This is a genomic window from Trinickia sp. HAY1-2D, from assembly GCF_056754935.1.
Map to the genome: position 1 here is coordinate 2899432 of NZ_JBPGWX010000002.1, position 115343 is coordinate 3014774.

Below are 115343 nucleotides of genomic sequence, written 5' to 3' on the forward strand. Positions count from 1 at the left end.
CGACCGCATCGTCGTCATGAGCGCCGGGCGCATCGAGCAAGTGGGCACGCCGCGCGATATCTACTACCGTCCCGAGACGCGTCACGTCGCGCAATTCGTCGGCACGCTCAACCGGATCGCCGGTCATCGCCACGACGGGCATCTGAGCACCCTCGGCGGTTCGATCGTGCTGCCCGCATCGATCGCGAGCGGCAGCGGTGCGCCGGCCGCCGCGACTCATTCGGATGAGATCGAGCTGTTCTTCCGCCCCGAGGATGCGCGTCTCGTGGCACCCCACCGGGCATCGCTGCGCGGCGTCGTCGAAACGGTTGCATTCCTCGGCGAACGCACCCGCGTGACCGTGACGGGCGCGGCGCCCGATGCGCTCGTGATCGATGCGGGCGGCCGCTTCCCACTGACGCCCGGCGACGCCGTCGGCATCGAACTGAACTCCGACGGGCTCATCGCGCTGCCTTGAGCACGTCGGTACAAATATTTTTTTATCACGGGATTGTCATGCTGCTGGCTCAAATCAGCGATCTACACATCAAACGTCCCGGCGCGCTGGCCTATCGGCGCGTCGATACCGCCGCAGCGCTTGCGCGCACGATCGAGCGGCTCAATGCACTAGCGCCGCGCCCGGAGGCCGTCGTGATCACGGGCGATCTCGTCGACCTCGGCACCGTCGAGGAATATCGGCACCTGCGCTCGCTGCTCGCGCCGCTCGCCATCCCCTACTACCTGCTGATCGGCAATCACGACGAACCCGAGGCGCTGCGCGAGGTCTTCGACGATCACGCCTATCTCCACACGGGGGAGACGTTCTTGCAGTACGCCGTCGATGTCGGTCCGCTGCGGCTTGTTGCGCTCGACTCGAGGACACCCGGCGCAAGCGCCGGCATGCTTGACGAGACACGCCTCGCATGGCTTGAAGCACAGCTCGAAGCGGCGCGGGCGCAGCCCGTTGTCGTCGCTTTACACCATCCGCCGTTCCTCTCGGGTATCGACCACATGGATCGCCAGCGACTCGACCCGACCTCGAGTACCCGGCTCGCCGACATCATCCGCCGCTTCGACAATATCGAGCGTGTGATCTGCGGGCATGTGCATCGGCCGATCGTCACGCGCTTCGCGGGTACGATCGCCATGTCGGTGCCCTCTCCCGCACATCAGGTGGCGCTCGACTTGCGCGAAAACGCACCGTCGGCGTTCCGGCTCGAACCTGCCGCATTCGCACTGCATCAGTACACCCGCGCGGCGGGGCTCGTCTCGCATCACGCGTATATCGACGAGGGCGAGGGTCCCTATCCGTTTTACGAACCGAGCGGCAAGCTCATCGATTGAGCCCGCTCGTGTCCGCCTCAGCCGATTCGATCCGCGACGAACCCGAGCGCCACTATTCGCGCGGGCTGCTCATGCTGCTCGCGACGATTGCCGGCGTGTCGGCCGCAAACATCTACTACAACCAGCCGCTGCTCGACGATTTGCGCGCCAGCTACGCGCAAGAGGCGGCGTGGGTCGGCGCGGTGCCGGCGGCCACTCAGCTCGGTTACGCGGCCGGCATGCTGCTGCTGGCGCCGCTCGGCGACCGCTTCGATCGCCGGCGCCTGATCCTCATGCAGATCGCAGGCCTCATGCTCGCACTCAGCGTGGCCGCGCTCGCACCGACGCTCGCCATCCTGGCTGTCGCGAGCTTCGCGATCGGCGTGCTCGCCACCATCGCGCAACAGGCCGTCCCGTTCGCGGCGGAATTGGCGCCTCCGGCCGAACGGGGTCATGCGGTCGGCACGGTCATGAGCGGCCTTTTGCTCGGTATCTTGCTCGCGCGCACCGCAGCGGGATTCATCGCTCAGTATCTGGGCTGGCGGATGGTCTTCGCGGCTTCGGTAGTCGCGCTGCTGGCGCTGGCTGCCGTGGTCATCGCGCGGTTGCCGAAGAGCCGCCCGACCTCCACGCTGTCTTACGGCAAGCTGCTCGGCTCGATGTGGCATCTCGCGCGCGAACTCCCGGGGCTGCGCGAAGCATCGCTGACGGGCGCCGCGCTCTTCGCTGCATTCAGTGCGTTCTGGTCGGTTTTGACGCTGCTGCTCGCGCGCGCGCCGTTTCATCTCGGCCCGCAGGCCGCAGGTCTTTTCGGCATCGTTGGCGCGGCCGGCGCGCTCGCGGCGCCTGTCGCCGGCCGTTTCGCCGACAAGCGGGGACCGCGCGCCGTGATTTCGCTTTCGATCGTGCTCGTCGCGCTGTCGTTCGTCGTCTTCGGTCTATCCGCGACGAGCATCGTCGGACTGGTTCTCGGCGTCATCGTGCTCGATATCGGCGTGCAGGCCGCGCAGATTTCGAACCAGGCGCGCATCTATGCGCTCAAAGCCGATGCCCGCAGCCGGGTCAACACCGTGTACATGGTCTGCTATTTCATCGGCGGCGCGACCGGTTCGGCGGCCAGCGCGCTGGCCTGGCGCCGCTTCGGCTGGACCGGCACCTGCGCGGCCGGCTTCGCGTTCACGCTCGTCGCCGCGGCGCGCCATGTCCATTGGCGCAAAACCGCCGGCTAGGGCTGCGCGAAGCGGAACCGTCCTCGCGCAGCCGCGCGCGTCACTGGCCTGTCAACGCATTTGTCAATTCGATCGCCGGCTGCGATGTATTGCCGGCCTGCGCGATGAGCAGATGAATCTGCTGGTTCGTCAGCGCGCTGACCGAGGTGTTCGCGGGCACGGTGGTGATCAGCCAGTCCGCGTTGTTCCCGAGCGAGAACGGCGCCGACTCGTAGATCGGCGTGCTCGATCCCGCCGTCGTCACGATGGCCATATATGTGCCGCCCGACAGATAGCTCGAATCCTGCCCCGAAGGCGGCACGGCGTTGCCGTACGAGACGCCGGCCATCGTCGGCGACATGCCCACGACGCTCGTGGTCCCGGGCGCGACGATATAGATGTCGAGATTCGACGCGTTTGCCGACGCATTGAACGAACGCACGCGCGCCTTGGACGACAGCAAGCCCTTGTCGAACGGATCGTCGATCAGCCCTATGCCGTAGCCGCTCGTACTCGGTAGCGCAATGACGGTGTACTCGTGTCCTTTGGCGACGTCGGGGAACGTGCCCGATGCGAGCTGCGGCGACATCGTGCCCGTCGCCGTATAGGCCACGACGGTGCTGCCGGTGTTGACATTCGTGAGATTGGTTACCCCCTTATAGGGTACGTTCGTCTGCCCCGACGGCGCCGTGCCGTTGACGAGCAGATCGAGATTGGGTCCCGCCGGGAATGCGTTGATGAAATGCATCAGCGGATTTTGCAGTCCAAGTTCCTGGCCCACGTCGCCGGAGCCGCCGCCGCACGCCGCCAGCAGGAGCGCCGCGCCAATGCACGCGGCAATGCCTTTGATCACCCTCATGATTGCACCTCTGAAATGGAACACGCCTGATTTACCTTTTGTTGTGGTGGCACTTTCAGGGAGCAAACGGTATGCCGCTCGGGGTACGAGCGTCGCGGCATTCAGCAGACGAATGCCGCGACGCCATATTCCGTACGGACCTAGCGACGTTTAGAGCAGCGAGTCGGACGATGCCTGCGCGCAGGTGCGCGCGGGCATCCAAGCACAGGGCTTCGCGCAACGGATATCGAGATTACCGTGTCAGCTTGCGCGGCGGCGATCGAACCAGAACGAGAGCGCGACGCTCAGCAAAATGGCGAGCGTCGCCATCACCGTCCAGCGGGTGACCGGCTCGCCAAGCATCAAGGCCCCGAGCGCCACGGCCACGATCGGGTTCACGTACATGCAACTGCTCGCGACGATGGGACTCGTGTGGCGGATCAGGAAACCATAGGCAACGTATGCGAGCATCGTCGCAATCAGCATGAGATAGACGAAGGCGGCGATCGCCGAAAAACCGGCCTGGACGACGCGCTCGCCGTCGAGCCAGGCCACGGCCGTCGAAATGGCGCCGCCGAGCCCGATCTGCAGCGCAGTGGACATGAAAAGATCGGCCGGCAGCGCGAGCCGGCTGGCCAGGTGCGCACCGCCGGCCCAGGCGAGCGCCGCCATGAGGATGACGATGCTGCCGCTTGCCGGAGCGCTCGATGCGTTGCCGTGGTTGAGTACGACGATGCCGGCAAGCCCGAGCGCAATCGCGGCCCACTCGCCCCGTGCCACGGGCCGCCCCGCAATCGCGGCGATGATCGTGGCAAAAAGCGGCACCGTTGCGATGATGACGGCGGCGGCGCCTGTACTCACGCTCTTCATGCCGAACGTGAGCAATCCGCTGGACAGGCCGACGAGCATTGTGCCGACGATGCCCGCATTGCGGACCTCGACGAGTGTCGGCCACGCGCTCGCACGGCGCGCGGCGAACACGAACAGGCCGATGCCGGCAAAAAGATTGCGCAGGCCGGACAGCAAAAGCGGCGGAAACGACTCGAGCGCGACATGCAGCGCGAGATAAGAGGAGCCCCAGGCGAGGTAGACCGCAGCGAGCGCAAGCCCGATGCGCCCGACACGGGAGCGCGGCAGCCAGCGAAGCAGCCTCATCTGGGCGGCCTCGCCCTTCGGATGGGCGACGGCGCGCAAGCCGCGCCGGCAAGCGCGCCGGCCGGCGCGCAATGCGCAGGAACGGCGCGGGCCTCGCAGGCTACTGAGAAAGACATAGAGGTGATCAGAGGCGCAACGGCGATTGCGGGCCAGTATCGATTGTGCGGCGAACGGCGGCCAACGAACGCCCGCCGAACAGGTCCCCGTATTATGCCCGGTCACGTGTTTCGCGCGCCGCGCCGGCGCTTGGGCACGATGACGCGGGGCGAAGGGCTCGCAGGCACGGATTTCGCCCGGTTGCCAAGCCCGCCGTCCCGTTGTATCTTCTGCGGTGCTAACGCGGGGGTCCTGCGTCGTGTTGTTGCATCCATCGATGCGAGAATGCGCGCGGGTGAGAAACACCCTTTGAACCTGATCTGGATAATGCCAGCGCAGGGAAGCGTACGGGTTTGACCGCGCTGGACCTTCAGACGCCTCGATCACCCGACCTCCCTTCCGTCTCCTGCTCCTGCTTTAGCAACCCTATGCCAGGAGATTTGCATGAACGCCAACCCGAAATTCATCTCAGCGGAAGCACGCGTCGACGCGGCTGCCGTCGCCCCGTTGCCCAACTCGCGCAAGATCTACGTGAACGGTTCGCAGCCGGACATCCGTGTGCCGATGCGCGAAATCACCCAGTCGGATACCCCAAGCGCGTTCGGCGGAGAAAAGAACCCGCCGATCTACGTCTACGACACCTCGGGCCCCTATACGGACCCTCAGGCGAAGATCGACATCCGCCAGGGCCTGCCTGCGTTGCGGCAGCGCTGGATCGAGGCGCGCGGCGACACCGAAGCGCTTGCGGGGCTCACGAGCGCGTTCGGGCGCGAGCGCGCAGCCGATCCGGCCACCGCCCAACTACGCTTTCCGGGTCTTCACCGCACGCCTCGCCGCGCGAAGGCGGGCGCCAATGTGACCCAAATGCATTACGCGCGTCGCGGCATCATCACGCCGGAGATGGAGTTCATCGCGATTCGCGAGAATCAGCGGCGCGCCGAGTACCTAGAGAGCCTGCGCGCGAGCGGGCCGACCGGCACGAAGCTCGCCGAGATGATGGGCCGTCAGCATCCGGGCCAGGCATTCGGGGCCGCCGCCTTCGGCGCCGATGCCCCGCGCGAGATCACGGCCGAGTTCGTGCGCGAGGAAGTTGCGCGCGGCCGGGCGATCATTCCCGCCAACATCAACCACCCCGAGAGCGAACCGATGATCATCGGGCGCAACTTCCTCGTGAAGATCAACGCCAATATCGGCAACTCGGCGGTGACGTCGTCGATCGGCGAAGAGGTCGACAAGATGACGTGGGCGATCCGCTGGGGCGGCGATACCGTCATGGATCTCTCGACGGGCAAGCACATTCACGAAACGCGCGAATGGATCCTGCGCAACAGCCCCGTGCCGATCGGCACCGTGCCGATTTACCAGGCACTGGAGAAGGTCAACGGCAAGGCCGAGGACCTGACCTGGGAAATCTTCCGCGACACGCTGATCGAGCAGGCCGAACAAGGCGTCGACTATTTCACGATTCATGCGGGCGTGCTGCTGCGCTATGTGCCGCTCACGGCGAACCGCATGACGGGTATCGTCTCGCGCGGCGGATCGATCATGGCCAAGTGGTGCCTCGCGCATCACAAGGAGAGCTTCCTCTACGAGCATTTCGAAGATATCTGCGAAATCATGAAGGCGTACGATGTGAGCTTCTCGCTCGGCGACGGCCTGCGCCCCGGCTCGGTGTACGACGCCAACGACGAAGCGCAACTCGGCGAGCTGAAGACGCTCGGCGAGCTCACGCAAATCGCCTGGAAGCATGACGTGCAGGTCATGATCGAAGGCCCGGGCCACGTGCCGATGCAGCTCATCAAGGAGAACATGGATCTCCAGCTGCAATGGTGCGACGAGGCGCCGTTCTATACGCTCGGACCGCTGACGACCGATATCGCCCCCGGCTACGATCACATCACGTCGGGCATCGGCGCCGCGATGATCGGCTGGTTCGGCACGGCGATGCTGTGCTACGTGACGCCGAAGGAGCACCTCGGGCTGCCGAACAAGGACGACGTGAAAGAAGGCATCATCACGTACAAGCTCGCGGCGCATGCGGCCGATCTGGCGAAGGGTCATCCGGGCGCGCAGGTGCGCGACAACGCGCTCTCGAAGGCGCGCTTCGAGTTTCGCTGGGAAGACCAGTTCAACCTCGGCCTCGATCCCGACAAGGCGCGCGAATTCCACGACGAGACACTGCCGAAGGACTCGGCGAAGGTGGCGCACTTCTGCTCGATGTGCGGCCCGCACTTCTGCTCGATGAAGATCACGCAGGACGTGCGCGAGTTCGCGGCGGCGCAGGGTGTCTCCGAAGAGGCCGCGCTGAAAAAAGGCATGGAAGTGAAAGCGGTCGAATTCGTGAAGAGCGGCGCGGAGATCTATCAGCGTCAATAAGGTCCTATCGAGCCGGTCTGCCGGCCGGATAAACGAAGGGGGCGTTCGCGCCCCCTTCGTTTTGCACCCTTCGGCCCCTTTGACCGGCCTCGCCATCCCGCTGGCTCAACCGTACCGCTTGCTGTCTCATTCGCTGTGCCGGGCGCTGGCGCCACCGCCGCGGTAACATGCCCGCTCGTCCTCTTGCCGAAGGCGCCAACGGGCGCTCCATTCGATGAAACCCCGCCATCTCGTGCAGCTTCTGGCCCTCGCCGCCGTCTGGGGCGCGTCGTTCCTGTTCATTCGTGTCGGCGTCGCCGAATTCGGCGTGGCGCCGCTCATGGCCTTGCGCGTCGGGATCGGCGCCCTATTCCTGCTCGGCATGACCGTCGCGCGCGGCGCCCCGCACGAGGTGCTGCGCGTATTGAGCGCGCGCGCATGGCCACTGTTCGTCGTGGGCGTGCTCAATTCGGCCGCGCCGTTCTGTCTTTTTGCGTTCGCCGAGCTCACGCTGTCCGCCGGCACGACCTCCGTCATCAACGCGACGACGCCGCTTTGGGGCGCGCTCGTCGCCTACGTCTGGCTGCGCGACCGGCTGACCGTCCTGCGTACGCTCGGGATGGCTATCGGTTTTGCGGGCGTCGTGACGCTCGTCTGGGACCAGATCGCTTCGAGTCACGACGCGCTGGGCCCCACGCCGCTCGCGACCGCGCTGGCAGCCGCCGCGGCCATGGGCGCAGCCCTCCTCTACGGCATCGCGGCCAACTACACGAAGCGCCGCCTGGGCGGCGTCGATGCGATGGCCATCGCCACGGGCAGCATGGTCGGGTCCACCCTCGCGCTGATCCCGTTCGCCATCGCCACGTGGCCCGCGCACTCCGTCTCGGCAAGCGCCTGGGGCGCCGTGCTGAGCCTCGGCGTCGTTTGCACCGGCGTTGCCTACTTCATCTATTTTCATTTGCTCAACGTGGCGGGTCCCGCCCGTGCCATGACCGTCACGTTCGTCATCCCCGTTTTCGGCATTCTCTGGGGCGCCCTCTTTCTTCACGAAGCGGTCTCGCCGGCGATGCTCGCCGGCTGCGCGATCGTGCTCGTGGGAACGGCCCTCGCCACGGGTGCGGTCAAGCGCATTCCCGGCTTCGGCCGGCGCCCTGCGCAGACCTGAGACCCGATCGCTGTTTCGCCTGACAAGACCCCGCCGCACCCGCCAAAAGCAATCGCGCGCACGCCCCGAGCACGGGGCTGTTGCGTCGCGCCCCCGCCACAGCCTTGCCGGGCTTGCGTTCGCCACAGCACGCCGAATCCAGCCCGGCCTGCGCAAGTTCCGCGCCACCGTACCCGATCGAACATAACGCGATCCCAGCAGCGACTTACGCTGAACTCCATCGCCTCATGCGTTCGTTTGCTACACTGGGCTCCCTTCATATGATCACGATCAGGCATGGTTCGCACTCCCGCTCTCAGCGCTCCGTGCCTTCACCGCGAAAAAGCGCGACCCACCCGTTCGGCCGGCTCGCACGTCGCCCAAGCGGCGCGAGCGCGCACTCGCGCATCAGCCAGGCGCTCGCCATGGCGTCGAAGCGTGTCATGACGCTAACGGACGTCCTACCCCTCTTGGCCCGGGACGACACGGGCTGGTACATCGATTACCGCGGCATTCGACTGCGCAGCGCATTCCAGCCGGTCGTCTCGATCACGCACAAACGCGTCGTGGGCTTCGAGGCGCTGTTGCGCGCCACGAACGCAGCCGGAGAGGCGATTGCCCCGGAAACGGTCTTTGCCCGTGCGCCCGGCAAAACCGTCGCGGTCGCACTCGAGCGCCTCACGCGCTGCGTGCATTTCGCCAATTTCGCGGAGGCGGGGCTCGACAAGGGCTGGCTCTTCGTCAATGCGCTGCCGCGCCTTTTCAAGACCGGGTGGCCCTATAGCTCGTACGTCGACGAGCTCTGCGCGCATTTCGGACTGCCTCACTCACGCATCGTCATCGAGTTGCTGGAGGAGCCGGCCGCCGACGAAGCGCATTTCGAGCACACCGTTGAGGCACTGCGCAGACGCGATCTGATGATTGCAATCGACGATTTCGGTACCGGCTTTTCGAACTTTGACCGCATCTGGCGCGTGCGGCCCGATCTCGTCAAGCTCGATCGCTCGCTCGTTGCGCGCATGGCCATGCCGGGCGCCGATCCTCAGTTCGCGACCCAGCTCGTGACGATGCTGCATCGCGCCGGCGCGATGGTGCTGGGCGAAGGCGTCGAAACCGACGAGGAACTGATGACGCTCATGGAGGCCGACGTCGATTTCATCCAGGGTTTCTGGCTCGGGCAGCCCGATACGTCGCCGAGCGTCGCCGCGGCGCAAGCACCGGCGCTCGTCGAAGCGATGTGGGCGCGGTTTCACACGCGCGAGGGCAGCCGGCCGCACGGCTCAATCGACCTGAGGCACTTCGAGCACGCGGTACTCGAGGGCGCGCAAGCCTACGAGCGCGCGGGCAATCTTGCGCTGGCAGCCGATCAGACGTTGGCGCAGCCGTTCGCCAAGCGCGTGTTTCTCCTCGACGAGTACGGCAATCAGCATGAACCTTCGATCACGCGCGATCCGGCGCCCGAGAGCGAGCGACTCTCGCCCCTCTTTCCCGACGCCGGTAGCAACTGGTCGCGCCGCGCCTACTTCAAGCGCGCCCTCGCAGCGCCGGGGCGTGTGGCCGTCATGGGCCCTCATTACTCCCTCACCGACGGCAAGGATTGCTACACGGCAGCTGTCACCGTCGAGTTCGCTTCGCGCCGGCTCGTATTCTGCGCGGACTTCCTGCTCGATACATCGATGCCGGAGCCGCCTCGCGGCCAGTAGGCGCGAGAGCTACGCCAATCGCCGCGTCTGCGCTTCGGGCCTTGCGGCCCGCACCTTCAGTTTCAGTCGGTCACGCGTCCACGCCCGGCCTTGATATCGCCCCGGCGCGCCTTGCTGTCGAGCCGCCGCAGCTTCGCCGCGCGCGTCGGTTTCGTGGGAACGCGAGCGCGGGGAGTCAGACTGACCGCCGCAATGAGTTCGTTCAGACGCGCGAGCGCCGCCGTGCGATTCATTTCCTGCGTGCGGTATTCCTGCGCCTTGATGATAACGACGCCTTCGCGCGTGATCCGGTGATCGGCGAGCGCGAGGAGCCTCATCTTGATCGGCTCCGGCAGTGACGAGGCACGGATATCGAACCGCAGGTGGATCGCGCTCGACACCTTGTTGACGTTCTGGCCGCCCGCGCCTTGCGCGCGCACGGCGGTGAGTTCGACCTCGGCGAGCGATACGGTATAGCGAAAAGTCATGATGCAACGGTAGCGGGACAGACGCATCGGCGCAAGCCGTCCATACGGCATAACCCGTCACGAAGACGCGGGTGCCAGGGGCTGCCGAACCGTTGCGGCGCATCGCGCATCCCCGCCCTCACCCGTTATCCCTCGTCCGCATCGCTTCGGCCATGCGCGCAGCGAGCCCCGAATCGCGGGCGCCGGCCATCGCGATCGCATCGGCCAGCACCGCGCGCGCGCCGACGAGGCGTACCGACACTCGTGCACGCGTGACCGCCGTATAGACGAGTTCGCGTGACAGCACGCGGCTCGCGGACGCCGGCAGCACGAGCGCGGCCTGGTCGAATTCGGAACCCTGCGATTTATGCACCGTCAGGGCGAACGCGGTGTCGCACGGCGGCAAGGCCGCGGGCGATACCGCACGAAAACCGCCGTCGGCCGTGCGGAAGTACACGCGCAGCACGCCGCCCTCGCCGGGCAGCGTCACGCCGATGTCGCCGTTGAAGAGGCCAAGCGCGTAGTCGTTGCGCGCGATCATGATCGGACGGCCGGCGAACCACGCGGCACCCGGCGCGAGCGGCACGCGCGCGGCACGCCGTACGTGCGCTGCCATCAGCGTATTGAGCGCATCCACCCCGCGGGCGCCCACGCGCGTCGCACAGAGGATGCGGTAGGCGTTGAGCGCTTCGAAAAGCGGCTCGGGGTCCGGTTTCGCCTCGTCGAGCGCGTGGACGAGCGCCGCGATATAGCGCTCGAAACCCTGTGCGAGCCGCTCGACCGTCTGTGCGGCGAGTATCGTTCCACTATCCTCATCGAGCGTCGCGGCGGCGGGCGCCCTGGCGCTCGGAGCCTCGACCGGCGACAGCGACGCAAGCGCCGCGGCGACATCGCCGCGGCGGATCGCCAGCGACAGACGTCCCACGGGAGAATCGAGCCCGAAGCGGTAATTGCGCTCGAGCCAGATGACACAATCGACCAGCGGCGGCCCGTCGGGCGGCAACGCATCATCCGCCTCGCGGACCGCGGCGGACCGGATCGGGTCAGCCGGCTCCGCTCTTGCAGCGGCGGCACGAATCTCGTAGTCCAGGTACGGGTCCGCGGGAAGCTCCCACGGCGCTGCCCAATCGAGCGCCAACTCGTCGTCCCTCGACAGAAACGCATCGTCGTCGAGCGACCCGGCCGTCTCGTCGGCCTCGGTCGACATCGCCGCGATATCGGCCGCCTGCGGCCCCGTCGCGGGCAGCGCCCGGCCCACTGACACGAGATCCGCCCCGGTCGCGCGAGCAATGCGCGCAATACCCGCCTCGCTGAACGCCGGCGCCGCGCTCAGCTCCGCGAACACGGCGCCCGCCTCGACCGCCGCAAGTTGATCCTTGTCGCCGAGCAATATGAGGCGCGTTTGCGGCGCGAGCGCGTCGAACAACTGCGCGGCCATCGCCACATCGATCATCGATGCCTCGTCGACCACGAGCACATCGCAAGGCAACGGGTTGTCGCGGCGATAACGTGGCCGCACACCCTGCCCAACACCGAGCAAACGATGCAGCGTCTGTGCACGCGCGGGCAGCCGCTCGCCGATGCCGGGCGGCAAGCTCGCCGCGCGCGCCGCGAGCGCTTCCTGCATGCGCTGCGCCGCCTTGCCCGTTGGCGCGGCGAGCGCAATCGACAGCGTCGGATCCATATCGACGAGACAGGCGAGCATGCCGACGACGGTCGTCGTCTTGCCGGTGCCGGGGCCGCCGCTCACCACCGTCAGGCGGCCCGCGAGCGCCAGCGCGGCCGCCGCGCGCTGCCAGTCGATTTCGCCGCCGCCGGCGGGACCGAAGTAACGCGTGAGGCTTGCGGCGAGCGCCGATTCGTCGAGTTGCGGATTGGAATGGCGCGCATGCGCCACGATCGAAGCGCCGAGCCTGCGCTCGTAATCGAAGTAGCGGGCGAGATAAAGCCGTGCGGCTCGATCGACGACGAGCGGCCTCAACGCATCGGCCTCGTCGTCGCCATCCGAGACGATACGGCTCGCGGCGAGCGCGGCACGTACTTCGGCAAGCGTCGCGCCGTATCGGTGCGCCAGGCGGGCGAGCGGCAAACACACATGGCCGGCCTGCGTCGCGCGGCTTGCCGCAAATGCGGCGCGACGCGCCCATCTGACGCTCGACGGGTCCGCGCCGAGCCGTTCGGCGAGCGTGCCGATGCGGCGTGCGAAACCGACGGCAAGCGCCGTCGCGAAATCGGCCGGTGCGGCGATCGGGGCGCGTAAGGGGTCGCTCATGCGTTTCCTCCCGCGCCGAACAGCGTGTCGAGCGCTTCGATCAGCGCGCGCGCCGGCAAGCGCCGATACACGCCTGCCGGCAACTCCCCGTCGTGCCAACCGGCCCGTACGCCGCGCAAGAAGACATAAAGGTAGCCACCGATGTGCACGTCGTAGTCGTAGCCTCGCTTGCGCGTCTTCAGATAGCGATGCAGCGCGACCGTATAGAGCAGCGCCTGCAAATGGTAAGCGTGCGCCGTCATTGCCGCCTCGAGCGAGGCCGCACCGTAATCGCCGGGCTCGACACCGAGATGGTTCGATTTCCAATCGATGATCCAGTAACGCCCTTCATGCTCGACGATCATGTCGACGAATCCTTTGACGAAGCCGGTCAGCAAACCGGTTTCGAGCGCCACGTCGGGGTATCCGTGTGCGACGAGCAAGCGTCGCAGCACCGATGGATCGAGCGAGGGACACGCAAAGAGAAACGGCCATTCCACGAAGCGGCGTTCGGCGTCGAGCGATGCGAGGCTCAGGCCCGGCGCGAGCTCGCGGCTCGCCACCTCGGTCAGCATGCGGGCCATCATTGCCGGCATCCGGTGCGCCGTTTGCGCATCGGCCGGCACGGGGCGTTCCGCGAGCGCGCGCTGAATCGCTTGCGGCCAGCTTGCCGGCGCAGCGAAATCGGCCAACTCGAAAAGTCGGTGCAGACACTCGCCGGCCGCCGCGCCGCGCGGAAAATCGAGAATGTCGTCAGCGGCGACGGCAACCGCCGGGCGCGCCACGATCGCCGCAAACGGTTCAGCCGGCTCGGCGTCCGACGCGGCTACCCCGGCATCGAAGGCCGCCGCCTGCGCATCGTGGTCCGGACGCGGCTCGTCTTCGACGGGACCTGGCATGCTGTGCGACACCCCCGACGCGAGCGAGCTGAAGCTCGCAATCCGCCAGGTCTCGTTCACCAACCTGCGGCTCGTGCGAGCCGCGAACCGCTGGCCTTGCGAGCTTTCGCGCTCGAGCGGCGCACGCCCGCCAAGCACCGGCAGCGGTTCCAGTGAAATGGGTCCGTGAGCCAGTGCTTCCCACCGTTGAGTCGTGACCGTGTCATCCGGTGGCTCCCGGTACCAATCGTCGAAACTTGCGCATTCGCCATCGCCGGCAACGAACCAATTGAGTACGCTACGACGCGATTCCTTCGTCGAGCGCGACGACAGATAGGGCCCTGCGACGAGGTAGCAACGGTACACCGCGCGGGTCAGCGCGACGTAGATCAGGCGGGCGCGTTCCGCGGCTTCTTCCCGCCGTGCCTCGAGCTCGGCGCGCTCGAGGTCGTCGCCCTCGCAGCCAAAGTGCAGCACCGTCGCCGTACCACCAGCTTGCTCTTCATGGTATTCGCAGGCGTCGGTCAAGCCGCCGCCCGAGGAAGGTTGCATCGCACCGTCGTTGAGAAACGGGCAGAAGACGAGCGCGTATTCCAGCCCTTTCGACTTGTGGACCGTCACGATCTGCACGAGATCGCGGTCGGATTCCAGCCGCAGTTGCGCATCGTCTCCCCCGCCCTGATCCCGCTGCGCGGCCAGCCAGCGCAATGTCGGCGCAATACCGGGATGCACCGCCGTCTGCGCGGCAACGAGCTCCGCCAGATGATTGACGTCGGTCAGCCGGCGCTCGCCGTCGCGGCCGGCGATGAGCCGCCGGCCAACCCCGAGTTCGCGCATCAGCGTCCGCCACATCGTCGCAAAGCCTCGCTCGTGCCACAGCGATCGATAACGTGCAAAGCGCTCGGCCCAGGCCGTCGCGTCATCGGCATGGGTTGCCGTCGCCGCGTCGGCCAGCGCTTCGAGCGAGGCCAGCGCGACCGCGTCGAGGCCGAACCAATCGGCTGCCAGCGCCGCGCGCAGCCGACGCAGATCGCCCGGCATGTCGATCGCGAGCAGCACGCGTTCGAGTTGCGCGGCATCGATCGTCGCGAAAACCGACGCCTGCGCGAGCTCGACGCTGCCGATACCCCAGCCGGCCAGCACGCGTTTGACGAGGCTGCCCTGCCGGTGCGTGCGCACGAGCACCGCGATGTCGGCCGGCGCGAGCGGTCTGTCGCCGAGCGTCACCGATCCCTCGCGCGCAGCGCGCAAGAGCCGTGCGATCTCGGCCGCGCTCGCCTCGGCCGCCTGCCGTTGCGCGTCGCGCTTGGTAAGCGTGGCCTCGCCGGACGGCAGCATCCATAAGCGCAGCGCGTCGACCTCGCCCGTGGCGGCACCGTCGACGAACGGCGCACGTTCGCGCGTGCCGGCGCGCACAGGCAGATAGTCGAGCCCGTCGAGCACGAACGCGCGCGGATTCGCGCTGAAGATGCGGTTGCAGGCATCGACGAGCGGCGCCGTGGAGCGCTGATTGACCGCCAGCGTGTAGCGCGAGCTCGCCGCGGCGCGCGCGGCAAGGTAGGTATGCAGATCGGCCGCGCGAAAACTGTAGATCGCCTGCTTCGGATCGCCGACCAGAAAGACCGGTGCCGGCCCGCTCGGACCGCGCGCGAAAATTCGCTCGAAGATGGCGAACTGCAGCGGATCGGTATCCTGGAATTCGTCGATCAGTGCGGCCGGATAGCGCGCGCGTAGCACCTGCGCCAGCCATGGGTGGGCGACGAGCGCATCGTGCAGATTCGACAGCAGATCGTCGAACGAAACGACGCGCCGCGAGCGCTTGGCCGCGGCGAGCGTGGCCGGCCCCGTCTCCAGCCATTCGGCGACGAGTGCGAGCCAACGCCGGCGATGGGCTGCCTCGGCGGCATCGACGGCGGCCGCGAGCGCGTCGGCCAGCGCGAAGAACGGATGGGTCGGCGCGACGAACTTGGCCTTCGTCGCTTTCTCGAGCGCGGACGCCGTCAGCTTCAACGCGGCACGTGGCGGCGCCGCGTGGCAGTCGCCCTCCGCGAAATAGCGAGCCCATGCGTCGAGCGCGGCCGCCACCGCCTCGGGCTTGTGTGTCGTGCGGGAGAGCGCGGCTTGCGCGTCGTCGAGCAGTTGCACGATGCGCTCGCGCTCCTCGCTCCATAGCGCGCATGCCTCGTCGAATCCAGCTTGCATCCGCCGCTCGTCGGCGTCGGCGGCCGCGTCCGTCGAGGCCATGGAGCCGCCGAGCGGGCCGAACCGCATGATCGCAAGCGGCTTCTTGAGCCGCCGCGTCAGCTGTGCATCGAGCACCTGTGGACCCGCGCCATGCGCGACGAGCCACGCGGCGAACGCCGGATGCGCCGCGGCGACGGGCTCGATCCGCGTGCGCCAGAACCGGGCCGCCAGTTCGAATCGCAGGCCGGTATCGTCGCCTTCCAGTTCGAGAGCGAACGGCATCGCGGCCGCGAATGGCGCCTCTTGCAACGCGCGCTGGCAAAACGCGTGAATCGTATGGATGGCGGCCTGATCGAAAGTCGACAGCGCGCGCCGAATGCGCCTGCCGGCCTGCTCGAGCGCGGCTGCGTCCGCATCGGCCAACACTGTCTCGAAAAGGCGAGCGACGAACGCGTCGCCGCCCGGTTCGCCCGTTTCGATTGCGCGTGCCAGTTCGGCCAAACGTGTCCGGATGCGCTCGTGCAATTCGGCTGTCGCCGCCTTCGTGAACGTGACGACGAGAATCTGGTCGGCGTTCAAGTCGCGTTCGAGCAAAAGCCGTACATAGAGCGCGCAAATATTCCAGGTCTTCCCGGTACCGGCCGACGCTTCGATTTGATTGATGCCGCTGAGCGGGCACGTGAAGACGTCGAGCTCGGCGGTCGGCGACACGACGGGACCGGCTACTACCGATGCGCCGCTCATGCCGCGACTCCTTCGAGGTGCTTCAAGAGCGGCTCGAACACGAGACGCGCGAGTGCGGCGAACGGTTCGTCGAGCGTCAATGCCGTACCGCGCCAGGCGATCTCGAGTGCGGGATCGTCCGATTCTCCGCGTACGCGATCGCTGATCCAGACGCCGAGCGCTTGTGCCTCGCTGCCCGTCATCCTCGCCCACGCGCTCTTCGGAAAGAAGCGCAGCGGCGCGCGGCGCCCGGCGGCAAAGAGGGCAACGAGCGGCGCGAGCATTTCGTTCGGCGCCGCCACGGGCGCGAAGGAAAAGCGCTCGCCGAGGCCTTGCCACGTCGTGCGGCGGGGCCCATCGGGCTGTGCCGCGCAATACACCAGATGCGCGAGCCACGCGCCGAGGTAATCGCGCGCACCGGGGCGCGCATAACGGTAGAGCACGAGCCCATTGCTCGTCACGTTCTCGAGCACGCCATGCAACTCGAGAGGCCCTGCGTCGCCGAGCCCATGCGCGAGCGCCGCATCGTGCTCGCCGAAAACCGCAATACCGTGGGTGTCGGGCCAGCGCGGCGTCACCTCCACGACGAACGACAAGCGCGCCGCGCCAACGGCCAGTTGCGCGCGCACATCGCCGGCCAGACGTGTCAACGCCGCGAGCTCGCGGTGCTTCATGACGTCCCCCGTGGCGCCCACCGGCAACTCGGGACTCGCCTCGGCGATACGCGCCGCGCGCGCGCGCATGGCGTCGTCGCCGTGTGCGATGAGGCGCGGCAGCAAACGCTCGGCGAGCGCATCTCGGGCCGCGTAATCGAGTTCGAACGGCTCGGTGTCGCCAAGCTCGCCGTCGGCGGCTTCGAGCACGATGCCCAGCCGCTCGCGCAGCAACTCGCGCGCCGGGTGTCGCCAGAATCGCGCGAAGTCGGCGAACGCGATCGGTCCGAGGGGCTCGGGTGCCAGCGGCATAGAGAAGAATGGCCGCACCGGTGCTGCCTCGCCGGCCGCGAGCCGCTCGGCCAGTTGCGCACGCTCTCGATCGTAGGTGAACAAGCCCGTCGCTGGCTCGAAGTACGCCCGCGAGAACGGTTGCAACGGATGCTCGACGATGAATGTATCGCGCGCGGCCTGCGTCTGCGCAGGGGTGGCATCGGCGCCGGCCTGCACGCGCGCCAGATGATCGAGCAGCTCGTCGACGAGCGCGGCCGGCGGCAGCGGCGCGTTATCGCGAATGCTGCGGCCGGTATAGGTGATGACGAACCGCTCGCGCGCCGCCAGCAATAGATCGAGAAACAGGTTGCGTTCGTCGGCGCGCCGCTGCCGGTCGCCCAACGCTGGCCGCGCGGCCATCAGGTCGAACTCGTCGGCACGCGAGTGTGAAGGCAGCACGCCGTCGTCCATGCCGATCAGGCAGACGACGCGGTAAGGCAACCCGCGCAGGCTCGTCAGCGACGAAAACGTCACGCCGCCCCCGGGCACGCCACCGTACGCCCCGTCGTCGAGCGCCGCGCTGAGCGCCGCGCGCACGACGTCCGCGGGTATGCGTGCGTCGCCGGCGCTTTCGCGCATCGCATCGAGCGTCGCATCGACGGCATCGCGCACGGCGGCAATCGAATCGGAAAACCCCGGCCCCGCATCGAAAAAGCGCTGCAATGCCTGCTCGAGCAGCGCAGTCCAGGCTTCGCAGCTGCCGGCCTCGGACGCGCGCGCGATGAACTGCTCGATATCGTCGACGAAACGCGCGAGTCGGCCGAGCAACTCTGCTTCGGCACCCGCCGCGCCGGGTACCGGCAACCAGGCGTCGACGGGCTCGCCGCCATCCGGCATCGCGTAGCCGAGGAACAACCGCATGAGCGCATCGGCGAACGTATGGCGTTCCGGCGGCACATCGGGATCCGTCGGCATGGCCGGCGCGAGCCCGCGGCGTGCGCCGGCCGCCGCGAGCCAGGCCTGCGCGGTGTCGAGCGCCCCCGCATCGATGCGGTATCGCGCGGCGAGCGCGTCGACGCGTAACCACTCGACGAGCTCGGGCGCCGTCACGTTTCGATCGGCACGCGCCAGCCAATCGAGCAGCACACGCGCGACCGGGTTGGCCTGCGACGCCGGCAGGCCCGTGATGCGATAAGGAATGCGGCGGCGCTCGTCGGCGGGCGCGGTACCGAACACGGCGTCGATGAGCGGTGCGGCGGCGACCAGATCGGGGCACGCAACGAGCACGTCGGCCGGCTCGAGCTCAGCCGAGGCGCCGGTGCCGCCCTGCGTATCGCGACCGCCGTTGAACCAGTCCAGCAGCCGGTCGTGCAGCACCTCGAGCTGGCGCGAGAGACTGTGGCACACGTGCACTTCGATGCCACGCTCGGGGGGCGGCTCGGGCGTCTCCGGCACGAGATCGAGCATGGCATTTTGCAGCTTCGCGAGCCAACTCGCCTGCGGATTCGGGACGAACCGGGTCGCTTCCGCCGATGCCGCGCCTTCGGTCAGCTCGTGCAGCAAGTGCAGTTGCGCCTGCGTTTGCCGTCCCCACTCCGCCAGCAGAGGATGGCCGACCTCGTGAAAATCGAGTGTGCCTGCCGCTTCGAGCGCGACCGCCCTGCCTTCGCTCACGATGTCGAACCAGAACTGGCGGCACGGGTTCACTACGTAAAGCCGCACGTCGATCCAGTGCGACAGCTCGCGCAGCAACGCGATATGAAGCGGCGCGATGGTCGGCAGCGCGACCACGCTGACCGAGGCCGGCCAGCGGGCGCGCATGACCGCGTCGAGATCGAGCTTGCGCGCCACTTCCAGAAAACGATGCGCGGGCGGCGATGCCTGTTCGAGCGCGCGAGGGTCGTCCGTGCCGGCAAGCTCGGCCAGCACCGCCCGCCAAAGTGCCGCCTGCCAACTCTCGTCCTCGCGCAACGAGCCGGCCAGGCTGCCCGCGGGGGCAGGCGCGTCGGCATCGAAGATGGACTGGCCGCGCTGCCAGCGCGCGAGCCACTCGGGGCGATAAGTGAGGTAATGATCGAAGAGCGTCGCGACCCGGCGTGCAAGTTCATAGCGCATGGGCTCGTCGGCCCCCGCGAGATATGCGGCAAGCCGCGGCGATGCTCGCCACGCCTGCGCGAGCTTGCCCTCGCGCGCGCCGAAGAGCCGATAACAGCGCCATTGCAGCCGCTCCACCGCAAGCGGCGAATGCACGGGCACATCCATCGCGCGCCCGATCTGCATCCATAGCCACTGGGCCAGATAGCTGAAATTGACGTTCGCGCAGATCCCGCGCCGCCTGGCGAGCTCGAGTTCGATATGCCTGCGTACAGCGGCGCTCGGCACGATGAGTTCCTCGCTGGACCAGGGATCGGCCGGCATGGCCGAGAGGTCTTCGCTGAGTGCGTCGACGAGCGTCTCGTAGCGATTGGAATAAAGGAGCTGAAGCATGGACCCCGCGAAGCCGGCCGTACGCGTTTTTCGAACGCGTACGGACAGCGCTTAAAGGCGCGTTTCGGCGCAAAGCATGAGGATAGCAAACGCGAGCGCCGCCTCGCCTCTTTCACCGCAAGCGGGAACCACGCAGGTACCGTGGCGGCCGTTTCCAGTGGCGGGCGCGCAGCCAAATACGTTAGACTCGACGCGGGCTCAAGCTCCAACCTTCCGGTAACCGGCTCATCCGCTGCCAGCTCCCACATCGATGCGATATTCGATAGAAATCAAGAAGTTCCTCTACAGTCAGTATTTCTTCGGTGGACTGCGCATGGCGATCGGCGTCTCGCTGCCCGCCGTGCTTTGCCTGATCGTCTTTCGCAATACCGAGCTCGGCTTCACCATCGCGACGGGTGCGCTCGGGGCCTGCGTCGTCGACATGCCCGGGCCGCTCAAGTACAAGCACAACGAGATGTTGACCTGCAGCGTGCTCGGCTTCGTTGCCGCGCTCGCAACGGGACTCGCTACGTTCAACGTCTTCGCGCTCGGTGCCACTGTCGCCGCGCTCACGTTCGCGCTATCGCTGACCGTCGCTTATGGCAATCGCTGGCCGCAGATCGGCTTCGCGACGCTTTTCATGATGGTCGTCACGCTCGAAGAGCACTTGAGCCCGCTCGCCGCACTGACCAATGCCGCGTGGATTCTCGCGGGCGGCCTCTGGTACACGTACTGGGCCACCCTCGTGCTGCAATGGCAGGCGTATCGGGTCGAAAAGCAGGCGCTCGCCGAAAGCGTCTTCGCCTGTGCCGAATATCTGCTCGCGCGCGCCGCGTTCTACGATGTCGATGCCGATCTCGATGTCTGCTACAGCAATCTCGTCGAAAAGCAGATCGCGGCCGTCGAGCTCCAGGACGCCGCGCGCGCCATCGTGCTGCGCAACCTGCCGAAGCTGCGCCGCGGCAAGCTCGACAGAAGGCGCGTCACGCTTTTCAATCTGTTCATCAACGTCGTCGATCTGCATGAACTCTTCGTAGGCGCGCATACCGACTACCCGCTATTGCGCCGCACTTTCGGCAATGCCGATCTCATGCTGTTCTACCGCGATCTGATCCGCAAAGCGGCGTTCGATCTCGACGAGATCGGCCTTGCCGTGCTGCAAAATCGCGTTTCCGAATCGCGCATCAGCGTGAAGGCCGAGCTGCGGGCGATCGAGTACGAACTCGAGTTGCAGCGCAAGGAAGGCCAGGCGCAGCGTCAGGCGGAGGCCTACGCGGCCGCATCGGCTTCGTTCAGGCGCATCTGGAGCGGCATCCGGCTCATCGACAAGATGAAAAAAAGCCTCGCGGACGATTCGCCGACGGTTCGCACCGAACTGCGCCTCGATCCGAGCCTGACGCGTTTTCTCTCCGGCAGGCGCGTACCGTTGCGGCAGATCTTCTCGAACCTGACGATGGCCTCGCCGAGCTTTCGCCATGCCTTGCGCGTGACGATCGCCGTCGCCCTGGGCTTCGCGCTGGGCCGGGTGCTGCCGCTCACGAACGCCTACTGGATCGTGATGACCACACTGATCATCATGAAGCCCGGCTATTCGCTCACGAAGCAGCGCAATCAGCAGCGTATCGTCGGTACGGCCATCGGCTGCGCGGTCAGCATCGCGCTGATCTTGCTGGTCCACTCGCCGCACGTACTGCTAGCGGTAATGTTTGCGTCGATGGTCATGAGCTACAGCCTGCTGCTTTTCAATTACACGGCGAGCGTCGTATTCACGTCCGCGTACGTGCTGCTGCTCTTTCATCTGCTGGCGCCGGGCAGCCTGCATATCATCGGCGAGCGCGCGATCGATACCGTCGTCGGCTGCGCGCTGGCGATTGCGGCGAGCCGCTTGTTTCCATACTGGGAGTATCGCGACATAGGCAAGCTCGTGACGGAGTTGCTCGCCACTTCGCGTCAACATCTCGAGGCGGCTTGGTGGTGGGGCGGCCAGCCAGGCGAGCCAGCGGGAGCCGCGGCGGCGGGCACGAACGCCGCCGTCGCAGCGGAGCGCGGCGCGCCGGCCGACCGCGATTTTCGTTATCGGCTTGCGCGCAAGAACGCGCACATCGCGTTTGCCAACTTGGCGCAAGCGTTGCGGCGCATGCTGATCGAGCCGGAAGCCCATCGCAAGTTCGTGCCCGAACTCAACGATCTGCTCGTGCAAGCCCATGCGCTGGCCGCGCAAATCACGGCAGCCGTGCCGCTCATACGCGGCGTTGCGGACAAGGAATCGGAGCGCCCGCTGGCGCTGCAGCGCACGCTCTCGGTCGTACGGGAAAATCTTGCCAACGCGCATGCGGCCGATGCGCCCAGTGCCGAGCCGGCGGAAACGACGAAGCAGCTCACGCGTGAGCTCGATGCCATGGTGACCGACGCCGAACGCTCGGGCCAGCATGCGAACGATTTCGTGCAGGAACTCAAGATGCTTGCGTTGCAAGCGAAACAGATGCTTGCCGCATCGTTTTTGATCCGCAAGGACGCGCGGACGATTCTGATATCGGAAGACTGAAAGCGTTTCGTTCCGCGCGAATTACTGCGAGGCGGGAACCGCGGCGGAGCCTGCGCGTACCGCGGCAGATGCCGGGACATCTTGCGCCGCACGCCGCTCGCGGTCGTACTCGAGTTTGCCCCGTATCGCGTTATAGAAAAGCGTGCCGATCACGATCAGCACGGCGACGACGATCAACACCGCGACGCGCACGGTCGGGTCGAGCTTCTTGCGAGGTTGGTTCACGATCCAATGCCGGAAAAAAATAGGGTTCGCGCAGGCCGGGGCACACCCCCGCCTACGCGGGCCGCATTCTACGCTTTTCAGCAAAAGACGGTGATCCGTATCGCGGCTTTCCCTGCGCTTACGTCCTCGCCCGCTTAGTAGGCCACCGTCGCGAGTTGCCGCGCAAACCGTGCGCCCTCGATTTCGTCGACGAACGCAATGGCGTAGTCCTCGGCCGAAATCGTGCTGTCGCCGTTCTCGTCCGCAATGAGCTTGTCCGTGCCAACCCGGAACGTGCCCTTGCGCTCGCCCGGCGCGATGATGGCCGCCGGTGCGAAAAAGGTCCAATCGATATCGGTCGCCGTCCGGTAAAACCCAAGCGCGTCGCGATGCGCGAGTGCATAGGCCTTGTACTGCGGGGGAAATCCGTCCGCATCGACGAGCTGCTTGCCAGGCGCCACTTCGAGCGAGCCCGCGCCGCCCACGGCTACGATCCGCTTGATGCCTGCCGCCCGAGCGATCGCCACCAGCGCCCGCGCGGCATCGACAACCTTGCCTGCATCGTCGTGCGGCGGGGCATACGCGCTTGCGATTACGTCGTGGCCCGCAACCGCGGCCGTCATCGCCGGCACATCGAAAACATCGCCCTGGCGCGCCGTGATGTGCGCGGCACCCTGCACACGTTCGGGATGTCGCGCAAACGCGCTGACCTCGTGGCCGCGCCGCGCCGCTTCGGCAGCGATTCGCGAGCCGATCATGCCCGTTGCGCCAAAAAGTGCGATCTTCAGATTCTTTTGCATCTTTGCTCTCCTTATTAGTAACTGCATTAGTTACACATTACCGCAAAAAAACGGCGGGTTGCGATCCCCGCCCGATTCGTGCTTTATCGATGGCCGACCGACGTCGGCTCGACTGCATTACCCCCGCCGCCGTTTTTGTTCTTCCTTTCGGTGCGCAGACAGCACGCCAGCCGTGACATCCGCCAGCGTGCGCGAAGCAAGCGATGCTTCGAGAGCCCGCTCGGCGGCGTCGACGACTTCGACGAGCACCGCTTGAATGTGTCTGCCGACCATGCAGTCGGGATTCGGCGTATCCCGATGCAAGCCGATCAACTTGCCGTCATCGACAGCGCGGTAGACATCGACCAGGGCGATGTCCTTCGGCTCGCGAGCAAGCAGCGCACCGCCGCCCGCCCCCAATTGCGCCGTGGTCAGCCCGGCTGCGGCCAGCATGGAAAGCAGGCGCCGGATCAACGCCGGATTCGTGTTCACGCTGCCCGCAATGATCTCCGACGAAAGCGGCACGCCCTCTTGCAGCGACAGCAACGCCAGCACGTGAACGGCGTAAGCGAAACGGCTGCTCGTATTCATTTCCCGCTTTTACTCCCGGTCCGGCGTCCGCGCCCCCAAATAATGTAACCATAATAATTACATTTTCTGTCGCGGGCAAGTACTCGAGGATACGTGCGCTGCTGCTGCTGCCGCCGCTGCGTCGATGAGCCGGAGTACACTTTGCCGTGCTCGTTCCGTCCCAACGTAGGTACCGACAGGAGAAAGCCATGGCAGCGAAGAAGATTCTCTTTTTGACCGGCGATTTTGCAGAGGACTACGAAACGATGGTGCCATTTCAGGCACTGCAAGCCGTCGGGCATACCGTGCACGCCGTATGCCCCGGCAAGCAGGCCGGGGACAAAGTGAAAACGGCGATCCATGACTTCGAAGGCGATCAGACCTATACCGAGAAACCCGGGCATCAGTTCACGCTCAACGCATCGTTCGACGAAATCGATGCGCATGAATACGACGCGCTCGCGATCGCGGGCGGTCGCGCACCCGAGTACTTGCGGCTCGATCGGAAGGTGATATCGCTCGTGCAGCAGTTCGCGAACGATAAAAAGCCGATTGCGGCGATTTGCCACGCGGCGCAACTGCTGGCGGCGGCCGACGTCATTCGGGGCAAGCGCATTTCGGCCTATCCGGCCTGCTCGCCCGAGGTTCGGCTGGCCGGCGGCGAGTACGCCGATATTCGCGTGGATGCGGCCGTCACCGACGCGCCGTTCGTCACGGCACCGGCGTGGCCCGCGCATCCCGAATGGTTGAGACAGTTCCTCGTTTTGCTGGGCACGCGTATCGAGCTGTAAACCCGCTCGGCGTTCACAGCGACCGGCGTTCCACGGGCGACACCGACATCGAGCCCCCGACAACGGGGGCTTTGCTCACACTCCAGCCTCCCCCTCCAAAGCGACGCGTTCCAGCGCCCGGACGCGGCGCGCTCCAGGCCACTTCATCGCCTGCACACCGGTACCTGCGGCGAAATAACGCGACACCCCCGCGCACCCCCGCAAACATCGACGTTCCCGGATGGCGAACGTGCAGACCACCCGCTTACCGACCGACACGAACCTTTACCTAGATCAAAAGGCGACTCTATGATGCCCGTTAACATGTATTTCAAATATATGTTTTAGCCACTGCAGACGGATCGACCCGCAGGCAATGGCATCCCTGCACTTCACCCTCCAGGAGAGAGGATATGCAATCGACACGACGCTTATGGAGATGGTTGGGCCTGGTCTGCCTGCTATCGTTCGCCGCTTTGCTTTGGCTCGGAAAAGAGATCTATCTGGCCGCCCCGCCGATTCCGAGCGCGGTTGTCGATCAGAGCGGTCAAGTGCTGTTCACCGGCGATCAAATCAAGCGCGGCCAGCAAGTATGGCTCGCGGCCGGAGGACAGCAACTCGGCACCGTCTGGGGCCACGGCAGCTACGTGGCGCCCGACTGGTCGGCCGACTGGCTCCATCGCGAAGCGCTGCAGTTGCGCGAGAACTGGGCCAAGCTGCAGTTCGAGCAGCCCTATGCCGCGCTGACGGACGATCGGCAGGGAACGCTCGACGCACGCCTGAAGCGCGAAATGCGCGCGAATCGCTATGACGCTTCGACCGGCCGCCTCACGCTGAGCAACGAGCGCGCGAGCGCCGTGCGCGACGTCGCGGCGCACTACGAAGCGTTGTTCGGCGACGACCCGTCGCTCGATGCGCTACGCGATCAATACGCGATGAATGCCGGTTCCGTCAGACGTGCCGACGATCAGGCGGCGCTTGCCTCGTTCTTCTTCTGGTCGGCCTGGTCGGCCACCACCGATCGCCCCGGACAAACGGGAATCACCTACACGAACAATTGGCCACACGAGCCGCTCGTCGACAACAACCCGACCGTTGCCAACGGCATGTGGTCCGTCGCCAGCGTGATCCTGCTGCTCGCGGGCATCGCCGGCATGATCTGGTACCACTCGGCACATAACGAAGGCGAAGCGTCTTTGGCGGCCCCCGCCAAGGATCCGCTCTTCAACGTCAAACCCACGCCGTCGATGAAGGCAACGAAGAAATACTTCTATGTCGTCATCGGCTTGCTGTTGACGCAAGTCGGCATGGGCGCGATCACCGCCCACTATGCGGTGGAAGGCCACAGCTTCTTCGGGCTGCCGCTTGCAGACGTATTGCCATGGGTCGCGAGCCGCACCATCCATACACAGTTCGGCGTGCTTTGGATCGCCACCGCCTGGCTCGCAACGGGCTTATACATCTCTCCGCTGCTCTCAGGGCACGAACCGAAGCTGCAAAAGCTCGGCGTCGACGTGCTGTTTTACGCGCTGCTCGTGATCGTAGTGGGGTCGACCGTCTGCGGCTGGCTCGGCACGCTACAGCATCGCGGCACCGATTACAGCTTCTGGATCGGCAATCAGGGGCTCGCCTACACGAGCATGGGCCGCGTCTGGCAGATCCTGCTGTTCGTCGGCCTGCTGTTCTGGCTCGTGCTGATGGGACGTGCATTGATGCCCGCGCTGAAGAACCGCGAAACGAACGGGCGCGGACTCATCGGCATGGTGTTCCTGTCGGCGGCTTGCATCGGTGCCTTTTATTCGACTTCGCTCGCCTGGGGCCAACACACGCATTACTCGATGATCGAGTACTGGAGGTGGTGGCTCGTGCACCTGTGGGTCGAAGGCTTCTTCGAAGTGTTCGCAACCGCCGTCATCGCGCTGATCTTCTCCAGACTGGGCCTCATCCGCATCGAAACGGCCAACCGCGCCATCGTGCTCGAGACGATCGTATTCCTGTTCGGCGGCATTCTGGGCACCTTGCACCACCTGTACTTCACCGGCGCATCGACGGCCGTCATCGCGGTGGGCTCGGTGTTCTCGGCCTTCGAAGTCGTACCGCTCGCGCTCATCGGCCTCGAAGGGTGGCAAACCTATCGCAAGACGCAGGCCGCACCGTGGGTCCAAACGTACAAGTGGGCGATCCTGTGCTTCGTCGCCGTGGGCGTATGGAACACCGTAGGCGCCGGGCTGCTCGGATTCTCGATCAACCCGCCGATTTCGCTCTATTACGTACAGGGGCTCAACATGACGCCCGCGCACGGCCATGCTGCCCTGTTCGGCGTCTATGGGATGCTGGGTATCGGGCTCATGCTGTTCTGCCTGCGCGGCCTGTCGCCCCGCGAAGCGTGGGACGACACGCTGCTCAAGCCGGCATTCTGGATGCTCAACATCGGCCTGTTCATGATGGTGTTCCTCTCCATCCTGCCCTCGGGCATCTACGAGGCGTGGGCCAGCGTCAGCAAGGGGCTCTGGTATGCGCGCTCACCCGAGATCGTGCACGCACCGATCATGCAGGCGCTCGTGTGGATCCGCGTCCCGGGCGACATCGTCTTCGCTGCCGGCGTGCTCTATTTGGGCTGGTTCGCGCTGCGTCTGCTGCGCCGCGTGCGGCCCGCACATCCGGCCGAGGCAGCCGTCGAACGCGCGGCCCATCGCGTCTGAGACGACGCGAGCACGCGCCCCACGCCCTGACGGCCGGATGCTCGCGTCCGGCCGCCCAACCGTCCCACGCTCAATAAAGCCCCGCGGAGAACGACTATGGAGCCCTTACCGATCCCTACCAGCGCCCCGTCGGCGCGCGAGCAGATTCGCGAGGCGCTGCGGCACGTGATCGATCCGGAGATCGGCGTGAACATCGTCGATCTCGGGCTCGTTTACGACATCGAGCAGCGTACCGAAGGCTGGCGCATCGCGCTCACCATGACTTCGCCCGCCTGCCCGATGGGGCAGTCGATTCTCGACGACGTGCACGCGGTCATCGATGCCGCGTTGCAGGTGGGCACGATCGTCGACATCGATCTCGTCTGGGAGCCGCCGTGGCAACCCGAGATGATGAGCGACGCCGCTCGCGATGCGCTCGGTTGGAGCGACGATTGAAGCATACGTCGCCCGCCGGTACAGCCGAAACCGGCGCCCGTGCAACGTGGGGGCGCGCCACGCAAACGGGCGTGCGGATTGCGTTCGCAGGCTCCATCGCTGTCGCGTTCGTATGCGGCATTGCAGCCGGTCTCGCTCGCTTCGGCATCGCCCTGCCGCCCCACGCGCTGTCGAGCGCTGCTTGGCACGGTGTGCTCGTCCTGCCCGTCTTCTTCGGCGCAGTCGTCAGTCTCGAGCGCGCAGTCGCGCTCCGGGCAGGCCCGCACCTCTGTGCCCCCGCGTGCGCAGCCGCCGCGGGCCTCGTGCTGCTGGCCGGCGCGCCGCCCGCCTGGGCCCAGGCTCTTCTGGTCATCGCGGCGACGGCCGCGCTTGCGAGCATGGCCGGGTTGCTTCGCCGGCAGCCGGCATTGCATCTTTTCGTGCTCGCGCTCGGCGTGTCGAGCTGGTGGGCAGGCAACGTTCTGTGGCTTGCGACTCAGGCGCCGCTGCGGGCCGTGCCGAATTGGCTGGCGTTTCTCGTCTTGACGATCGCGGCGGAAAGACTCGAGCTCACGCGCATGCGGCGAACCCCACCGCGCGCGCGGGTGACGTTCGTCGCCATCGCCGTCGTCATCTTCCTCTCAGCCAGTGCCTCGCCGTATGCGCCGGAGCCCGCGTTGCGCGCATTCTCCGCAGCGCTGGTCGCACTGGCACTATGGCTGACCCGCCATGACATCGCGCGCGTTACCGTGCGTCAGCACGGACTCACGCGTTTTATTGCCGTCTGTCTGTTGTCGGGCTATGGCTGGCTCGCATTGAGCGGGGTGCTCGGCTTGCTCGGTTCATGGGACGCCGGGCATCCGTGGCACGACGCGGCGCTGCATGCGCTCACGCTCGGCTTCGTCATGTCGATGGCGCTCGGGCACGCACCGATCGTCCTGCCGGCGCTCACACGGCTGCGCGTGCGTTATCGCCCTCTCTTCTATCTGCCGCTCGCTGCGTTGCATGCGGCGCTCGCCCTGCGCATCGGCGGCGCGCTCGCGCAGGCATTTGTGCTACACCGCGCCGGCGCAATCGGCAACGCCGCGGCGCTGGCGCTGTTCATCGTCGTCATGTTCTCGTCGATGTCACTTCCACTCAGGAGTCCGCAATGACCAATGCCAATCCCAATACGACCTATGCCTTCGATGTCCGCGGCATTGCCAAGCGCTTGCGCCACGCCGCCATTTTCGGGGCGCTCGAAACGCTCGACCATGGGGAGACCATGCGCTTCATCAACGACCACGATCCTCTGCCGCTGCTCAATCAAATGCAACAGCGGTACGGCGATCAGGTCCACATCGAATACGTGGAGCGCACGCCGGAGCGTGTCGTGATCGACTTCGGCATCAGGCTCGCGCCGAACGAAAGCGCGGCGCCCGCGCAAGCGTCGGCTGCCGGATGCGCAGGCGGTGGAACCGGCGCGTGCGGTTGCAGCGGCTAATGGCGAAGGGCAATCGGCCGGGCGCCACGCTCGCGGCCGGCTCATAACTTAACGCAGGTCAAGTAGACGCAAGAATATAGGCGAGCGGCGTTGACCACGCTATATGTAGTGCATACGATGAGCAACATCACAATATATTGTGCTCATCGAGGCTCACATGGACCACGGACCGATACCCGCTCACCTTCTTCAAGCCGGCCGTCACGCATACGCACACGCCGCGCAGGCGCAACGGCACGCCAAGCCGCAAGTCGACGTGGCCTCCGCCATCGAGGAGTATCTCGAGCGCCGCGATTGGCGCGTCAATGCCAATGCAAATCAAGGCTATTCGCTCGGCGGCCTGATCCTCAACATCTCGGGCAAGCTCGTCGCGAACTACTGGCTGAGCCACGTCTATCCGCCCGCCGTCGGCCAGGCCCATCGCGACGCCGACTTGCACATCCATGACCTCGACATGCTTTCGGGCTACTGCGCGGGTTGGTCGCTGCGCACGCTGCTCACCGAGGGGCTCAACGGGGTGCCCGGCAAGGTGGAAGCGGCACCGCCCAAACACATGTCGAGCGCAGTCGGGCAAATCGTCAACTTTCTGGGCACGCTGCAAAACGAATGGGCCGGCGCCCAAGCGTTCAGCTCGTTCGACACCTACATGGCGCCGTTCGTGCGCAAGGATCGGTTGAGCTACGAGGAAGTGCGCCAATACGTTCAGGAACTCATCTACAACCTGAACGTGCCGTCGCGCTGGGGCACGCAAACGCCGTTCACGAATCTCACGTTCGATTGGGTGTGCCCCGAAGATCTACGCGAGCAGGTGCCGGTCGTCGGCGGGAAGGAAATGGACTTCCGCTACGGCGATCTGCAGGCCGAGATGGACATGATCAATCGTGCCTACATCGAAGTGATGCAAGCCGGCGACGCGAAAGGCCGCGTCTTCACGTTTCCGATTCCGACTTACAACATCACGGCCGACTTCGATTGGGACAGTCCGAACGCCACGCGATTGTTCGAGATGACCGCGCGCTACGGCCTGCCGTATTTCCAGAACTTCATCAACTCGGAATTGAAACCGAACATGATCCGGTCGATGTGTTGCCGGCTGCAGCTCGATCTGCGCGAGTTGCTCAAGCGCGGCAACGGCCTGTTCGGCTCGGCCGAGCAGACTGGATCGATCGGCGTCGTGACATTGAACTGCGCGCGGCTCGGCCATCTTTATGCCTGCAACGAAGGTGCGCTCATGGCTCGCGTCGACGCGTTGCTCGAACTCGGCAAGGAGAGTTTGGAAATAAAACGTCGCGTGATTCAGCAACTGATGGATAACGGCCTCTTTCCGTACACGAAGCGTTACCTCGGCACGCTGCGCAATCACTTCTCCACGCTCGGGGTCAACGGCATCAACGAGATGATCCGCAACTTCACGGCCGACGCGCACGATCTGACGACCGACTGGGGACATGCCTTCGCTGTCCGCCTGCTCGATCGCGTCCGCGCGAAGATGCTCGCGTTCCAGGAAGAGACCGGGCATATGTACAACCTCGAGGCCACGCCGGCCGAGGGTACGACGTACCGCTTCGCCAGGGAAGACCGCAAACGCTATCCCGGCATCCTGCAAGCAGGCACCGCCGACATGCCGTACTACACGAACTCGTCGCAGTTGCCGGTCGGCTTTACCGAAGATCCGTTCGAGGCGCTCGAGCATCAGGACGACTTGCAGCGCAAATACACGGGCGGCACGGTCCTGCATCTTTATATGACTGAGCCGCTGTCGTCGGCCGACGCCTGCCGCGAACTCGTCAAGCGTACGCTGAGCCGCTTCTCGCTCCCGTACATCACCGTCACGCCAACGTTCTCGATTTGCCCCAAGCACGGCTATTTGCCGGGCCGCCACGAGTTTTGTCCCAAATGCGACGAGGCGCTGCTTCATCGCAAATGCAATCGACCCGCAACCCCTGAACTAATGGAGCCTTGAACATGAATCACAACCACGCGACACACGCCGCCCCCGTCGAGCTTCGCGACGAAGAACGCCAACCGTGCGAGATCTGGACGCGCGTCATGGGATACCACCGGCCCGTTTCTTCGTTCAATACGGGCAAGAAAGGCGAATTCTACGAGCGCACCTATTTCACCGAGGAGGTTTCTCTTGCAACGTGACATCCCGAGCACGCCAATCGTTTGCACGGCCGCGTCGCTGCGGCCCATCAAGGTCGGCGGCGTGGCGCCGTTTACTGCCACGGATTTTCCGGGTGCGCTCGCGGCCGTCGTCTTCGTGCAGGGATGCCCATGGCGCTGCGGCTATTGTCACAACACGCATTTGCAACCGCGCACTCGGGCAGGCGCGGTAGCCTGGACCGACGTCATGCGCTTGCTGGCGCGCAGGACCGGTCTGATCGATGCTGTCGTATTCAGCGGAGGCGAGCCCACCGCGGACCCGGCGCTTGGCCGTGCGATCGGCGATGTCCGTGCGCTCGGCTTCAAAGTCGGGCTGCACAGCGCGGGCACGCATCCGCGCCGATTCGCGCAACTGCTGCCTTTGCTCGATTGGGTGGGTCTCGACATCAAGGCGCCATTCACCGACTACGAACGCGTGACGCGCGTGCGCGATAGCGGAACGTTCGCCAGACGCAGCCTCGAAGCATTACTGGCCGGCGATGTCGATTACGAATGCCGCACGACGGCGCACCCGGCGTTGCTGTCGGAGACGGACCTGCTCGTTCTGGCGCGCACGCTTGCGAATCTGGGCGTGAAAAAGTACGCCCTGCAACTCTTTCGGAAGCAGGGCTCTCGCGACGCGCAGCTGAACGCCGTCTCGCTGGCGGACTATCCGAGCGAAGGCGTGCTCGACGAAATGCGCGGACGGTTTCTATCCTTCGACGTCAGACGAGGCTGATGCGCGCTCCCGCAATTCGCTCGCGAGCCCCTCGACTTCGTTCACCACTTCGTCGGCCTGCTGCATATCGAAGTCGGCGTGAAACCGCTTGCGCACGCCGTGCTCGGCCAATTGCACATATTCGTCCGCCGCAAGCTCATGCCGCCCGAGAGAATGCTTCACGCATGCAAGCGGACATCCGTCTATCGCGATGATGGGCCTGCCCGAGTGCGCGAGCTTCAGTAGCGCCGGCACATCGCCTCCGACACCGGCGATACACGACATCTCGGCCGCACCGCGCCGATCCAGTTGTACGGCTACGTAGTTCGCCATTTGCGCCGCGCTCGAACAGCCCGAGCACGAATAAACGAGCGGTAGCACGCGGCGTTCGCCGCTCGGTGGGAAACGATCATTCGTCATAGTGGAATCGGCAATCCAGCGTCAAGCCGCCTCGTGACAGGAAGAGCAACGTTATCCGCGGGGTCCGCGGGGTCGTCGGCAGGGCTGCGCCCCGTCAACATGTACTCGATGAGCTCGCGCGCGGGACGAATCCGACTGCCGAACGGCAGCGGCTCGGAGCCGCGAAAGAAAAGCCCGCGCTTGACGTCGCCGGCGAGCGCATAGGCGAGCCGCTTATCGATGCAAAATTGCCCGTGTTTCGCGATGCCATCGCGCAGGCCGCATTGCTGCAGGCAATCGAAGCCGACTGTACACTTGCGCGGCTTGGCGACGCGCTGCAGCTTCGCTTCCTTTTCCAGGTACTCGGCAAGCCACGGCGTCAGCACCGCGCGCGCGGGCAACCCGGCGACGCTCATGAACGTTACGATCTCATCGAGCGGGGTTTCGGCGAGCACTCTCTTGAAGTTCGGATGCGCATCGCCCTCCTTGCTCACCGCGAACGGCGTACCGAGCTGAACGGCTGTCGCGCCGAGCGACACGATCTCGCGCATCTGCTCGTGCGTATGGATGCCGCCCGCGGCAATGAGCGGGATCTTCTCGCGCTCGAGCCCGAGGTCCTTGAACAGCGCGAGCGTGCCTTCGATGACTTCGCGATACGCGAAATGCGGGTTTGTGACGCTGTCGAGTGAGGGCGCGCCAAGATGCCCTGCCGCATACCGCGGGTTTTCGATCACGATGGCATCGGGCAAGCGCTGCTTGCGCATCCACTTCTTCAGCACGAGTCCGATGCCGCGCGCATCCGACAAGATCGGTATCAGCGCGACATCCGGAAAATCCGCCGTAAGCTCCGGCAAATCGAGCGGCAATCCCGCGCCGACGACGACGGCATGGGCTCCGCTTTCGCACGCGCGCCGCACATATTGCGCATACGCCGACACTGCACGCATGACATTGACGGCCACGGCTCCCTCGCCGCGCGCGAGCCGCAGCGCGGAGCGCACTTCTCGATCGAGGGCTTGCAGATTGACGGCATCGATCAGTGCACGGTCGCGCGAGCGCGCAGTCTCGGCCATCAGATCGAGGTGATGACGGCGCAGATCGACGCTGGAGATCGTTCCCATTGCGCCCAGCGAGGCAACGGTACCCGCGAGGCGATGCGCGGACACCCCCACTCCCATTCCCCCCTGGACGATGGGCAACAACGTCTTGCCCTTGATGCGCAGGGGTTCGAACACAGCCTTCGGCACTGACACAGGACGACCTCACGAAAATCGCAGTAACGGCAAGTGTGAGGTGCGTACGCAGCGCGGACCTTAATCTGGGTCAAGGACCCGTCGGCCTGCGGTGCGGCAATTGATCGCGCCTTGAATGCTTGCCTGTGTGCCGGCTATCGGCACGCGATGCGCGAGTCAGGACTTAGTAAGCGCATGCCGCCTGCAGCTTCGCGACATCCGGAATGACGATCTCGCGTCCGTGGACCGTAAGGAGCCCCCGCACTCCCAGTTCGTGGAGAATGCGCGAAAAATGTTCGGGCGTCAGATTGAGTCTGGACGCCACCATCTTCTTGCCCGCTTCGAGTCGCACGCGCAGCCCCGCTCGTTCCTCGCCGGGTTCGGCCTCGCCTTTTAGCGCAAGCAGGTAGCTGATTAGACGATGCGTGCCCGATCGAAGCGAGTACGCCTCCACGTCGCGCATCAACGCGTGCAGACGTGCGCTCAAGCCCGCGAGCATCTTGCAGGCGAAATCGGGATTACCGCGCAATTCGTCGATGATTGGGGCTTTCGCGACATGCAACAGCAGCGAATCGCTGATCGCCTGTGCCGACACGAAATACGGCTTGCCAAGAAACATCAGGGCCTCGCCGAAGCTATCGCCGGGGCCGACGAGCCGCACGACTTTCTCTTCGCCGAGCGGCGAGACCACGCTGAGCTTGATCTGCCCGTAGACCACGGCATGCAAGCCCGAGCACACATCGCCGCAATGAAACGCCATCTCCTTGCGCGCGAGCTGCTGCTGTGTCGTGCCGAGCGCAATCCGATCGAGCTCGTTGCGCGACAGCTCGTTGAAGAGCGGCATTCTCGCCAGGAATTCCTGGACGCGAATCTTTGCTCTTTGCATTCGCATGCTCCATCGACCTAGATCAGTTTCGAATACGAGGCCGCGCCGGGCCGCCCAAGGTATTTGTCGAAGGTCATCGCAATGGCGCGCACGAACAAGCGTCCTTTCGGCAGCACGCGAATCGCGTCGTCGCCCACATCGATGAGCTGGGCCTCGCCGAGCGGGGCGAGCGCGGCGAGCTCATCTGCGAAGTAGCGCGCGAATTCGATCCCGTGGCGCGCCTCGATCGCGCGAAACGAGAGCGGCACGCTGCACATCAGCGTCATGATGACGTCGCGACGCAGCAGGTCGTCGGGGCTCAGCGTCAGCCCGCGCTCGACGGGCAAACGCTGCGCGTCCAAATGCCCGTAATACGACTTCACCGAGCGCGTCGATTGGCTATAGGCGCGACCGATCTTGCCGATTGCCGAAACGCCGAAGCCGACGAGGTCGCATTGGGCCTTCGTCGTATAGCCCTGGAAATTGCGGTGCAACGTCCCGTCGCGCAACGCGCGGCTCAGTTCGTCGCCGGGCTTCGCGAAGTGATCGAGGCCGACATAGACGTAGCCCGCATCGAGCAGCCGACGGGTCGCGTGCATGAAGATATGCAGCCTGTCTTCGGCAAGCGGGAGCTCGCTCGCGTCGATCAGCCGCTGCGCCTTGAAACGGTTCGGCAGGTGTGCGTAGTTATAAAGCGCGATCCGGTCGGGCGCGAGCCGGATGACCTCGTCGAGCGTGCGATCGAAGCTTGCGACGGATTGCCGCGGCAGCCCGTAGATGAGATCGACATTGATCGACTCGAACCCCGCATCGCGGCTCGCCGCCAACGCGCGTTCGACCATGTCGAGCGGCTGGATGCGATTGACGGCATGCTGCACGGCGGGATCGAAATCCTGCACGCCGAAGCTCGTGCGATTGAAACCCAGGGATGCGAGCGACGAAAGCGTGTCTGCCGTGACGGTGCGCGGATCGATTTCGATGCCCATTTCGGCATCAGGCACGAAGGCGAAGTGGCGATGCAACGCATCGACGAGGCGGCCCAGCTCCGTCATGCTGAAAAACGTCGGCGTGCCGCCGCCCAGATGCAGTTGCGCGGTGGATCGATTACCGCCGAGCTGCGGCGCAACCATCGCGATCTCGCGCAGCAGGTAGTCGAGGTACTCCGCTGCGCGACCGTGTTCGCGGGTAATGACCTTGTTGCAGGCGCAGAAATAGCACAGCGACTCGCAAAACGGCAGATGGGCATAGATCGATAGCGGCGCGGCGGCGGCCGTGGCGGCGCGCTCGGCCAGATGGCGGCGATACGTCGCCTCGTCGAACTCCGGCACGAAGCGGTCGGCCGTCGGATAAGACGTATATCGCGGACCGGCGTTGTCGAAACGACGGATCAACGCTTCCGATATTTCGAGGCCGGCGAAGCGGCCGAAGTCCGGCTCGGCAACGCTCGCTGATGCTGCGCGGCTTTGCACCGAATGAGCTGACATATCCCTTTCCCGTCGAAGTGCATGGCCCGGCGGGAATGCCGGCCTGCGACCATTATCGAATCGCCGGTCACGGCAAACTTGATGTATGTCATCAATCTTCGGTTTCTCCCTCGCTCGCGCAACCCAACGTGGGTATGACTTCACGCTCGAATGCCGCCACCAAAGATATACAATGAATCGACGTTATAGGCTTGGCTATGAGACTGACGGACTTCACCGATTACAGTTTGCGCGTACTGATGTATGCGGCGGTTCGCTCGGACGAGCTTGTCACGATCGCTGAGCTTTCCGAGGTGCTCGGCATTGCACGCGGGCACCTCGTCAAGATCGTCCACGCGCTCGGACGCGCGGGCTTTTTGTCCACGACGCGAGGAAGAACGGGAGGATTGAAGCTCGGCCGTCCCGCCTCTCGCATCAGCATCGGCGACGTGGTGCGCACGACGGAGCCGGATTTCCGCATGGTGGAGTGCTTCGACACCGAGGGTAACGCCTGCGTCATCACGGCCGCATGCGGCCTGCGTGGCGTGCTTGGCAGCGCGTTGCGCGCATATCTTGGCGTGCTGGACCAATACACGCTCGCGGACATCGCCGCGGAGCAGGCCAAGCTGTCGCGCGTGCTGGGGTTGGCGGCGAGGGAGCAGCCGCTCGTGCGGCTTGCACGTAAATCGCATGCTTGAGATACGTGCGGCCCGACCGCAGCGGCACCTTGTCCGGGTACGTCGAGCGGACCGTCGTCGCCGGTCTCAGCGATTGCAATGGCGTCACCCACGTCGTCCGGTGAGTGATGGAGTCCCTCTGTCCGATTAACTGAGAGGGACATATGCCAAATACAAAGAAAACAATGCAGGTCAGCTCGGCTGGATTAGCGACCCTGCGCATACGCGAACACGCATCCATGGCGCCCGTAGTAGTAGTCGCCCCGTTCCCAAGACAGGCCCCGTTTTACACGCCCGCTTCCCCACCCGAAAACGACGCCGCCCGCCCCGCCAGCGCGGCGACGACCACGACGAGTTCCAGCGGATCGATGGGTTTCGCCAAGTGCGTCTGGAATCCCGCGAGCAACGTTCGCCTACGGTCCTCGCTGCGTGCGAATGCCGTCAGCGCAGCGGCCGGCGTCACGCGCCCGCGCGGCGCTTCCCACGTCCGCAAGCGGCGAATGAATTCATAGCCGTCCACACCCGGCATGCCGATGTCGCTCACGATCACATCGGGCGGCGCCTCGATACAGGCTTCGAGCGCGTCGAGCGCATGTCCGAACGCGCGCGTCTTGGCGCCGCGCTCCTCGAGCACCCGGCACACGAGTTCGCGGGCATCGGGCTCGTCCTCCACGATGACCACCTGCAAGCCCGCCAGCGCCGGCGGTGTCACCTCCGGCAACGGTTCGTCGAGCGGGGTATGAGCAAGCTTGGCGACGCTTGCCGGCAAGCGCACGACAAACGCCGCGCCCATGCCCGCGCCATCGCTGCGCGCCTCGATGCGCCCGCTATGCATTTCGACGAGTTGCCGGGCAATCGAGAGTCCGAGCCCGAGCCCCCCATGCTGCCGCGCGATGCTCGAGTCCTCCTGGCAAAAACGCTCGAACACATGCGGTAGAAACTCGGGGGTAATGCCCTGACCGTTATCGGCCACCGTCAGTTCGATCTCATCATCGATACGGCGTAGCGCGACCTCGATGCTGCCGCCCTTGCCCGTGAACTTCACCGCATTCGACAGCAGATTCCAGACGATCTGCTGCAGCCTCGCGGGATCGCCAAGCATCGCGGCATCGGGTTCGAGCGCAGGCACGATGACAATCTCTTTGGCGAGCGCGGCGGGACCGAGCGAGCGAATGACATATTCGACGAGATCGACGAGATCGACGCGCTCGACATCGAGACGCAGCTTGCCGGCGAGAATCCGCGAAAAGTCGAGCAGATCGTCGACCATCCGCGCCTGGGCGCGCGCATTGCGGTCGACCACTTCGAGCCCCTTGCGAACGGATTCGGACGCGCTTGCATCGCGCAGCAGGACCTGCGTCCAACCGATGATCGCATTCAAGGGTGTACGCAATTCGTGCGAGAGCATCGCGACGAATTCGTCCTTCATGCGCGAAACGCGTTCGGCCTCGGCGCGCGCGGCCCGCTCGGAGGCAAGCAGCGCTTCGCGTTCTTCAGCCAGCGCCCGAAAATGGGCCTCGCGTTCCTGCGCGTGTTGCGCCTCGGCCAGCTCGCGCTCGATGCGTCGCTCGCGCAGCACGCGCTCGATCGCCTCCGGCAAGTACTCGAGGTAATGCTCGCTCTTCGGCACGACGTCGGCCACGCCCGAGCGCAGCGCCTCGATGACGCGCGCCTCGTCCGCAAAACCCGTGCAGAGGATCGCCGGCAACGCAAACCCGTTGCGACGCAGCGCGCGCAGAAACTCGAGCCCGGTCTCGCGACCGCCCAACGTGTAATCGACGATGAGCACATCGGGCGTTTCCTGCGTCATCGCCGCGCGCGCGGCGTCGATCGTGGACGCCTGGCTCACCCGGTAGCCCGCGCGCCCGAGCGCACGCGACGCAAGGCGCAACAGCCCCTCGTCGTCGTCGATGAACAGGATGTGAGCCGTCATCGGCCGCACGCGGGCAGCTTCACCACCTGCAAAAAGAAGCCGAGCCGGCGCACGGCCTCGATGAAGGCGTCGTACTCCACGGGCTTCGTCACGTACACGTTGCAGCCCAGCTCGTAGCAGCGCTCGATCTCGCGCGGGTCGTCGGTGGTCGTCAGCACGATGACCGGCAGCGACGCCGTACGCTTGTCGGCCTTCAGGCGCCGCAATACCTCGAGGCCGTCGATACGCGGCATCTTCAGATCGAGCAGGATGACCGATGCCGGGGCGGGGTCGCGCAGGAAAGGCGCGTCCTCGCCGAAGAAGAAGTCGAGCGCTTTCTGGCCGTCGGAAAGACGCGTGAAGCCATTCGTGAGACCGGCGCGACGCAGATTGCGCTCGATGAGCGTTGCGTGGCCGTCGTCGTCCTCGATCAGGATGATGTTGACGGACTGGCCGTCTGCGGGTCCGGTATGCATGATATCGATTTCCCTCAATCAGGCGGCGACCTGCTCGGCCGCCTCCGGTAGCGACAAATAGAAGGTCGTGCCAACGCCCTCGGTCGATTCGGCCCATACGCGTCCGCCATGCCGTTCCACCATGCGGCGCACGAGGGCGAGCCCGATGCCTTCGCCGGTCGCCACGGCGCCGTGCAGCCGCTGGAACGCATGGAAAAGGCGCGGCATCGCCACGGCCGGAATACCGAGACCATTATCCTTCACATAGAAGATGCGTAGTGAGTGCGTTCCGGCGGGCGCGGGCATCGCCCCGATTTCGATGCGACCGGGCCGCTCGGGATCGAGGTAGTTCACCGCGTTGCCGATCAGATTCGCGAATATCTGCTCGAGCGCCGTCGGATCGCCCCAGACGGGCGGCAGGTCGACCACGACGATCTCGGCGTTGCGCGAGCGGATCGAGCCTTGCATCGCATCGAGCACGTGGCGCACGAGCGCCGCGACATCCACGGCCTGGCGGCGATACTCGACGCGCCCCACCCGCGATAGCCGCAGCAACGAATCGATGATATGGGCGGCACGCAAGACCGCGCTTTGCAAGAAGCGCAACGCCTCGCCGATATCCTCGTCGATGAGCCGCTCGACATGTTCGCGGTCCTCGGGCGAGAGCGACGATTCGCGCACCGCCGCGCGCAGATCGTCGCAGGCATGCGTCAGCTCTTTGGAAAACCCTTGCAAATTGACGAGCGGCGAACGCAGATCGTGCGAGACGCTGTAGATGAACATCTCGTTTTCCTGCGTTTGCTGATGCAGCGTCTCGTTCGTCCGAGCCAGTTCGTCGGCCCGGCGCGCAAGGTCGTTCTGGAAGCGCGCCTGCATTCGTTCGGATTCGCGCAGGCGGCGGCTCGTCTCGTGCAGGATCGAATCGAGATGCGCGATCTCGTCATCGCCGGGCGACGGCAGTCCAAGCGGCGCGTTCTCGGCGAGCCGCGCAGCGTTATCGGACAGTTGCCGCAGCCGGCCGCGCAGTCCGCGCGTAAACAGGAATACCGCCAGTGCCGCAAGCACGAGCGAGCCGACGACGGCCGCGGTGGTCAACCGCTGTTGCTGCGCGAGCGCGGAGGCGGCCGCCTCCGTGCGCAGTGAATCGATGCGCAATTCTTCGGCCTGGAATGCCGCCACCTGCGAGCGGAAACGATCGATCACGTCGATATTGGCCTGATTGCGAAAGCGTTCCAGCACGTCGTCGTGACGGCCGTTGCGCAGCAGGTCTTGTACGCGGTCGGACCATTGCCGGTACGCTTGCACCGACTGACGAATCTGCGCGGCGCGCTCGACCTGGGTGGGATTGTCCGCAATCAGATCGACCAGTCTGTCTATATTGCGGTCGAGATCGATCCAGAGTGAAACGGGCGTCGCCGTTGTCCGATCGTCATTGAGCACCGCGCCGCGCATGCGTACCGTCTCGAGCAATACGGGTTCGAGAATCGCGTTGGTCTGGCGCAGCACGTCCTTGCTATGCAGCGCCCATTGCTCCGCCTGCTCGGCATTTGCCTGCGCCTTCACGAGCCCGGAAAGCAGCGCGAGTTCGAACAACGTCGGAATCGCAATCAGCAGCAGCCCTTTGGTCGTCAGTCTCATGCTCGAAGGAATGGGGTCACGAACCTGGCGATGCGCCTGTCGGTCCGAGCATTATGTCGACGTTTGCGCGGAATGACAAAGCGCGCTGTCATGCGCGCATGCCGTCTGCTCGCGCCGCTGCCGGCGGCCCTCAGGTCTTGAGCCGATATCCCGTCTTGAAGATCCAGGCGACGATGGCCATGAAAACCAACAGGAATACGCCCGTCATGGCCAGGCTCACGCCGACATGCACGTCGGCCACGCCATAAAAACTCCAACGAAAGCCGCTGATCAGATAGACGACGGGATTCGCGAGCGCAATCGTGCGCCATACCGGCGGCAGGATGCCGATCGAATAGAAGCTGCCGCCGAGAAACGTGAGCGGCGTGACGATCAAAAGTGGAATGACCTGCAGTTTTTCGAAGCCGTCGGCCCAGATGCCGATAATGAAGCCGAACAGGCTGAACGTGATCGAGGTCAGCACGAGAAAGAGCAGCATCCAGAATGGATGCTCGATCCTGAGCGGCACGAAGCACGCCGCGGTCGCCATGATGATGAGGCCGAGCATGATCGATTTGGTCGCGGCCGCGCCCACGAAGCTCACGACCAGCTCGAGATAGGACACGGGCGCCGAGAGCAATTCGTAGACGGTGCCGGTGAATTTCGGGAAGTAAATGCCGAACGAGGCATTCGTAATGCTTTGCGTGAGCAACGACAACATCACGAGCCCCGGCACGATGAACGCGCCGTAGCTGATGCCGTCGATCTCGCGGATGCGCGAGCCGATGGCCGCGCCGAAGACCACGAAGTATAGGGAAGTGGAAATGACCGGCGAGATGACGCTTTGCATCAGCGTGCGCCAGGTCCGCGCCATTTCGAACAGGTAGATCGCCCGCACCGCGTACAGATTCATCAGGACGTCTCCCTGACCAAGTCGACAAAAATATCTTCGAGCGAACTCTGCGAGGTCTGCAGATCCTTGAAGCGGATCTGAGCATCGGCCAAGTCCTTGAGCAAGCGCACGATGCCGGCCCGCTCGGACTGAGTGTCGTCATAGGTGTACGTGAGCGCGCTGCCATTCGCCGAAAGCTCGAGCCCATAGCCCGCAAGCGACGGCGGCAAGGTTTCGAGCGGCGCCTCCAGATCGAGCGTCAGCTGCTTCTTGCCGAGCTTGCGCAGCAGTTGCGCCTTCTCTTCGACGAGAATGATTTCGCCGCGATTGATGACGCCGATGCGGTCGGCCATTTCCTCGGCCTCGTCGATGTAGTGCGTCGTCAGGATGATCGTCACGCCGCTTTCCTTGAGCGTGCGCATCAGGTTCCACATGTCTCGCCGCAACTCGACGTCGACACCCGCCGTCGGCTCGTCGAGAAAGAGCAGCGCCGGTTCGTGCGCAAGCGCCTTGGCGATCAGCACGCGCCGCTTCATCCCGCCCGAGAGCATCATGATGCGGTTGTCCTTCTTGTCCCAGAGCGACAGCGCACGCAGCACTTTCTCGATATGCGCCGGATCGGCCGGCTTGCCGAAAAGCCCGCGTGTGAACGAGACGGTGGCCCAGACCGTCTCGAACGCGTTCGTCGTCAACTCCTGCGGCACGAGCCCGATCATCGCGCGGGCCCGGCGATAGTCGCGCACGATGTCGTGACCGTCGACGGCGACGCGGCCCGACGTTGCGTTGACGATGCCGCAAACGATGCCGATCAGCGTCGTCTTGCCGGCGCCGTTCGGTCCGAGCAGCGCGAAGACTTCGCCGCGGCGCACCTCGAGGTTGATGTTCTTGAGCGCTGTGAAGCCCGAGGCATAGGTCTTCGACAGGCCGGTAATGGTCAGGATAGGTTGCATGGACACGGACGATAGCAGAACCGCGGCGAAACCGCCGGGATCCCGCCCGCACCGCCCAACCGACGAAAAAAAAGGCGCCACGTGACCGTGGCGCCTTAAAGAAGTTCTAGCCATTCCGAGGGCCGTGCTAGAACCTGAGAGACGGTATTCCGGAACACCTCGCTCCGAAATGAGATTCCATTTTTTCTCTTTCAGCCGACGAAGTCAAGATAATTTTTGCCGAATTGTTGACAGGTACCCTCTCATGGAAAACGATTACATCTATCATGTGACGTATTTATTACCGATTCTAACCAAGCAGGTTTGCGCACTTGCAAGCGATGAAAGGCGAACATGAAATAAAGTTTCGAAAAAATCACCGGAAGACAATCGTGCCCGCAACAACGCGCAAATCCGTTCCCGTCAGCAAACCCGCCGAGAAAGACGGCGCCCCCGAGGAGGTCGCCGCGCTGGCACGGGGGCTCACGGTGCTGCGCCGCGTCGCAAGCGCCGATGCCCCGATCAGCAATCGGGAACTGGCCGAGCTGACGGGTATCCCGAAACCGACCGTCTCCCGCCTGACCGCAACGCTCGTCAAGGCGGGATTTCTCTTTCAGTTGCCCGACAGCGAGCGATTCGTGCTGACGGCGTCGGTGCTCGAACTTTCGAACGGCTTTTTGCGCAACTTCGACATCCGGGCGCGCGCCCGCCCGTTTCTCGTCGATCTGGCCGATCGCACGGCGCTCTCGGTTCACCTCGTCACGCGTGACCGGCTCGACATGGTCGTGATCGAGGCTGTCCGGCCCTCCTCGGCGCTGCTCGTCTCGCGGCTCGAGATCGGCTCGCGCATGGATCTGACTCGCACCGCGGCGGGGCACGCCTATCTTGCCGCACTCACGGCGCCGCAACGCGAGGCATTGATGACCGGGGTGCAAGCCGCCGCCGGCGACGACTGGCCCCATGTTCACGCCCGCGTGGCGCACGCGCTCGCGCAAACGGACAAGAACGGCTTTGCGATCGAGACCGGCGCGTGGTCCGCGGGCCTGAACGCGATCGCGGCCGGATTCGTCGGCCCCTCGGGCGAGCGCTACGCGGTGAACTGCGGCGGCGCCGCGCATCTGTGCACGCGCGAGTGGCTGCTCGAACACGCCGCGCCGGCACTCGTCGGATGCGTAGCCAAGATTGTGCGGGAGATCGGCGGCGCACCGCGGCTGAGGCTGTCTGAGTAACAGTAACAGCGGTAACCGGCTGAAAAATACTTGGGTGGACTCCGGCTGAGCGCACGACGTAGCATCATGCATCGCGAACATTTGTCCCTCATGGGCGCTTTTTATCCCAACCGAGCGCCCGCACCGAGCGCATCAGCATCGCAACTCTTGACCCTTACAGATGGCCGAACAGGAAAACCGCCCCGATCCTCACCGCCCCTCCCATGACCCCGGTCCAGGCGAAGCGCCGAAACCTGTCGCCCCCCGCTCCACGGGGCGCCGACTCGGTGTACTCGTCGCCGCAGTCCTGGTAGCCGCGCTCGTGCTGGCCTGGTGGAGGCCCTGGAGCCGCACGAGTCCCTCCGGCGCGGTGCCGGCCGGCGCAAGCGGCGCACACGCCGGCCGCGGCGCGGGCCGGTTGGGGAACATGCCGCAGCCCGTGCACGTCGCGACAGCCGTGCGCGGAGAAATGCCCATCGTGTTGACGGCGCTCGGCACAGTGACGCCGCTGGCCTCCGTGACGGTCAAAACCCAACTGGCCGGCACCCTGCAAAGCGTCGCGTTCCGCGAAGGGCAAATGGTCAAGCAAGGCGATCTGCTCGCCCAGATCGATCCGCGCCCCTATCAGATCTCGCTCGATAACGCGCAAGGCACGCTCGCGAAAGACATGGCGCTGCTGCAAACGGCGAAGCTCGACCTCGAACGCTATCGCGCGCTGCTCGCGCAGGATTCGATCGCCCGTCAGCAGGTCGACACGCAGGCATCGCTCGTGAAGCAATACGAAGGGCAGGTGCGCTCGGATCAAGCGAGCGTCGACACCTACAAGCTCGATCTCGTCTACGCGCGCATCACCGCGCCGGTCTCCGGGCGAGTCGGCCTGCGTCAGGTCGATCCAGGCAATTACGTGACGCCCTCGGACACGAACGGCATCGTCGTCATCACTCAATTGCAGCCGATCAGCGTCGTCTTCACGACCTCCGAAGACAACCTGCCGGCCATCGTGAAAAGCATGCGCGCGGGCGCGAAGCTTTCGACGACGGCTTACGATCGCAACAACACGACACCACTCGAAGCGGGATACCTCGACACCATCGATAACCAGATCGATACCGCAACGGGCACCGTCAAGTTGCGGGCGCTGTTCAAAAACGACGGGCAACTGCTGTTTCCGAATCAGTTCGTGAACGCGCGGCTACTCATCGATACGCTTCACGATGCGGTGATCGTCCCGACATCGGCTGTGCTCAACGGCGCGTCCGGCCGCTTCGTCTATGTCGTGAAGCCCGACAACACCGTCACCGTGCGGCCCGTGACCGTCGGCCCCGTCGACCGCGAACGCACGAGCATCGCGTCGGGGCTCGCGCTCGGCGAGCGCGTCGTCATAGACGGTTCCGACCGCCTGCGCGAAGGCGCCAAGATCACGATTCCGGCAGACGCAGCTTCGGGCGCCTCGCACGGCAACGCCGCCAGCGCGGCGGCCGGGCACGGGCACGCCCGTGCTCACGGCCACGCGGCCAGCGGCGCACGCTCCGCATCGGCTGCCGGCGCGCAATGACGATCGCAATGAGGCACCGGACCGAGGCATCGAACGCATGAATCCTTCCCGCGCCTTTATCCTGCGCCCGGTCGGCACTGCACTGTTGATGGCGGCGATCATGCTGGTCGGCCTCGTGGCGCTGCGCTACCTGCCGATCTCGGCACTGCCCGAGGTCGACTACCCGACCATTCAGGTGCAGACGTTTTATCCCGGCGCGAGCCCCGACGTCATGACATCGTCGGTGACGGCGCCGCTCGAGCGCCAGTTCGGGCAAATGCCTTCGCTGAATCAGATGGCCTCGCAAAGCTCCGCGGGCTCGTCGATCATCACGCTGCAGTTCAGCCTCGATCTGCCGCTCGATGTGGCCGAGCAGGAAGTACAGGCCGCGATCAACGCGGCGGGCAACCTGCTGCCGTCGGACCTGCCCGCGCCGCCCATCTATGCGAAGGTGAATCCGGCGGACGCGCCGATCCTGACGCTGGCGATCACGTCGAAGACGATGCCGCTCACCGACGTGCAAAACCTCGCCGACACGCGCCTTGCCCAGAAGATTTCGCAAGTGGCCGGCGTCGGCCTCGTGAGCCTGTCGGGCGGCCAGCGCCCCGCTGTACGGATCCAGGCGAATCCACTGGCGCTCGCCTCCTACGGTCTCAATCTGGACGACCTGCGCACGACGATTGCCAACCTCAACGTCAACACGCCGAAGGGCAACTTCGACGGACCGACACGCAACTACGCGATCAACGCCAACAACCAACTGACCGACGCCAATGCCTACCAAAGCGCGGTGGTCGCCTACAAGAATGGCCGGCCGGTCATGCTGACCGACGTGGCGAAGATCGTCGACGGCGCGGAGAACACGCGGCTCGGCGCCTGGGTCGGCATGCAACAGGGCTCGCAGCCCGTGACGCCCGCCATCTTGCTGAACGTGCAGCGCCAGCCCGGCGCGAACGTGATCCAGGTGGTGGACAGCGTGAAGAAAATCTTGCCGCAGCTTCGCGCATCGTTGCCCGCGGCGCTCGATGTGGCCGTGGTCACGGACCGTACGACCACGATCCGCGCCTCCGTGCGCGACGTGCAATTCGAGCTCGCGGCCTCGGTCGTGCTCGTCGTGCTCGTCATGTACCTCTTTCTCGCCAACGTCTACGCGACCGTCATCCCGAGCCTCTCGGTACCGCTTTCGCTGATCGGCACGCTGGCCGTCATGTACCTCTGCGGATTCTCGCTAGACAACCTGTCGCTGATGGCGCTGACGATCGCGACGGGCTTCGTCGTCGACGACGCGATCGTCATGATCGAGAACATCGCCCGCTACGTCGAGGCCGGCGAATCGCCGCTCGAGGCGGCACTCAAGGGCTCGAGACAGATCGGCTTCACGATCATCTCGCTGACGGTCTCGCTGATCGCCGTGCTGATCCCGCTGCTGTTCATGGGCGATGTGGTGGGACGGCTCTTTCACGAGTTCGCGATCACGCTCGCCGTGACGATCGTGATCTCGGCGGTCGTCTCGCTGACGCTCGTGCCGATGATGTGCGCCAAGCTGCTGCGCCACACGCCGCCGCTCGAAAGCCACCGCTTCGAAGCCAAGGCTCATGCGGCCATCGACGCGATCATCGCGCGCTACGGCATCGCGCTCGAATGGGTGCTCGAGCGGCGGCGCTCGACGCTCGTCGTGGCCGTGCTCACGCTCGTACTGACCGGCGTGCTCTACGTCTTCATCCCCAAGGGCTTTTTCCCGGTACAGGACACGGGCGTGATCCAGGCCATCACGCAAGCGCCCCAGTCGGTCTCCTATCGGTCGATGGCCGAGCGTCAAAGCGCACTCGCCGCCGAGATCCTGCGCAATCCCAATGTCGAGAGCCTGACGTCGTTCATCGGGGTGGACGGGACCAACGTGACGCTCAACAGCGGCCGCATGCTGATCAATCTGAAGCCGGCGAGCGAGCGCAGCGAAAATGCGAGCAGCGTCATTCGCGAGATCACCGCATCGGTCGCCGACGTACCCGGGATCTCGCTTTATATGCAGCCCGTGCAGGATCTGACGATCGACTCGACCGTCAGCCCCACGCAATATCAGTTCATGCTGACGGACCCCAATCCGGACGAGTTCTCGGCGTGGGTGCCGAAGCTCGTCGAGCGGCTCAAAACGGCGCCGGAGCTGGCCGACGTCGCCACCGATCTGCAGGAAAGCGGCCGCTCGGTCTACGTCGAAATCGACCGCGCGAGCGCCGCGCGCTTCGGCATCACGCCGGCCACGGTCGACAATGCGCTTTACGACGCGTTCGGACAGCGCATCGTGTCGACGATCTTCACGCAATCGAACCAGTACCGCGTGATTCTGGAAGTCGAGCCGCAAATGCAGCACTACATCGACGCGCTCAAGGGGATCTATCTGCCCTCGTCGATCGCCTCGAGCGGACAGGTGCCGCTCGCCGCCGTTGCGACGTTTTCAGAACGGCCCGCGCCGCTGCTCGTCACCCATCTCGGCCAGTTCCCCGCCACGACCGTCTCGTTCAACCTCGCCCCGGGTGCCTCGCTCGGCCAGGCCGTGAAAGCGATTCGCGCGGCCGAGGCCGAGATCGGCCTGCCCGCGTCGTTCCAAACGCACTTTCAGGGCGCCGCACTCGCCTTCCAGGCCTCGCTCGCGAACGAACTGTTCCTGATTCTCGCGGCCGTCGTCACGATGTACATCGTGCTCGGCGTGCTCTATGAGAGTTTCATCCACCCGATCACGATCCTCTCGACACTGCCGTCCGCGGGGGTGGGCGCGCTGCTCGCGCTGATGATCTCGGGGCACGATCTCGATGTCATCGGCATCATCGGTATCGTCCTGTTGATCGGTATCGTCAAGAAAAACGCGATCATGATGATCGACTTCGCGCTCGAAGCCGAGCGCGAAGAAGGCAAATCGCCCCGCGAGGCGATTTATCAAGCGTGCCTGTTGCGTTTCAGGCCGATCCTGATGACGACGATGGCGGCGCTCCTTGGTGCGCTGCCGCTGATGCTCGGCACGGGCGTCGGCTCCGAGCTGCGTCACCCGCTCGGCATCGCGATCGCAGGCGGCCTGCTCGTCAGCCAGTTGCTCACGCTGTTCACGACGCCGGTGATCTACCTCGGTTTCGATTCGCTCGCGCGCAAGCTGCGCGAACGCTTCGGTCCGGCGGCCGGACGCCCACACGCGGGCGACGCCGGCGTATGAGGGCATGAACGCATGAATCTCTCGGGCCCGTTCATTTCGCGCCCCGTCGCGACGACACTGCTCGCGATCGGCATTGCCTTGTCGGGCATCTTCGCATTCGTGAAGCTGCCCGTCGCGCCGCTGCCGCAGATCGATTTCCCGACGATCGTGGTCATGGCGCAAATGGCCGGCGCAAGCCCCGATACGATGGCGACGAGCGTCGCGAGTCCGCTGGAACGGCATTTGGGGCAGATCGCGGATGTCACGGAGATGACCTCGCAAAGCTCCGTCGGCTACACGCGCATTACGCTGCAGTTCGGATTGAACCGCGATATCGACGGCGCCGCGCGCGACGTACAAGCGGCCATCAACGCGGCGCGCGCCGACTTGCCGACCAGCCTGCGCAGTAATCCGACCTATCACAAGTACAACCCGTCGGATGCACCGATTCTCGTTCTCTCGCTGACTTCCCCCACGATGTCGGCCGGGCAGCTCTACGATGCGGCTTCGACGGTACTGCAGCAAGCGCTCTCGCAAGTGGACGGCGTCGGCGAGGTGGACGTCAGCGGCGCGGCGAACCCCGCCGTGCGCGTCGAACTCGAACCGCAGGCGCTCTTTCACTACGGCATCGGGCTGGAGGACGTACGCGCCGCGCTCGCCGCGGCCAATGCGCACAGCCCGAAGGGCTCGATCGATTTCGGCCCGCACACCGTGCAGATCTACACCAACGATCAGGCAACGCGGGCCTCCCAATACAAGGATCTGATCATCGCGTACCGCAACGGCGCGGCGGTCAAGCTGTCCGATGTGGCCGAAGTCGTCGATTCGGTCGAGGATTTGCGCAACCTGGCGTTATCGAACGGCAAGCGGGCGGTGCTCGTCATCCTCTACCGGCAGCCCGGTGCAAACATCGTTCAGACCGTCGATCGCGTGATCGGCATGATTCCGCAACTGAGGGCATCGCTTCCGGCCGCCATCGACGTCACGCCGGTGATCGATCGCTCGACGACGATCCGCGCCTCGCTCAAGGACACGGAGCACACGCTGCTGATCGCCGTCACGCTCGTCGTGTCCGTCGTATTTCTGTTTCTGCGCAACTGGCGCGCAACGCTGATTCCAAGCGTCGCCGTACCGATATCGATCATCGGTACCTTCGGCGCGATGTATCTGCTCGGCTACTCGATCGATAACCTTTCGCTGATGGCGCTCATCGTGGCGACCGGCTTTGTCGTCGACGACGCGATCGTCGTGCTCGAGAACATCTCGCGGCATATCGAAGAAGGCGTACCGCCGATGCGCGCGGCTTACCTCGGTGCGCGTGAAGTGGGCTTCACGGTGCTGTCGATCAGCCTCTCGCTCGTCGCGGTATTCCTGCCCATTTTGCTGATGGGCGGCATCATCGGCCGCCTCTTTCGCGAGTTTGCGGTCACGCTGTCGGTGGCGATCGGCGTTTCGCTCGCGATTTCGCTGACCGTGACACCGATGATGTGCTCGCGCCTCTTGCGTCCGATCCACGAACAAAAAGCGCAGGGCCGTTTCGCGCGCACGCTCGAGCGCGGCTTCGACAGGCTCGCGGCCGGCTACGAACGCACGCTCGGCTGGGCGCTCGCGCACCCCGCGCTCGTGCTTGCGACGCTCGCCGCCACCGTCGCACTCAACGTCTATCTCTATATAGCGGTGCCGAAAGGGTTCTTCCCGCAGCAGGACACCGGACGCCTCGTCGGCGGCATCATGGCCGATCAGAGCACGTCTTTCCAGGCCATGAAGACCAAATTCGCCGAGATGATGCAGATCGTCAAGAACAACCCGGCCGTCGATACCGCGACGGGTTTCACCGGCGGCCGCGCGACGAACGCGGGCTTCATGTTCATCTCGCTCAAGCCGAAGAGCGAACGCAAACTATCGGCCGATCAAGTCATCGCTCAGTTGCGCGGCCCGCTCTCGCACGTTGCCGGCGCGCAGACCTTTTTACAAGCGGTGCAGGATATCCGCGTCGGCGGGCGCCAATCGAACGCACAGTATCAATTCACGCTACTCGGCGATTCGACGGCCGAGCTGTATGAGTGGGGACCGAAGCTCACCGAAGCGCTCAAGCGTCGCCCGGAGCTGGTCGACGTCAATTCGGATCAGCAGCAAGGCGGGCTTCAATCGATGGTGACGATCGATCGCGCCAGTGCCGCCCGCTTCAAGATCACGCCGTCGCAAGTCGACAATACGCTTTACGATGCGTTCGGCCAACGCCAGGTCTCGACGATCTACAACCCGCTGAACCAATATCACGTGGTAATGGAAGTCGCGCCGCGCTATTGGCAAGATCCGGAAATGCTCAAGCAGATCTACATCAGCACGTCGGGCGGCAACGCGAGCGGCTCGCAATCGACGAATGCGGTCGCCGGAACCGTGAGCGCGTCGACGAGCGGCAGCGCCAGCCGCACTGGGAGTGCGGGCACGGCCGCCGCCGCGGGAACCGCGGGTACGTCGGGCGCCTCGGCGGCGGCCGACGCGGCGCGCAACCTCGCGACGAACGCAATCGCGGCGAGCGGCAAGTCGGGCGCCTCCACGGGCTCCGCCGTCTCGACCTCGCGCGAGACGATGATTCCGCTATCGACCATAGCCTCGTTCGGGCCCGGCAATACACCGCTGTCGGTCAGTCACCAGGGTTCGTTCGTCGCTTCCACGATCTCGTTCAACCTGCCGCCCGGCCAGTCCCTGTCGAGCGCGACAAAGGCGATCGAGCAGACGATGGCCGAGATCGGCATGCCGGGAACGATTCACGGCAGCTTTTCGGGCACGGCGCAAGCGTTCCAGTCGTCGGTTTCGACGCTGCCCATCTTGACCCTCGCGGCGCTCGCGGCGGTCTATATCGTGCTGGGCGTGCTCTACGAGAGCTACATCCATCCGATCACGATTCTCTCGACACTGCCGTCGGCCGGCGTCGGCGCGCTGCTCGCGCTGCTGGCCTTCAAGACCGAGTTCAGCATCATGTCGTTCATCGGCGTCATTCTGCTGATCGGCATCGTGAAGAAGAACGCGATCATGATGATCGACTTCGCCATCGAAGCATCGAGGCAGGGTATGTCGTCGCTCGATGCCATTCGGCGTGCCTGTCTGCTGCGTTTCCGACCGATTCTCATGACGACCTGTGCCGCATTGCTCGGCGCGCTGCCGCTCGCCTTCGGCACCGGCGAGGGCGCCGAACTGCGCTCGCCGCTCGGGATTTCCATCGTCGGCGGCCTCATCGTGAGCCAGGTGCTCACGCTTTACACGACGCCGGTCGTCTACCTCTGCCTGGACCGGCTGCGCGTTCGCTGGGCGCGCCGCCATGCACCGGGGCTCGCGTCCGGCGAATCCCACTGAAGATCAGAAAAATCCCGCTTTGTGGGCCGTAAAGGATCGGAATAATTGTGAGACGCGCTGTTATGGCACTCGCGGCGCGATTGGCCTACCTTTGATTCGTGCGCCGGCCGGTTGCGGCGCTGCCCCTCTGAAGGAGATTCATCGTGCGATGGCGAAACGCTTCCCTCGCGCTGCTCGCGGCCGCCGCGGCCTGCATAAGCGGTACGGCCCACGCGGCACGCTGGAACGTGGGCGTGTTTGTTGGCGCCCCCGCGCCCTACTACCCGGTCGTCCCGGCGCCGTACTACTACGGACCCTATCCGCCGCCTTACGTCCCTTATGCGCCCTACCCGCCGGCGTATTACGGCCCGCCCGTCATCGTATCGCCGCCGGTCGTCGTCCAGCCACCCGAGCCCGATGTCTATATCGAACGCTCGCAAGCGGCGCCCTCGGCGACGCAACCTTCGTCTTCGGGCAAAACCTATTGGTACTGCGCGGCGTCTAAAAAGTATTACCCCTACGTCAAGGACTGCGCGGGCGGCTGGCAGGACGTCCCGGCCGTGCCCGAGCGAAATCGCTGAAGTGAGGTCGCCGATGCTTTCCTCCTATCATGACGGCCAGCAGGCCAAACGGCGGCTCCTCGCCGCTCCCGCGGCGGCGGCGCTGGCGGCCGCACTCGCCGGCTGCACGGTGATGCCGAGTGGCCCCAGCGTGTTGGCATTGCCCGGAACCGGAAAGTCTTTCGATCAGTTTCGCGGGGACGATGCGTCGTGCCGCCAATATGCGCTCGGGCAAGTGGGCGGTGTCAGCGCCGGACAAGCGGCAACGACGAGCGCCGTCGGCTCGGCGGCGCTCGGCACGGCAGTGGGCGCCGCGGCCGGTGCCGCGTTCGGCGGCGGCCGCGGTGCGGCGATCGGCGCGGGCGCGGGGCTTCTCGGGGGCGGCGCCGTCGGTGCGGGCACCGCACAGGCCTCCGGATACGGGATACAACGCCGCTATGACTACGCGTATATCCAATGCATGTACGCAGCGGGCGAGCGCGTGCCGGTGCCTGCCGGCATGGCGCGAAGCTATCGGCAACAGTTCGACGCCGAAGGGCAGCGTGACAGGGGGGCGCCGGAAATACCGCCGCCCCCGCCGCCACGTCAATGAGACGGCGCAGCCTTCATCCGACGCACGCCGTGCCACGCCTCATCGGTGCGGGTGTTCGGCCGCCCATTGCTTCACGGCGGCAAGCGTGTTCTTGACATGCTCGTCCGGCGATAGCGACGTGTACTCGTAGACGATGCGGCCATCCGGGGCGATCACATAGGACACCCGGTTCGCTCGCTTGGTCACGAGCGGCAACGCGGCATCGTACGACTCGATGATGCGGCCGCTTTCATCGGCAGCCACGGGGAACTTGCTGCGGCACTCGCTGACCGAAAAACGTGCGAGCGTGGCGATATCGTCGTGCGACACGCCGATCACGGTCGCGCCATATCGTTTGTATTCATCAACGGCATCGGCGAATTCGTGTGCTTCGATGGTGCAGCCTTTCGTGAATGCCGCCGGATAGAAGTAAAGCACGACGGGGCCGCGCTTGAGCGCGTCGGCCAGCGAGTAGGAGAACGTCTTGCCGCCGAGCGAGGCCTGCGTCGTGAAATCGGGCGCCTTGTCGCCCGCCTTGAGCACCGCAACCGCGTCGAACGACCAGGCGCCCAGGCCGGTCATCAGCGCCGTGCATAGCGCGATACGTCCCATCCATCGTTTCATCTCGCTTCCTCGAATCGGTTCAACCTCTGCGGAGAGCCGCCAGCGCGGGCTACCGACATTGTCTCAAAAAGACCGCGAGTCCCGGCTGAATCGGTAGGCAGCGGTAACAGCGGGTAACAATTCGCGAAAACCGCTAAAGAATTTCGGATCGGAGCCGATAATTCGCCTGATGGAGCGTGCGCGGGAGGCGCGCCCGCGCGGCGCGGGCCTCATCGAAAGCACATTAGCCGCAATGTCGGGACCGTCGTCAGCGAGATTCAATGGAAGCAAAAAGAAGCAACGTGCCGCGCCGGCGCACCTGGCGCGAGACGATCGACCGGCTGTGGCGGCGAAAAGCCGCGGCCCCGCCCGCGGCCGCCGCGACCGTCCCGGCGCCGCAGGGGCGCAATGTGCTGGCCGCCGAATTGGATCGGCTCGTTCGCGGCGTGGACTTCCTGGCTTTTGTCGACGCCGGCTTGCACTTTCTTTACGTCTCCGAAGCGAGCCTGCGTTTCGTCGGCTATCGCCACGAATACCTGCGAGCGGTCACGCTGCACGAATTGGTCGCGGCCGGCGACACAGCCGCCCTGGACGGCCTCCTCGCACGCGCGAGTGCCTCGGGCAGTGTCGAGCGCGCCACCGTGCACCTCATGAAATCTCTGACCTACCCGATTCCGGTCGAACTGCGCGCCGTGGCGGGTATTCATGAAGGCACCCCCGGCTTCGCGATCTCCGCGTTCGACATTTCAGACTGGCGCGCCACCGAGGAACGCCTCACCTACGAGCTGCACAGCGACCGCATGACGGGCCTCGCCAACGGCACGGCACTCGCCGCGGCGCTCGAGAGCGCGCTGGAAACGGTGGACACACAAAGTACCGGCGCGGCGCTGCTGCTCGTCGATCTCGACGACTATCAACGCGTGAACCGGGCGCTCGGCTATGAAGCGGGCGACGCCTTGCTGCGCGAGACGGCCGCGCGGCTCGCGGGTCTCGTCTCACCCGAGGAAACGCTGGCGCGCGTGACGAGCGACGAGTTCGCCGTGCTCGTGCGCGCAGGCACGCGCGAGCACGCGGCCGCGGCCGCCGAAGCGCTCGCACGCCGCTTCATGACCGCCATACAACAGCCCTACTCGTTCAGCGGCCAGGCTGTCCATCTCTCGGCGAGCGTCGGCATCGCGCTCTACCCCGATCCGGCCGGACCGGGCGGCGGCCGGGCCGGACAGCACCAGCAGTTTTTGCGGCGCGCGGATCACGCGCTCGCTCAGGCGAAGGCCTCGGGCAGCAATACCATCGCGTTTCATACGCCCAACGCCGATCCGGCCGATGCCGAGCGCCTGAAACTCGAAGCCGATCTCTACGACGGCGTGCGCAACGGCGAGTTCGCGCTGCATTTCCAGCCGATCACCGAAAGCCGGATGGGTGGCGTGGTCGGGGTGGAGGCGCTCATGCGCTGGCACCATCCGGTCCATGGCCTCGTGCCGCCTTCGACGTTCGTCCCGCTGGCCGAATCGATCGGGCTCATCAACTACCTCGGCAACTGGGTGCTCAAGGTGGCCTGCATGCAGCTCGTGCAGTGGGACATCCAGGGCATCGCGCTGCAATACGTCGCGGTCAACGTCTCGCCGCAGCAGTTTCGCGACCCGCGCTTCACTCAGAACGTGCGCGACGCGCTCACGCTCACCGGGCTCGACGCGAGCCGCCTCGTGCTCGAGATCACGGAGAGTCTGCTGATGCAGGACCCGGCCCATGCGAAGGCGCTCCTCGAGGAGCTGACGGCGCTCGGCATCCGGTTCGCGATCGACGATTTCGGTACGGGCTACTCGAGCCTTGCGTACTTGCAACGTTTTCCGCTCGCCAAGCTCAAGATCGACCGCAGTTTCGTCGAGAACCTGCTAACCTCTCGCAACGACCAGGCCATCGTATCCGCCGTGGTCGGACTCGCGCGCACGCTCGAGCTCGAACTCGTCGCGGAAGGCGTGGAAACGGAGGCGCAACGGCGGCTCCTGACCGAGATGGGTTGCGGGCATATCCAGGGGTGGCTGGTCTGCCAGGCGCTGCCCTCGGAAGAGCTCGCGCAACGCTTCGCGGCCCGCGTTTTACGCCTGCACGAAGACGAGTCTTTCGCTTGAAGCACGCGAAAAAAGGTGCGCAGGACGGCTCCATCAATCGACACGTATATGGTTTTGACGGAATTCACATGGTAAAGGCGGCGCTGCTCGATAAGCTCTGGGCGCAAATGAGCGAGCGCGGCGACTTTCCGATGCTCTCCCAATCGCTGCGGACCACAGTGGCCGCAATGAAAAACGACGATCTCGACTTTTCGGCGCTGGTACAGGTCGTTCTGTCGGATTTTGCGCTGACGCAAAAGGTCCTGCGGCTCGCCAACTCGGCCATGTACATGGCATTCGGCGGCAACATCACGACGGTCACGCGCGCGCTGATGGTGCTCGGCATGGATGCCGTCGGCCACCTCGTCGTCGGACTCAAGCTCGTCGATCACTTCCACCAAAGCGCGCCGCACCGCATCGACGCGAAGCTCGAGCTCAACCGTACACTGCTGTCCGGCAGCGTGGCGCGCAAGCTGACTTCGGACACAGCGGATCTGGGCGCGGGCGAGGAAGCCGTCGTTTGCACGCTGATGCGGCAAATCGGCAAGCTGCTCGTCGTCTGCTATCTCGAAGCGGAGTGGGACACGATCCGGCACAAGGTCGAAAACGATGGGCTCGACGAAGCCGCTGCCTGCGACGCCGTGCTCGGCGTCACCTTCGACGAAATCGGGCTCGAAGCGGCCTCGCGCTGGCGTCTGCCGGAGCAGATCCGTGCGGGCATGGGCCGCTATGAACCCGAGGCAAACGAGCCGCAGCACGTCCAATGGCTACGCGCGGTAACCAATTTCTCGACCGATGTGGCCGACGTGCTGAGCGCGTCCGATGCACACGCGCAACGCGCCGAAATGGAACTCGCGGCGTTGGCGCAACGCTACGGCGAGGCGCTGGCGATAGCGCCGGAGACGCTCGTGTCGATGAGCACGGCGCTCGCGCGCGAGGAAGCCGGCATGGGGGTCATGCGGGAAATCGTGGAGCTGCGAGCAAGCGCCGATGCCATCGCTCGCGCGGGCGTCGCGCCGGAGGCGCGCATCGCCGCGGGCCTCGAGGATCTGCGCGCGCTGCCGTCCGAGAATGCGCTGGCGCCGGTCCTGGCGCTTGCCTCGGAGACCGTGCTGGCCGGTCTCGGCTTTGCCCGCACGATCGTCTTCGTGCGACAGTCACCGGGGCTGTTCAAGTCGCGGCTGGGCTTTGGACGCGATGTGGAGAAACTGCTGCCGGCGCTTTCGTTCAATGAAGCATTCGAGCCCGACGTATTTCATCTTGCGATCGCCAACTCGATCGGCATTTTCATCGAGAACGCGCACGATCCGAAGATGGTGGCACGGCTGCCGGCCTGGTTCCGCGATGCGTTTTCCGACGCCCGCTCGTTTGTCCTGCTGCCCGTGACCGTCGACCAAGCGACGGTCGCGCTCCTGTACGGCGATTGGTCGCACGCGCAAGAACCCCGCAAGATCTCGCAAGACGAAATGAGCGCGCTGAACGAGCTCGCCCGCGAGCTCGGCCGCTTCTTCGCACACGCGCCGGCGCAGGAAGTCGAAACGCTCTGAGGCGCGCGAGCGCGCTATTCCTGTACGCGCTCGAGCCCCGCGTTGTCGCCGTGTTGATCCGCCGCGCTGGCCCATGCCGCTGAAGCGATGGCCAAGTCGGCGAGTTCGGGCGGCGTGAACGGCGCCAGTGCTGCGCTCACCTGCTCGAGCGCAGCCCAGTCGGCGCGTTCGAGCGCCTGCACGGCGGCCAGTAGTGTGCCGAGCAATCCCTCGTGCCGAAGAATGGCCGCGCGGATGTGACCCGCCAGCATCAGCGCGTCCAGCGTCGCTTCGAGCGTGTCGCCAAACACAGCGTCGACAAGCGAAAACACGCCGGTCAAAAACGCCGCATCGACGACCTTCCGGTTCGCCTGAGTCAGACGGGCCGCCGCCATTTCCATGAAACGCGCGCGCGTGGCCGCGAGCTGCACGAGCGGATCGTCCTCGAGCCGGACTTTGCGGCCGTCCGCATAAAGCAGCAATTGCGTCCAGCGCGCGATACGGTTGGTGCCCGTCGCGTTGATCGCATCGCGCAGCGTCGCCACCTTGCGCCCGATGCTCGCCTCGCCCGAATTGGCGAGCCGCATGATGTGCATGACGAGCACCGGGTTCAGCTTGAGCTCGGCTTCGAGCTGCGCGACGCTCGGATCCGCCGAAAGCAGCCGCAACAGGTTCAGCAGCGCCTGGCGCGGTGCACTGGCGCGCCGCGAGGCCTGCCTGTCCGCGCGCGCGAAAAAATATCCCTGGAAGACATCGAAGCGCGCGGCCTTCGCGCGCTCGAAGGTCTCGTGCGAATCGACTCCCAGCGCAATGAGAATCTTGCCGGCCGATTTGAGCGCGTCCGCCAGCTTCGCAAGCAGATCGGGCGCCACCTTCGCGACGTCGATCTTGACGGCATAGACGTAAGGCAGCAGTTTGGCGAAGGTCGCGTCGGGAGCACTCACGCGGTCGAGCACGAAGCGATAACGCTTGCCGTGCAGCGCCACGAGACGGGCCGTCAATTCGCCATCGATAGCGATATCGGGCGGCAACTGGAAGAAGTAGCGTTCCGGGGAGATGCGAGCGAGATCGTCGGCCATGAGCAATGCGCGATTCACACTCAGATAGCCTCGATGGCCACCCAGCGCCGCGTGCACGCCGCTCGCTCCGAGCAACGCCAACGTTTGCGTCAGCGCCGCGTCGGATGCGGCACGGCGGCTCGCGGGGTCAGCGTCCGCATCCGCGGCACCGTCGCCGGGGAGCGGCTCGCGCGTGACCAACTCGAATCCGCACAAAAGCCCCTCGGCGTCGACGAGCGGCTGACGCGCGGGATGGGTCACCGCGCCGGGCGCATGTCCCGCCTGGGCAGGCTCGCTGGCCACCGCCGGGTGTGCCGCCGTCTCGTTGGTCGTCTCCATCAGCCCCTCTTCTTTTGTCTGCTTTTATCGCCGCCCGGTACTGCGCGTACCGGCCCCGTGGCCAATCTGGGCCGAATTATACGACGGGGCCGCAGCGAAGCGATAGCTGAAGGACGGCCGGAGCAAACGCCGGCGAAGCGGTCTTATTTGAGCACGACCTTCACGTCGAAATACTTGGCCGCGATCCGCTCGATCGTCCCGTCGGCCTTCAGCGCACGCAACGCCTCGTCGAGCGCCGCCTTCAACGCCGCATCGCCCTTGCGCACGCCGAAGCCCACGCCCGAGCCGAGCAATTGGGAGTCAGTGACCGTCGGCCCCGCGAACTCGAACGCCGCGCCCTGCGCACGCTTGAGGAACCCCTTGGACGCCGCCTCCGAATCCTGGAACGCGGCGTCGAGCCGTCCGGCGGCGAGGTCGGCGTATATCTGGTCCTGCGTCTGGTACGGCACCACGTCGACGCCTGCGCCCGCCCACTTCGCCTTCGCATACGATTCCTGAATCGTGCCTTGGAGCACGCCGACGCGCTTGCCCTTGAGGGAGGCGGCGCTCGGCAGCAGGCCGCTGCCCTTCCTGGCGATCAGCTGATTCGGGATCGAATAGATCGGCTCGGTGAAGTCGATGGCCTTTTTACGTTGCTCCGTGATCGTCATGTCCGAATTGATCGCGTCGAACTTGCGCGCGGACAACGCCGGAATGAGGCCGTCGAAGTCGTTCTCGACCCAGACGCATTTGACCTTGAGCCTCGCGCAAACCGCATGGCCGACTTCGATGTCGAAGCCTTGCAGCTCGCCCGTCGGCGATTTGAATTCGAACGGCGCATACGACGCCTCGACGCCGAAGCGGATCTGCTTGAGCTCGGCGGCCGATGCGCCGCTCGCGATCAGCGACGCCGCAGCGATGAGTGCAAGCGCTGTGTGCTTTCGGAAGTTCAGTTTCATCAGGATTCCTAAACGAGAAAGAGTTGCAACGATGGGCGCAGCCGGCGCATCGTCGCCGCGCCAAAATCAGCGTTCAAATGCCCGGCGCTAGTCTTGTGCGTCGCACAAAGCGCGCGGGCGCCGCATTGTAGGCGGCGCCCGCGCGCTCGTTCGAGAAGGGGGAAGAAAATCGGACGGACCGGGCGGCGGCAGTGGCATGCCCAAAGATGCAATTCGATGTCGCTCAGCGGCAAACGCCGAGACCCGCGCCGCGCCCCCCGCCGAGCCGGGCGCCGCTCATGCGTACCGCACGCGCCGTCCTTCGTCCTCGACGGGTTCCATCGGCGGCTGCGCGGCACGTTCGGCGGGTTGCCGAGACAACACGCCCGCCACGTAAGCCAATTGCGCGCGGTTGCGCGTTCCGAAGCGCCTCTCGATGCCGCCGAGCTGATAAGCCACCTGATCGGCCGAGAGCGACAGCAGTGCGCCTATTTCGCGATCGGACGAACCCTGGGTCATCAGATCGAGCATGCGCTTTTGCAGCCCCGACAGCCCATCTGCGCCCGTTGTCGTCAGCAGCGGGCCGATACGCGGCGCGATGAACGCGTGTATCTCGCCCGCCAACACCAGCGCCGCGCCCATCGTCGCATCGGAAATCCAGGCGCGCGTGGCGAGTGTGCTCGATAGCGTCACCATGCAGTACTCGAACGGACGCGCCGTCTCGAAGCCCACGGTCACGCCCGAACCGATGCCCGCGCGAGCCGCCAGCGCCGCGAGACTCCGTGCGGCAGCGCCCGCCCTGCCCGCGCCGGCCGCATCGCGTGTCAGGTCGTCGAGCACCCATGCAAACGGCCAGCCGGCCGTGCACGCCTTGACGACCCGCACGTCGGTGTCGAAGCAGTGCGCACCGCAATAGGCCTCGGCCCAGCCCGGCGGCGAATACTGTGCATACCAGGCCGCTCGGCTCACCCGGCCATCGAGGCACATGATGCGGCAATAGCAAAGCCAATCGAAGCCTGCATCGACGAGGCAGCTGCGAATCAGCGTACGGCGCAGCGCGCCGTCGGACTGCGCCGTGAGCACGTCCGCCAACGCAGCAAGACGCGCAGCCGATGAACGGGCAGGCTCGCCCTCCTCTCGCGGCAGTACGACAGGGCCAGGCCCGAGGCCGAGCTCGGGGTCCCTGAGGATGCGATAGGAACGCTGACCTGCATCGCTGTGCAACGATTCCGACATGACATCTCCCGGCGGATGAAACGGGCGGCCGCGGCGACGCCCGGGCAAAACGCGCTCATGGCCGAGCGCGCGCAAGCGCCTCGGCGTTCGCGCATGCGGCGCGGCGCGCGGCGACATCGACTTCAGGCCCGAACAGCGTCTTTTCGATGACGACCGTTTCGATATCCTCGATGCCTACGAATCGCAACCAGGCTTCGACATAGGGCTTCTGGAAATCAAAACACTCGGCGGGCGTAATTGATTCCCTCGAATAATCGAGTCCGCGCGCATAGACGACGACGGCCCGCTTGCCGCGCAGCAGTCCGCCGAATCCCCGCTCGTCGAACGAGAAAAGCACGTCCTTTTGCGAGACCGCATCGATGAAATGCTTCAGCTTGTAAGGAATCGAGAAGTTCCAGAGCGGCACCGAGAGCAGCAGCGTATGCGCATCGTGAAGCGGCCTCGCGAGGTCGTGGATCGCCCTCCACGCGTCGCGCTGCTCGTCGGTGAGCGGCGTTCCGGCAAGCCCCGCGTATTTCGCCTGCATCGCAGCGCCGTCGAACTCAGGCAACGGTGTGTGCCACAGATCGAGCGTCTCGACGGACGCATCGGCGTGCGCGCTCCGGTAAGCCTCGATGAACGCGTGCGCCACCTCCCGCGATGCGGAGCGGGACTTGCGCGGCGAGGACTCGATGTGCAACAGGCTTGTCATAGGGTTCTCCGAAGAATGGCGGCGCGAAGCCTGGTTGGTGTGCTCGAGCTTCATCTAATCACATTGCGAATTCGATTGAAAACGAAGTATTCTTCAATCATTCAACACGAATCTCACTAAATTCCATGTTCGATACCGTGCTGTTGCGCTCGTTCGTGACGGTCGCCCAGGAAGGCAGCTTCACGCGCGCCGCGGCGCGGCTGCATTTGACGCAATCGGCCATCAGTGCGCATTTGCGGCGGCTGGAGGATCAGGCGGGCAAAACGCTGTTCGTGCGCACGACGCGCTCGACCGCCCTCACGCCGGACGGCGAACTGCTACTGGGTTATGCACGCGCGATCCTGGCCCTGAATCGCGACGCACGTGCGCGTTTGCGTCGCAGTTCGAGCGATGGCACGGTGCGTATGGGCATGTCCGAGGATTTCGCCCACGCCCGCATCATGGAGCGGCTGCATACGTTCGGGCTGCGCAACCCGGAAGTGGCGCTCGACATCACGATCGGCGTGCCGGGCACGCTATTGCAGGCGATGGATCGCGGAGAGCTCGACTTCGTGCTCGGCGGGCGCTGTCATGACGACCGGCCGGGCCGCCCGCTCTGGCGCGAGCCGCTCGTGTGGGCAGCGGCGGAATGGATGAATGTCGACGTGTTGTTGCCTTTGCCGCTGGCGGTGTTTCCAGAGCCTTGCCCTTACCGTGAAGCGGCACTCGCCGCGCTCGCGCATGCCGGCATCGACAGTCGCATCGCGCTCGTCTGTCCCAGCAGCGGCGGCGTGCTCGCCGCGGTGCGAGCAGGCCTCGCCATTGCGCCGATGCTGGAGAGCCGTCTCGATAGCGGCTTGCAGGCGCTCGGGGCCGATTCGCGGTTGCCCGCGTTGCCGAGCGTCGAGTTCACGCTGTTCGGTGGCAGCCCGATTACCGCACTCGTCGAGGAACTCTGCGGCGCAGCGCAGCGCGATCTGCGCTAGGGCCGGTTCACGCGCGCCCGCGCCGTGATCAGACCAATGGCGCACCGGCCGCCCGAGCGCGCGGCGCTCGACAGGCCTATGCTGAAGGGGGAGACGACGCGTCGCGAGGAGGTGCGCCATGTCGATGCGAAACGGAACACGGAACGCGTTGCGCGCGGCAGCGCTCGTTGCGGCAGCGCTCGCGGACAGCGGCGCGGTTCGCGCGCAGATGCAAGGCCCGGGCCATGCGCCAGGGGCTCAGTCCCAGGAACTCCGGCAGGCGCCAGCGCCGAGCCACGCCGCACCCGCAATGCCGGCCCCGCAGCACGGCGGCATTGCACCGAATGCGCCGATGCCGGCCCCCAACCGCGCGGCACCGCCCATGCCGAGGGCAGCGCCACCGATGCCAGGGGCGGCGCCACCGACGCAGCAACGCGCGATCGGTCCACACACGCCGCCGGCGGTGGGGCCCCGCATCATGCCGGCACCGCATGTGCCGACACCGCAAATGGGCGCGGCCGGCGGCGCCGGCCCGGGTGCGACCGCCGCGCCCCGACCGCCCGAGCGAGAGCCCGCCCCCCGTGAGCCGCATCCGCAGCCCGGCGTTGCGCCGAACGTCACCGCGCCCCAACCGGGCGTAGCACCGCGCGCCACAGCGCCCCAACCGGGCATGGCACCGCGCGCCACCGCGCCGCAACCGGGCATGGCACCGCGCGCCGCTGTTCCTCCGGCCCGCACGCGCGCGCCGTGGCATGGCGATATAGGCCGCTTCCAGGAGCACGATGTCCGTGTCTGGCGGTCGGGACACTGGCATCACGGGCCCCATGACGGCCGGCACGGCTGGTGGTGGGTCGTCGGCGGCGCCTGGTACTTCTATCCCGCGCCGAGCTATCCCTATCCCGACCCGTTTGTCCCCGGATTCGCCGACGCGCCCCCGGACGACACGGGCTATTGGTACTACTGTCCTTATTGGGACCAATACTATCCGTATGTCGCGACCTGCCCGGGCGGATGGCAGCCGGTGCCGGCCGAGCAGTGATCGGCACCGAAGCGCGTCGTGCCTCGGGGGTGCATCGATATCAAGAACCGCGGGGTGTGCGCGCCAGCGTTTCAGCCGTCGTTTCGACGACGATGAGCCCCGCTCGCAAGCCCGGCTTCACGCTCGGGTTCGGAAACACGATCCGCTCGTCGTCGCGCGTGACGATGTAGCGATACTCGCCGTCGCGTGCCAGCACCTGTCCTTTGGCGAGCACGGTGAAGTTCGGCACGTCGCTCGCCAGCGCGAGTTCGAATGCGTCCGTGCGTTTCGTGATCTGGTCGACCACCATGAACACGCGCGGCATCGGCGCAGCGGACTCGGGTGCGAGGTTCGCGACCAGCGCACGCACGGCGCGATCGGCTGCGTCGAAATGGGACAAATCGTTTTGCCCGAACGGCCGCACTTTGCCGAGCTCGACCGTGCAAGCCATTGCCCCATGGGTCTGTGCCGTGAACTGCGTATACGTCGTCCCCGCAGCCGTGTGCAGCAAAATCGCAGCGATACGCGCGTGGGCAAGCCAGTCCAGCATCGCGCTCGGGAGCGCCCGGCCCGTGTGCGGCAGCAGCGCGAACTGCTCGAAGACCGAAGCACGGATTGCGGTATGCATGTCGATGTGCCAGCGTGGCGCGGCGTCAGCCGGTGCCGCTTGCGCGAAGAACCGCGCCGTCGCGGCCTCGAGCGTTGCCGCGCGCGCCTTCTCGCTGCCCCCGTGCAATCGGGCGTGCGCGCCGCAAAAAAGCCGGTTCAGATCGTCGTCGAGATAGCGACGGGCCGCCCGCATGGCCTCGATATTGCCCAGCACCACGAGCAGCCGACACGCAAGCGGCAGCGCGCCGCGCGCGATGTCCGCCACCATGCGCGAGACGAGCTCGATGGGCGCCGTCTCGTCGCCATGCACACCTGCGGACACGACGACGCTCGCGACCGGCTTCGCTTCGGGCTCGAACTGGAGCAAACCGGGCCCAAGCCATTGGAAGCGCACGCCATGCGTGCATTCACCGCCCGCGCGATCTGCAACGGGACGCGCATCGGCGAGCGAGAACGACAGGAAGTCGGTCAGGAAACCCGGCGCGCCGGTCATGGTTCTCGCCCCGTCAGCGTTGGAAGTCATAAAGGGAACCGAGGCCGAGAATCTGGGTGAGCTCGTCGAGCGCCGTACGCGATTCGTCGAGCAGCGTCGGATCAGCGAGATCGGCGCTCGCGAGCCGGTCGCGATAATGCTTGGCTATCCAGGCGTCCAGCCGGGCGAAAAGCGCATCGTCGATCCAGACACCGGGAGCGACCGCCGCTTGCTCCGCGCCGTCGAGTACGACGCGCAGGCGCAGGCATGCCGGGCCGCCGCCGTTTTTCATGCTTTCGCGCAAATCGAAAACCAGCATCTCCGAGATGGGTCCGCCTGAGCTCGCCAGATCGTCGAGGTAGGCGGCCACGCGCGGGTTTTCACGGCATTCCTGGGGCACCACGAGAACATCGCGTCCATCGGGACGCGTGAGCAACTGAGAGTTGAACAGATACGACGAAACCGCGTCTTCCACGCTCACGCGCGCATCGGGCACCTCGATGACGTTGAACTGGGCGCCGAGCCCGGAAAGTTGCGCACGCAACCGGTCGCAGACTTCCCGTTGATCGACGAATGCCCGTTCATGGCAAAAGAGCGTCTCGCGGTTACCGACGGCAATGACGTCGTTATGGAACACGCCCGCGTCGATGACCTCGGGGTTTTGCTGTGCATAAACCGTGGATGCCTCGGCAAGACCGTGGCGCTGCGCAACGGCCCGGCTCGCCTCGAACGTCTGACGGGCCGGATAACGCACGGGCTCGGGGCCGCGCCGGTATTCGCTGCGTCCGTAGACGAAGAATTCGACGCCGGGCTCGCCGTAAGCGGCGCAAAAGCGCGTATGGTTGGCAGCGCCTTCATCGCCGAGCGCCGGGGTGCCCGGCAGCGCCTCGTGCACGGCGAAGCGGCTCTCGTCGGCAAACACGGCTTGCAGCGTTCGGCGGGTCGCCTCGTGCTCGATCGCGCGATGCAGTTTGCTCGTCAGATTGGCCGGCGTGAAATGCACGCGCCGATCGGCCGTGTCCGCGGACGGGCTGACCGTCGCGGCGTTCGCGGTCCACATCGCCGAGGCCGAGCTCGCCGCGGCCAGCAGCTCCGGTGCTTCCTTTGCGGCGCGATCGATGACGCGCGCATCCGAGCCTGAGAACCCGAGCTCGCGCAAAAGACGCAGCGAAGGACGCTCCTGCGGCGGCAACACGCCTTGCAGGAATCCGAGGTCCGCGAGCTGCTTCATCTTGCGCAGCCCCTGCTTGGCAGCGGCGAGTGGATTCGCGACCGATTTCTCGTTCGTTTGCGACGCGACGTTGCCGAACGAGAGTCCCGCATAGTTGTGCGTCGGACCTACGAGTCCATCGAAGTTGGCTTCCCGTGCTTGCATCGTCGATCCTTGGTCGGTCGGTCGTTCAATGTTGCAAACTTTCAACTTTCAGTCTTGCCGTCGCGCCACCGCTTCGTCCATGGCGCAGCGTCTCAATCGTTCGAGACTTCGTGAAAGCGAAGCCCAGGCGATACGCTCGAAGGCATCGAGAGCTGCGCGCTCTCGACGGACGCCATCGGATAGGCACAGTAGTCGGCCGCATAGAACGCGCTCGGACGATGATTGCCCGAGCGGCCGACACCGCCGAACGGCGCGGCCGACGATGCACCGTTCGTCGGTCGATTCCAGTTCACGATGCCCGCGCGAATCGTGCGGCTGAAGCGTTCCCAGGCGCTCGCGTCGTCCGCGACGAGGCCCGCCGAGAGCCCGAAGGCCGTATCGTTCGCACGCTCGATCGCTTCGTCGAGGGTCGCATAACGAACGATCTGCGCGAGCGGACCGAAGTGCTCCTCGTCGCGCAATGCCGAGACTGCGCTGACATCGACGATCGCGGGATTCACGAAACCGAGCGCCGGATCGCGTTGCGTCATGGCAATGAGCGGCCGCGCCCCGGCCTTGACGAGCCGTTCCTGCGCCGCGACGAGTCTGGCGGCCGCGCGCGCCGAAACGACCGCTCCCATGAAGGGCTGCGGCTCGGCATCGTAAAGGCCGTAGACGATGCGTGAAGTCACCTCGGCGAAGCGCGCGACGAAGCGCTCGCCGAACGATCCTTGCGGCACGAAGATGCGGCGCGCACAGGTGCAGCGCTGCCCCGCCGAAAGAAACGCGGATTGAATCGTGAGATGCACCGCCGCGTCGATATCTTCCACTTCGGCGACGACGAGCGGATTGTTGCCGCCCATTTCGAGGGCCAGCACGATTTCCGGCCTTCCGCCGAACTGCTTGTGCAGCAACGTACCGGTATCGGAACTGCCGGTGAAGAACAGGCCGTCGATCTGCCGATGATTGGCCAGCGCGACACCCGTCTCTTTTTCTCCTTGCACGAGGTTCAGCACGCCCGCGGGCAAACCGGCCTCGCGCCACAGCTCGACCGTGGCCTGCGCCACAGCCGGCGCGAGTTCGGAGGGTTTGAACACGACCGTATTGCCCGCGATGAGCGCCGGTACGATATGGCCGTTCGGCAAATGCCCGGGGAAGTTATAAGGCCCAAAGACCGCGACGACACCGTGCGGGCGATGCCGCAATACGGCAACGCCGTCGGCCATCGGCACGCGCTTTTCGCCTGTGCGTTCGCGATATGCCGTCACCGAGATGTCGACCTTGGCCGCCATCGCGGCGACCTCGGTACGCGCCTCCCACAGCGGCTTGCCCGTCTCGCGTCCGATCGCATGCGCGAGCGCTTCCTTGTGCTCGACGAGGCGCGCCGCGAATCGGCGCACGATGTCGCAACGCGCGTCGAACGGCATGGCCGACCAATCGGCGAATGCGCGGCGTGCGCTTGCGACCGCGCGATCGACATCGACCGCGCTCGCGCTGTGCCCTTGCCATACCACGGCCCCCGTACCGGGGTTATGCGACGAGAAGCGGGGTCCGTTTGCCTGCGCCCACTCGCCTTCGATGAATAGTTCGCTCATGACTTTTGACTCTGCTGGGTATGAGAGGTGACGAGCACCCGCACCGGATCGCCTTCGCGCACGAGCAGCGCCGCCGCGTCGTCGGCGGACAGGTGCATGACGCCGTCTTCGACGCCGCCCGGGGCGAAGCCGACACGGAAATCCGCCAGCCGCGTATTCGCCACCAGCGAACGAGGTGCACGCTCGCGCGGCACTTGGGCGGGGCCAGCACCGGATGCAAGCGGATCGACGGAATCGAGCTCGCCGATGACGACAGGGACGACCACACTCTCGCGTACGGTTCGCAAATCGTCGATGTGGCACTCGAGCACAGGGCCCGCATCGAAGATATCGACGTGCCCCTGATAGCGAAGCCCCTCGGCTTCGAGCATCTTGCGTGCGGGCGCCGTGTCGCGATGGGTGAGGCCAATGACCTGCCGGGCATCCTCGGGCAGTAAATCGGCGTACACGGGGTAACGTGGCATCAGTTCGGCGAGAAAAGACTTGCGCCCGTGCGCGCTCAAATAATCGGCCGCGTTGAAGTCGATCTGATAGAAGTGCGAGCCCACCGCGCGCCAGAACGGCGAGGTACCGTCGGCGTCGAAATGGCCGCGCAGTTCCGCGCACAGGCGCTCGGGAAACCGGTCGCGAAATTGCGCGATGAACATGAAGCGCGAGCGCGACAGCAACCCGCCCACACCATGCGCGCGATAACGCGGCGACAGGAACAGCGAGCAGACTTCCGCATAGCCCGTGAGGTCGTGCGAGATGTTGAGCAGCGACATCCTGGTCCAGACGCCAAGCTCCTGGCTCGCATGCACGACGGTACTCACCCGATAGTTGTAGAACGGCTGCTCGAGGCCGACCTGCGTCTCGATTCCGCACACACCGGCAACGTCGTTCGTTGCCGTATCTTCCATGACGAAGAAGTAGCCGGCCTCATGGGGCGTGGCCTGCCCTTCCATCGTCCGTTTCGATCGCGCGATGCGTGCGGCAAGCGCATCGGGGTCGGGCTTGAACGTCGTCAAACCCGGCCCGGTCTCCTGCGCGAGCGCCACGACCGCATCGAGGTCGGTGGTCTTGACAGCGCGAACGACGATCATCGACGAACTCCCGGATGAATGGCACGCAAGGCAGCCGTCTCGCCATCGAGATCGGCCTGCGACTCGGCGGTGGCGGCTTCGTCTTCGGACGCGCGATGCAACGGCACGCAACGCACCGCATCGCCTGCGACGGCGCCGAGCACCGCGCGTACCGACGACGTCAGCGGCGCCTGCTCCTCGCGCGCAAGCGGCAGCTCCGCCAGCGCACAGCGGAATTCGCCGGCCCGGTTGTTCGCGACGAGATAGGTGGTGGCTGCGGTTGCGGACGACGGATCGGCGTCCGATGCCGCTTCGGTCCTCTCACGTACGATTCTCGTCTCGTTGCTCACCACGCACGCACTGCGGTCCACCTGCGCGGTCAGCACGGGGCCCGCATCGAAGATGTCGACGAAACGATCGGGCTCGAAACCTTCCTCGAGATGGATATCGTAGGCGAGCAGACTTTTGGCGTTGGGCTCGCCGAGCACACGCTGCGCCGCCTCGGGCAGCAGCGGCACATAAAGCGGATAACTCGGCATCACTTCGGCGATGAACGTACGGCTGCGTCCCCCCGAAATCTTTTCGACTTCGGCGAAATCGCGCGCGAAGAACTTGCGCCCCACCGCCTCCCAGAACGGCGACGTCCCCGCTTCGTCGGTGACACCGAGCAAGAGCGAGAAGACCTCCGGCGTGAAGCGCCGTCGGTTCGCCGCAACATACATCATGCGCGCGCGCGAAAGCAGGTGGGCGCTCGCGTCGCCCGTTACCGCGGGATCGAGGTAAAAGCCCGCGAGCCGGCTCTTGCCGGTCAGCTCGTGCGACATCGTCAACGCGTGGATTTTCCGGTTCACGTGGAGCTCGCGCGAAGCATGAATGAGCGCATCGTTGCGAAAAACGTAGAACGGCTCGGCATAGCCGGCCGCGGCCACGATGCTCGACGTGCCGAGCATCTTGCCGCTCGTCGCATCCTCGAGCACGAAGAGATAGAACTCCTCGCCCGGGAAATCGACCTCGGCGCGAAACGAATCCTCGGATAGCGCAATGCGGGCCTCGAGCGCATGGCGATCGTGCGGCAGCGAATGCAGCACGGGCCGCGCGGCGCGCGCCATCTGTTCGAGCGCGTCGAGATCGGAAAGTCTTGCTGGGCGTACGAAGAGCATCATCGTTCCATTCGGTGGCAGATGCGGCGGCACATTCGCTGCCACAGGCGTCGGCATAAGTGGCGGGACGAACCCGGGCTCAACGGGCCGATGCGTCGGCAGCCGCCGCGACGGTCTCCTCGATCGCTATTTCGAGTCGCGCGAGACCTTCCTCGAGATCGGCATCGTCGATGATCAGCGATGGCGCGAAACGCAGCACGTTCGGCCCCGCGATCAGCAGCATCACGCCATGCCGCGCGGCCGCGTTCACGAAGTCCTTCGCCTGCCCCTCGAATGCCGTGACGAGTTCGGCACCGATCAGGAGGCCCTTGCCGCGAATCTCCTTGAAGAGCCCGAACCGCTTGCCGATTGCATCGAGCCGCGCCGTCAGGGCTGCCCCGCGACGCTTCACGCCATCGAGCAGCGCGGGCTCGCTGACGAGCTCGATGACCTTGTCCGCAATCGCGGCACCGAGCGGGTTGCCGCCGTAAGTCGTGCCGTGCACGCCCACCTTGAAATGCGCGGCGATGGCTTTCGTCGTCAGCATCGCGCCGATCGGAAAACCGTTGCCGAGCGCCTTGGCGGTCGTGAGGATATCCGGCGTCACGTCGGTATCCATATAAGCGTAGAGATGGCCCGTGCGGCCGACGCCCGTCTGGACTTCGTCGAAGATCAGCAGCGCCCCATGCGCGTCGCACGCCTCGCGCAATGTCCGCAGAAATGCGGGATCGGCGGGAATCACACCACCCTCGCCCTGAATGGGCTCGACGATGACCGCACACGTTTTCGGACCGATCGCGCCGCGGGCCGCCTCGATATCGTTGTACGGCAAATGAACGATACCGGCCGGCACGGGGCCGAAGCCTTCGGCGTACTTCGGTTGGCCGCCGACACTGACAGTGAACAGCGTGCGGCCATGAAACGACTGCGAAAACGAGACGATCTCGATCTTCTCGGGGCCGTGACGCTCGAGCGCGGCCCGGCGCGCCAGTTTCAGCGCGGCTTCGTTGGCTTCGGCGCCCGAGTTCGCAAAGAATGCACGTTCGGCGAACGTCAGCGCCTCGAGCCGGCTGGCCAGCCTTAGCACGGGCTGGTTCGTATAGGCGTTGCTCACGTGCCACAGCGTCTCGCCCTGCTCGCGCAGCACGCGCACGAGTTCAGGGTGCGTGTGCCCCAGCGCCGTCACCGCGATGCCGCCCGTAAAATCGATGTACTCGCGCCCTTCGGAGTCCCAGACACGCGAGCCCGCTGCGCGCACCGGTACGAAAGGCGCGGGCGAGAAGACGGGCACCATGACGTCGTCGAACGTCTGGCGGTTGACAGCGAAATCGTTCATGGCAGATCCTCATTGAGGTAATAACAGCTCGAAACCGCTCGTATTCGTACTGCGGATACTGCTAGTTTAGAAAACGTTCGCGCCGCCGTCTTGCGCACGAGCGACGCGATCTATCGGGGTTCGCCGCGCGTCGCTCCCTCGTCCGTGTCGGGTGGCTCGATCAGCGCACCCGCACGGGGCTCGCCCGCAAACGGCGCGCCCGCGCCATGCTGTCGCGCAATCCAGTTGCGGCGCTCTTCGCGCGGCGTGAGGCCGAACCGTTCGCGGTACGCATTCGAAAAATGCGCGGCCGACGAAAATCCACATGCCAGGCTGACCTGAACGATCGATTTGCTCGAGCGCTGCAGTTGCAAACGTGCCTTGGTGAGTCGAAGACCGAGGTAGTACTTCGACGGCATCGCGCCGAGATACTGCTTGAAGAGCCGCTCGAGCTGACGGCGCGAGATACCGACGAGCTCCGCGATCTCGTCCGTCGTCAGCGGATCTTCGACATTCGCATCCATCAGCTGTAACGCATCGTTGAGCCGCGGATGGCGTTCGCCGGGCGCCGTGACGTGCGGAATGCGCTGGCGCTCCTCGCCTGCGCGCAGCACGCCGAGGCCCAACGCGTCGGCAATGCGTTCGGCCAACTCCGGGCCGTGCTCGCGCGCGACCATGGCAAGCATGAAGTCGGCACTGGCCTGACCGCCCGCGCAGCTCGCCCGGTCGCGGTCGATCTCGAAGAGCTGCTGCGTCACGATCGAGCGCTCGAACTGCTCCGCAAACTGCTGATAAGTTTCCCAATTCACGCTCACCCGGTAGCCCGAGAGCTGGCCCGCCATGGCGAGCCACCAGACGCCATGATGAATACCCGTGACGAGCGGCGTGCGATGGCCCACGCGCGCGAGCGACGCGAGAAAGAGCCGGTAATCGGCGAACTGCTGAAAACGCTCCGTGACGACGATAAGCCAATCGCAGGCAATGCCGTCGCCGAATGCGTCATCGGCCGCCAACGTGGCGCCACCTTCGAGCGGCACGGCCCGGCCGTCCCACGAGCAAATTCGCCAGCGGTATAGCAGGCGGCCGTCGATTTCGTTGGCGAGGCGCAGCGTATCGACAATCGGGCCGAGCCCCGACATCGAAACGGGCGGCAGCGCCACGATGACGACCTCCGTGGCGCGCGGTGCGCCTGACGTGCTCGGCACGACCTGGCCGGCGCGCACCATCACGCGCTCCCCCCTTCGAACGGCTGACCTGCTTCGGATAGGCGGGGCGCGCCCGGCGCCGATCGGGCGGTGGGTCCATGAGCCGGCCTCGACAGGACTAACCGCATGCCTGGCTTATTTGAGGCTACCCGACAGGAACTGCCGCAGCCGCTCGCTTCGTGGCTGAACGAGCACGATCGCTGGATCGCCCTCTTCCTCGGTCCGGCCCTGGTGCAAAAACATGACATGGTTGGAGACGTTGCGCGCAAACCCCATCTCGTGCGTGACGACGATCATCGTACGGCCTTCTTCGGCGAGTTTCTGCATGACTTTCAGTACTTCGCCGACAAGCTCCGGATCGAGCGCCGAAGTCGGCTCGTCGAAGAGCATCACGTCCGGGTTCATGGCCAGCGCGCGTGCGATCGCCACGCGTTGCTGCTGCCCGCCCGACAGGTGCGACGGATACTGCTTCTCGAGGCGAGGCGCGAGCCCGACCTTCTCGAGGTACGCGCGTGCGCGTTCCTCGGCTTCGCGACGCGAGAGCCCGAGCACATGGATCGGCGCTTCGACGATGTTTTCGAGTACCGTCATGTGCGCCCATAGATTGAAGTGCTGAAACACCATCGCGAGCTTGGTGCGCATGCGTTGGAGCTGCTTGTGGTCGGCCACCTCGAGGTTGCCCGAGCGGTCGGCGCGCGTGCGCACCGCCTCGCCGTCGACGACGATCTGCCCGGCATTCGGCCGCTCGAGAAAGTTGATGCAACGCAAGAACGTGCTCTTGCCCGAACCGCTCGCGCCGATGATGCTGATGACGTCGCCGGCGTTTGCTTCGAGCGTCACGCCCTTGAGAACCTCATTGTCGCCGTAGCGTTTGTGGATATCGAGCGCCGCGAGCTTGACGGCGGTGGATGGGGATGTCGCTTGAAGCACCGTGCTCTCCTCGAGTAATTCAACGGCGGCCGACCGCGAGGTACGCCAGCCAGTGCTGTTCGGCCCGTCTGAATAGCGCGACGAGCGCAAACGATACGGCAAGATAGATCAATGCGGCGATGCCGAATGCCTGAAACGACATATAGGTTGCCGAATTGGCGTCGCGCGCGACCTTGAGCACGTCGGGCACCGTGGCGGTAAATGCGATCGTCGTCGCATGCAGCATGAGAATGACCTCGTTGCTGTAAAGCGGCAACGCGCGTCGCAGCGCCGAGGGCAAGACGATGCGCCGATACATCGTGAAGCGGTGCATGCCGTAGGCGCGCGCAGCTTCGACTTCGCCATGCGAGATCGAGCGGATCGCGCCCGCGAAAATCTCCGTCGTGTAGGCGCCCGTATTGAGACCGAAGGCGAGGATGGCGCAGTTCAGGCCGCTGCGGAAAAATTCGTTCAGCGTGGGATGCGCGCGCACGATTTCGAGGCTGTAAAGACCCGAGTAGATGAGCAGCAACTGCACATAAAGCGGCGTGCCGCGAAAGAGGTAGGTATAGCAGCGCACCGGCACCGACAACCAGCGATTTTGCGAAACGCGCGCAACGGCAAGCGGCACGGCCATCGTAAAGCCGATCGCGAGCGAGGCAACGAGCAGCCAGAGCGTCATGGCCAGGCCCGAGAGGCCCTGCCCGTCCCAATAGAGAAACGCCCGGCCGAATTGGGAAAGAATGTCGATCATAGCTCCGCCTTGCGCACGCCGAGGGAATAGCGGCGATCGAGCAAAATCAGCGCGATGTTGGACACGGTGGTGATGGCCAGATAGATCAGCGCGGCAACGAGGACGAAAAAGAACATGTTGAACGTGCTCTTTCCGGCGTCCTGCGCGGCCTTCACGACGTCCGCAAGACCGATGATCGATACGAGCGCGGTCGCCTTGACGAGCACCTGCCAGTTGTTGCCGATGCCGGGCAGCGCGAAGCGCATCATCTGCGGAAAGAGGATGCGTGCGAAGACGCGCGCGCCGCTCATCCCGTAGGCCATGCCGGCTTCGAGCTGCCCGCGGGGCACGGCCATGAACGCGCCCCGAAACGTTTCCGTGAAGTAGGCGCCATAGATGAAACCGAGCGTCAGCACGCCGGCGACGAACGGATCGATATCGATCTGTTCGATGCCGAGCGCGTCGGTCAGCTGGTTCACGGCGATCTGGATGCTGTAAAAGAGCAGCAGCATCAGCACGAGATCCGGCACCGAACGGATCAATGTCGTGTAGGCCGTGGCCGCGCCCGCCACGGCCGGCCGGCGCGAAAGCTTGGCCAGCGCGCCGGCGAGGCCCAGCAGCACCGCCACGGCCAGCGAGAGCACCGACAACTCGATCGTCTTCAGCGTGCCCGCGAGCAACACCGGTCCAAACCCGTAGAGAAACACGCGCATCTCCGTCTTAAGGGATGGCGCGGATCGTCGCAAGCGAAAAATGTTTCCGCAAATGGCGCGCCGCTCTTTGCGGCAGTGCAACATCCGCGTTATCGGGCGCCCAGGTCCCGCCCTGCCGCTCGTGCGCGGTCGCTGCCGCGAGCCGGCCCGCGCGGCTCGGCGCGAATTGCGAAAACTTCCCGTCGCATTTTCGATATTTGGAATGCGCCCGGCCTGTTCACGCCTATCGTACGAGATTGCGCCCGCGCGAGAGCTCGGCCCATTGCCAGGACGCAAGCGCCGCACAGCCGAAGACGACCTCGCGCATGCGTTTGACGAGCGCGAGCGACAGCGCGACTTCGCGGTCGACCCCGAACATCTGCGCAAGCAGCACCACGGCAGCTTCCTGAACGCCGAGTCCCGCGGGCACCATGAACGCGGCGTGGCGCACGGCCTGCGTGAGCGCCTCGATGGCGATGGCGCCGCCAATCGAGACCGGGTGGCCCAGCAACGCCAGCGCCCAATAAGTCTCGAGCGCGCCGAGCACATATCCGGCGAGTTGCCAGGCGAAGGCCCTCACGAGCATCCCGGTCTGTCTCATGAGCGCGTCGATTTCTTCATCGAGCCGCTTGCCGTCGATTCCTTGCAGCAGCCGATGCTCGCTGCCGAGCGCGCGCACGGCGAAACGTTCGATGGCGTGAAAGAGCCCCCCGCGGCGCACCAGCGCGATCGTCACGAAGGGAAGCGGCAGCGACATCGCGAGCGCCAGCGCGATCGTCTTCGCGCCCGCCCCACCCGTCGAAGCAAAAATCAGCACGAGCCCGAGCGCCGAAAACGCGTACTGCACGGCAATCGTGATCAATACCTCGACGATCACCGAGGCGCTGACCCGAGACGCATCGCTCACGTGCCAGCGCGCGAGGCGAATGCCGACGATCTCGCCGCCCACTCCCACGACGGGCAAGAGCCGCCCCACCGCCTCGCGGACCGTCGCGACCCACCACAGAAAGACGAGCGGCGCGCGCCCTCGCAGCAGCAACTGCCATGCGCGCGCATCGAGCAAGAGCGGCAGCGCGTGAAACGGCACTAGCCAAAGCAGCGCAAACCCGGCCTCGCCGATGATGTGCACGACGTCGCCCGCACCGTTGCGCACGACGAGCGCAATCAGGATGGCAATGCCGATGGGCCAGCCGGCCCACTTGAACCACCTCGTCATAGCCGACGGCCTTGCGCGGCGCTTGGGCCCGATATCCGTGCGACGCCTGCACCGCAGACATCGGCGAATCCGCCTCTCGGGATGCCCGCCATCGCCGCGGCGACGCGCGGCGAGACGAGTGCAGCCAATTCGTCTGCGTGGCGATACTCGCGCATCGAGGAGCTGATCGGCCCCTGCCCCGGTGCGCCGGGCTCCGCCGGGTGACAATAGATTTCGCCGATGCCTTCGGGCAACGCCGCCAGCGCGTCGAGCACGACGGCTTCGTCCATGCCGCCCGTGTTTGCGATACCGACGACGTAATCGTTGTGCGCAATCCCCGCGCGTGCAAGCCGCGCGCGCATCAGCGCGATCCACGGCGCGAGCCACCAGGGCGCGTGCGCTTCGAACGGCAGACGGATCGCCGCGAGCCCGTACTCGCGACCGATCGACAGGACGAGCGACAGCACCGTTGGATGCACATGGAAATGCTTATGGGCGTTGACGTGATCGAGCGTCAAACCGGTTGCGGCGAACGCTTCGAACTGCGCGCGGATTTCGCGCGCGAGCTGGGTGCGCACGGCGGGCAGAAAAAAGAAGCGAAAACCGTCGCGCACCATCGCATCGCCGAACCGACCGTCGGCACCGACGAGCGCGGGAATCTCGGCCGCGGACGACGTCGCCGGCCCATCCGCGAGTACGAGGTGCAAGCCCACGCGCAGGCCCGGCAGCCGACGCGCGCGCTCGACGGCGTCGCCCGCGGCCGGTGCGCTCACCATGAGGCTCGCGCTCGTCAACACCCCATCGCGATGCGCGCGTTCGACGGCCCGGTTCACGCGCACATCGAGGCCGAAATCGTCGGCCGTGACGATCAGTGCCCGCGCGGCAGAACGAGACACCGGATTATGTCCGTACGAGGGTTGAGCTCATGCTTCATGGGCGCGCAGGAAGCGGAAGAATTCGACGCCTTCGCGCAGACGCCGCTTCATCATGTCCCAGCTCGTCAGCATTTCGCGCACGATCTCCCAGATCTTCGAGGGGCGGAAGTAGAACTCCTTATAGAACGCCTCGAGGTGGTGATAGATATCATCGCGCGACAGATGCGGATAGCCGATCGCGGCGAGCTGCACGCCTTCGTTGCTGACGAGATTGATGACCTTGTTCTCTTCGAGCCAGCCGTTTTCGACGGCTTGCTTATAGAGTGTCGTACCGGGATAAGGCGCGGCCAGGGAGACCTGGATCGTATGCGGATTGATTTCCTTCGCATACTCGATCGTCTTGCGGATCGTCTCCTTCGTCTCGCCTGGCAAGCCGAGAATGAAGGTGCCGTGAATCATGATGCCGAGCTTCTTGCAGTCCGCATTGAAGCGCCGCGCGAAATCGGTACGCACGCCCTTCTTGATGTTGACGAGAATCTGGTCGTCACCCGACTCGTAGCCCACCAGCAACAAGCGCAGGCCGTTTTCCTTCATGATCTTCAGCGTCGAATACGGCACGTTGGCCTTGGCGTTGCACGACCAGGTCACGCCGAGCTTGCCGAGCCCGCGCGCGATCGCTTCAGCCCGCGGGGTGTCGTCGGTGAAAGTATCATCGTCGAACATGATCTCCTTCACTTCGGGCATGTTTTCGCGAATCCACTTCACTTCCTCGAGCACGTTATCGACCGAGCGCGTGCGATAGCGGTGGCCGCTGACCGTCTGCGGCCACAGGCAGAACGTGCAGCGCGACTTGCAACCGCGCCCCGTGTAGATGGACACGTACGGGTAGTTCAGATAGCCGATGAAGTAGTTGTCGATCTTCAGATCGCGCTTGTACACGGGCGCGACGAACGGCAGCTCGTCCATGTTTTCGAGGATCGGGCGCGCTTCGTTGTGCTCGATCGAACCGTCCTTCGCACGCCAGCTCAAACCCTTGATTTCCGGGAACGGCTTGCCTTCGGCGATTTCCTTGCAGGTGAAGTCGAACTCCTCGCGGCAAACGAAATCGATCGCATCGCTTGCCGTGAGCGAGTTATGCGGATCCACCGCCACCTTGGCGCCCACCATGCCGATCAGGACCGACGGCTTGCGCTTTTTCAGGTCCTGCGCAAAAAGCGCGTCGGTCGGAAACGACGGCGTGCTCGTATGGATGAAAACGACGTCGTATTCGACGGCGATGTCGAGCGATGCCTGGACCGAGAGGCCGTCGGCCGGCGCGTCGAGCACGCGGCTGCCGGGCACGAGCGCCGCGGGCTGCGCGAGCCAGGTCGGATACCAGAACGAGCGGATCTCGCGCTTGGCCTGATAGCGCGATCCGGCTCCGCCGTCGAAGCCGTCATAGGACGGGGCCTGCAAGAACAGGGATTTCATGGATGCTCCGGCAACCTGCATGAATACGGATGAAAAGAAGAAGACTGAGTGAACGCGGCGTCAGGAGCCATCGGAGCCCTCCGCCACGCGCGCCACGACGGGTACCCGGGCGCCGCGCCAGGTGACATGAGAGCCGAACGCCGCGGCAAGCCACTGCAGCGCAAGCAACCCGTCGCGCAGCGGCACGAGCGGCAGATCGCGCCAGAACGTGCTGATATGGCGTGCACCCCGCGCGTGCACCGCGAGCCGCGCGAGCAAGCCGAGCACCGCGGCCGCTGCCAGCACCGCAGCGCGAACGGGTGCGCCATGGCCGGCGAGCCCGTAGGCAAGCAGAGCGGCCAGTAGGACCCACGGCATCGTGAACGTCACGAACAGAAATGCGAAACCGGCCGGGTTGATCGAGCGGATCGTGCGCAACCAGCGCGTCTCGCGCCGCCACAGCGACGCAAAATCGGGCTCGATGACGTCCGTGGCCACCACGACCTCCGACAACACCGTCTCGAGACCCCGCACGCGCGCATGCTCGGCCAGCCAGTAATCGTCGGCCAGGCAATCTTTGAGGGCGGCAAAGCCGCCCGTCAATTCCAGCGTCGTGGCGCGCAGCGCGAGCGTCGCGCCGAACCCGAAGCGCCGGGAACCGCCCGCATGCGCGAGCCGCACCGACGGCGCGAACCATTCGTTGACGAACAGCGCGCCCACGCGCGTCCAGAAACCGCCGACGCTTTCAGCGTGGTACAGGCACGTGACGATGCCCACTTCGGGGTCGTCCAACGGCGCGGTGACCGCTTCCAGATAGCCGGGCTCGACCGCGATGTCGCTGTCCGCCACGACGAGGAGCGGATGCTTCGCACGCGCGGCAAGATTGATGAGATTGCTGACCTTCAGGTTCTTGCCGTGCACGCGTGAATCGACGACGAGTTCGATATCGCGCCCCGGGTAGACGGCCTGCAGCCGCCGCACGACACCGATGGCCGCATCGTTCGGCGAGGACACGCCGAAAAGCAGTTGGTAGCACGGATGGCGCTGCTCGCAGAAAGTCGCGAGATTTTCGAAAAGCCGCGGCTCGGCACCGCACAGCGGCTTGAGCACGCTTACGCCCGACGCTCTCGCGGGCGGCCAGGCGGGACGGGCCCGGCTGAACGCTCGTGCCGACGGCATGGCAAACGCCGCCGCAAGCGCATAGGCCGCCGCGGCGCACGCGAGCATCACCAGCATCCAATCGGACAATGCCGAGGCCACCGCCGCGTTCACCGCGCGCGCCCCGCCAATGGCGGCACGCAACGGACCGCCTTGCGGCACGCCACGGTCAACCGCGATGAAAAGATGCTGGCTCGCACGGGTCGTTGCTCCTTCGTAGAAGTCGAGCGCGTGCCTCGTGCCACAGGTCCCGGCGGGAAAACGAGCCCCACCCGCGCGCCTGAAGGTCGAAGCCGCAAACCCGCAATTGTAGCAGTGCGAGGCATAAGCAGTGCCGCAACGCGTATCGACTACTGGATTCCGTCGCGTGGACGCTGCATCGGGCACGGCGGCCCGGCGTGCAACGTGCGGTATCCGGCCCCGAGCGATGACGCGACGCAGCAAGTCATGTATCGTGTTTAAGTAGATGCTGTTTTCCCGCCGCCCGCACGCGCGGTCGAAGCGACTCGCGCCGGCCGGCCGGCGGGCGGGCCAGTCGACCTCGAAGCGCGCGCGCCGCGCGAAGCGAAGCCATCATGAAAAACATTCTCAGCATACAGCCGCATGTCGTGTTCGGCCATGTAGGCAACAGTGCCACGGTGTTTCCGATGCAACGCCTCGGCGTGAACGTCTGGCCGCTCGAGACGATGCAGTTTTCGAATCACATGCAGTACGGACACTGGGCCGGGAGCGCGATCGACGCGGCGCAGATGAGCGAACTCGTCGAAGGAATCGGTGCCATTGGCGTGTTGCGGCGCTGCGACGCCGTGCTCTCCGGCTACTTGAGTTCGACTGCGCAGGTGCAGGCGGTCGTCGACATCGTAAAGGCGGTGAAGGCGGCCAATCCCCACGCGTGGCACTTCGCCACGCCGGTCATCGGCGCGGGCGCCGGCGCCCACGTCGACGAATACCTGCTCGCCGCGATGCCCGCGGCCACCGATGGCCTGGCTCCGAATCACGAGACATTGCAAAAGCTGGCCGGCCGCCCAATCGAGACCGTCGACGAGGCCGTCGTGGCCTGTCGGGAGATCATCGCGCGCGGCCCGCAACTCGTGCTCGTCAAGCAGTTGCGGGATCGCAACAGTCCGGCCGACCGCGTCAACCTGCTCGCGGTGACAGCGAGCGAGGCGTGGATGAGCCAGTATCCGCGCTACCCGTTCGCCCGCCAGCCCGTCGGCGTCTCGGAGCTCACGAGTGCCATATTCGTTGCACGGCGCCTCACAGGGGACTCCGCGCGAACCGCGCTCGAGCATACGTCCGCCGCGGTGCACGCGGTGCTGAAGGCGACCTACGACGCCGGTCGCTACGAGCTCGAACTCGTCGCCGCGCAAGACGATATCGCGCGTCCGCGCGAGTGGCTCGGCGCGTGGTTCGTCGGGGCCGCCTGACGCGCATCGCCGCCGCGCGGGCGGTGCCTTCGCGAAACGAGCGTGTTTGCCCTGATTGCCGGCGCAGCATCGCTATGCCGAAATGCGCATACTGGACGACGCGAACGGTCAAGACGGCCTCTTATTGGCTTCCTATATTCGCGTCAAGGGAGTGCCGCGGCAGGCCGACGCGCCGGCGGCACAGATCGACGAAAACTACGAATCCCAGGAGGTTCCGCCACACGCCCTCTCACCGAACAAGAGTCGTGCACCGGCGATTTCGGCGCGGAGGAGATCCGCGCGTCGCGCACCTTCGCGCGCATGCCGGGATGCACACCACCGCCGTTTTCCATGTTGTCGCCAAAAGGAAAGAACATGCGTTTCGCGAAGACGATTACCCCTATCGCAGTTGCTGTTGGAGCGCTTCTCGCAGTCGTGCCGTTTTCCGCATCCGCCGATGTGACGGTCAAGATCGGCTTTGCCGCCCCGCTCACGGGCCCCAACGCCAGCTACGGCAAGGATCTCCAGGACGGCGTGCAGATGGCGCTCGACGATGCCAAGGCGCAAGGCATCAAGATCAACGGACAGCCCGCATCGTTCCAACTCGTCGCCGAGGACGATCAGGCAGACCCGAAGACCGGTTCACAGGTGGCACAGAAACTCGTCGATGAGGGCGTCAACGTGATCGTCGGCCACTTCAATTCGGGCACGACGATTCCGGCCTCCGAGATCTACCAGAAAGCGGGCATTCCCGACATCGATCCGGCCGCCACGAATCCGATCATCACAGGGCGCGGCTACGAGAACGTGTTCATGGTGATTTCGAGCGATGCGCAAAACGCGGGTACGGCAGGCACGTATGCCGTGCAGACGACCAAGGCCAAACGCATCGCGATCATCGACGACCGGACGGCATTCGGTCAGGGCGAAGCCGACGAGTTCGAGAAGGCCGTCAAGAAGGCTGGCGGCAATATCGTGGGACGCGAATATACGACGAACAGCGCGACCGACTTCAAGACACAGCTCACGAAGCTCAAAGGCGTCAACCCGGACCTCATTTTCGTCGCGGCGCTCAACCCGCAAGCCGCGGGCATCATGAAACAGATGCGCCAGCTTGGCATCAAGGCTCAGTTCGTGGGCGGCGGCGGCGTGAAGGACATCGACTTCATCAAGCTCGCCGGCGACTCCGCCGAGGGCGCCATGGCCTGGGAGTACGGTCGCCCGCTCGACAGCACGCCGGTGGGTAAGGAGTTCGCGAGCAAATTCAAGGCGAAGTTCGGCGTCGATGTGCTGTCGTACGCACCGTTCGGCTACGACGCCGCATGGACGGCCATCAAAGCCATGCAGGCCGCGAATTCGATCAAGCCGGAGGACTACCGTCCGAAGCTCAAGGCGATCAGCTTCGACGGCATCACCGGCCATATCGCATTCAACTCGAACGGTTCGCTCAAGCAAGGCTCGTCGACCGTCTACGAGGTCAAGAACGGTCAGTGGGTGACCGTTGCCACGAAAGCGGGGCTCTGACACAGCGCCCAGGCATCGCCGTCGTACCGCATGACACGGCGCCTTCGGGCGCCGTGTTGCGTTTGGCTCAGGCAAACCGCTCGTCGTGCGCGCCATGCGCGCCGCGCTCCGCGAGCCAGCGCCCGATGAGCGGCCAGGTTTCGCGCGCGGCATTGCGCGAGACGATCAAGCGCTCGTGCGTATAGTCTTCGCTAAAACCGCGATCGCGGCCGCACAGCCGGTAGGTACGATCCACACCGCCGAAGGCGTTGGCCAGCGTCGCGCACCCTTGCTCCGGTGCGATGAACGCGTCGCCGCTGCCCGCGAGCGCAAGCAGCGGTACTTCGACGGCGCCGAGCGCGCCCAGGTAGTCGAAGCCGTCCTCGCCGTCGAACGTCCGGGCAAGGCCCCACCGGCACCATTGGCGCATGAGCCGCGGCTCTTCGCCCTCCGGACCGACGCGCAAGAGCCAACTCGGCAAGCGCCCACCGCAGGCGATCCACGCGGCCATCGCCCGCACACGCGCGCGGTTGCGCCAAGTCAGCGCCGCGGCCGTCGCCTGGCTGGCCAACAACACGAGTCCGCCGAATTCACGTGCCGCGCGCGCCGGATTGCGCGCCATCCACATCGCCGCAATGAGCCCGCCGCCGCTGTGCCCGACCCAGTAAATCGGTTGCCCCCCGCTTTTCGTCCCGAGCGCATCGACGACGGCCTCGACATCTTCGCGCGCGACCGTGTCGAACGTGTAAGGCGTCGGCGCCTTTGCACTGCGGCCGTGCCCGCGCCAGTCGAAGACCCAGCATGCAAGCCCACGGCGGGCCAGGTACTCGGCGAGCGCCATGCAGCAGCGGTGGTTCGAGAACGTACCGTGCGTGAGGACGACGGGCGCGCCCCGGCCATTGCCCACGCGCGTGAGGGCGAGCCGCACACCGTCACGGGTCGAAATGCATTCGGCGAGCGCGGTCATATCTCGGCGTGAATCGGAACGACGCGCCGCGTGCCGCCCCCGAGGTCCACGCCATCGCGCAACTGACGTAGCCGCGTCTGGCTCATCAGCGCTTGCAGCATGGGGATGTGAAAAGCCCCGATATCGACGAAACGGATCGCGTCGTTTTCGATTTCAATCCACCCGCGCGCGCCGAGTTCCTCCCAGATCGGCTCGAACTCGCCGATGGCGTCGCACCCGAACGCCATTTCGTAGGCGCCGAGATCGATATTCATCGTCTGCATCTCCTGGAAGAGCCATGCAAGCTTCATGTCCGGCAAGGCCTGCACGAACTGCCTGTCGACCGGAAACTGCCCGGCATCGATCGCGGCATGGTACGCCTCGAGCGAGCGATGATTCATCTGCAACCAGTTGAGCCCGTCGTCCGGATTCCACGACGATGGAGGCATGCTGATCGCCGCATAGCCGATGCCGATCATGTGCTGCGTGACGAGCTCGCTACCCTCCATATTCAAGAGGCAGCGCAGGTGCGTCTCGTATTCGTAGCGCTCGGCGCCGGCAAATTCGAAGCGCCCGTCACCGTCAGGGTCGATCCGCTCCCAGTCATATACGGTCGCTTGACGAAACCCTCGGGCGCTCAGAAATCGCACGGATTCACGATACATCTCGATGGTCTCCTCGAGCGGCGGCAACTGCGCGCGTTGCGCCTTGCTGAAGTCGCTGCGCCCCGCGATATTGAGCTGATAGTGCGTGATATGGCGAACGCCCGAGCGCACCAGTTCGTCGAGATCGAACAGCATGTCGTCGACGGTCTGCTCGGGCCACCCGTAAATGAGGTCCACGTTGCAGGCGAGCTGGGCCTCGTTGAAATAGGCAAGCGCGTCCATCACTTGCTGGCGCGTCTGCTTGCGGCCGCTATAGCGGATCAGCCGGTCGCTCAGTTGCTGCACGCCCATGCTTACGCGTGTGAAGCCGGCGCTGCGAATGGCATCGACCTTGTCACGCGTGAAAAGCTGCGGGATTCCCTCCAGGGTCTTCTCGATCCGGGGCGCCGCGTCACCATAGAGTTTCCGGACGATCGCCATGAGGCGCGCATACTCGCCGTCACGCAGCAGGTTCGGCGTGCCACCGCCGACGTAGAGCGACGCCAGCGTATCGCTCGACAGCATATCGCCAAAAAGCTCCGCTTCACGCTCGAGATAATCGAGGTAATCGGAAATTTGGGACTTTCCTCGATAATCCTGTGTTGGAAAAAGACAAAATCCGCAATGAGCCGGATCGGTCGGAATACAAAACGGAATGCCCAGGTAAAGGTTGTCTTTAAACCGGCGCTGCTTCGCCAAATGCGCCCGCTTCTCCCAGCGTTCGCGGGTCTTACCATCGTTCGTCCGCCAATACATCGGACTGGGATGCGTATGTAGTACCTTGTTGCTCTGTGGGCGCGAAAACTCGCGCTCGATGAACGCGGCTACATCAGCACGCGTCATATCCGTCGTAGACATGCCGTTCTCCGTGATCGACGAGCTCGCGGCGGCGCGCGCCGTTGTCGAGCTTCTTCCCCGATTCGCCGTCTTGCTTTGTTGAATTCATATTAATTCGACGGAACCGAGTTTAAGTCGGCATCGACTGCTCACATGCGTCACAATCCGTAGTTCTTTTCGATTATCGGATTCGATATCACGCTTATGCAAAACCGCTGTTCGTTTTCAACAGTGCGAGGAAGACAAATACCGAAAACACGGTGGCGCTAGCGCGCCGCGGCCGCCTCTTCGTGCAGCCAGCGGCGCAGCGCATCGATCGCATCGCGTTTCGCGCTGTCGGAGCGCCAGACGATGAAGTGCGCGTAGATGTCCTTGATGCTGCGCCGCCAGAGCCGGACAAGGGCACCCTTCGCAAGCTCCGCTTCGACGAGCGTCGCGCGCGCGAGCGCAATGCCGAGCCCGTTCGCCGCGGCGTCGATGAGCGCACCGGCGTCCGTGAAAAGCGGCCCGCCGCGCGGCTCGGTCAGATCGAGACCGACGGCCTGGAACCACGGCTCCCAGGGCTGCGAGGCATGGCGCAGCAACGTACAGCGCGCGAGATCGGCGAACCGTCGAGGCAGCCGCCCCCCGCGATAAGCGGGGCTCGCCACCACGAATACCTCCTCGTCCATCAGCCGCTCGGCCTCGAGGTCAGGCCACGCGCCGGGCCCGTAGCGCAACGCCACGTCGACGCCATCGTGCCGGTCGAAACGCGCGAGCGCCGCCTCGGGACGCAGTTGCAGCGAGATATCGGGGTAACGGCGCAAAAATGAGGGAAGACGCGGCGCGAGCCATCGCGCGGCGAACGGCGGCAGCACGCTCACCGTCAGCTTCGTCGGTTCAGGCTTGCGCGCTTCGCGGGTACGCTGGCGCGGCGGTACGCGCTCGAATGCGCGCTGCAGCACCTCGAGTCCCTGACGCACCTGCAGCGCGAGCGCGTGAGCCTCCGGCGTCGCGACAGCGCCAAAACGCGCACGCACGAACAGCGCGGTGCCCAGGCGCAGTTCGAGCGCGCGCACGTGCTGGCTGATCGCGCCTTGCGTCAGCGCGAGTTCGTCCGCTGCGCGCGTGAAGCTGCCGAGCCGCACGGCGGCTTCGAACGCGCGCAACGTCTGCATGGGGGAAGGCGCGAACCGGTCATCGTACGGCAGGTCGTGGCGTGAGTGTTTCGCGCATCATGCACCCGCTTCGCGGTTTTTCGCACGCAACGCCGCTTTCATCACCGCGCCCGCGGCCGCGATATGCGCCTTCGTCAGACCTTTCGCCCTACGGCGATCGCGCGCAATCACGGCCTCGAGGATCGCCGCGTGCTCGGCGCACGAGGTCTCCTGGTACGGCTCGATCTGCCAGACCAGCCGCAAATAGCGGTCGGCCTTGCGCCAGAGTACTTCGAGCGTCTCGAGCAGATGCGGCTTACCGCCCGCGGCGTAGATGGCGCGATGAAATGCCCAGTTGTCCTTCGACCAGGCCTCGACGTCGCGCGCCTTGCGATCGCGTTCGAGAATCTCGCGCGCGGCCCGCGCGTCGTCCGGACCGAACGCATCGATCGCAGCGTCGAGCGCGATGAGCTCCAGCGCCACGCGCATTTCCTGGAGTTCCTCCGCTTCCGATGCGCTCATCGCCGAAACGAACGCACCGCGATTCGGCACCAGCGTGACGAACCCGCTCGCCTGCAACTGCGCAAACGCCTCGCGCACGGGAATGTGGCTCGTTCCGAATTCGGCCGCGAGGCGGTCCTGCCGCAACTGCGTGCCGGGCGGCAACTCGCCGCACGCGATGCGTTCGCGAATACGGTCGGCAAGCGCCCCCGAAGAAACTTTTGCATCGGCCGACTTTTTCATTTTAATATATTAAAACTCATTTGGAGGTCGATATGACGGTATCCAGGTTGCGAAACATCCCCGGCATCGGTGTCGACCGGGTCGGCGACGCGGCGGACTCGATGCACGACGCGGACATTCTACGGCTCGAAAACCTCGACACTGACCTCCGGCCGCCCGTGGCAGCCTTGAAGGTCACGCGCGAAGCCATCGACGACGACGCGGCCAACAGCTACCTACCGTTTCTCGGCCTGCCCGCTCTGCGGCAGGCCGCCGCCGAGCGCGTCGGGCGCGCCGCGGGGCACCGCTACGACGCCGCGACGGAGTGTATCGTTTCGGCCGGCGGCCTGGCCGGTATCTTCAACGTGCTGCTCTCGATCCTGGAACCCGGCGACGAAGTCGTGCTGACCACACCGACCTACGCCGGGCTCATCAATCGCGTCCACCTCGCGGGCGGTGTGCCGAAGTTCGCTCGGCTCGTAGCCGGCGCCGACGGCTGGCGGCTCGATCTCGACAGCCTGGCCGCGGCCGTGGGGCCCCGCACGAAGGCGTTTCTGATGATGTCGCCATCGATGCCGAGCGGCTATGTCGCCACGGCGGACGAATGGCAGGCGATCGCCGAATACTGCCGTCGCGCCGGCGCATGGCTCGTCTATGACGCCGCCATGGAGCGGATTCTCTTCGATGGCCGCGCCGTGCTTCATCCGGCCGGTTTGCCCGATATGCGCGAGCGCACGATCACCGTCGGCGCGGTCTCGAAGGAGTACCGGATGATCGGCTGGCGCATCGGCTGGATCGTCGGCCCCGCCACGATCATGCGCGACGTTCGGCTTGCGAGCCTCTCGAACGTCGTCTGTCAGGTCGGCATTGCCATGCCCGGTGCAGCCGCCGCGCTGACGGCGGCCGACGACGGCGTGGCCGCGGCCGTAACCGAATGGGAAAAGCGCCGGGACGTCCTCGTCGCGCAACTGGCCGACCTGCCGGTCGTGCGGCCGCACGGTGGCTGGTCGCTGCTGATCGATACCGATGCGCTCGGCATCGAGCCGGCCGAGGCGTCGCAACGATTGCTCGCACACGGCAAGATTGCCGCTACGCCCATGACGAACTGGGGCCCCGGCGCCGAGCGCTATCTGCGCTTCGTGTTTTCCAACGAGCCGGCTGAGCGGTTGGGCGATGTGCGCGAGCGCATCCGCGCGTCGTGGAAGTTGTGAGCGAGCGCGCGGCATACCGATCGGGCGGACCCGGCGGGCCATTAGAGATGCTAATGGCTCGAGCGCAGTATTCCTGCTTTGCCGGTCGCGGCCGCGCTGGCTAGACTCGTCGTCGCGAATTCACCCGAACCTTTGCGACGAAATCCCAATGACCTATCGACTCTATTATTCGCCCGGCGCCTGCTCGTTGGCCGTTCATATCGCGCTCGAAGAAATCGGCATACCGTTCGAGCGCGAGGAAGTCTCGGTTGCGCGAGGCGAGACCACGCAGCCTGAGTACCTAGCCATCAACCCGAAAGCGCGCGTGCCAGCGCTGGCCATCGCGGGCGAAACACGCGTGCTGACCGAACTGCCCGCGGTTCTCACGTTTCTCGCGCGACGGCACCCCGAGGCGAATCTGTTGCCGAGCGACAATGCGCTCGACGAGGCACGCTCTCACGAATGGCTCGCGTGGCTCGCCGGCTGGGTGCACGGCGTCGGTTACGGCGAGCTATGGCGCCCACTGCGGTTCGTCCCCGATGCTGCGTTGTGCGAAACGATCAGCGCGGCCGGCAGACGCACCATCGAACAATCCTGCGTTTGCATCGAAGCGGAGCTCGCCGATGGGCGCCCGTGGGCCGTCGCGCGCGGTTATTCGATCGTCGATCCGTTTTTGCTCGTGCTCTATCGCTGGGGTAACCGGATCGGCCTGCCGATGCGCGAGCGCTATCCGGCTTGGACCGGAATCGTGCGGCGTGTCTCGACACGCCCGGCCGTGCAGCGCGCCATGGCGAACGAGGGGTCTTCCTGGACCGATGAGGCCGCGCCGATTGCCGGCCCGCGCCAGCGATGCTGTTAATATGCAGCGGGCCGTACCGCGAAGCGTACGACTGCCGTATCACTCATCGCCATGTCCGTCATCAGCCTGCTCGACCCTTGGGAGCCCTCTCCCGCGTTCGTCGCCGTTGTGCTCGTCACAGCCGTGCTCTATGCGCGCGGCGCGCGGCGCGCCCCAGTGACGATCGCGCGTCAAGCCGCGTTCTGGACCGGCCTCGTGCTGTTTTATCTCGCACTCCACACGCGGCTCGATTACTACGCCGAGCACCAGTTCTTCGTGCATCGGCTGCAGCACCTGGTGCTGCACCATCTCGCGCCGCTCGTGCTGATGGCCTCGTATCCGGGCAGTGTCCTGCGCGCGGGGCTGCCGTTCGCATGGCGGCCCGCGCTACGGCGCTGGCAGCGCAGCGCGTCGGCACGTCTTGCCGCTGCGACCTTGCTCAACCCCACCGTCATTTCGCTCGCGTTCGTCGTTTCGGTGGTTCTCTGGCTCGTCCCGTCGGTCCAATTCGTCGCGATGCTCGACTGGCGCCTCTATACGCTCATGAACTGGTCGGTGGCCGTCAGCGGCCTCGCCTATTGGTGGATGCTGCTCGATCACCGCCGTGCGCCGCCGAGCCGCACGCGGCCCGGCTTGCGCGTGCTTTCCCCCGTGATCACCATGACGCCGCAGATTCTCGTCGGCGCGATCATCACTTTTTCGTCGCAAGACCTCTATCCGATCTTCACGCTGTGCGGACGTGCGTTCACTTCGATCCCGCCCGTGCTCGATCAGAGCCTCGGCGGCCTCATCATGTGGGTGCCCGCGGCCGTGCTCGAATCGATCGGCGCGATGATGGCGCTGCGCCATATGATGCGTTTGTCGGAGAGCGCGCCCACGACGATCTCACGCATGCGCCGCAGCACAGGCAGCGCGACGCCGACGTTGGAGGCCTCTTCGCGCTGACGACCGGTCGACCAACGTGCCGTGTCAGCCCGCCAGCCATGCCCCATAACGCGCCAGATCGACGTTGCCGCCGCTCACGATGACGCCCGCCCGGGCGAATCGGATCGCGACTCGGCATCGGATCACCTCGAACGCGAGGATTCGTCGAGGCGCGGCGCGACGATGACTTGCGCCAGCGCGTCGCGCTCCACGCGTTCGAGCGCTGGGCGCATCGCTGCGAATTCGTCAGGACTGCAGACTTGTTTGCCGAAGCGCGCCTGCAACCGGCGCGTGATTTGCACGATATGCGTCGCCGGATCGAACACGTAGTGCGAGCGATAGTGCAAGCCACCCGCGCTCAATTCGAGATCGTTCGGCACGAACACCGCACGCATGCCGGAGGGCAACGCAATCTGGCCCGCCTCGTCGAATCCGCCGCCGATGCAGACGAACGACTGGGTGCGCACACCGGCCGCCAGCCACTGCTCGACCTGCGTCGCGATCCCGCCGGATAGACTCGATATCGCCGGCATGCCCGTCATCCCGTCGGGCCAGATCACATGCTCGAGCGCGCCCGTCATCGAGACCGCGAACGGTCCGCTCGTGGCCGCGACATCGTCGGCAGCGATCGTCGCGCTCCCGCGCAAACCGGCGTTATGCAGACGTTCGTACGCGATTTGCTGCACCCGCTCGTGCGTCGCGCGGCGAAACACGTTGCGTTCGAGTTCCGCTGTCCAGCCGCTGTCCTCGACGCGATAGGCGTAACGGGCGGCGCCGCTCGCATCGATGTCGATCTGCACGCGCGATGCGCGCTCGCGCGGCTCGACGGCAGGCGTGCGCACTATGCGCGCTTCGTCGACCAGCAGCGCGGGCCGGTCCATGACGCCGGGCGGCAGATACCCGAACGCGATACCGCCCGCAGTCGTATCGGCGAACGTCTGGAGCTCCGGCATCCAGACGATCACATGATTGATCGCGCTCGCGCCGTAACCGGGCACCGACGGCAGCGTGTACACGGGACCGAGACCGATCAGTGCCGGCTCGCTCCGAATACCGGCCGCGGCGAGCAGCGCGCCGAACAGCGCGACGTGATCCTTGCAATCGCCATAGCGGTTGCGCAGGACATCGATCACCCGATGCGGCCGCGCCGCTGTTTCACCCACGAAAAGCGCCACATAACGTATGTTCGCGCGCATCCAATCGTAGATGGCGCGAGCTTTCGAAACCGGGTCAGGCTGCGCGTCCGTCAACGCATGCGCCAGCGCGGCGATAGCCGGATCCGCGGCGCTCGCGTCCGCGGCGCCCGCCCGGTATCGCTCGGCGAAGGCGGCGAAGTCCGCGTCGGTCGTGACCATCAACCGGTCGCCGTCTTGTGCGTAGCCGACCGCACCGGGCTCCGTCGCCGCATAGGGGCCATGCCGATAATCGAAGGCGTAGCGCGTGCGCGCACCGTCGGTCACAGGCGGCTCGCCGACATATCCGCGCGCATCGGCATGAAGCGGCATGTCCGAGGGCAAATCGAAGACGAGCTGTTGGGACTCGACGGGCTCGCGCGTCGGCGCGACGAAATAGCTGAACGCACCGGGCTCGATCGGTTTGCCACGAACCTTATGAAAGACGACGTGGATGCGCCAGCCCGGCTCCACGCCCGGGAAGATGATCGTCCGCAATACGCCGTCCTCGAACGTCGGCGCACCCGACGCACGCGGCTCCTGCACGTCGCGAATCGCCTCCGGCCCAACCGGATGCCGCGCCCCGCCCGGATCGATCGACTCGGCCGTCACGATCGTGAGCTTTTCCGTGTCCTTGTCGAACCACACGTAATGCTGTGCGATCGCATCGACCCCGCTCGACGTGTTCGCGCGCAATGTCGTGTCGTCATACTCCTCCACGGTCCCGTCCCGTTGCACTACGAAGCGATGCACGTCCGATTCGATTGTCGACGGCGCATCTTGCGACGCCCGAGCCATTGCGCTCGCGCACGAGACGGCAGCGGTCAGGGCGATCGCACGCAGTGCAAGAACGAAACCGCCTGCGCGGCACCCTGTACGCCAGCGAGCCATCACGCCCCGTCAGCCGGTGAGCCGCGCGCGGTACGCACGCGGGCTTTCGCCGAATTCGGCCCGGAAAGCGCGGTTGAAGTTCGAAACGTCCTCGAACCCGCAATCGAGCGCGATGTCGACGATTTTGCCGGGCGCATCGGCCAGACGCTGAGCTGCGAGCCGCAATCGCGCACGCACGACGTATTGATGCGGCGTCGTGCCCGTGGCCTGCTCGAACGTACGCAGGAAGTGGTAAGGACTCAGTCCGGCATGCTCGGCAAGGCGATCGAGGCCGAGCTCGCTCTCGGGCGCTGCGTCGATCAACTGAAGAATCTGCATCACGCGTTCAATCGCCGCGCTGGAGGCACCGCGCGTATCGCGCGGCGAAAGGCCCGCGGTGTGCCGTAGCGCATGTGCGGCAAGCGCTGCGGCGAGCGCGTCCCAGCCGCGCGCGCATTGCATCGATACGCCCGCGCAAGCAGCCGCGACAAATCGCGCAAACGCGCGCGAGGGCGCGATGCGTGCGGCGCCGAAACGCGCGCCGCGCGGCGTTACGCCCACGTCCGCCGCAATTCGCTCGAAGTATGCCGGGGTATAGCGAAACGCAATGCAGCGATCGCCTTCGCGGTGCCGGTGGCCGCACTCGAAGCACTCGCCGTCATTGCCGAGCATCACCGCGCCCGGCGTCATCAATGCGCGCGCCGACGGCGTCCGATACTCGAACGCGCCAGCGACGACGAGCGCGACGAGCATGCGCGAGTGCCGCTCCTCGAACGGAACGTCGTTCGGCCCATGCGTGCAGAGCACATCGGCCACCTGCCACCCCTCGCCCGCGACGAGCGTGCGCGGCGTCGTGCTCGCGCGTGCACCGGCCTCGCGCCGCCGTGCCAGTGCCGCGTCGAGTCCGGCCGCAATATTTGCCAAGATTTGCCCCTTACTTCGCCATAGGATCGTTATAGAACATCGCACGCGCCGCGGCCTGCCGCCGGTCGATGCGCGAACCGATGAACCGACGAACCGTCCGTTGCACGGAGATCATCCATGAATACTATCGAAACGAGCTTGCAACATGAATTCCCGGGCGCACTGACAGCGCCGGAACGCGCCGTCGATATCGACGACGCAGACGACATTTACGGCTGGCTGATCGGCAGTTGGTCGCTCGAAGTTCTACATTATCGCGGTGTGGATTTGCGCGGTCGGGGACTCATGGCCGAGGCACATTTCGCGCGCGTGCTCGAGGGCCGCGCGATCGGCGATGTCTGGATCATGCCCCCGAGAGGCTCGCGCGAGCCGCGGGAAACCGGCATGAATATGTACGGCATGACGCTGCGCTGTTGGGATCCACAGCTGCGGGCCTGGCGCATCATGTGGGAGAATCCCGCCGCCCTCCATCGCGAGACGCAAATCGGCCGCCGTGTCGGCCGCGATATCGTACAAACCGGCGCGCGGCCCGATGGTCAGGCGACGCGCTGGCGGTTTACCGAAATCACGCCCGAACGCTTTCATTGGATCGGCGAGGCCCTCGCCCCCGATGGGCAAACCTGGCAGCTCGAAGGAGAGTTCGTCGCAACGCGCGTCGATCGCTGAATTGAGCGAAGTCGTATCGGGAGACAGCGGTAACGGGCCCTGGCTTTCAACGACCGAACACTCAAAACAACGAACGCTGCCGTTGCCGTGCCATCGAGACGACGTTGAGCTCGTCGAGCCGTTCCCGCGCCTTAGCGAGGTCGTGCACGAGTTGCCGCTGCAGCCACGTTTCGGCCCCGCCGCCGAATGCTTTGTCGAGCCGCAGCGCCATTTCGGGCGAGATGCCCGACTTTCCGCTCAGCAGATTCGTAAGCGCCTGGCGGCTCACCCCGAGCACGGCGGCGGCCTCGGTCACGCTGAGGTGGAAGCGCTCGAGACAGGTCTGGCGCACTATCGCGCCCGGGTGGATGAAGTCGGAATCGGCCATGGGCCGCACATTATCGGGGAACGACCGAATCGTCAACTGACAATGGACTCTTGTCGATCGGCGTCGACCGCGCAGCCGATCGCGTCCGGCCGCGCGGAAACTGTGAAGTCCTGCTTCACAGTGCGTCAACATTGCGATGGATAGTCGCTCGCGGAACGCGATGGTACATCTGAACTCCCCTTCGTTTGGAGAACTTCCGATGACCTCCGCTCCGCTTTCCGCCGCCATCGCGCCGACGCGTTCGCCCTGGCGCAGCGTGCTTTGGACCGTCCCGCTGACCGCTCTTTGGATCGTGCTGATCTACCGGCTGCCGATCATCCCGACGAGCGGCGTTCCCACCACCGCCCATCAACTGACGGCCCATGCGTTCATCGCACTCGGCTTATGGCTCGGCCTCGAACATACCGAGCTGACGCCAGCCCAGTGCCGCGCGACGTGGCTGGCCGTCATGATCCCCGACACGCTTTGGTTCGCGGTTGCCTGGAGCACGGCGATCGGCGGCGGCTTTCACGGGAATCCCGCTTCTCCCGTACCGTGGCTGCCGCTGGCGATATTCCTGCCCGTGCTGATCGGCGCGCCGCTGTTGCTGTCGTCGAAGCGCATCGGAAAGGTGCTCGATGCGATGCCTGCGACGTGGCTCGTCGCACTTCAGTCTTACCGCGTATTCGGCAGCTTCGCGCTCGCCGCATGGCTGCGCGGCGCGATGCCCGGCGCGTTCGCCTTGCCCGCGGGAATCGGCGACGTCTTGACCGGCGTGCTCGCCTTGCCGGCTGCAATGGCCCTGGCGGCTGGCACGGCCGAGGGTCGAAAAGCCGCAATCGTCTGGAACATCATCGGCCTCGCGGACTTTGCGATCGCCATCGCCATGGGGATGATCACCTCCCCGGGCCCGCTCCAACTGATCGTGCCAAACGTGCCGAGCATCGGTGCCGGCGTTTATCCGGACGTGTTGACGCCCGCGTTCGTGGTGCCGAGTTCCATCCTGCTGCATGCGCTGTCACTGCGACAGTTGACGCGCCGACGCCGCTGACGGCACGAAGCAGTCCGGCCTTCAACGGCGCGCATGGCGTGTTCAGCTTGCCGCGCGCACATGGTTCAGCGCCTCGTGCACGAGTGATTCGACGAGCGGCTGGACGCGCGCCGCGAGCGCCTCGTCATAGGGGTAAGGCCGCGCCTCGCGCATGTAGGTGATTTGCGAAAGTTCGAGCTGGACCGCATGGACACCGTTATCGGGCGCACCGTAGCGGCGGGTGATATACCCGCCCTTGAAGCGCCCGTTGGCCACTGCGGTATAGCCGCTGCCGTGCCGAGTCACATGCAGCGTCAGCGCCTCGGCGAGCCCGTTGACCGCGCTCGCGCCGCCGGCTGTGCCGAAGTTGAAATCGGGCAACCGCCCTTCGAAAAAGCGCGGCACGCGCGAACGGATCGAATGCGCATCCCACAGCAGCACCGAGCCGTGTAACGACTTCAGCCGAGCCAGTTCGCGCTCGAGCGCATCGTGATAGGGCTGCCAGTATTGCGCGCGTCGACGCTCGATCTCGTTGGCATTCGGCTCGCCCCCGGGATGGTAAAGCGGCGCCTTCTCGAACGTATCGATCGGCACCAGACCCGTCGTATCCTGCCCCGGGTAGAGACTCGCGTCGTCAGGCGGACGGTTCAGGTCGATCACATAACGGGCATAGGCAGGCACGATCAAGGACGCCCCCAAACCACGCGCGAACGCATACAGCCGTTCGAGATGCCAGTCGCAATCGTCGACGTGGCGAGCGACATCGGTCATCCCGGCCGCCACGGCAGCTGGAATCGCCGTGCCGACATGCGGCATCGATATGAGGAGCGGTAGCGTCCCCTCGTGCAACGTCAAAACCGGCGGTTCGGGTGGGGTTGTCATATTGAGCTCCTGCTTCTGCTTCGATTCGCGTAGTCACGCAACCCGCGGATCACCGCATCAATTGCGCGACCGCCATGCGGTACGCCGCATAGACACGCGCCTCGTCGATATGCCGCCGCTCGCGCACGACGCAGCGGCCGGCCACATAGACGTCGCGGATCGGCGTCTCGCCTTGTTCGCAAAACACGATACCGGAAAGCCACGAAGCGGTGGGACGCACATCGACGCTCGGATGGTCCGGATCGAGCACGAGCCAGTCGGCTCGACTTCCCGCCCGCAACGCGCCCGTCGGGCGACCCGTCGCCTGCGCTCCGCCCGCCAGCGCCGCGTCCACGAGTTGCTCGCCCAGTTGCTTGCCCTCGACCGCCGCAAGCACGTTCCGCTCGTGCCGCGCCAGACGCTGCCCATATTCGAGCAGACGCAACTCGGCGCGCCAGTCCACCGCGATCTGGCTGTCCGAGCCGATGCCGAACCGTCCCTGCGCATCGAGGTAGCGTCGCCCCGGAAACACCCCATCGCCGAGGTTCGCTTCAGTCGTCGGGCACAGCCCCACCACCGCCTTGGTGCGCGCGAGCGCGACGGTCTCGGCGTGGTCGAGATGCGTCGCATGCACGAGGCACCAGCGCGCGTCGACATCGGCGTGATCGAGCAACCAGGCCACGGGCCGCGCCCCGGTCGCCGCAAGGCATTCGTCGACTTCGCCCGTTTGCTCCGCGATGTGGATGTGAATCGGCGCATTCGGCATACGGGCGCGAATGCCTTGCGTCAACGCCAGCAGCGAGGGCTCCGATACCGCGCGCAACGAGTGCGGTGCGACACCGTACGTACGCGTGCCGTCTTCGGGATGCGCGCTTCTCAAGCTGTCGAGCATGCCCAGCAACGCGTCGGGATCGCTGATGAATCGCCGTTGATCGGCACGCGGAGCACGCCCTCCGAATCCGCTCGATTCGTAAAGCACGGGCAGCATCGTGATCCCGATCCCGACGCCCGCCGCGGCACCCACCACCCGCTCGGCGAGCTCGGCCGGGTGCGCGTAGCGGTGCCCGTCGGGCGCATGATGCAGGTAGTGGAATTCACAGACGGACGTGTAACCCGCTTTCAACATCTCCACGTAGAGCCAGGCGGCAACGGCTTCGAGCGTCTCCGGCGTCATGCGCACAGCGAAGCGATACATCGAATCGCGCCAACTCCAAAACGTATCGCGCCCCTCGCCGCGATATTCTGCGAGGCCTGCCATCGCGCGCTGAAACGCGTGGGAATGCAGATTCGGCATGCCCGGCATGATCGGACCCGCCGCGCGCGGCGTATCCACTTGCGCGCGCGCAGCGGCCTCCACGCTCGTCAGCGTGCCATGCTCGTCCCATCGCAATAGCACGTCGCGCTGCCATCCGCCGGGCAAATAGGCGTATTGCGCAAAGAGCGAGTGTGCGCGCGGAGGGTGGGTGGCCTGCGTCACGTCATACTCCTTGCCGCGGCCGGCCGCGGCCGGCGATGCACCGTGATGCCATTGCGCACGACCCGAGCGGCGAGCGGACGGCCGATCCAGTAGGCGAGTTCGGCCAGCGTATCGACCGACCACGCGACGAAGTCGGCCGCGCGTCCGGCTTCGAGCGCCCCATGCCGCACGTCTTGACCGAGCGCGCGCGCCGCATGCCGCGTCACGCCTTGCAACGCCTCGCTGACGGTGAGCCGGAACAGCGTGCATCCGAAGTTCAGCATCGCGACGAGCGATGTCGCGGGCGACGTGCCCGGATTACTGTCGGTGGCAAGGGCGATCGGCACTTCATAGCGGCGCAGCAACTCGATCGGCGGCAACTGCGTCTCGCGAATGAAGTAATAGGCGCCCGGCAGCAGCACGGCCACCGAGCCCGCCGCTTTCATCGCCGCCACGCCGGCTTCATCGAGGTGCTCGAGATGATCCGCCGACAGCGCCCGGTAGCGCGCGGCGAGCGCCGCGCCGCCCATGGCGCTCAACTGCTCCGCGTGCATCTTGACCGGCAAGCCCTGTCGCGCCGCCGCTTCGAGCACGCGCTCGCTTTGCGCGAGCGTGAAGCCGATGCGCTCGCAAAAGACGTCCACCGCATCGACGAGGCCTTCATCCGCGAGCGCGGGCAACATCCGCTCGCAGACTTCGTCGATGTAGGCATCGGCGCGGCCCGCGAACTCCGCAGGTAATGCGTGCGCGCCAAGAAACGTCGTATAGACCGAGACCGGACAGCGCCGTCCAAGCTCGCGTGCGGCGCGCAGCATTTTTCGCTCGCTGGCCAGATCGAGACCATAGCCGGACTTGATCTCGACGGCGCCCACGCCGTCTTCGATCAAGACCGCGAGTCGCGGCTCCGCTGCCGCGACGAGCGCCGCTTCGTCGGCCGCGCGCGTGGCCCGCACCGTCGAGGCAATACCGCCGCCGCGACGGGCGATCTCCTCGTAGCTGGCGCCGGCCAGACGCAACGCGAATTCGTCGGCGCGATGCCCGGCATAGACGAGATGCGTATGGCAATCGACAAGGCTCGGTGTCACCCAGGCGCCGCCGATGTCTTCGCGCGGCCAGTCGTCGAACTCGCGCGGAAGATCGGCGCGCGCGCCGACCCACGCGAGCTTGCCGTCGCGCACCGCCAGCGCGGCATCGGCAATCGTTTCGTCCGGATCGCCGTGCGGGCATAGATGCAGGTGCTGCCAGACCAGATCGTTCATCGTTCGATCGTCATTGTCCGAGCATCGGCAAATTCAAGCCGGCTTCGCGCGCAGTGCGCTCGGCGAGCGCATAGCCCGCATCGGCGTGACGCATCACACCCGTGGCCGGATCGTTGAACAGCACGCGTTCGATGCGCCGTGCCGCCGCCTGCGTACCGTCGCAGACAATGACGACACCCGCATGCTGGCTGAAACCCATGCCCACCCCGCCGCCATGATGCAGCGAAACCCAGGTGGCCCCGCCCGCGGTATTGAGAAGCGCATTCAACAAGGGCCAGTCGCTCACCGCGTCGGATCCGTCTTTCATCGCTTCGGTCTCGCGGTTCGGGCTCGCCACGGAGCCCGTGTCGAGATGGTCGCGGCCGATGACGATCGGCGCCTTGAGTTCCCCGCGCGCCACCATTTCATTGAACGCCAGGCCGAGCCGGTAGCGGTCTTTCACGCCGGCCCAGCAGATACGCGCCGGCAACCCCTGGAACGCGATGCGCTCGCGCGCCATGTCGAGCCAATTGTGCAGGTGCGCATCGTCGGGAATCAGCTCCTTCACCTTGGCGTCCGTCTTGTAGATGTCTTCGGGGTCGCCCGAGAGCGCGACCCAGCGAAACGGGCCTTTGCCTTCGCAAAAGAGCGGCCGGATGTAGGCCGGCACGAAACCCGGGAAGTCGAATGCGTTCTCGACGCCCATCTCCTTAGCCATCTGACGAATGTTGTTGCCGTAATCGAGCGTCGCCGCGCCCCGCGATTGCAGCGTCAACATCGCCTGAACCTGCTTCGCCATCGATTGCTTCGCGGGCACGACGATGCCTTGAGGATCCACCTTGCGACGCTCGCGCCATGCTTGCAGCGTCCAGCCTTGCGGCAGGTAGCCGTTGATGGGATCATGCGCGCTCGTCTGATCGGTTACACAATCGGGCGTGATGCCGCGCGCAACGCATTCGATGAAGACATCGGCCGCATTGCCCAGCAGACCGACCGAAACCGGCTTGCCGCTCGCCTTGGCCGCTTCGATCATCGCCAGCGCCTCGTCGAGCGTCGTTGCCTTGCGATCGAGATAGCGCGTCTTCAGACGCATGTCGATGCGTGTCTCGTCGCATTCGACGGCGACCATCGAGAAGCCGGCCATCGTCGCGGCCAGCGGTTGCGCGCCGCCCATTCCACCGAGGCCCCCGGTCAAGATCCAGCGCCCCTGCGCCTGGCCGTTGAAATGCTGATTGGCCACGGCGTAAAAGGTCTCGTAAGTGCCCTGCACGATCCCCTGGCTGCCGATATAAATCCAACTCCCGGCTGTCATCTGCCCGTACATCATGAGCCCCTTTCGATCGAGCTCGTGAAAGTGGTCCCAGGTGGCCCAGTGCGGCACGAGATTCGAGTTCGCGAGCAGCACGCGCGGTGCATCGGCATGCGTGCGGAACACGCCGACGGGCTTGCCCGATTGGATCAGCAGCGTTTCGTCGTCGTTCAGTGTCTCGAGCGTGGCGAGGATACGGTCGAAGCATGCCCAGTCGCGCGCCGCGCGCCCGATCCCGCCGTAGACGACGAGCGCATGCGGATGCTCGGCGACTTCAGGATCGAGGTTGTTCTGGATCATCCGATACGCGGCTTCAGTGAGCCAGCTCTTGCAGGATTTGACCGGTCCGCGTGGCGCACGGACCGTGCGCGAGGCGTCGTAGCGCGGATCGACGGATTTCGGGTCGTTCATGAGGGCCTCTTTGCCTTTCGGTTCGATGCGTTTTCAGAAATGTCCGGTGAAGCGGTAGCGGCTGCCCGGATGCCACAGATTCGCGATCGACGCGACGAGTGCACGCGTCCAGGTGCGCCGGTGCAACACGAGACACGGCTCGCCGTCGGCCATCGTCAGCTGCGCGCAGGTGTCGGGCTCGGGCAGCGCGGCTTCGATGCGGTACTCGACGCGCGACAGCGGCGCGACACGCACGAGATACTGGTTCGGGGTGATTTGCGTGAAGTCCTGCAGCGCATATTCCGGGGCTGCAGCCGGGTTGACCCAGCGCTCTTCGAATTGCACCGGCTCGTCGTTCTCGAAATGCAGGACGCGCGAATGGAAGATCGGGCTGCCCGAGTTCAATTGCATCTCTTCGGCCAGTGCCGCATCAGCCACGGTCGCGCCGAGCGAAAGCACGCTCGCACGATGCCGGTGGCCGCGCGCTGCGATTTCGTCGGAGATGCTGCGTATCGCCACGAGCGTCGATTCGTATTTGGGCCGCGCAACGAATGTCCCCGCGCCCTGCACACGCGTGAGCACCTGCTCCGCTGTCAGCTCGCGCAAAGCGCGGTTGACCGTCATGCGGGCCACCTTGAACTCGCGCGCGAGCTCGTTCTCGGAGGGCACCTGATCGCCCTCGCCCCATTCGCCCGAATGAATGCGGGTCAGGATGAAGTCCTTGATGCCTTGATAAGCCGGTGCGTTCATTGGCGGGCCGCCTCGATGTCGCGCATTGCCGCCCTGCCTCAGGCCGCAGGCGCTTCGGACGCGAATGCCAACGGGCTCGCCGCGGCAATCGCGCCGTCGCGCACGAGCTTCGCGATGGCCGCGATATCGGGTGCGAAGTACCGATCGAGCTCGTAATGCGGAACTGCCGAACGCACGATGCCCATGACGCGCTCGAGCGCGGCGCTCGTGCGATTCGGCGCGCGAAGATCCACGCCCTGGGCCGCCGCGAGCAGTTCGATGGCAAGGATGTTCGCCGTGTTCTCCGCAATATCGCCGAGCTTGCGAGCCGCAAACGTGGCCATCGACACGTGATCCTCCTGATTCGCCGATGTCGGCAGCGAATCGACCGACGCCGGATGCGCGAGCGTCTTGTTCTCCGACGCCAGCGCGGCCGCGCTCACGTGCGCGATCATGAAACCCGAGTTCACACCGCCATCCTTGACGAGAAACGGTGGCAGGCCCGAGAGCGTCGCATCGATGAGCAGCGCGATGCGACGCTCGGCGAGTGCGCCGATTTCGGCGACCGCGAGCGCCAGATTGTCCGCGGCAAATGCGACCGGTTCGGCGTGGAAATTGCCGCCCGAGAGGACTTCGCGCGTATCGGGAAACACGAGCGGGTTATCGGAAACGGCGTTCGCTTCGATGAGCAGTACATCGGCCGCATGGCGCATCTGATCCAGACACGCACCCATGACCTGCGGCTGGCAGCGCAGGCTGTAAGGGTCTTGCACCTTGCCGCAATCGCGATGCGAGAGATTGATGCCGGAGCCGTCGAGCAGCGCGCGATAAGCGGCCGCCGCGTCGATCTGCCCGCGGTGACCGCGCAGCGCGTGAATCCGTGCATCGAACGGCTTGACGGAACCGGCTGCCGCGTCTACCGACAGCGCGCCCGAGACGAGTGCCGTGCGAAAAAGATCCTCGATGGCGAAGAGGTTATAGAGCGCCAGCGCCGTGGACGCTTGCGTGCCGTTGAGCAGCGCGAGCCCTTCTTTCGCTTGAAGCGTGAGCGGAGCGAGCCCGGCCATCGCGAGACCTGCGGCTGCGCTCATGCGCTCGCCGCGCACATGCACTTCCCCGATACCGAGCAGAACAGCCGATAGATGAGCGAGCGGAGCGAGATCGCCCGAAGCGCCCACCGAGCCCTTGATCGGAATGACCGGCAAGACATCGGCATTGAAGAGCGCGACGAGCGCATCCATGACTTCGCGGCGGATGCCTGAGTGTCCGCGCCCCAGGCTCGACAGCTTCAGCGCGATCAGCAGGCGCACGACGGGCGCCGACATCGGTTCGCCGATACCGACCGCGTGCGACAACACGAGATTGCGCTGCAGCAGTTCGAGCTGGTCGTGAGGAATATGCGTGCTGGCGAGACGACCGAAGCCGGTATTGATGCCATAGGCGGGTGCACCTTCCGCCGCAATGTCGGCAACAGCCTTCGCTCCTCTATCGATGGCGGCATGGCTGGCCGGATCGAGCCTCAGCGTGACCGGCTCGCGGGCGATGCGGCGAAGCTGGGCGAGGTTCAGTTGGCCGGGCGTAAGCATCATGGTGTGGAAATCCTGTCTCGTCTGTCGATGAGGTGGCAGTCTAGCCTCACGATCTTGTATATACAACTCGTTTTTACATCCCTACGGTCAGGGATTTCCAGGATGGCGAAACATCAGCCGAACCGCGCCGCGAGGTCCAGTACTCGCCGCTCGTCGGCAGAATCATGCTGAACGCATAAATAGGGTTGATTCAGTACCGGGTAATCGATGCACGCTCACGCCGCGCCCATGTTGTCTATACAGCTGGCGCTGCCCCTACGTGGAGGGCGATCGGCAGACGCCGCGGCCATCCGGCTGCCGCTGGCCCCCTCGAGGTGCCGTGGCAACGCGCACCGCACCATGCCGCATGTGCCGCTTCGGGGCATCGCGCACCTTCGCGGAGCCTCGTTTGCCGCGAGCGTAATCGTTCTCGCGACGGGTACGGGCTGTGCTTCACCTCCGGCAGAAGCGCGCGACCGATCGAGCCCCGACCGCTCGTGCGACACGCTCGCCGATACGGTGATTCGGCAAACCACTCCCGCAGACGAGCGCAACCTGATGGAAGCCATGACCAAAACGCAAGCGACACAAGGACAGGGACAGATGGACCTCATCGAATTGGCTCGAGAGTCCGGCATGGCCGTGACGCTCGACGCAAGAATCGGTCAGCAAGAGTATGTGAGCGTCAGCGGCTCCCTTGCCGCACTCGCACGCTTTGCCGACGCGGTGCGCAAAGAACCGGGCTCCGATGAATCGGGCAACGGCAACGGCTGACGCAATGCGCGCCGCTCACCCGTGCGCGGGCGCTCGCGCCGCGCGCGACCACGCCACGCACGCTGCGTAGCCGGCGGGCGCGGGGCACCATAACGCCTCGTAGCCGGCCACGCCGCTGTCATCGGACATCTGCGGACCGACGGCATGCACGCGCGGAGCGTGGCCGGTCCCGCGTTCGCCGCCGAGCACCTCGAATCCGGCGATGCCGCCCGCCAGCGAAATCCCGGTCCCGAGTGCTTTCACGAGCGCCTCCTTGGCGGTCCACGCGTCGTAAAACGCGTTCCGCTGCAAACCCTCGGCCAACGATTCGAGATGCGCGATTTCGCGCGGAGCGAGGACGCTTTTCGCCACGGCGCGCCAATCGAACCGTTCGCGTCGTGCCTCGATATCGATGCCCACGCGCCGCGTGCTCGACAGCGCGATCAGCGCATAGGCGCCGGAATGCGACACGTTGAAATCGAGCAGGCCGTCCGTACGCCATCCGTCGAAAATACCGGCAAGCCGCGGCCGGCCGGCATCGTCGCGCAAAAAGCGCAGATCGCCCGCGGGCAACCCCAGTCTTGCCGCAACGGTCTCACGCAACGCGGCACGGGCGGCGGCATGGCGCATCGCATCCTCCCGGCGCAGGAATCGGGCTGCGCGCGCCCGCTCGGCGTCGTCGAGCACCGACAATTGCGGTGCGTCCAGCGGCGCCGACAGATCGATCTCGACGAGCCGCACTTCCACCCCGGCCCGGCTCGCGGCCGGCACATCGATCGCCGATATTTCATAAGCGCGGCGACGCTCTGTTGGCAGACTGTTCATGCGTGAAATTTACGTATCGGCGAGCGTTCAGAACACATGCCCCAATTTCTAGTAGTTGCCCCGGCGGGGCACCGCGGGTCAAATCGTCGGCGTCGCACGCACGCTGCCCATTCTCGGATGCTGCGCGCTCACCTGGAGAGAACGATTGACCTGCCCGCCGCTGCTGCATATCGAAGCACTGACCGCCGGCCACGGCAAGCTCGACGTGCTCGACGACGTCTCGTTGAGCGTCGCGCCCGGCACCACCGCCTGCGTGCTCGGACCGGCCGGCGCCGGCAAGACCACGCTGCTGATGACGGTCGCCGGCTTGCTGCGCGGCAAGAGCGGTTCGATCCGCTTCGCGGGCGAGGAGATCCGGCGCAAGCGGGCCAATGAAATCGTCGCGCGCGGCATCGCCTATGTCCCGCACAACCGGCTGCTCTGCCGCAATCTGTCGGTGCGCGACAACCTGCTGGCCGGTGTCTGGCGCGAGCCGGACCGCCCGCGCGTCGAAGCCGACGCTACGCAGCTGTTTGCGCGCTTTCCTCGCCTCAAGGCACTCGAGACGCACCGCGTGAGCTCGCTTTCGAGCGGCGAGCAGCAACTGCTCGGCATTGCCCGCGCGCTGATGTTGCGCCCGACACTGCTGCTGGTCGACGAACCGATCGCGGGATTGCCGCCCGAAATCGTCGACGATATTCTCGAGCTCGTCGAGCAGTTGAACCGCCAGGGTATCAGCGTGCTGATGGCCGAAAAACGCGACAATGCCCACAAAGTGCTGCGCGCGGCCAGATATGCGTATCTGCTCGAGCAAGGCCGCATCGCGTTCGCGGGCGAAGCAAAGACGCTGCGTGCCCGCGCCGTCGCATAGCACGACGCGCCGCCCGCCCGGCGCACGATCGAGTCCCAGTCCGATGAATTTCCCGTACCGGCCAGCTCGCTCAAACGGTTCCGCGCTTCAGTGAAGCAATCCAAGCATCGCGGCCCGCACCACCGCCGCGGTCTTGTTGGCGCTCTTGAGCTTCGTGACCGCATTCTTGACGTGGAAGTTGACGGTATCGACCGAGATGACGAGGATCTTCGAAATCTCGCCCGATGTCTTGCCGTCGGCCGCCCACTTCAGCACTTCGATTTCACGCTCCGTCAGACCGCGTTCAGGGTCGTCCATCAGCGCCGGCATGAGTACGCGCTTGAGCGCGAAATGCGCCGCGTTCACGAGCCAGCGCATGCGCGTTTCCTTTTCCGCGAGTTCGGTCGCGGTGATCGGCTCGCCGGAGCGCGCGAGCGTCAGCATGCCGCCCACGCCGCAACTATCGAACGCGGCCTTGGCCCACCCTACGCGCAAACCCGCTGCACGCGCTTCCTGCCATAGCTGAGGCGCCGTGGCGAAGAGCGCGTCGCTCCAGATCACAGGCAACGCCGAGCGGCGGGCATGAAGTACGGTTGGATCGATTTCGATGTAACGCGCCTCGTCATAGCGCTTTTGCCACCACGCGGGATAGTTGTTGACGAGACGCGTTTTCGGCTTCGACAGCGGCCACGGCGCACGCAGCCCGTAGGCGCAATACTCGAAGCCCAGACTTTTCGCGGCGGTTTCGATCTTGCGGAAGACCTCGTCACCGGAATGCGCATCGTCGAGGTCGTTCAACAACTGTTCGGCCCAGCTCGTCATCATTGCCTCCTCGTCATTGCGCGCCGAGCGCGCAACGGTATGCGCGATATCGCGCGGGCGCCACGCGGGCGGCCGGCATATCGCCATCCCGGCGCGCCCCCTCCGCTCACGGCATGGACCGACGAGCGGCTCTCGAACGAGGTACGCGCCAAAGGCTTTTTTATTCAGCGTTGCATGGATTGCCAGATGGCACGCGCTGCGCGAAACATAGCGCGTCCAACTGAGGGCCGTATGCTACTCCACAGTTAGCAAATGGATGAGATCAGACCGTTCGGTCTGATCTCGCTCGAACGAGGGCTTCCCCCGCCAATTAAGCGATGAAACCGGTTCGGCCTCGCCGTCGGGAAGGTTTCACCTTCATGTCTCGAAAATTTGAATGAGTCTTCGGGATGGCCTGCCGCCCCGCGCCGCGAAGCGATCGGCGAGCGATCCGCGACGTTTCCGTTGCGAGCCGACAACGGATGCGCAACCCCGTAAAAATGCGGGCTCAACCCTTGCTGAAGTTGTGCCGTAATACTGGCGCAGGTCCGACGAATGGTGCGCCTCGCGGCCACCAAGTGGAAATCAGTGCGAAACACCACACCTGGTGCGCTGACGTTGACGCATGATTACACTAGTACCCGTGACTGCGCTTGAAACACGTTTGCGTGGCACCTGAGGAGCCAATAATGAACCGCCCGCTCGCCCGTATGCCGCTGCGCGCCATCGCCACGATGTCCGTAGGCGCACGGATAAAGTGGCTTCTCGGTCTCGTCATCGCCGCCATGCTCGGGGTACTCGCGTATTTTGTCTCTGCCGAGATGCAAAGCTCGCGCCTTCAGGCGCGCTATCTCGCGCGGCTCGACCGCGATGTCTCGTTCGGCGTCGGCCCGGGGCCCAGCAACAGCATCCGCTTTCCTGCGCACGGCGGCCCCTACGACGTCCGGCTCGGTTATGCCCAACTGCCCGATTTCGAAAAGCGTCTCGTTGCGCGCGGCTACCAGGTCACGCGGCAGGCCCGCGATTCGTCGACGATGACGTCGATTGCGGACCGCGGCCTCTTTCTGCCTTACCGCGAGAAAGATCAAGGCGGCCTGCAGTTGTTCGACACGCAAGGCGAGCCGCTCTTCAGCGCCCGCTATCCCGCCCTCGTCTACGGAAACTTCGAATCGATCCCGCCGCTCATCGTGAGCGCGCTGACGTTCATCGAGGATCGCTATCTGCTCGATGCGAGCCAGCCGTATCGCAATCCGGCCATCGATTGGGGCCGTTTCTCGCGCGCGTTGAGCGATCAGGCGCTGCGTCTCCTGAACCGGCATCAGGCAACGCCGGGCGGCAGCACGCTTGCCACGCAAACCGAAAAGTTTCGCCATTCGCCGGGTGGGCGCACCGCCACGCCGCCCGAGAAGCTGCGTCAGATCGCGTCGGCATCGGTGCGCGCCTATATGGGCGGCGAAAAAACGATGCCTGCGCGCCGCGCGATCGTCGTCCACTACCTCAACACCGTGCCGCTCGCGGCACAGCCGGGCACCGGCGAAGTCGAAGGACTCGGCGATGGCCTGGCCGCCTGGTACGGCCGCGATTTCGACGAAGTCAACCGTCTGCTCACGCAAGCCAGCATGCGCAACAGCAACAACGAAGCGACGGGCCAGACGCTCTCCGAAGAAGCGCTCGCATTCAAGCAGGCGCTCTCGTTGCTCATCGCGCAGCGCGCGCCCTCGTACTTTCTCGTGCGCAATCCGGTCGCGCTCGATCATCTGACCGACAGCTACGTGCGCGTGCTGGCCGCCAACGGCGTCATCTCGAGTTCGCTGCGCGATGCAGCGCTGGCCGAACGGCTCGAACTGCACCGCGCCGCGCCGCCGCAGCCCGCCACGTCCTATGTCGCGCGCAAGGCCGTCACGCTTTTACGTGCGCAACTGATGGGGATGCTGGGCGTATCGAATGTGTACGATCTCAACCGCCTCGACCTGACGGCCCAATCGACGCTCGACAAGCACGTGCAAGCCGAGGTCAGCGACCGGCTGGCGCGCGCGAGCACCGTGGACGGTGCCAAGGCAGCCGGCTTGTACGGCTTCGAAATGCTGCGCCCGGGCGACGACCCGTCGAAGATCGCGTTCAGCTTCACGCTTTTCGAGCGGCGCGGCGGAGAAAACCTGCTGCGCGTGCAGACCGACAGCGTGAACCAGCCGTTCGACATCAACCACGGCGCTCGGTTGAACCTGGGCTCGACGGCGAAACTGCGCACGATCATCACTTACCTGCAGATCGTCGAGACGCTGCACCAGCGCTATGGTGCCCTTTCGAACGCCGAGCTCAAACGCGTTCAGCCCGATCCGTCCGACGCACTCTCGCGCTGGGCCGTCGATTACCTCTCGCACACGACCGACCGCTCGCTGTCGTCGATGTTGCAAGCCGCTGTGGAGCGCAAATACTCAGCTAGCTCCGGCGAGCTGTTCGCGACGGGCGGCGGCATGCAAGCCTTCACGAACTTCGACAAATCGGACAACGGGCGCATCCTGACCGTCCACGATGCGTTCCAGCATTCGGTCAACCTCGTCTTCGTGCGCTTGATGCGCGATATCGTCCGCTACGAAATGGTCGAGGCTGCCGGCCCATCGCAGCGCTGGCTCGACGATCCGCAGTTGCGTCAGACCTACTTGACGCGTTTCGCCGATCAGGAGAGCCTCGTCTACCTGCATCGCTTCTACACCAAATACCAAGGGAAGACGCCCGACGAGGCACTCGATACGCTCGTTGCCGGCATGCGCAGCAAAGCGCCGCCCAAGGTGGCTACGGCGCTGCGCAGCGTCGCGCCGCAAGCGCCGCTGCCCTGGTTCGACGCGCGCATGCGTGCCGCGCTCAAGGGCACGGTGAACGCACATATCTCCGACGACGATCTGGCAAGCCTCTATGCCAAATATGGTCCTGACAAGTTCAACCTCAACGATCGCGGCTACATCGCGCGGGTGCATCCGGTCGAACTCTGGATGCTCGGCTATCTGCGCGCCCACCCCAACGCGTCCGAGCGCGAATTGCGCAGCGCGAGCCAGGACGTGCGGCTCACTTCGTACGCATGGCTTTTCAAGACGCGTCATCGCGGGGCTCAGGACCGCCGCATCCGGCACATGGTGGAGTTGGAAGCCTATGCGCGCATTACGAAGGCGTGGCGCGCGCTCGGCTATCCGTTCGAAACGGTCACGCCGTCCTATGCGGCAGCCGTCGGCGCGTCGGGCGACCGGCCTGATGCGCTGGCGCAGTTGATCGGCATCGTGGCCAACGACGGACGGATGCTGCCGCCACACAGTATCGGTTCGCTCAAGTTCGCGGCGGGTACACCCTACGAAACCGAATTCGAGCACGTGCCGGCCGCGAAAGACGCGACCGTCTCGCCCGAGATCACCGATGTCGTGCATGGGCTGCTGCGCGATGTCGTGCGAGGCGGCACCGGCGCCCGGCTCGCGGCCGGCCTGCCGTTGCCCGACGGACGCACGCTCGACGTCTATGGCAAGACCGGTACCGGCGATCAGCGCTTCGAGGTCTATGCGCCCAGCGCGCGGCTCATCGAATCGCGCAAGGTCAATCGGACGGCCACGTTCGTTTTCGTCATCGACAACCGGTTCTTCGGCACGCTGACCGCCTTCGCGCACGAGCCGTATGCCGCACGCTATTCCTACACGAGCGCGATGGCCGTGCAACTGCTCAAATCGCTCGGCCCGGCGCTCGCTCCGCTCGTCGGTCCGGCATCCGGGGCGCACGGCGCGGGGCGGCTCGCCGAATCGCCGAATTCGGGCTCGGTTGCCGCCGCCTCGGCCTCCTGAGCGTCGAGCCGGCCCGCACCGCGTCCTTCGTCTCGTACGATGAATTCGAGCGCGCCGGCACAAGCATGGGGCAGCGCCGATCAAGCGTGAGATCGGGGTAAAAGATGGGCATACAATCGCCATCTGACCATCCACCTCACGCATCCATGAGCCCATCGAACACCCCCCGCGCCGTCACCTGGTCGCTGTCCGGCAACATCCTAGTCGTCACCATCGATCATCCCCCGGTCAATGCACTCAGCGCCGACGTTCGGCGCGGGCTCGTCGATTCGCTCGATGCCGCTGAGCGCGATCCCGCCGTCGCGGCCGTGCTGATCGTCGGTGCAGGCAGGAATTTCATCGCGGGGGCCGACATCCGCGAGTTCGGCAAGCCACCGCAGCCACCGGCACTGCCCGATGTGTGCGAGCGCATCGAAGCCGCGTCGAAACCGGTCGTCGCCGCGCTTCACGGTGCGACGCTCGGCGGTGGGCTCGAAATCGCGCTGGCGGCACATTATCGGATCGCGCTCGCCTCAGCGAAGCTCGGCCTGCCCGAGGTGAAGCTCGGACTCATGCCCGGCGCGGGCGGCACGCAACGCACGCCGCGCCTGATCGGGGTAGCCGCCGCGCTCGATCTGATGCTCTCGGGCCGCCATGCGAATGCCGAGGAGGCGCTTGCACTGGGGCTCGTCGACCAACTCGGCAAGGGTGAGGACGTGCTCGAGGCGGGGCTCGCCTATGCGCGCGAACTCGTCGCGCGCCACGCACCGCCGCGGCGAACCCGCGACGCTCGCGCGTTCGAAGCCGATCCGGCTGCGGCGCGCACGGCGATCGACGAGGCGCGTCGGCATACCGCGACGCGCTCGCGCGGCCTTTTTTCGCCCGGCAAGATCGTCGACGCCGTGCAAGCCGCGCTCGAATTGCCTTTCGCCGAAGGCCTCGCATACGAACGCCGCGCGTTTCTCGAGTGTCTCGACAGCCCGCAGCGCGCAGGTCTCGTCCATGCGTTCTTCGCCGAGCGCGAAGCCGCGAAAGCCCCGGAGACGAAGGCGGCCCCGCCACGCCCTATCGCCTCGACCGGCGTCGTCGGCGGCGGCACGATGGGTGCCGGCATCGCCGTTGCGATCCTCGAAGCCGGCCTCCCCGTCGTCATGATCGAACGTGACGACGAGGCACTCGCTCGCGGGCGCGCTTATGTCGAGCGCGTCTACGACGGCCTCGTCGCGAAGGGCAGGCTCTCGCGCGCCGGCAAAGAGGCGGCACTCGCCCGCTTTACCGGCAGCACGGACTACGCGGCGCTTTCCACCGTGGACCTGATCGTCGAAGCCGTGTTCGAAGACATGGCCGTGAAGAAGACCGTCTTCGCCGAACTGGACCGGGTTGCCCGGCCGCAGGCAGTACTTGCCACCAATACCTCGTATCTGGATATCGACGAAATCGCGGCCGTCACCTCGCGGCCCGCGGACGTCATCGGCCTGCATTTCTTTTCGCCCGCCCATGTGATGAAGTTGCTCGAGATCGTCGTGCCGGCGCGCGTGGCGACCGATGTCGTTTCGACCGCCTTCGAGTTCGCCCGGCGGCTCGGCAAAACACCGGTGCGCGCCGGTGTGTGCGACGGCTTCATCGGCAACCGACTGCTCGCGGTCTACCGGACGGCGGCCGATTACCTGATGGAAGATGGCGCGTCCCCGTACCAGATCGATCGCGCGATGCGCGAGTTCGGCTATCCGATGGGTCCGTACCAGGTCGTCGATCTCGCAGGCGGCGACATCGGCTGGGCCGCGCGCAAACGCCGCGCCCCGACGCGCGACGCGCGCATGCGCTATGTCGAGATCGCCGACCGACTCTGCGAGCGCGGATGGTTCGGACAGAAGACGGGCCGCGGTTTTTATCGCTACGAACCGGGCGCGCGCACGGGGAGCCCCGATCCGGAAGTCGAAGCGATCATCGACGCCGAGCGGCAGCGCCATGGGATCGTCCCACGCCATTTCGACGACGAGGAAATCGTGCGGCGCCTCATGACCGCGGTCATCAACGAAGCGGCGAATATCGTGCGCGAAGGCATCGCGTTGCGGCCGCTCGACGTCGATGTCGCGCTCGTGCACGGCTATGGTTTTCCGCGCCACCGCGGTGGACCGATGATGTATGCGGACACGATCGGTCTTGCGCACGTGCTGGCGAACCTGCGCCGTTACGAGGAGGAGGATGTGTTCTTTTGGAAGCCCTCGCCGCTCATCGTCGAACTGGTCGAGCGCGACGCTTCATTCTCGAGCTTGAACGGCGCGGCGCGATAGCGCCCCGGCGGCCCCCGCTTGCGTGCTCCGGGGCACGCAAGCGATCGCGGTATCGACGCCGCGACGTCGCTCATGCATTTGGCGAGTCATGCCGCGAACATTCGTAAATCCGAAAATCCAATCGACCCACGACCTACTCCTTTCAATATGAATATCTGAAATTCACCCTTAATCAACCTCAAATCAAATCCCAAATTTCCTCACTTTTATGTAACTACAGCATTTTCGCTATTTGATTTACCATCTCATCGATTTAAAAATACTTGTCGCCCCGATCTTAATCCGCATATACTGCGCGTCACGCATTTTCAGCCGCACAATCAACCCACCGTGGTGACGTTTTCCCCGGTTCTGCAGCGGTATGACGACGGATACCTCACCGAGCTCGCCGCCACACGAGCTCGTATCCGCAGTTTCATCGGAGCACAAGCATGCTGACGCGACAACAGACTTCGCACGTTTGCGATACCAATCTATTTAGTCCCGCATATTTGATTCACCACTTTCCGCCACCGAGCGAAACTCAGCGCTTTATCGAACGATCGCGCACGGAAATCTCGGAGATATTGAGCGGCGCATCTGACAAACTACTGATTATCGTCGGACCTTGCTCGATTCACGACACGGATGCCGCGATTCAGTACGCCAATCGACTCGCACGCATTCGAGCAGAACTGAGCGACGACCTTCATATCGCAATGCGCGTGTACTTCGAAAAACCAAGAACCTGCCTTGGCTGGAAAGGCTTCATCAACGATCCGGACCTTGACGAGACATACGACGTCGACGGAGGCTTGAAACGCGCCCGGCAGCTTTTGCTCGAGATTTGCTCGCTACATGTTTCCGTGGCCACGGAGTTCCTCGATACGGTCGGTTACCAGTACATCAGCGATCTCGTCAGTTGGGGGGCTGTCGGCGCACGCACGACTGAATCCCAGGTGCATCGCGAGATGGCCTCGGGGCTGCCCTGCCCCATCGGCTTCAAGAACGCCACGAACGGCGACGTCAAGCCGGCCATCGACGCCATCCGGGCCTCCCGGCAACCGCATCGCTTCGTGGCGGTAACGGCCGAGGGCGCTTATGTCAGACGGGCGACGCAGGGCAACGTCCATGGGCACCTCGTCCTGCGCGGCGGCCGTGTGCCGAATTATGACGCGCATGGCGTAGCCTCAGCGTGCGAACAACTCGCAGCGCATGGGTTGCCCGCTCGTGTCGTCGTAGATGCGAGCCACGGCAACAGCGGCAAGCAGCATCGAAACCAGCTCGCAGTCTGCGACTCGCTCGGCTCGCGAATCTCGCTCGGCGATACGCACGTGGCCGGCATCATGATCGAATCGAACCTCGTAGCCGGTAACCAACCGATCGGCCCGCTCGCGCAGTTGATGTACGGACAAAGCATTACCGACGCATGCATCGGCTGGGACGACACGGCATCGCTGCTCGGCCGTCTCGCAAACGACGTCCGAGCACGCCGCAGGCTCTATACACCCGTCGAACCGCCGGCTGCGCTCGCGGGCTGAGCACCGCGGCGCGGCGCCCGCGCGCCGCCCATTGTTTCGTCCTTCCACGTAGCATCTATTTAATTAGTAGTCCTTAATTTGACGCGCGAGTTTTTACATAGCGATTTTTGCGTCGTCCCAGCACACCCACTCAAGCCATCCCGAGGAACTATCATGCTGACCACCGTCGTCGAGCAACCGGTCGCGCCACCGTCTCGCCCACACCGCATGCAATCGATGAGCGCTGCCGATCTGCTTTGGCGCGCTGCCTACCTGCACCCCGATTCGGGTCTTTCGTTTCTGTCCGGCGCCGACGACGAAGGCGCGTTCATGACCTACCCGGCGCTGCTCGACGAAGCGCGCCGGATCGCGTCGGCACTGCGGCTTCTCGGACGGCGGCCCGGCGACAAGGTGGTGTTGCTGCTGGAACTCGCGCGCGATTTCATCCCGGCATTCTGGGGTTGTGTGCTGGCGGGCTGCGTGCCTTGTCCCGTCGCGCCGATCCGCAACGACCCGCCTCGCTGGGACAAAACGATCGCGCACTTGCGCGCGCTGCTCGACGATCCGCTCGTCGTGACGACACAGGCGCTCGAGTCCACGCTTGCCCGCGGCACACCGACCGCCTCGCTGCGCTCGCTACGCGATGCACCGCAGGGGACCAACGCGGCGCCGGTCTATGAGGCGTCGCCCGAAGATCCAGCCGTCTTCGTGCTGACCTCGGGTTCCACGGGCAACTCGAAGGCTGTCGTCCTCACGCACGCGAATCTGCTTGCCTCGATGGCCGGCAAGAACGAACGGCAGCGCCTGGACGCGTCGGACGTCGCGCTCAACTGGATTTCTTTCGATCATGTGGCCGCATTGCTGGAGGCGCATCTGCTGCCGCTTTACGCGGGCGCCCGGCAAGTCCACGTCGATTCGGCCGCGATTCTCGCCGATCCCCTCTCGTTTTTGCGCCTCATCGATCGGCACCGGGTTTCGATGACGTTCGCGCCCAACTTCCTGTTCGGCCAGATCAACGCGGCAATCAGGCAACGCGTGCCCGATCGCGCGTTCGATCTGTCGTGCCTCCGGCACATCGTTTCGGGGGGCGAAGCGGTCGTCGTGGAAACCGGCCGGCGGTTTCTCGAACTGCTCGCGCCCTACGGCCTCACTCAGCGTGCGCTTTGGCCTGCGTTCGGTATGAGCGAGACCTGCGCGGGATCGATCTACTCGCGCGTCTTTCCCGAGGACGATGTCGCACGCGAGTTCGCCGCGCTCGGCACGCCCGTGATCGGACTCGAAATGCGCATCGCCGACGATGAGGCCAACGTGCTGCCCAACGGGGAGCTCGGCGAGCTGCAACTGCGCGGCCCCATGGTATTTCAGCGCTACTACCGCAACGAGGAAGCGACGCGTGCGGCATTCACCGATGACGGATGGTTTCGCACGGGCGACCTCGGAAGAATCGAGGACGGCAAGCTGAGCCTCGTGGGACGCAGCAAGGACAGCATCATCGTGAGCGGCGCGAACTACTTCAGTCACGAACTGGAGACGGCGATCGATCAGCTCGACGGCATCGAACGCTCGTTCGTCGCCGCGTTTCCGACGCGCCCGAAGGGAGCCGACACCGAATCGCTCGTCATCGCGTACGCCACGACGATCGATCCAGCCGACGAAGCGCGCCGCCATCAGCTCAGTGTCGCCGTGCGCAATACGACGATCCTTCTGTGGGGCTTTCGGCCATCGTTGATCCTGCCGTTGCCGAAGACAGCCTTTCCGAAGACGAGCCTCGGAAAAATCCAGCGCGCGACGATGAGAAAGCGTCTCGAAGCCGGCGAATATGCTGCCGAGCTCGCCGCCGCGGGTGAGATCGCGCGGCGCCAGACGGGCGAGCACGTACCGCCTGACGGCCCGATCGAAACCGCCATCGCCGGCGTTTTCGCGGACATGTTCGGCCTGCCCCCGGATACCATCAGCGCCGCCGCGAGCTTCTTCGACCTCGGCGGAACCTCGCTCGACATTCTCACGCTGCAGCAGCGGCTTCATGTCATGCTCGAACGCACCGAACCGGTCTCGCTCGTGACGATCTTGCAGAATCCGAGCGTGCGCGCGCTAGCCTCGCACCTCGAGCCGACCCGTCGCCGAACCCACGAATACGATCCGATCGTGCCGCTGCAAACAACGGGTAGCAAAACGCCGCTCTTTTGCATTCACCCCGGTGTCGGCGAAGTGCTCGTTTTCGTGAACCTCGCGAACTACTTCGTCAACGACCGCCCGTTCTATGCGCTTCGCGCGCGCGGCTTCAACGAGGGAGAGACGCCGTTTCGCTCGCTCGACGAACTCGTCGAGACCTACGTTGCCGCGATCCGCCGGCGCCAGCCGCACGGCCCCTATGCGATCGCCGGCTACTCATACGGCGGCGCCGTCGTACTGCCCGTCGCCCAGCGGCTGGAAGCGCTCGGCGAGCGTGTTGCGTTCATCGGCAGCATCGATGCACCGCCGCTCATCAAACATCCTCGCGGCAAGGTCGATGCGGTGGAGAGCGCGGTCATGCTCGCATTCTTCCTCTCGCTCATCGATCGCGAGCAGATGGAGCGGCTACCCGATTCGCTGCGCGCGACGCTCGGCCCGAACGAAGACCCCTGCGAGGCCATCTATGCGCTCGCACCGAAGTCGCGGCTCATGGAACTCGGGCTCGATCTGCCGCACTTCAAGGCTTGGTCGGCACTCGCGCTGGGGCTGTCCGACATCGGTCATGCGCACCGGCCGTCCGGCACCGTCGAAGCGGTCAGCATCTTTTACGCCGACCCGCTCTGGGGC

At 65.3% G+C, this 115343-nt stretch carries 91 protein-coding genes, 1 pseudogene and 1 riboswitch (2 of these 93 only partly in view); of the genes and pseudogenes, 39 read left to right on the forward strand and 53 right to left on the reverse strand.

The genetic code is table 11. From position 1 onward, the window contains the following. The 3 genes in view from ACR9ZC_RS20610 to ACR9ZC_RS20620 are tightly spaced (at most 38 nt apart) and all read left to right on the forward strand, a layout consistent with a single transcriptional unit that may run on beyond the window. A protein-coding gene (locus ACR9ZC_RS20610; protein WP_481581727.1) for an ABC transporter ATP-binding protein crosses the window boundary here: on the forward strand, positions 1–457 show its end. The gene continues 617 nt to the left of window position 1, outside the view; only the last 457 of its 1074 coding nucleotides appear in the window; the start codon falls outside the window, past its left edge; its stop codon occupies positions 455–457. Positions 458–495: 38 nt separating this feature from the next. Then, positions 496–1323 carry a phosphodiesterase gene (locus ACR9ZC_RS20615; RefSeq protein ID WP_481581728.1) on the forward strand — a complete coding sequence of 276 codons (828 nt, stop codon included), beginning with the start codon at positions 496–498 and terminating at the stop codon, positions 1321–1323. Positions 1324–1331: 8 nt separating this feature from the next. Then, positions 1332–2531 carry an MFS transporter gene (locus ACR9ZC_RS20620; protein ID WP_481581729.1) on the forward strand — a complete coding sequence of 400 codons (1200 nt, stop codon included), beginning with the start codon at positions 1332–1334 and terminating at the stop codon, positions 2529–2531. A gap of 40 nt (positions 2532–2571) precedes the next feature. Here the strand turns inward: ACR9ZC_RS20620 and ACR9ZC_RS20625 are convergent, their stop codons facing one another. Further along, positions 2572–3369, reverse strand: coding sequence for a DUF4397 domain-containing protein (locus tag ACR9ZC_RS20625; protein ID WP_481581730.1), 798 nt, complete (start codon positions 3367–3369; stop codon positions 2572–2574). 240 nt (positions 3370–3609) lie between these two features. Continuing rightward, the gene (locus ACR9ZC_RS20630; RefSeq protein ID WP_481581731.1) at positions 3610–4503 is read right to left on the reverse strand and encodes an EamA family transporter; all 894 of its coding nucleotides are present in this window, start codon (positions 4501–4503) and stop codon (positions 3610–3612) included. 331 nt (positions 4504–4834) lie between these two features. After that, a riboswitch (TPP riboswitch) is annotated at positions 4835–4959 on the forward strand. An 84-nt stretch (positions 4960–5043) separates the two neighbouring features. Between ACR9ZC_RS20630 and thiC the strand changes: the two genes are divergently transcribed. Then, entirely contained in the window at positions 5044–6975 is a 1932-nt protein-coding gene (gene thiC, locus ACR9ZC_RS20635) for a phosphomethylpyrimidine synthase ThiC (RefSeq protein WP_481581732.1), read from the forward strand. A gap of 214 nt (positions 6976–7189) precedes the next feature. Continuing rightward, positions 7190–8119 (forward strand): DMT family transporter, encoded by a 930-nt coding sequence (locus tag ACR9ZC_RS20640; protein ID WP_481581733.1) that lies wholly within the window; start codon positions 7190–7192, stop codon positions 8117–8119. Between the two features lie 295 nt (positions 8120–8414). Here ACR9ZC_RS20640 and ACR9ZC_RS20645 read toward each other — a convergent pair whose 3' ends face one another. Beyond that, on the reverse strand, positions 8415–8543 hold the full coding sequence (locus tag ACR9ZC_RS20645) for a hypothetical protein (protein WP_481581734.1): 129 nt from the start codon (positions 8541–8543) through the stop codon (positions 8415–8417). On the opposite strand from ACR9ZC_RS20645, the gene ACR9ZC_RS20650 reads away from it, so the two are divergent. Beyond that, positions 8542–9801 carry an EAL domain-containing protein gene (locus tag ACR9ZC_RS20650; protein WP_481581735.1) on the forward strand — a complete coding sequence of 420 codons (1260 nt, stop codon included), beginning with the start codon at positions 8542–8544 and terminating at the stop codon, positions 9799–9801. The genes ACR9ZC_RS20645 and ACR9ZC_RS20650 overlap by 2 nt on opposite strands. Before the next feature lie 62 nt (positions 9802–9863). Here the strand turns inward: ACR9ZC_RS20650 and arfB are convergent, their stop codons facing one another. The 4 genes from arfB to recC form a co-directional block, all read right to left on the reverse strand. Then, positions 9864–10268: an alternative ribosome rescue aminoacyl-tRNA hydrolase ArfB gene (gene arfB, locus ACR9ZC_RS20655; RefSeq protein ID WP_481581736.1), complete on the reverse strand. Its 405-nt coding sequence runs from the start codon at positions 10266–10268 to the stop codon at positions 9864–9866. Positions 10269–10386: 118 nt separating this feature from the next. Then, positions 10387–12519: an AAA family ATPase gene (locus ACR9ZC_RS20660; RefSeq protein ID WP_481581737.1), complete on the reverse strand. Its 2133-nt coding sequence runs from the start codon at positions 12517–12519 to the stop codon at positions 10387–10389. After that, the gene (gene recB / locus ACR9ZC_RS20665) at positions 12516–16304 is read right to left on the reverse strand and encodes an exodeoxyribonuclease V subunit beta (RefSeq protein ID WP_481581738.1); all 3789 of its coding nucleotides are present in this window, start codon (positions 16302–16304) and stop codon (positions 12516–12518) included. The genes ACR9ZC_RS20660 and recB overlap by 4 nt, the downstream gene beginning before the upstream one ends. Then, positions 16301–19696 carry an exodeoxyribonuclease V subunit gamma gene (gene recC / locus ACR9ZC_RS20670; RefSeq protein WP_481581739.1) on the reverse strand — a complete coding sequence of 1132 codons (3396 nt, stop codon included), beginning with the start codon at positions 19694–19696 and terminating at the stop codon, positions 16301–16303. Before recC ends, recB begins: the two co-directional genes overlap by 4 nt. Before the next feature lie 250 nt (positions 19697–19946). On the opposite strand from recC, the gene ACR9ZC_RS20675 reads away from it, so the two are divergent. Beyond that, a complete protein-coding gene (locus tag ACR9ZC_RS20675; RefSeq protein ID WP_481581740.1) occupies positions 19947–22220 on the forward strand; it encodes an FUSC family protein in 2274 nt (757 codons plus the stop codon). 21 nt (positions 22221–22241) lie between these two features. Here the strand turns inward: ACR9ZC_RS20675 and ACR9ZC_RS20680 are convergent, their stop codons facing one another. From ACR9ZC_RS20680 to ACR9ZC_RS20690, 3 genes are all read right to left on the reverse strand, one after another. Then, positions 22242–22445 (reverse strand): hypothetical protein, encoded by a 204-nt coding sequence (locus ACR9ZC_RS20680; protein ID WP_440561079.1) that lies wholly within the window; start codon positions 22443–22445, stop codon positions 22242–22244. 134 nt (positions 22446–22579) lie between these two features. Further along, positions 22580–23224, reverse strand: a complete 645-nt coding sequence (locus ACR9ZC_RS20685; protein WP_481581741.1) for an NAD(P)-dependent oxidoreductase — start codon at positions 23222–23224, stop codon at positions 22580–22582. A gap of 117 nt (positions 23225–23341) precedes the next feature. Then, the gene (locus ACR9ZC_RS20690; protein ID WP_331573378.1) at positions 23342–23794 is read right to left on the reverse strand and encodes an Rrf2 family transcriptional regulator; all 453 of its coding nucleotides are present in this window, start codon (positions 23792–23794) and stop codon (positions 23342–23344) included. Positions 23795–23982: 188 nt separating this feature from the next. On the opposite strand from ACR9ZC_RS20690, the gene ACR9ZC_RS20695 reads away from it, so the two are divergent. The 8 genes and pseudogenes from ACR9ZC_RS20695 (at position 23983) to ACR9ZC_RS20730 (ending at position 32026) form a co-directional block, all read left to right on the forward strand. After that, complete coding sequence (locus ACR9ZC_RS20695; protein ID WP_481581742.1) at positions 23983–24564, forward strand: DJ-1/PfpI family protein; 582 nt, start codon at positions 23983–23985, stop codon at positions 24562–24564. 392 nt (positions 24565–24956) lie between these two features. Beyond that, positions 24957–27245: a nitric-oxide reductase large subunit gene (locus ACR9ZC_RS20700; protein WP_481581743.1), complete on the forward strand. Its 2289-nt coding sequence runs from the start codon at positions 24957–24959 to the stop codon at positions 27243–27245. A gap of 96 nt (positions 27246–27341) precedes the next feature. Further along, a complete protein-coding gene (locus ACR9ZC_RS20705) occupies positions 27342–27680 on the forward strand; it encodes a metal-sulfur cluster assembly factor (RefSeq protein WP_481581744.1) in 339 nt (112 codons plus the stop codon). A gap of 71 nt (positions 27681–27751) precedes the next feature. Beyond that, positions 27752–28813, forward strand: coding sequence for a hypothetical protein (locus tag ACR9ZC_RS20710; RefSeq protein ID WP_481582726.1), 1062 nt, complete (start codon positions 27752–27754; stop codon positions 28811–28813). Continuing rightward, positions 28810–29052 (forward strand): annotated as a pseudogene (locus ACR9ZC_RS20715) (DUF2249 domain-containing protein); the annotation flags it as partial. The gene ACR9ZC_RS20710 and the pseudogene ACR9ZC_RS20715, both read left to right, overlap by 4 nt. Positions 29053–29299: 247 nt before the next feature. Further along, positions 29300–31105, forward strand: a complete 1806-nt coding sequence (locus ACR9ZC_RS20720; protein WP_481581745.1) for a ribonucleoside triphosphate reductase — start codon at positions 29300–29302, stop codon at positions 31103–31105. 2 nt (positions 31106–31107) lie between these two features. Beyond that, the gene (nrdD, locus tag ACR9ZC_RS20725; RefSeq protein WP_481581746.1) at positions 31108–31290 is read left to right on the forward strand and encodes an anaerobic ribonucleoside-triphosphate reductase; all 183 of its coding nucleotides are present in this window, start codon (positions 31108–31110) and stop codon (positions 31288–31290) included. Positions 31291–31306: 16 nt separating this feature from the next. Next, positions 31307–32026, forward strand: a complete 720-nt coding sequence (locus ACR9ZC_RS20730) for an anaerobic ribonucleoside-triphosphate reductase activating protein (RefSeq protein WP_481582727.1) — start codon at positions 31307–31309, stop codon at positions 32024–32026. Here ACR9ZC_RS20730 and ACR9ZC_RS20735 read toward each other — a convergent pair. The 4 genes from ACR9ZC_RS20735 to hemN form a co-directional block, all read right to left on the reverse strand. Then, on the reverse strand, positions 32000–32425 hold the full coding sequence (locus ACR9ZC_RS20735) for a putative zinc-binding protein (protein ID WP_481581747.1): 426 nt from the start codon (positions 32423–32425) through the stop codon (positions 32000–32002). The genes ACR9ZC_RS20730 and ACR9ZC_RS20735 overlap by 27 nt on opposite strands. Further along, positions 32422–33657 carry an NAD(P)H-dependent flavin oxidoreductase gene (locus tag ACR9ZC_RS20740; protein ID WP_481581748.1) on the reverse strand — a complete coding sequence of 412 codons (1236 nt, stop codon included), beginning with the start codon at positions 33655–33657 and terminating at the stop codon, positions 32422–32424. The genes ACR9ZC_RS20735 and ACR9ZC_RS20740 overlap by 4 nt, the downstream gene beginning before the upstream one ends. A 163-nt stretch (positions 33658–33820) precedes the next feature. Further along, positions 33821–34522 (reverse strand): Crp/Fnr family transcriptional regulator, encoded by a 702-nt coding sequence (locus ACR9ZC_RS20745; RefSeq protein ID WP_481581749.1) that lies wholly within the window; start codon positions 34520–34522, stop codon positions 33821–33823. Positions 34523–34539: 17 nt separating this feature from the next. After that, positions 34540–35985, reverse strand: coding sequence for an oxygen-independent coproporphyrinogen III oxidase (gene hemN, locus ACR9ZC_RS20750; RefSeq protein ID WP_481581750.1), 1446 nt, complete (start codon positions 35983–35985; stop codon positions 34540–34542). A gap of 197 nt (positions 35986–36182) precedes the next feature. Here hemN and ACR9ZC_RS20755 point away from each other — a divergent pair, with 197 nt between their 5' ends. Further along, complete coding sequence (locus tag ACR9ZC_RS20755; protein WP_481581751.1) at positions 36183–36662, forward strand: Rrf2 family transcriptional regulator; 480 nt, start codon at positions 36183–36185, stop codon at positions 36660–36662. Positions 36663–36927: 265 nt separating this feature from the next. On the opposite strand, the gene ACR9ZC_RS20760 is transcribed toward ACR9ZC_RS20755, so the two are convergent. From ACR9ZC_RS20760 to ACR9ZC_RS20780, 5 genes are all read right to left on the reverse strand, one after another. Beyond that, positions 36928–38574, reverse strand: a complete 1647-nt coding sequence (locus ACR9ZC_RS20760; protein ID WP_481581752.1) for an ATP-binding response regulator — start codon at positions 38572–38574, stop codon at positions 36928–36930. Continuing rightward, positions 38571–39029: a response regulator gene (locus ACR9ZC_RS20765; protein WP_173259556.1), complete on the reverse strand. Its 459-nt coding sequence runs from the start codon at positions 39027–39029 to the stop codon at positions 38571–38573. The genes ACR9ZC_RS20760 and ACR9ZC_RS20765 overlap by 4 nt, the downstream gene beginning before the upstream one ends. An 18-nt stretch (positions 39030–39047) precedes the next feature. Beyond that, on the reverse strand, positions 39048–40646 hold the full coding sequence (locus tag ACR9ZC_RS20770) for a sensor histidine kinase (protein WP_481581753.1): 1599 nt from the start codon (positions 40644–40646) through the stop codon (positions 39048–39050). Between the two features lie 130 nt (positions 40647–40776). Further along, positions 40777–41538, reverse strand: coding sequence for an ABC transporter permease (locus tag ACR9ZC_RS20775; protein WP_173259552.1), 762 nt, complete (start codon positions 41536–41538; stop codon positions 40777–40779). Next, positions 41538–42467: an ABC transporter ATP-binding protein gene (locus ACR9ZC_RS20780; protein ID WP_440561907.1), complete on the reverse strand. Its 930-nt coding sequence runs from the start codon at positions 42465–42467 to the stop codon at positions 41538–41540. Before ACR9ZC_RS20780 ends, ACR9ZC_RS20775 begins: the two co-directional genes overlap by 1 nt. Positions 42468–42838: 371 nt before the next feature. On the opposite strand from ACR9ZC_RS20780, the gene ACR9ZC_RS20785 reads away from it, so the two are divergent. The 6 genes from ACR9ZC_RS20785 to ACR9ZC_RS20810 all read left to right on the forward strand — a co-directional run bounded on the left by ACR9ZC_RS20785 (position 42839) and on the right by ACR9ZC_RS20810 (position 52857). After that, positions 42839–43675, forward strand: coding sequence for an IclR family transcriptional regulator (locus ACR9ZC_RS20785; RefSeq protein ID WP_481581754.1), 837 nt, complete (start codon positions 42839–42841; stop codon positions 43673–43675). 160 nt (positions 43676–43835) lie between these two features. Continuing rightward, on the forward strand, positions 43836–45209 hold the full coding sequence (locus tag ACR9ZC_RS20790; protein WP_481581755.1) for an MdtA/MuxA family multidrug efflux RND transporter periplasmic adaptor subunit: 1374 nt from the start codon (positions 43836–43838) through the stop codon (positions 45207–45209). Positions 45210–45246: 37 nt separating this feature from the next. Beyond that, on the forward strand, positions 45247–48390 hold the full coding sequence (locus ACR9ZC_RS20795) for an MdtB/MuxB family multidrug efflux RND transporter permease subunit (RefSeq protein ID WP_481581756.1): 3144 nt from the start codon (positions 45247–45249) through the stop codon (positions 48388–48390). A gap of 12 nt (positions 48391–48402) precedes the next feature. Beyond that, on the forward strand, positions 48403–51726 hold the full coding sequence (locus ACR9ZC_RS20800) for an efflux RND transporter permease subunit (protein WP_481581757.1): 3324 nt from the start codon (positions 48403–48405) through the stop codon (positions 51724–51726). A gap of 143 nt (positions 51727–51869) precedes the next feature. Then, complete coding sequence (locus tag ACR9ZC_RS20805) at positions 51870–52286, forward strand: hypothetical protein (RefSeq protein WP_481581758.1); 417 nt, start codon at positions 51870–51872, stop codon at positions 52284–52286. 13 nt (positions 52287–52299) lie between these two features. Then, positions 52300–52857, forward strand: coding sequence for a hypothetical protein (locus ACR9ZC_RS20810; RefSeq protein ID WP_481581759.1), 558 nt, complete (start codon positions 52300–52302; stop codon positions 52855–52857). Between the two features lie 39 nt (positions 52858–52896). Here ACR9ZC_RS20810 and ACR9ZC_RS20815 read toward each other — a convergent pair whose 3' ends face one another. Next, positions 52897–53448, reverse strand: coding sequence for a peroxiredoxin (locus tag ACR9ZC_RS20815; protein ID WP_481582728.1), 552 nt, complete (start codon positions 53446–53448; stop codon positions 52897–52899). A gap of 272 nt (positions 53449–53720) precedes the next feature. Here ACR9ZC_RS20815 and ACR9ZC_RS20820 point away from each other — a divergent pair, with 272 nt between their 5' ends. Together ACR9ZC_RS20820 and ACR9ZC_RS20825 are read left to right on the forward strand one after the other, a co-directional pair. Further along, entirely contained in the window at positions 53721–55568 is a 1848-nt protein-coding gene (locus ACR9ZC_RS20820; RefSeq protein ID WP_481581760.1) for a putative bifunctional diguanylate cyclase/phosphodiesterase, read from the forward strand. Between the two features lie 68 nt (positions 55569–55636). Next, positions 55637–57094 carry an HDOD domain-containing protein gene (locus tag ACR9ZC_RS20825; RefSeq protein WP_481581761.1) on the forward strand — a complete coding sequence of 486 codons (1458 nt, stop codon included), beginning with the start codon at positions 55637–55639 and terminating at the stop codon, positions 57092–57094. Positions 57095–57108: 14 nt separating this feature from the next. On the opposite strand, the gene ACR9ZC_RS20830 is transcribed toward ACR9ZC_RS20825, so the two are convergent. From ACR9ZC_RS20830 to ACR9ZC_RS20845, 4 genes are all read right to left on the reverse strand, one after another. Next, positions 57109–58470: an EAL and HDOD domain-containing protein gene (locus ACR9ZC_RS20830; protein WP_481581762.1), complete on the reverse strand. Its 1362-nt coding sequence runs from the start codon at positions 58468–58470 to the stop codon at positions 57109–57111. A gap of 143 nt (positions 58471–58613) precedes the next feature. Next, positions 58614–59408 carry an ABC transporter substrate-binding protein gene (locus ACR9ZC_RS20835; protein ID WP_481581763.1) on the reverse strand — a complete coding sequence of 265 codons (795 nt, stop codon included), beginning with the start codon at positions 59406–59408 and terminating at the stop codon, positions 58614–58616. A gap of 276 nt (positions 59409–59684) precedes the next feature. After that, positions 59685–60623 carry a helix-turn-helix transcriptional regulator gene (locus ACR9ZC_RS20840; RefSeq protein ID WP_481581764.1) on the reverse strand — a complete coding sequence of 313 codons (939 nt, stop codon included), beginning with the start codon at positions 60621–60623 and terminating at the stop codon, positions 59685–59687. Between the two features lie 55 nt (positions 60624–60678). Further along, a complete protein-coding gene (locus tag ACR9ZC_RS20845) occupies positions 60679–61314 on the reverse strand; it encodes an FMN-dependent NADH-azoreductase (RefSeq protein WP_481581765.1) in 636 nt (211 codons plus the stop codon). A 125-nt stretch (positions 61315–61439) separates the two neighbouring features. On the opposite strand from ACR9ZC_RS20845, the gene ACR9ZC_RS20850 reads away from it, so the two are divergent. Beyond that, on the forward strand, positions 61440–62279 hold the full coding sequence (locus ACR9ZC_RS20850; RefSeq protein WP_481581766.1) for a LysR family transcriptional regulator: 840 nt from the start codon (positions 61440–61442) through the stop codon (positions 62277–62279). Positions 62280–62397: 118 nt separating this feature from the next. After that, positions 62398–63297, forward strand: coding sequence for a hypothetical protein (locus ACR9ZC_RS20855; protein ID WP_481581767.1), 900 nt, complete (start codon positions 62398–62400; stop codon positions 63295–63297). Positions 63298–63337: 40 nt separating this feature from the next. On the opposite strand, the gene astE is transcribed toward ACR9ZC_RS20855, so the two are convergent. The 14 genes from astE to hpnI all read right to left on the reverse strand — a co-directional run bounded on the left by astE (position 63338) and on the right by hpnI (position 79115). Continuing rightward, a complete protein-coding gene (gene astE / locus ACR9ZC_RS20860; protein WP_481581768.1) occupies positions 63338–64408 on the reverse strand; it encodes a succinylglutamate desuccinylase in 1071 nt (356 codons plus the stop codon). Continuing rightward, positions 64392–65732, reverse strand: a complete 1341-nt coding sequence (gene astB, locus ACR9ZC_RS20865; protein ID WP_481581769.1) for an N-succinylarginine dihydrolase — start codon at positions 65730–65732, stop codon at positions 64392–64394. Before astB ends, astE begins: the two co-directional genes overlap by 17 nt. 92 nt (positions 65733–65824) lie before the next feature. After that, positions 65825–67306, reverse strand: a complete 1482-nt coding sequence (gene astD / locus ACR9ZC_RS20870; protein WP_481581770.1) for a succinylglutamate-semialdehyde dehydrogenase — start codon at positions 67304–67306, stop codon at positions 65825–65827. Then, positions 67303–68388, reverse strand: a complete 1086-nt coding sequence (astA, locus tag ACR9ZC_RS20875) for an arginine N-succinyltransferase (protein WP_481581771.1) — start codon at positions 68386–68388, stop codon at positions 67303–67305. The genes astD and astA overlap by 4 nt, the downstream gene beginning before the upstream one ends. Next, complete coding sequence (gene aruF / locus ACR9ZC_RS20880; protein ID WP_481582729.1) at positions 68385–69527, reverse strand: arginine/ornithine succinyltransferase subunit alpha; 1143 nt, start codon at positions 69525–69527, stop codon at positions 68385–68387. The genes astA and aruF overlap by 4 nt, the downstream gene beginning before the upstream one ends. A 79-nt stretch (positions 69528–69606) precedes the next feature. Further along, positions 69607–70842, reverse strand: a complete 1236-nt coding sequence (locus ACR9ZC_RS20885; protein WP_481581772.1) for an aspartate aminotransferase family protein — start codon at positions 70840–70842, stop codon at positions 69607–69609. A gap of 110 nt (positions 70843–70952) precedes the next feature. Beyond that, positions 70953–72047, reverse strand: coding sequence for a GlxA family transcriptional regulator (locus ACR9ZC_RS20890; RefSeq protein ID WP_481581773.1), 1095 nt, complete (start codon positions 72045–72047; stop codon positions 70953–70955). A gap of 114 nt (positions 72048–72161) precedes the next feature. After that, positions 72162–72956 carry an ABC transporter ATP-binding protein gene (locus ACR9ZC_RS20895; protein ID WP_481581774.1) on the reverse strand — a complete coding sequence of 265 codons (795 nt, stop codon included), beginning with the start codon at positions 72954–72956 and terminating at the stop codon, positions 72162–72164. A 19-nt stretch (positions 72957–72975) separates the two neighbouring features. After that, positions 72976–73689, reverse strand: coding sequence for an ABC transporter permease (locus tag ACR9ZC_RS20900; protein ID WP_481581775.1), 714 nt, complete (start codon positions 73687–73689; stop codon positions 72976–72978). Continuing rightward, positions 73686–74375, reverse strand: coding sequence for an ABC transporter permease (locus ACR9ZC_RS20905; RefSeq protein ID WP_481581776.1), 690 nt, complete (start codon positions 74373–74375; stop codon positions 73686–73688). Before ACR9ZC_RS20905 ends, ACR9ZC_RS20900 begins: the two co-directional genes overlap by 4 nt. Positions 74376–74604: 229 nt before the next feature. Next, entirely contained in the window at positions 74605–75576 is a 972-nt protein-coding gene (locus ACR9ZC_RS20910; protein ID WP_481581777.1) for a lysylphosphatidylglycerol synthase domain-containing protein, read from the reverse strand. Next, positions 75573–76451, reverse strand: a complete 879-nt coding sequence (hpnK, locus tag ACR9ZC_RS20915) for a hopanoid biosynthesis-associated protein HpnK (RefSeq protein WP_481581778.1) — start codon at positions 76449–76451, stop codon at positions 75573–75575. The genes ACR9ZC_RS20910 and hpnK overlap by 4 nt, the downstream gene beginning before the upstream one ends. A gap of 27 nt (positions 76452–76478) precedes the next feature. Further along, positions 76479–77921: a hopanoid biosynthesis associated radical SAM protein HpnJ gene (gene hpnJ, locus ACR9ZC_RS20920; protein WP_481581779.1), complete on the reverse strand. Its 1443-nt coding sequence runs from the start codon at positions 77919–77921 to the stop codon at positions 76479–76481. A gap of 39 nt (positions 77922–77960) precedes the next feature. Next, positions 77961–79115, reverse strand: coding sequence for a bacteriohopanetetrol glucosamine biosynthesis glycosyltransferase HpnI (hpnI, locus tag ACR9ZC_RS20925; RefSeq protein WP_481582730.1), 1155 nt, complete (start codon positions 79113–79115; stop codon positions 77961–77963). Positions 79116–79612: 497 nt separating this feature from the next. Between hpnI and pdxY the strand changes: the two genes are divergently transcribed. Both pdxY and ACR9ZC_RS20935 read left to right on the forward strand, forming a co-directional pair. After that, positions 79613–80464: a pyridoxal kinase PdxY gene (gene pdxY / locus ACR9ZC_RS20930; protein ID WP_481581780.1), complete on the forward strand. Its 852-nt coding sequence runs from the start codon at positions 79613–79615 to the stop codon at positions 80462–80464. Between the two features lie 354 nt (positions 80465–80818). Beyond that, a complete protein-coding gene (locus tag ACR9ZC_RS20935; RefSeq protein WP_440561860.1) occupies positions 80819–81967 on the forward strand; it encodes a branched-chain amino acid ABC transporter substrate-binding protein in 1149 nt (382 codons plus the stop codon). Positions 81968–82034: 67 nt separating this feature from the next. On the opposite strand, the gene ACR9ZC_RS20940 is transcribed toward ACR9ZC_RS20935, so the two are convergent. The 4 genes from ACR9ZC_RS20940 to ACR9ZC_RS20955 form a co-directional block, all read right to left on the reverse strand. Continuing rightward, positions 82035–82913: an alpha/beta fold hydrolase gene (locus tag ACR9ZC_RS20940; RefSeq protein WP_481581781.1), complete on the reverse strand. Its 879-nt coding sequence runs from the start codon at positions 82911–82913 to the stop codon at positions 82035–82037. After that, positions 82910–84394: a coproporphyrinogen-III oxidase family protein gene (locus tag ACR9ZC_RS20945; protein ID WP_481581782.1), complete on the reverse strand. Its 1485-nt coding sequence runs from the start codon at positions 84392–84394 to the stop codon at positions 82910–82912. Before ACR9ZC_RS20945 ends, ACR9ZC_RS20940 begins: the two co-directional genes overlap by 4 nt. Before the next feature lie 245 nt (positions 84395–84639). Continuing rightward, positions 84640–85530, reverse strand: coding sequence for a LysR substrate-binding domain-containing protein (locus tag ACR9ZC_RS20950; protein ID WP_481581783.1), 891 nt, complete (start codon positions 85528–85530; stop codon positions 84640–84642). A 57-nt stretch (positions 85531–85587) separates the two neighbouring features. Next, entirely contained in the window at positions 85588–86253 is a 666-nt protein-coding gene (locus ACR9ZC_RS20955; protein WP_481581784.1) for a GntR family transcriptional regulator, read from the reverse strand. Between the two features lie 32 nt (positions 86254–86285). Between ACR9ZC_RS20955 and ACR9ZC_RS20960 the strand changes: the two genes are divergently transcribed. From ACR9ZC_RS20960 to ACR9ZC_RS20970, 3 genes are all read left to right on the forward strand, one after another. Then, positions 86286–87443 (forward strand): pyridoxal phosphate-dependent aminotransferase, encoded by a 1158-nt coding sequence (locus ACR9ZC_RS20960; RefSeq protein ID WP_481581785.1) that lies wholly within the window; start codon positions 86286–86288, stop codon positions 87441–87443. A 148-nt stretch (positions 87444–87591) separates the two neighbouring features. Continuing rightward, positions 87592–88281: a glutathione S-transferase family protein gene (locus tag ACR9ZC_RS20965; RefSeq protein ID WP_481581786.1), complete on the forward strand. Its 690-nt coding sequence runs from the start codon at positions 87592–87594 to the stop codon at positions 88279–88281. Positions 88282–88332: 51 nt separating this feature from the next. After that, positions 88333–89205 carry a cytochrome c oxidase assembly protein gene (locus tag ACR9ZC_RS20970; RefSeq protein ID WP_481581787.1) on the forward strand — a complete coding sequence of 291 codons (873 nt, stop codon included), beginning with the start codon at positions 88333–88335 and terminating at the stop codon, positions 89203–89205. A 122-nt stretch (positions 89206–89327) separates the two neighbouring features. On the opposite strand, the gene ACR9ZC_RS20975 is transcribed toward ACR9ZC_RS20970, so the two are convergent. Together ACR9ZC_RS20975 and ACR9ZC_RS20980 are read right to left on the reverse strand one after the other, a co-directional pair. Further along, positions 89328–91247: a DUF3857 domain-containing protein gene (locus tag ACR9ZC_RS20975; protein ID WP_481581788.1), complete on the reverse strand. Its 1920-nt coding sequence runs from the start codon at positions 91245–91247 to the stop codon at positions 89328–89330. Positions 91248–91256: 9 nt separating this feature from the next. Then, the gene (locus ACR9ZC_RS20980) at positions 91257–92150 is read right to left on the reverse strand and encodes a helix-turn-helix transcriptional regulator (protein ID WP_481581789.1); all 894 of its coding nucleotides are present in this window, start codon (positions 92148–92150) and stop codon (positions 91257–91259) included. A gap of 117 nt (positions 92151–92267) precedes the next feature. On the opposite strand from ACR9ZC_RS20980, the gene ACR9ZC_RS20985 reads away from it, so the two are divergent. After that, the gene (locus ACR9ZC_RS20985; RefSeq protein WP_481581790.1) at positions 92268–92816 is read left to right on the forward strand and encodes a hypothetical protein; all 549 of its coding nucleotides are present in this window, start codon (positions 92268–92270) and stop codon (positions 92814–92816) included. A 61-nt stretch (positions 92817–92877) separates the two neighbouring features. On the opposite strand, the gene ACR9ZC_RS20990 is transcribed toward ACR9ZC_RS20985, so the two are convergent. Continuing rightward, entirely contained in the window at positions 92878–93183 is a 306-nt protein-coding gene (locus ACR9ZC_RS20990) for a HigA family addiction module antitoxin (protein ID WP_481581791.1), read from the reverse strand. Positions 93184–93382: 199 nt separating this feature from the next. On the opposite strand from ACR9ZC_RS20990, the gene ACR9ZC_RS20995 reads away from it, so the two are divergent. After that, positions 93383–94213, forward strand: a complete 831-nt coding sequence (locus ACR9ZC_RS20995; RefSeq protein WP_481581792.1) for an MFS transporter — start codon at positions 93383–93385, stop codon at positions 94211–94213. A 42-nt stretch (positions 94214–94255) separates the two neighbouring features. Here the strand turns inward: ACR9ZC_RS20995 and hutG are convergent, their stop codons facing one another. From hutG to hutH, 6 genes are read right to left on the reverse strand one after another with little or no spacing between them, the layout of a single operon-like run. Beyond that, positions 94256–95074: an N-formylglutamate deformylase gene (gene hutG, locus ACR9ZC_RS21000; protein ID WP_481581793.1), complete on the reverse strand. Its 819-nt coding sequence runs from the start codon at positions 95072–95074 to the stop codon at positions 94256–94258. Between the two features lie 49 nt (positions 95075–95123). Further along, positions 95124–96530, reverse strand: coding sequence for a formimidoylglutamate deiminase (locus tag ACR9ZC_RS21005; RefSeq protein ID WP_481581794.1), 1407 nt, complete (start codon positions 96528–96530; stop codon positions 95124–95126). Beyond that, positions 96527–97768 carry an imidazolonepropionase gene (gene hutI, locus ACR9ZC_RS21010; RefSeq protein WP_481581795.1) on the reverse strand — a complete coding sequence of 414 codons (1242 nt, stop codon included), beginning with the start codon at positions 97766–97768 and terminating at the stop codon, positions 96527–96529. The genes ACR9ZC_RS21005 and hutI overlap by 4 nt, the downstream gene beginning before the upstream one ends. A gap of 10 nt (positions 97769–97778) precedes the next feature. After that, on the reverse strand, positions 97779–99467 hold the full coding sequence (hutU, locus tag ACR9ZC_RS21015; protein ID WP_481581796.1) for a urocanate hydratase: 1689 nt from the start codon (positions 99465–99467) through the stop codon (positions 97779–97781). Positions 99468–99500: 33 nt separating this feature from the next. Further along, positions 99501–100196: a histidine utilization repressor gene (gene hutC, locus ACR9ZC_RS21020; RefSeq protein WP_481581797.1), complete on the reverse strand. Its 696-nt coding sequence runs from the start codon at positions 100194–100196 to the stop codon at positions 99501–99503. A gap of 38 nt (positions 100197–100234) precedes the next feature. Continuing rightward, positions 100235–101764 (reverse strand): histidine ammonia-lyase, encoded by a 1530-nt coding sequence (gene hutH, locus ACR9ZC_RS21025; protein WP_481581798.1) that lies wholly within the window; start codon positions 101762–101764, stop codon positions 100235–100237. A gap of 537 nt (positions 101765–102301) precedes the next feature. Here hutH and ACR9ZC_RS21030 point away from each other — a divergent pair. Beyond that, on the forward strand, positions 102302–102517 hold the full coding sequence (locus ACR9ZC_RS21030) for a hypothetical protein (protein ID WP_440562333.1): 216 nt from the start codon (positions 102302–102304) through the stop codon (positions 102515–102517). 15 nt (positions 102518–102532) lie between these two features. Here the strand turns inward: ACR9ZC_RS21030 and ACR9ZC_RS21035 are convergent, their stop codons facing one another. After that, a complete protein-coding gene (locus tag ACR9ZC_RS21035) occupies positions 102533–103321 on the reverse strand; it encodes a 4'-phosphopantetheinyl transferase family protein (protein ID WP_481581799.1) in 789 nt (262 codons plus the stop codon). Positions 103322–103466: 145 nt separating this feature from the next. Here ACR9ZC_RS21035 and ACR9ZC_RS21040 point away from each other — a divergent pair, with 145 nt between their 5' ends. After that, complete coding sequence (locus ACR9ZC_RS21040) at positions 103467–104171, forward strand: ABC transporter ATP-binding protein (RefSeq protein ID WP_331574472.1); 705 nt, start codon at positions 103467–103469, stop codon at positions 104169–104171. Positions 104172–104258: 87 nt separating this feature from the next. Here the strand turns inward: ACR9ZC_RS21040 and ACR9ZC_RS21045 are convergent, their stop codons facing one another. Next, a complete protein-coding gene (locus ACR9ZC_RS21045) occupies positions 104259–104972 on the reverse strand; it encodes an autoinducer binding domain-containing protein (protein WP_481582731.1) in 714 nt (237 codons plus the stop codon). Between the two features lie 668 nt (positions 104973–105640). Between ACR9ZC_RS21045 and ACR9ZC_RS21050 the strand changes: the two genes are divergently transcribed. From ACR9ZC_RS21050 to ACR9ZC_RS21065, 4 genes are all read left to right on the forward strand, one after another. Beyond that, complete coding sequence (locus tag ACR9ZC_RS21050; protein ID WP_481581800.1) at positions 105641–108772, forward strand: transglycosylase domain-containing protein; 3132 nt, start codon at positions 105641–105643, stop codon at positions 108770–108772. A 146-nt stretch (positions 108773–108918) separates the two neighbouring features. Beyond that, positions 108919–111045, forward strand: coding sequence for a 3-hydroxyacyl-CoA dehydrogenase NAD-binding domain-containing protein (locus ACR9ZC_RS21055; RefSeq protein WP_481581801.1), 2127 nt, complete (start codon positions 108919–108921; stop codon positions 111043–111045). A gap of 431 nt (positions 111046–111476) precedes the next feature. Next, positions 111477–112565 carry a 3-deoxy-7-phosphoheptulonate synthase gene (locus tag ACR9ZC_RS21060; RefSeq protein ID WP_440562340.1) on the forward strand — a complete coding sequence of 363 codons (1089 nt, stop codon included), beginning with the start codon at positions 111477–111479 and terminating at the stop codon, positions 112563–112565. A 153-nt stretch (positions 112566–112718) separates the two neighbouring features. Continuing rightward, a protein-coding gene (locus ACR9ZC_RS21065; protein WP_481581802.1) for an AMP-binding protein crosses the window boundary here: on the forward strand, positions 112719–115343 show its 5' portion. The gene runs 174 nt beyond the window's last position; only the first 2625 of its 2799 coding nucleotides appear in the window; it begins with the start codon at positions 112719–112721; its stop codon lies beyond the right edge, outside the window.

Excerpts from the sequence above, each read along its gene's own strand:
- ACR9ZC_RS20615 (WP_481581728.1), top strand. The coding sequence starts at position 496 with ATGCTGCTGGCTCAAATCAGCGATCTACACATCAAACGTCCCGGCGCG.
- ACR9ZC_RS20625 (WP_481581730.1), bottom strand. The coding sequence starts at position 3,369 with ATGAGGGTGATCAAAGGCATTGCCGCGTGCATTGGCGCGGCGCTCCTG.
- ACR9ZC_RS20630 (WP_481581731.1), bottom strand. The coding sequence starts at position 4,503 with ATGAGGCTGCTTCGCTGGCTGCCGCGCTCCCGTGTCGGGCGCATCGGG.
- thiC (WP_481581732.1), top strand. The coding sequence starts at position 5,044 with ATGAACGCCAACCCGAAATTCATCTCAGCGGAAGCACGCGTCGACGCG.
- ACR9ZC_RS20640 (WP_481581733.1), top strand. The coding sequence starts at position 7,190 with ATGAAACCCCGCCATCTCGTGCAGCTTCTGGCCCTCGCCGCCGTCTGG.
- ACR9ZC_RS20650 (WP_481581735.1), top strand. The coding sequence starts at position 8,542 with ATGACGCTAACGGACGTCCTACCCCTCTTGGCCCGGGACGACACGGGC.
- ACR9ZC_RS20645 (WP_481581734.1), bottom strand. The coding sequence starts at position 8,543 with ATGACACGCTTCGACGCCATGGCGAGCGCCTGGCTGATGCGCGAGTGC.
- arfB (WP_481581736.1), bottom strand. The coding sequence starts at position 10,268 with ATGACTTTTCGCTATACCGTATCGCTCGCCGAGGTCGAACTCACCGCC.
- ACR9ZC_RS20660 (WP_481581737.1), bottom strand. The coding sequence starts at position 12,519 with ATGAGCGACCCCTTACGCGCCCCGATCGCCGCACCGGCCGATTTCGCG.
- recB (WP_481581738.1), bottom strand. The coding sequence starts at position 16,304 with ATGAGCGGCGCATCGGTAGTAGCCGGTCCCGTCGTGTCGCCGACCGCC.
- recC (WP_481581739.1), bottom strand. The coding sequence starts at position 19,696 with ATGCTTCAGCTCCTTTATTCCAATCGCTACGAGACGCTCGTCGACGCA.
- ACR9ZC_RS20675 (WP_481581740.1), top strand. The coding sequence starts at position 19,947 with ATGCGATATTCGATAGAAATCAAGAAGTTCCTCTACAGTCAGTATTTC.
- ACR9ZC_RS20685 (WP_481581741.1), bottom strand. The coding sequence starts at position 23,224 with ATGCAAAAGAATCTGAAGATCGCACTTTTTGGCGCAACGGGCATGATC.
- ACR9ZC_RS20690 (WP_331573378.1), bottom strand. The coding sequence starts at position 23,794 with ATGAATACGAGCAGCCGTTTCGCTTACGCCGTTCACGTGCTGGCGTTG.
- ACR9ZC_RS20695 (WP_481581742.1), top strand. The coding sequence starts at position 23,983 with ATGGCAGCGAAGAAGATTCTCTTTTTGACCGGCGATTTTGCAGAGGAC.
- ACR9ZC_RS20700 (WP_481581743.1), top strand. The coding sequence starts at position 24,957 with ATGCAATCGACACGACGCTTATGGAGATGGTTGGGCCTGGTCTGCCTG.
- ACR9ZC_RS20705 (WP_481581744.1), top strand. The coding sequence starts at position 27,342 with ATGGAGCCCTTACCGATCCCTACCAGCGCCCCGTCGGCGCGCGAGCAG.
- ACR9ZC_RS20720 (WP_481581745.1), top strand. The coding sequence starts at position 29,300 with ATGGACCACGGACCGATACCCGCTCACCTTCTTCAAGCCGGCCGTCAC.
- nrdD (WP_481581746.1), top strand. The coding sequence starts at position 31,108 with ATGAATCACAACCACGCGACACACGCCGCCCCCGTCGAGCTTCGCGAC.
- ACR9ZC_RS20735 (WP_481581747.1), bottom strand. The coding sequence starts at position 32,425 with ATGACGAATGATCGTTTCCCACCGAGCGGCGAACGCCGCGTGCTACCG.
- ACR9ZC_RS20745 (WP_481581749.1), bottom strand. The coding sequence starts at position 34,522 with ATGCAAAGAGCAAAGATTCGCGTCCAGGAATTCCTGGCGAGAATGCCG.
- hemN (WP_481581750.1), bottom strand. The coding sequence starts at position 35,985 with ATGTCAGCTCATTCGGTGCAAAGCCGCGCAGCATCAGCGAGCGTTGCC.
- ACR9ZC_RS20755 (WP_481581751.1), top strand. The coding sequence starts at position 36,183 with ATGAGACTGACGGACTTCACCGATTACAGTTTGCGCGTACTGATGTAT.
- ACR9ZC_RS20760 (WP_481581752.1), bottom strand. The coding sequence starts at position 38,574 with ATGACGGCTCACATCCTGTTCATCGACGACGACGAGGGGCTGTTGCGC.
- ACR9ZC_RS20765 (WP_173259556.1), bottom strand. The coding sequence starts at position 39,029 with ATGCATACCGGACCCGCAGACGGCCAGTCCGTCAACATCATCCTGATC.
- ACR9ZC_RS20770 (WP_481581753.1), bottom strand. The coding sequence starts at position 40,646 with ATGAGACTGACGACCAAAGGGCTGCTGCTGATTGCGATTCCGACGTTG.
- ACR9ZC_RS20775 (WP_173259552.1), bottom strand. The coding sequence starts at position 41,538 with ATGAATCTGTACGCGGTGCGGGCGATCTACCTGTTCGAAATGGCGCGG.
- ACR9ZC_RS20780 (WP_440561907.1), bottom strand. The coding sequence starts at position 42,467 with ATGCAACCTATCCTGACCATTACCGGCCTGTCGAAGACCTATGCCTCG.
- ACR9ZC_RS20790 (WP_481581755.1), top strand. The coding sequence starts at position 43,836 with ATGGCCGAACAGGAAAACCGCCCCGATCCTCACCGCCCCTCCCATGAC.
- ACR9ZC_RS20795 (WP_481581756.1), top strand. The coding sequence starts at position 45,247 with ATGAATCCTTCCCGCGCCTTTATCCTGCGCCCGGTCGGCACTGCACTG.
- ACR9ZC_RS20800 (WP_481581757.1), top strand. The coding sequence starts at position 48,403 with ATGAATCTCTCGGGCCCGTTCATTTCGCGCCCCGTCGCGACGACACTG.
- ACR9ZC_RS20810 (WP_481581759.1), top strand. The coding sequence starts at position 52,300 with ATGCTTTCCTCCTATCATGACGGCCAGCAGGCCAAACGGCGGCTCCTC.
- ACR9ZC_RS20815 (WP_481582728.1), bottom strand. The coding sequence starts at position 53,448 with ATGGGACGTATCGCGCTATGCACGGCGCTGATGACCGGCCTGGGCGCC.
- ACR9ZC_RS20820 (WP_481581760.1), top strand. The coding sequence starts at position 53,721 with ATGGAAGCAAAAAGAAGCAACGTGCCGCGCCGGCGCACCTGGCGCGAG.
- ACR9ZC_RS20825 (WP_481581761.1), top strand. The coding sequence starts at position 55,637 with ATGGTAAAGGCGGCGCTGCTCGATAAGCTCTGGGCGCAAATGAGCGAG.
- ACR9ZC_RS20830 (WP_481581762.1), bottom strand. The coding sequence starts at position 58,470 with ATGGAGACGACCAACGAGACGGCGGCACACCCGGCGGTGGCCAGCGAG.
- ACR9ZC_RS20835 (WP_481581763.1), bottom strand. The coding sequence starts at position 59,408 with ATGAAACTGAACTTCCGAAAGCACACAGCGCTTGCACTCATCGCTGCG.
- ACR9ZC_RS20840 (WP_481581764.1), bottom strand. The coding sequence starts at position 60,623 with ATGTCGGAATCGTTGCACAGCGATGCAGGTCAGCGTTCCTATCGCATC.
- ACR9ZC_RS20845 (WP_481581765.1), bottom strand. The coding sequence starts at position 61,314 with ATGACAAGCCTGTTGCACATCGAGTCCTCGCCGCGCAAGTCCCGCTCC.
- ACR9ZC_RS20850 (WP_481581766.1), top strand. The coding sequence starts at position 61,440 with ATGTTCGATACCGTGCTGTTGCGCTCGTTCGTGACGGTCGCCCAGGAA.
- ACR9ZC_RS20855 (WP_481581767.1), top strand. The coding sequence starts at position 62,398 with ATGTCGATGCGAAACGGAACACGGAACGCGTTGCGCGCGGCAGCGCTC.
- astE (WP_481581768.1), bottom strand. The coding sequence starts at position 64,408 with ATGACTTCCAACGCTGACGGGGCGAGAACCATGACCGGCGCGCCGGGT.
- astB (WP_481581769.1), bottom strand. The coding sequence starts at position 65,732 with ATGCAAGCACGGGAAGCCAACTTCGATGGACTCGTAGGTCCGACGCAC.
- astD (WP_481581770.1), bottom strand. The coding sequence starts at position 67,306 with ATGAGCGAACTATTCATCGAAGGCGAGTGGGCGCAGGCAAACGGACCC.
- astA (WP_481581771.1), bottom strand. The coding sequence starts at position 68,388 with ATGATCGTCGTTCGCGCTGTCAAGACCACCGACCTCGATGCGGTCGTG.
- aruF (WP_481582729.1), bottom strand. The coding sequence starts at position 69,527 with ATGCTCTTCGTACGCCCAGCAAGACTTTCCGATCTCGACGCGCTCGAA.
- ACR9ZC_RS20885 (WP_481581772.1), bottom strand. The coding sequence starts at position 70,842 with ATGAACGATTTCGCTGTCAACCGCCAGACGTTCGACGACGTCATGGTG.
- ACR9ZC_RS20890 (WP_481581773.1), bottom strand. The coding sequence starts at position 72,047 with ATGGTGCGCGCCGGCCAGGTCGTGCCGAGCACGTCAGGCGCACCGCGC.
- ACR9ZC_RS20900 (WP_481581775.1), bottom strand. The coding sequence starts at position 73,689 with ATGATCGACATTCTTTCCCAATTCGGCCGGGCGTTTCTCTATTGGGAC.
- ACR9ZC_RS20910 (WP_481581777.1), bottom strand. The coding sequence starts at position 75,576 with ATGACGAGGTGGTTCAAGTGGGCCGGCTGGCCCATCGGCATTGCCATC.
- hpnJ (WP_481581779.1), bottom strand. The coding sequence starts at position 77,921 with ATGCAGGTTGCCGGAGCATCCATGAAATCCCTGTTCTTGCAGGCCCCG.
- hpnI (WP_481582730.1), bottom strand. The coding sequence starts at position 79,115 with ATGCTGGTGATGCTCGCGTGCGCCGCGGCGGCCTATGCGCTTGCGGCG.
- pdxY (WP_481581780.1), top strand. The coding sequence starts at position 79,613 with ATGAAAAACATTCTCAGCATACAGCCGCATGTCGTGTTCGGCCATGTA.
- ACR9ZC_RS20935 (WP_440561860.1), top strand. The coding sequence starts at position 80,819 with ATGCGTTTCGCGAAGACGATTACCCCTATCGCAGTTGCTGTTGGAGCG.
- ACR9ZC_RS20940 (WP_481581781.1), bottom strand. The coding sequence starts at position 82,913 with ATGACCGCGCTCGCCGAATGCATTTCGACCCGTGACGGTGTGCGGCTC.
- ACR9ZC_RS20945 (WP_481581782.1), bottom strand. The coding sequence starts at position 84,394 with ATGTCTACGACGGATATGACGCGTGCTGATGTAGCCGCGTTCATCGAG.
- ACR9ZC_RS20950 (WP_481581783.1), bottom strand. The coding sequence starts at position 85,530 with ATGCAGACGTTGCGCGCGTTCGAAGCCGCCGTGCGGCTCGGCAGCTTC.
- ACR9ZC_RS20955 (WP_481581784.1), bottom strand. The coding sequence starts at position 86,253 with ATGAAAAAGTCGGCCGATGCAAAAGTTTCTTCGGGGGCGCTTGCCGAC.
- ACR9ZC_RS20960 (WP_481581785.1), top strand. The coding sequence starts at position 86,286 with ATGACGGTATCCAGGTTGCGAAACATCCCCGGCATCGGTGTCGACCGG.
- ACR9ZC_RS20965 (WP_481581786.1), top strand. The coding sequence starts at position 87,592 with ATGACCTATCGACTCTATTATTCGCCCGGCGCCTGCTCGTTGGCCGTT.
- ACR9ZC_RS20970 (WP_481581787.1), top strand. The coding sequence starts at position 88,333 with ATGTCCGTCATCAGCCTGCTCGACCCTTGGGAGCCCTCTCCCGCGTTC.
- ACR9ZC_RS20975 (WP_481581788.1), bottom strand. The coding sequence starts at position 91,247 with ATGGCTCGCTGGCGTACAGGGTGCCGCGCAGGCGGTTTCGTTCTTGCA.
- ACR9ZC_RS20985 (WP_481581790.1), top strand. The coding sequence starts at position 92,268 with ATGAATACTATCGAAACGAGCTTGCAACATGAATTCCCGGGCGCACTG.
- ACR9ZC_RS20990 (WP_481581791.1), bottom strand. The coding sequence starts at position 93,183 with ATGGCCGATTCCGACTTCATCCACCCGGGCGCGATAGTGCGCCAGACC.
- ACR9ZC_RS20995 (WP_481581792.1), top strand. The coding sequence starts at position 93,383 with ATGACCTCCGCTCCGCTTTCCGCCGCCATCGCGCCGACGCGTTCGCCC.
- hutG (WP_481581793.1), bottom strand. The coding sequence starts at position 95,074 with ATGACAACCCCACCCGAACCGCCGGTTTTGACGTTGCACGAGGGGACG.
- hutI (WP_481581795.1), bottom strand. The coding sequence starts at position 97,768 with ATGAACGATCTGGTCTGGCAGCACCTGCATCTATGCCCGCACGGCGAT.
- hutU (WP_481581796.1), bottom strand. The coding sequence starts at position 99,467 with ATGAACGACCCGAAATCCGTCGATCCGCGCTACGACGCCTCGCGCACG.
- hutC (WP_481581797.1), bottom strand. The coding sequence starts at position 100,196 with ATGAACGCACCGGCTTATCAAGGCATCAAGGACTTCATCCTGACCCGC.
- hutH (WP_481581798.1), bottom strand. The coding sequence starts at position 101,764 with ATGATGCTTACGCCCGGCCAACTGAACCTCGCCCAGCTTCGCCGCATC.
- ACR9ZC_RS21030 (WP_440562333.1), top strand. The coding sequence starts at position 102,302 with ATGGAAGCCATGACCAAAACGCAAGCGACACAAGGACAGGGACAGATG.
- ACR9ZC_RS21035 (WP_481581799.1), bottom strand. The coding sequence starts at position 103,321 with ATGAACAGTCTGCCAACAGAGCGTCGCCGCGCTTATGAAATATCGGCG.
- ACR9ZC_RS21045 (WP_481582731.1), bottom strand. The coding sequence starts at position 104,972 with ATGACGAGCTGGGCCGAACAGTTGTTGAACGACCTCGACGATGCGCAT.
- ACR9ZC_RS21050 (WP_481581800.1), top strand. The coding sequence starts at position 105,641 with ATGAACCGCCCGCTCGCCCGTATGCCGCTGCGCGCCATCGCCACGATG.
- ACR9ZC_RS21055 (WP_481581801.1), top strand. The coding sequence starts at position 108,919 with ATGAGCCCATCGAACACCCCCCGCGCCGTCACCTGGTCGCTGTCCGGC.
- ACR9ZC_RS21060 (WP_440562340.1), top strand. The coding sequence starts at position 111,477 with ATGCTGACGCGACAACAGACTTCGCACGTTTGCGATACCAATCTATTT.